73 protein-coding genes, 2 tRNA genes and 3 pseudogenes (1 of these 78 only partly in view) are annotated in these 105281 nt (G+C 54.3%); 43 read left to right on the top strand and 35 right to left on the bottom strand.

Features of this window, described 5'->3' with window-relative positions; translation table 11 throughout:
- The 11 genes and pseudogenes from Q1K76_RS03655 to Q1K76_RS03605 all read left to right on the top strand — a co-directional run.
- Positions 1–272, top strand: a pseudogene (locus Q1K76_RS03655) (PRTRC system protein E); the annotation flags it as partial.
- A 3-nt stretch (positions 273–275) separates the two neighbouring features.
- On the top strand, positions 276–497 hold the full coding sequence (locus Q1K76_RS03650; RefSeq protein WP_055300447.1) for a PRTRC system protein C: 222 nt from the start codon (positions 276–278) through the stop codon (positions 495–497).
- Positions 498–534: 37 nt separating this feature from the next.
- Positions 535–1617 carry a hypothetical protein gene (locus Q1K76_RS03645; RefSeq protein WP_300131133.1) on the top strand — a complete coding sequence of 361 codons (1083 nt, stop codon included), beginning with the start codon at positions 535–537 and terminating at the stop codon, positions 1615–1617.
- Positions 1618–1633: 16 nt separating this feature from the next.
- Positions 1634–2335, top strand: a complete 702-nt coding sequence (locus tag Q1K76_RS03640) for a PRTRC system protein B (RefSeq protein ID WP_289551269.1) — start codon at positions 1634–1636, stop codon at positions 2333–2335.
- Entirely contained in the window at positions 2332–3120 is a 789-nt protein-coding gene (locus tag Q1K76_RS03635; RefSeq protein ID WP_057281983.1) for a PRTRC system ThiF family protein, read from the top strand. The genes Q1K76_RS03640 and Q1K76_RS03635 overlap by 4 nt, the downstream gene beginning before the upstream one ends.
- Before the next feature lie 492 nt (positions 3121–3612).
- A complete protein-coding gene (locus tag Q1K76_RS03630) occupies positions 3613–5985 on the top strand; it encodes an ATP-binding protein (protein WP_300131128.1) in 2373 nt (790 codons plus the stop codon).
- Positions 5960–7267: a sigma-54 dependent transcriptional regulator gene (locus Q1K76_RS03625; protein ID WP_300131126.1), complete on the top strand. Its 1308-nt coding sequence runs from the start codon at positions 5960–5962 to the stop codon at positions 7265–7267. Before Q1K76_RS03630 ends, Q1K76_RS03625 begins: the two co-directional genes overlap by 26 nt.
- Before the next feature lie 318 nt (positions 7268–7585).
- Entirely contained in the window at positions 7586–8002 is a 417-nt protein-coding gene (locus Q1K76_RS03620) for a hypothetical protein (protein WP_032949291.1), read from the top strand.
- 206 nt (positions 8003–8208) lie between these two features.
- Positions 8209–8532 carry a helix-turn-helix domain-containing protein gene (locus tag Q1K76_RS03615; protein WP_032944609.1) on the top strand — a complete coding sequence of 108 codons (324 nt, stop codon included), beginning with the start codon at positions 8209–8211 and terminating at the stop codon, positions 8530–8532.
- Positions 8533–8544: 12 nt separating this feature from the next.
- On the top strand, positions 8545–8838 hold the full coding sequence (locus Q1K76_RS03610; RefSeq protein ID WP_055301264.1) for a helix-turn-helix domain-containing protein: 294 nt from the start codon (positions 8545–8547) through the stop codon (positions 8836–8838).
- Positions 8835–9146, top strand: coding sequence for a helix-turn-helix domain-containing protein (locus Q1K76_RS03605; protein ID WP_055301262.1), 312 nt, complete (start codon positions 8835–8837; stop codon positions 9144–9146). Before Q1K76_RS03610 ends, Q1K76_RS03605 begins: the two co-directional genes overlap by 4 nt.
- A gap of 25 nt (positions 9147–9171) precedes the next feature.
- On the opposite strand, the gene Q1K76_RS03600 is transcribed toward Q1K76_RS03605, so the two are convergent.
- Complete coding sequence (locus Q1K76_RS03600; protein ID WP_151940016.1) at positions 9172–10497, bottom strand: site-specific integrase; 1326 nt, start codon at positions 10495–10497, stop codon at positions 9172–9174.
- A 20-nt stretch (positions 10498–10517) separates the two neighbouring features.
- On the bottom strand, positions 10518–11741 hold the full coding sequence (locus Q1K76_RS03595; RefSeq protein WP_151940036.1) for a site-specific integrase: 1224 nt from the start codon (positions 11739–11741) through the stop codon (positions 10518–10520).
- A gap of 421 nt (positions 11742–12162) precedes the next feature.
- On the opposite strand from Q1K76_RS03595, the gene pncB reads away from it, so the two are divergent.
- Positions 12163–13365, top strand: a complete 1203-nt coding sequence (gene pncB / locus Q1K76_RS03590; protein ID WP_300131114.1) for a nicotinate phosphoribosyltransferase — start codon at positions 12163–12165, stop codon at positions 13363–13365.
- 129 nt (positions 13366–13494) lie between these two features.
- Here pncB and Q1K76_RS03585 read toward each other — a convergent pair whose 3' ends face one another.
- Complete coding sequence (locus Q1K76_RS03585) at positions 13495–14253, bottom strand: NigD-like protein (protein ID WP_258327373.1); 759 nt, start codon at positions 14251–14253, stop codon at positions 13495–13497.
- Positions 14254–14411: 158 nt separating this feature from the next.
- Here Q1K76_RS03585 and Q1K76_RS03580 point away from each other — a divergent pair, with 158 nt between their 5' ends.
- The 7 genes from Q1K76_RS03580 to Q1K76_RS03550 all read left to right on the top strand — a co-directional run bounded on the left by Q1K76_RS03580 (position 14412) and on the right by Q1K76_RS03550 (position 20531).
- Positions 14412–14969: a sigma-70 family RNA polymerase sigma factor gene (locus tag Q1K76_RS03580; protein ID WP_258327372.1), complete on the top strand. Its 558-nt coding sequence runs from the start codon at positions 14412–14414 to the stop codon at positions 14967–14969.
- Complete coding sequence (locus tag Q1K76_RS03575; RefSeq protein ID WP_300131112.1) at positions 14956–16299, top strand: outer membrane beta-barrel protein; 1344 nt, start codon at positions 14956–14958, stop codon at positions 16297–16299. Before Q1K76_RS03580 ends, Q1K76_RS03575 begins: the two co-directional genes overlap by 14 nt.
- A 174-nt stretch (positions 16300–16473) precedes the next feature.
- A complete protein-coding gene (locus tag Q1K76_RS03570; protein WP_300131110.1) occupies positions 16474–16983 on the top strand; it encodes a sigma-70 family RNA polymerase sigma factor in 510 nt (169 codons plus the stop codon).
- Positions 16973–17437: a hypothetical protein gene (locus tag Q1K76_RS03565; RefSeq protein WP_300131108.1), complete on the top strand. Its 465-nt coding sequence runs from the start codon at positions 16973–16975 to the stop codon at positions 17435–17437. Before Q1K76_RS03570 ends, Q1K76_RS03565 begins: the two co-directional genes overlap by 11 nt.
- Positions 17438–17448: 11 nt before the next feature.
- The gene (locus Q1K76_RS03560) at positions 17449–17901 is read left to right on the top strand and encodes a DUF6108 family protein (protein WP_298663887.1); all 453 of its coding nucleotides are present in this window, start codon (positions 17449–17451) and stop codon (positions 17899–17901) included.
- Between the two features lie 16 nt (positions 17902–17917).
- Positions 17918–18826 (top strand): hypothetical protein, encoded by a 909-nt coding sequence (locus Q1K76_RS03555; RefSeq protein ID WP_087408558.1) that lies wholly within the window; start codon positions 17918–17920, stop codon positions 18824–18826.
- 166 nt (positions 18827–18992) lie between these two features.
- Positions 18993–20531 carry a Na+/H+ antiporter NhaC family protein gene (locus Q1K76_RS03550; RefSeq protein ID WP_255376497.1) on the top strand — a complete coding sequence of 513 codons (1539 nt, stop codon included), beginning with the start codon at positions 18993–18995 and terminating at the stop codon, positions 20529–20531.
- 45 nt (positions 20532–20576) lie between these two features.
- Here Q1K76_RS03550 and Q1K76_RS03545 read toward each other — a convergent pair whose 3' ends face one another.
- From Q1K76_RS03545 to Q1K76_RS03520, 6 genes are all read right to left on the bottom strand, one after another.
- Positions 20577–20813 (bottom strand): DUF2007 domain-containing protein, encoded by a 237-nt coding sequence (locus Q1K76_RS03545; protein ID WP_087408559.1) that lies wholly within the window; start codon positions 20811–20813, stop codon positions 20577–20579.
- Positions 20814–21009: 196 nt separating this feature from the next.
- Positions 21010–21948, bottom strand: a complete 939-nt coding sequence (locus Q1K76_RS03540; protein ID WP_300131141.1) for a tRNA-dihydrouridine synthase family protein — start codon at positions 21946–21948, stop codon at positions 21010–21012.
- A 221-nt stretch (positions 21949–22169) separates the two neighbouring features.
- Entirely contained in the window at positions 22170–25931 is a 3762-nt protein-coding gene (locus Q1K76_RS03535) for a LamG-like jellyroll fold domain-containing protein (RefSeq protein WP_300131104.1), read from the bottom strand.
- Positions 25932–26054: 123 nt separating this feature from the next.
- A complete protein-coding gene (locus Q1K76_RS03530) occupies positions 26055–27983 on the bottom strand; it encodes an Ig-like domain-containing protein (protein WP_300131101.1) in 1929 nt (642 codons plus the stop codon).
- Between the two features lie 20 nt (positions 27984–28003).
- Complete coding sequence (locus Q1K76_RS03525) at positions 28004–29761, bottom strand: SusD/RagB family nutrient-binding outer membrane lipoprotein (protein ID WP_298663895.1); 1758 nt, start codon at positions 29759–29761, stop codon at positions 28004–28006.
- Between the two features lie 26 nt (positions 29762–29787).
- Positions 29788–32928 carry a SusC/RagA family TonB-linked outer membrane protein gene (locus Q1K76_RS03520; protein WP_298663897.1) on the bottom strand — a complete coding sequence of 1047 codons (3141 nt, stop codon included), beginning with the start codon at positions 32926–32928 and terminating at the stop codon, positions 29788–29790.
- 615 nt (positions 32929–33543) lie between these two features.
- On the opposite strand from Q1K76_RS03520, the gene bla reads away from it, so the two are divergent.
- Complete coding sequence (gene bla / locus Q1K76_RS03515) at positions 33544–34461, top strand: class A beta-lactamase (RefSeq protein ID WP_300131098.1); 918 nt, start codon at positions 33544–33546, stop codon at positions 34459–34461.
- 71 nt (positions 34462–34532) lie between these two features.
- Here the strand turns inward: bla and Q1K76_RS03510 are convergent, their stop codons facing one another.
- Positions 34533–36563 carry a M13 family metallopeptidase gene (locus tag Q1K76_RS03510; protein WP_087408565.1) on the bottom strand — a complete coding sequence of 677 codons (2031 nt, stop codon included), beginning with the start codon at positions 36561–36563 and terminating at the stop codon, positions 34533–34535.
- A gap of 23 nt (positions 36564–36586) precedes the next feature.
- Complete coding sequence (locus Q1K76_RS03505) at positions 36587–38566, bottom strand: ABC-F family ATP-binding cassette domain-containing protein (protein WP_300131095.1); 1980 nt, start codon at positions 38564–38566, stop codon at positions 36587–36589.
- A 189-nt stretch (positions 38567–38755) separates the two neighbouring features.
- Here Q1K76_RS03505 and Q1K76_RS03500 point away from each other — a divergent pair, with 189 nt between their 5' ends.
- From Q1K76_RS03500 to lpxK, 3 genes are all read left to right on the top strand, one after another.
- The gene (locus tag Q1K76_RS03500) at positions 38756–41638 is read left to right on the top strand and encodes a PD-(D/E)XK nuclease family protein (protein ID WP_300131092.1); all 2883 of its coding nucleotides are present in this window, start codon (positions 38756–38758) and stop codon (positions 41636–41638) included.
- A gap of 281 nt (positions 41639–41919) precedes the next feature.
- Positions 41920–43665: a signal peptide peptidase SppA gene (gene sppA, locus Q1K76_RS03495; RefSeq protein WP_087408568.1), complete on the top strand. Its 1746-nt coding sequence runs from the start codon at positions 41920–41922 to the stop codon at positions 43663–43665.
- 11 nt (positions 43666–43676) lie between these two features.
- Positions 43677–44780: a tetraacyldisaccharide 4'-kinase gene (gene lpxK / locus Q1K76_RS03490; RefSeq protein WP_366944479.1), complete on the top strand. Its 1104-nt coding sequence runs from the start codon at positions 43677–43679 to the stop codon at positions 44778–44780.
- Here lpxK and Q1K76_RS03485 read toward each other — a convergent pair whose 3' ends face one another.
- Positions 44781–47159, bottom strand: coding sequence for a TonB-dependent receptor (locus Q1K76_RS03485; RefSeq protein ID WP_300131086.1), 2379 nt, complete (start codon positions 47157–47159; stop codon positions 44781–44783).
- Positions 47160–47395: 236 nt separating this feature from the next.
- Here Q1K76_RS03485 and Q1K76_RS03480 point away from each other — a divergent pair.
- A pseudogene (locus Q1K76_RS03480) lies at positions 47396–50090 on the top strand (glycoside hydrolase family 2 TIM barrel-domain containing protein).
- 100 nt (positions 50091–50190) lie between these two features.
- On the opposite strand, the gene dnaJ reads toward Q1K76_RS03480, so the two are convergent.
- From dnaJ to Q1K76_RS03435, 9 genes are all read right to left on the bottom strand, one after another.
- Positions 50191–51348 carry a molecular chaperone DnaJ gene (dnaJ, locus tag Q1K76_RS03475; protein ID WP_087408581.1) on the bottom strand — a complete coding sequence of 386 codons (1158 nt, stop codon included), beginning with the start codon at positions 51346–51348 and terminating at the stop codon, positions 50191–50193.
- A 22-nt stretch (positions 51349–51370) separates the two neighbouring features.
- Entirely contained in the window at positions 51371–51982 is a 612-nt protein-coding gene (locus Q1K76_RS03470) for a nucleotide exchange factor GrpE (RefSeq protein ID WP_087408582.1), read from the bottom strand.
- Positions 51983–52204: 222 nt separating this feature from the next.
- On the bottom strand, positions 52205–54775 hold the full coding sequence (locus Q1K76_RS03465; RefSeq protein WP_300131081.1) for a beta-N-acetylglucosaminidase domain-containing protein: 2571 nt from the start codon (positions 54773–54775) through the stop codon (positions 52205–52207).
- An 83-nt stretch (positions 54776–54858) separates the two neighbouring features.
- Complete coding sequence (locus Q1K76_RS03460) at positions 54859–56013, bottom strand: acyltransferase (protein ID WP_258327352.1); 1155 nt, start codon at positions 56011–56013, stop codon at positions 54859–54861.
- Positions 56014–56135: 122 nt separating this feature from the next.
- Entirely contained in the window at positions 56136–56702 is a 567-nt protein-coding gene (locus Q1K76_RS03455) for a Crp/Fnr family transcriptional regulator (RefSeq protein WP_206422484.1), read from the bottom strand.
- Between the two features lie 31 nt (positions 56703–56733).
- Entirely contained in the window at positions 56734–57552 is an 819-nt protein-coding gene (gene ispE, locus Q1K76_RS03450) for a 4-(cytidine 5'-diphospho)-2-C-methyl-D-erythritol kinase (RefSeq protein WP_300131078.1), read from the bottom strand.
- A 138-nt stretch (positions 57553–57690) separates the two neighbouring features.
- Entirely contained in the window at positions 57691–58590 is a 900-nt protein-coding gene (locus Q1K76_RS03445) for a DUF4279 domain-containing protein (RefSeq protein ID WP_300131075.1), read from the bottom strand.
- A gap of 109 nt (positions 58591–58699) precedes the next feature.
- On the bottom strand, positions 58700–59722 hold the full coding sequence (locus Q1K76_RS03440) for a hypothetical protein (RefSeq protein WP_300131072.1): 1023 nt from the start codon (positions 59720–59722) through the stop codon (positions 58700–58702).
- Between the two features lie 237 nt (positions 59723–59959).
- A complete protein-coding gene (locus tag Q1K76_RS03435) occupies positions 59960–60427 on the bottom strand; it encodes a hypothetical protein (RefSeq protein ID WP_258327349.1) in 468 nt (155 codons plus the stop codon).
- 293 nt (positions 60428–60720) lie between these two features.
- Between Q1K76_RS03435 and Q1K76_RS03430 the strand changes: the two genes are divergently transcribed.
- Together Q1K76_RS03430 and dnaB are read left to right on the top strand one after the other, a co-directional pair.
- Complete coding sequence (locus Q1K76_RS03430; RefSeq protein WP_300131069.1) at positions 60721–62022, top strand: histidine phosphatase family protein; 1302 nt, start codon at positions 60721–60723, stop codon at positions 62020–62022.
- 190 nt (positions 62023–62212) lie between these two features.
- Positions 62213–63778, top strand: coding sequence for a replicative DNA helicase (gene dnaB / locus Q1K76_RS03425; protein WP_300131067.1), 1566 nt, complete (start codon positions 62213–62215; stop codon positions 63776–63778).
- A 578-nt stretch (positions 63779–64356) separates the two neighbouring features.
- Here the strand turns inward: dnaB and mltG are convergent.
- Positions 64357–65403, bottom strand: coding sequence for an endolytic transglycosylase MltG (gene mltG / locus Q1K76_RS03420; protein ID WP_300131064.1), 1047 nt, complete (start codon positions 65401–65403; stop codon positions 64357–64359).
- A 158-nt stretch (positions 65404–65561) separates the two neighbouring features.
- Between mltG and Q1K76_RS03415 the strand changes: the two genes are divergently transcribed.
- The 4 genes from Q1K76_RS03415 to Q1K76_RS03400 all read left to right on the top strand — a co-directional run bounded on the left by Q1K76_RS03415 (position 65562) and on the right by Q1K76_RS03400 (position 71220).
- A tRNA-Ser gene (locus Q1K76_RS03415) sits at positions 65562–65648 on the top strand.
- 321 nt (positions 65649–65969) lie between these two features.
- The gene (locus tag Q1K76_RS03410) at positions 65970–67247 is read left to right on the top strand and encodes a porin (RefSeq protein ID WP_300131061.1); all 1278 of its coding nucleotides are present in this window, start codon (positions 65970–65972) and stop codon (positions 67245–67247) included.
- Between the two features lie 29 nt (positions 67248–67276).
- Complete coding sequence (locus Q1K76_RS03405; RefSeq protein WP_300131059.1) at positions 67277–68461, top strand: MalY/PatB family protein; 1185 nt, start codon at positions 67277–67279, stop codon at positions 68459–68461.
- A 134-nt stretch (positions 68462–68595) separates the two neighbouring features.
- Positions 68596–71220 carry a valine--tRNA ligase gene (locus Q1K76_RS03400; protein WP_300131056.1) on the top strand — a complete coding sequence of 875 codons (2625 nt, stop codon included), beginning with the start codon at positions 68596–68598 and terminating at the stop codon, positions 71218–71220.
- Positions 71221–71474: 254 nt separating this feature from the next.
- On the opposite strand, the gene Q1K76_RS03395 is transcribed toward Q1K76_RS03400, so the two are convergent.
- The 3 genes from Q1K76_RS03395 to Q1K76_RS03385 all read right to left on the bottom strand — a co-directional run bounded on the left by Q1K76_RS03395 (position 71475) and on the right by Q1K76_RS03385 (position 74448).
- Positions 71475–71972 carry an outer membrane beta-barrel protein gene (locus Q1K76_RS03395; RefSeq protein ID WP_087408595.1) on the bottom strand — a complete coding sequence of 166 codons (498 nt, stop codon included), beginning with the start codon at positions 71970–71972 and terminating at the stop codon, positions 71475–71477.
- A 155-nt stretch (positions 71973–72127) separates the two neighbouring features.
- Positions 72128–72748, bottom strand: coding sequence for a DUF4923 family protein (locus Q1K76_RS03390; protein WP_087408596.1), 621 nt, complete (start codon positions 72746–72748; stop codon positions 72128–72130).
- A 377-nt stretch (positions 72749–73125) separates the two neighbouring features.
- A complete protein-coding gene (locus Q1K76_RS03385) occupies positions 73126–74448 on the bottom strand; it encodes a UDP-glucose/GDP-mannose dehydrogenase family protein (protein WP_300131053.1) in 1323 nt (440 codons plus the stop codon).
- A gap of 408 nt (positions 74449–74856) precedes the next feature.
- On the opposite strand from Q1K76_RS03385, the gene Q1K76_RS03380 reads away from it, so the two are divergent.
- Genes Q1K76_RS03380 through Q1K76_RS03355 form a run of 6 tightly spaced genes read left to right on the top strand, consistent with a single transcriptional unit; the run spans position 74857 to position 84009 of the window.
- Positions 74857–77454, top strand: a complete 2598-nt coding sequence (locus tag Q1K76_RS03380; protein ID WP_300131050.1) for a DUF4493 domain-containing protein — start codon at positions 74857–74859, stop codon at positions 77452–77454.
- Positions 77455–77470: 16 nt separating this feature from the next.
- On the top strand, positions 77471–78739 hold the full coding sequence (locus Q1K76_RS03375) for a DUF4493 domain-containing protein (protein WP_300131048.1): 1269 nt from the start codon (positions 77471–77473) through the stop codon (positions 78737–78739).
- 1 nt (position 78740) lies between these two features.
- A complete protein-coding gene (locus tag Q1K76_RS03370; RefSeq protein ID WP_300131045.1) occupies positions 78741–80849 on the top strand; it encodes a PCMD domain-containing protein in 2109 nt (702 codons plus the stop codon).
- Positions 80842–81573, top strand: a complete 732-nt coding sequence (locus Q1K76_RS03365; RefSeq protein WP_087408601.1) for a hypothetical protein — start codon at positions 80842–80844, stop codon at positions 81571–81573. The genes Q1K76_RS03370 and Q1K76_RS03365 overlap by 8 nt, the downstream gene beginning before the upstream one ends.
- The gene (locus Q1K76_RS03360) at positions 81570–82433 is read left to right on the top strand and encodes a hypothetical protein (protein WP_087408602.1); all 864 of its coding nucleotides are present in this window, start codon (positions 81570–81572) and stop codon (positions 82431–82433) included. Before Q1K76_RS03365 ends, Q1K76_RS03360 begins: the two co-directional genes overlap by 4 nt.
- Positions 82434–82443: 10 nt before the next feature.
- Entirely contained in the window at positions 82444–84009 is a 1566-nt protein-coding gene (locus tag Q1K76_RS03355; protein WP_300131041.1) for a PCMD domain-containing protein, read from the top strand.
- Between the two features lie 317 nt (positions 84010–84326).
- Here the strand turns inward: Q1K76_RS03355 and lgt are convergent, their stop codons facing one another.
- From lgt to Q1K76_RS03340, 3 genes are all read right to left on the bottom strand, one after another.
- On the bottom strand, positions 84327–85190 hold the full coding sequence (gene lgt, locus Q1K76_RS03350; protein ID WP_087408664.1) for a prolipoprotein diacylglyceryl transferase: 864 nt from the start codon (positions 85188–85190) through the stop codon (positions 84327–84329).
- 110 nt (positions 85191–85300) lie between these two features.
- The gene (locus Q1K76_RS03345) at positions 85301–86197 is read right to left on the bottom strand and encodes a diaminopimelate dehydrogenase (RefSeq protein ID WP_087408604.1); all 897 of its coding nucleotides are present in this window, start codon (positions 86195–86197) and stop codon (positions 85301–85303) included.
- A gap of 893 nt (positions 86198–87090) precedes the next feature.
- Positions 87091–87399, bottom strand: coding sequence for a DUF6591 domain-containing protein (locus tag Q1K76_RS03340; protein WP_366944478.1), 309 nt, complete (start codon positions 87397–87399; stop codon positions 87091–87093).
- A 68-nt stretch (positions 87400–87467) separates the two neighbouring features.
- Here Q1K76_RS03340 and Q1K76_RS03335 point away from each other — a divergent pair, with 68 nt between their 5' ends.
- Positions 87468–87638 carry a transposase gene (locus tag Q1K76_RS03335; RefSeq protein WP_366944477.1) on the top strand — a complete coding sequence of 57 codons (171 nt, stop codon included), beginning with the start codon at positions 87468–87470 and terminating at the stop codon, positions 87636–87638.
- Positions 87639–87672: 34 nt separating this feature from the next.
- On the opposite strand, the pseudogene Q1K76_RS03330 reads toward Q1K76_RS03335, so the two are convergent.
- The 7 genes and pseudogenes from Q1K76_RS03330 to Q1K76_RS03300 all read right to left on the bottom strand — a co-directional run.
- Positions 87673–87771: pseudogene (locus Q1K76_RS03330) on the bottom strand (type I restriction-modification system subunit M N-terminal domain-containing protein); the annotation flags it as partial.
- Positions 87772–87920: 149 nt separating this feature from the next.
- The gene (locus Q1K76_RS03325) at positions 87921–88838 is read right to left on the bottom strand and encodes a glycerophosphodiester phosphodiesterase family protein (protein ID WP_087408606.1); all 918 of its coding nucleotides are present in this window, start codon (positions 88836–88838) and stop codon (positions 87921–87923) included.
- A gap of 85 nt (positions 88839–88923) precedes the next feature.
- A tRNA-Ala gene (locus Q1K76_RS03320) sits at positions 88924–88997 on the bottom strand.
- 217 nt (positions 88998–89214) lie between these two features.
- Positions 89215–92313, bottom strand: a complete 3099-nt coding sequence (locus tag Q1K76_RS03315; protein WP_300131034.1) for a glycoside hydrolase family 2 TIM barrel-domain containing protein — start codon at positions 92311–92313, stop codon at positions 89215–89217.
- Between the two features lie 47 nt (positions 92314–92360).
- A complete protein-coding gene (locus Q1K76_RS03310) occupies positions 92361–93902 on the bottom strand; it encodes an arylsulfatase (RefSeq protein WP_300131032.1) in 1542 nt (513 codons plus the stop codon).
- Between the two features lie 127 nt (positions 93903–94029).
- A complete protein-coding gene (locus Q1K76_RS03305) occupies positions 94030–96342 on the bottom strand; it encodes a glycoside hydrolase family 20 protein (protein WP_300131029.1) in 2313 nt (770 codons plus the stop codon).
- A gap of 14 nt (positions 96343–96356) precedes the next feature.
- Entirely contained in the window at positions 96357–97931 is a 1575-nt protein-coding gene (locus tag Q1K76_RS03300) for a sulfatase (protein WP_298663292.1), read from the bottom strand.
- Between the two features lie 66 nt (positions 97932–97997).
- Here Q1K76_RS03300 and Q1K76_RS03295 point away from each other — a divergent pair, with 66 nt between their 5' ends.
- The 6 genes from Q1K76_RS03295 to Q1K76_RS03270 form a co-directional block, all read left to right on the top strand.
- Positions 97998–98393, top strand: coding sequence for a DUF4286 family protein (locus Q1K76_RS03295; protein WP_241147825.1), 396 nt, complete (start codon positions 97998–98000; stop codon positions 98391–98393).
- The gene (gene ruvC / locus Q1K76_RS03290; protein WP_300131026.1) at positions 98394–98981 is read left to right on the top strand and encodes a crossover junction endodeoxyribonuclease RuvC; all 588 of its coding nucleotides are present in this window, start codon (positions 98394–98396) and stop codon (positions 98979–98981) included.
- A gap of 239 nt (positions 98982–99220) precedes the next feature.
- Positions 99221–102907: a methionine synthase gene (gene metH, locus Q1K76_RS03285; RefSeq protein WP_300131024.1), complete on the top strand. Its 3687-nt coding sequence runs from the start codon at positions 99221–99223 to the stop codon at positions 102905–102907.
- A gap of 174 nt (positions 102908–103081) precedes the next feature.
- On the top strand, positions 103082–104200 hold the full coding sequence (locus tag Q1K76_RS03280) for a hypothetical protein (protein ID WP_300131022.1): 1119 nt from the start codon (positions 103082–103084) through the stop codon (positions 104198–104200).
- A 23-nt stretch (positions 104201–104223) separates the two neighbouring features.
- The gene (tpx, locus tag Q1K76_RS03275) at positions 104224–104733 is read left to right on the top strand and encodes a thiol peroxidase (protein WP_300131019.1); all 510 of its coding nucleotides are present in this window, start codon (positions 104224–104226) and stop codon (positions 104731–104733) included.
- A 298-nt stretch (positions 104734–105031) separates the two neighbouring features.
- Positions 105032–105281, top strand: the 5' portion of a protein-coding gene (locus Q1K76_RS03270; RefSeq protein WP_300131017.1) for a choice-of-anchor J domain-containing protein. It continues 4127 nt past the right edge of the window; 250 of the gene's 4377 nt are visible here — the first part of the coding sequence; its start codon is at positions 105032–105034; the stop codon falls past the right edge of the window.

Genomic DNA, 105281 nt, shown 5'->3' with positions numbered 1-105281 from the left:
AACAGCCGCCACAGCCGCAGGCAAGACCGCAGATACAGCCGCACGCGCAATACGTACAGCGGACAGGCGGACAGCAGCCTTCCCAACCTCAATATCCGCCGCAGCCTGAAATACAGGACTGGCAGGAAGAACGGTTCATGCAGGAGGACGAACAGCAGCCGTACCTCTCCGATCAGGAACACCCCGCATACAGTGAAAAGGACTACGAGGAATACATCGATTTCCCGCAGTCCATGCTGGAACCCAAGTATTCACCTTATCAGACAGTTTAAGACATGGCACTCGAAATCAAAGGAATGACACGCTCATTCAAATTCAAGAAAGGAACGGAGTATATAACCCTTCAGGACCCGGATCCGAACATCTCGCCGGACATGGTCATGAGCTACTATTCGAACATGTACCCGGAACTGACGACGGCTACCGTTCACGGACCGGTCATCAGGGAGGATATGACAGAATATGAGTTCAAGACAACTATCGGAACAAAAGGATAAAGGATATGGCAAAGGACAACAGAAAAAAAAAGAAATCATGTGTACCATTGGACGGATATCAGGCGGAACAGCTCGCGAGGCTTATCATTGCGGAAACCGAAAGGAAGGTGCATTACGGCACGGAAAGGAAGAAACGGATTGCGGCACCCAGCGGTGCCGTAATTCTTTTCTGAACGCTACGTTCTTGCCGATATCCCCATCGGAACTGTTCACGGACGGTACTGACGGGAAGCCGCACAATCTTATCACGCAGGAAAACTATGAGTACCTGCGTGATTCCTTTTTCAGATATGCACTCATCATGAAGAAGGAGGCGGTACATACACCGGGACGAACGCCCGGCGAAAGCATTGCCAGACTGCACGAAGAGATGTGTAACCTTGTAGGCAATGACATGAATGTCAACATTGAGCAGGACGAAGAAAGACTCCTGTTCCGTCTCTGGAAATGTCATGAATGGGGAGAACTCACGTTGTATTACTTCCCGACGAAGTTCATGGAAAGGCTCGGACCGGAACTGAGACGCATATCCGTCACCTTCATCCACAACCTGATGCAGGCGAACGGGATAAATACTGTACTGGACGAGGATGACATGGACTATGCCCTGACACTGATGTCTGAGGATGATTCGGGTGAAACGGCATCTGACCGGAAAAAGAGGCGGCGGCTCCTGCACTCCTATGAGGAAGGCAGGATACATGCCCTGTTACGCCGGGTGGAACGCAAATCCTATTACAAGAATCTGCCGAAGGCAATCGACCGATATAAGCCAAAGGACGGGTACGAACAGTCACTGCTCTCTGTCATGAAGGAGGGGCTGGAGTTCCTTACACCTGAACACGGCATCATGGAATACGGCTACGATCCCTTCTACGAGGAAGAACCGGACTTTTTGCCCATGTATCTCAGCAAGCAGATCCGGGTCATCTATGACTGCACCGACATGATAACGGAATATCTCACCGACTATTACAACTCCTACAGCCAGGAGACATACGACATCATTCCGGTCACTACCTGTGACCTGTCTCCGGAAACGGAGGAACTGTTCCGCATGGACGACTATCCGGAACGTTTCTTCAAATGGGCGGAAAAATTCATCAACATCACAGTATAAACCAATCTGAAAGCATATGATAGACAGCAACGAACTGACCAGAAAAATCAAGACGCCGCTCAACCCCAGGGCGGCACTGATTGCCTATGCCTCGGAGAATGACAGGAACTTTTTCCTTGAAATCCGTGAAATTGACGACCGGGGAAACATGACGGAAGGAAGACCGGTAACCCTGGAATTCATGAACACGCTCGTGAAGGGATATTCGGAAAGACACAGCACCACTCCATATGGAAAGATACCCGACAACCTGTTGTATTGCGACCAGCGCAAGGGCAGCGAGAGATACGTGTGGTACAACCCTCCGCACAAGAGGATGATGTTCTTCAGCCCCGCGCTCAAAATAGAAAACGCGGAATATTACCTGCCGGGAGTGATCTATGAGGCCGGAGAACACGGAATGAGAATCTATGCCTACAAGGAAAATGTTCCCGGACCGGATACCGTGCTGTACGCCGCGCCCTTCTTCAACGTGACAGGTTCCAGCGTATGTCTGGGAAACGCCAGGATAGAGCTGCCGAAGGACCTGACCTATGAGAAGCTGCTGCAGTACTGGGAAAGGAAATTCTGGCTTACGGAATTCACCCACCTGGGAGGGAACGGGAACCCGACAAGGTCAAACCTCGTGCTGGTGACAAAGGCGGCACGGGACAGGGACTTCAACCTCGACGAACTGAAGCAACTGAACAACATGAAACTTAAAGACATACTGAAATGAAAAGAGTACATTACATCGACAACTATCTCATAAACCCGCAGCATCCGGTAACGGTAAACCTTATCGGAGCGGGAGGAACAGGCTCGCAGGTACTTACCTGCCTGGCCAGACTTGACACGGCACTGAGGGGACTCGGACACCCCGGGCTGTTTATAACCGTGTATGATTCCGACATCGTGACGGAGGCCAACATCGGGCGACAGCTCTTCAGCCCCTCGGACATCGGCCTGAACAAGGCACAGTGTCTTGTCACACGCATGAACAACTTCTTCGGCAACGACTGGAAGGCGGTACCGGACATCTATCCGGCAGCCCTGAAGGACGCCAGACGGGATAATCTGGCCAACATAACGATCACCTGCACGGACAACATAAAGTCACGTATCGACCTGTGGAACATACTGAAAGCCGTGCCGGTATCGGAATACAGAAGCCACGAGACGCCCCTGTACTGGATGGACTTTGGGAATACACAGGACACGGGACAGGTCGTCCTCGGAACCGTACCGAAAAAAATCAGGCAGCCGGAATCCAAGCTGTACGAAACGGTGGAGTCACTGAAAGTGATTACCCGCTACGTGAAATACGCTAAAGTAAAGGAGAAAGACTCGGGACCGAGCTGCTCACTGGCAGAGGCCCTGGAAAAGCAGGACCTGTTCATCAACTCCACATTGGCACAGCTCGGCTGCAACATCCTGTGGAAAATGTTCCGCAACGGCATGATCGAGCATTACGGGCTGTACCTGAACCTTTCTACCTTGAAAATGAATCCGATACCTGTCTGAACGCGGCTTTATGACCTATAACATGTTAAAACTTGTTTGAAATCAAGACAAACATATATTAACTTCATTGCAGTTAGGAACAAATGTATATATTTGTATTTTGGAATATTATACAATAGGACAGCGTATTGTCTTGCCGGAACTTCCATAATTCAGGCAAACGAAAACAGGGCCATCCACATTTCCACACGGGACTATAACAGGGGGCCTTATTTTTTCCTGCATCGGAAAATACGGAGAAACAGAAATATGGACTGACTGTAAAAAAAAGAATATGGACAAGATATTGGATACCCGAACCAGAGAATTTTCTGCCGACAGCTGCCGGCAGAAGGGAGAATCATGCGGGCAAACCGTCGCCCGCCAAGGTTATAAAAGGCCGGAGTGCATTCTGTGTACGACTGGATAGCGCATCGGGGTGACATCCAAATTACTCACGTCCCGGAAGACTGCGCCCCACAACCTTCCGGGATTTTTTTTATCATAAGGCGTATGAGGAAGCTAAGTGGAATTTCATTGCAGACAAAAATCATAGCTGGTTATCTGATATTGCTGGCAGTCATCGGAAGCATGATTGCCATACTGCTTCATGAGCGCAAAAAAATGCATGACATAGCAAACGGAACCGCAGAAATACGTGAGATCCGGAATGAAGTCAACGCCATACGCCGCCACATTGTCGGAATCGCATTGCTGGGGGAATCCGCCATCGGATGGGACAGCGAGGACTTCTCAGCATACCAGAACAGGCGCCTGCACATAGACAGCCTGCTGGAACGGATGAAAGACAACGGCCTGGATCTGGTAAGCCACGAACAGATAGACACATTGCGACGACTGTTGGAAGAGAAGGAAAGCCGCCTGTATCATCTTACAAAGGTTTTTCAGGAGCAGAGGACATCAGACAGCCTGCTCTACAACCATCTCCCCGAGGTCATCGACAAGAGTACCCGTACACGCACGGTCACCCGCCGGAAAAACGGCATAGCAGGTTTCTTTGGCAAGAAGGAAACCGTACAGGTGCCGGCTTCCACGACAGAACTGCGGCAGCTCAACCGCCAGTTGATAACCATGCAGGAAGAGCATGACAGACATATCGGACTCTATATTGACAGCCTGCGTTTGCAAAACCTGAAACTGAACAAAAGACTGAACTCCTTCATCACCGCCCTTGACGAACAGGTCCAGGCCGCTTTCCAAAACCGGGAAACAAGGATTGCGGAGGCAAAAGCACTTTCATTCAAACTGTTTGCGGCCACCATCATCGTTGCCATTGTCCTGCTGATCATATCCCATCTTGTCATACAGAGGGACATACGGCGCAAGGAACATGACCGCAGCAGACTGGTGGATACGCTCAAACAGAACCGGGAACTGTCCGAAATGAGAAAGCGTATCATCGTAACGCTTTCCCATGACATAAGGGGACCATTGAACGCCATCTGCGGCAGTGCGGAACTGGCCATTGACACCAGGGAAAGAAAACGCCGCAACACTTACCTTGACAACATCATCAAGTCCTCACGCCATATCACAAGGCTTGCCAACAGCCTGCTTGACCTCTCCAGACTGGACGAAGCGAAGGAATCACTGAACAGGATACCTTTCAACCTGAAAGCCTTCGTCGACGACATTAACGAGGAATACACCTGTGCGGCCAATGACAAGGGGCTGGTCTTCAAAACGGAAGCAGAAGGCACCGACATAGTGGTATACGGAGATGCGGACCGTATCCGTCAGGTGGCGGACAACCTGCTGACTAACGCTATCAAGTTCACCCGCAACGGAACAGTCTGTTTCCGGGTAAGCCACAAGGACGTGGTAATGACCATGGAGGTGGAGGACTCGGGCATCGGCATGGACAAGGAAACGATAGAACGCATATTCAGACCGTTTGAACGGGCGGCGCCAGACATTTCGCCGGAAGGCTTCGGGCTCGGCCTTCCGATAACCAAGGGACTTGTGAACCTGCTCGGCGGCAGTATTTCCGTATCGAGCCATGTCGGGGAAGGCAGTCTGTTCCACACGGAAATCCCCCTCGCCATTTCCACTGAACCGGTAAAGAACCACGTCATGCCGACCGTGAAAAGGCTCAGCCTTCCAAAGCGTATCATCCTTGTGGACGACGATCCGATACAACTGCGCATCGTCATGGAGATGCTGGAGCGCAACGGTGTATCATGCCGTACCTGCATCGGGGCGAAGGACGTGGTGGGCGAACTGCGGAAAGAACCCTACGACTTACTGCTGACAGACATCCAGATGCACGGGACCAGCGGTTTTGACTTGCTATATCTCCTGCGTCATTCCAATATCGGAAATTCACGCACCATTCCGGTTGCCGCCATGACTGCCCGCAACGACGTGGACGAAAGCCGCTATACTGAAGCCGGCTTTTCCGGCTGCATACAGAAACCGTTCTCCATGAACGAGCTGCAGGCTTTCCTTTCCTCCATAATGGAAAGGTCGGGCCAGCGGCAGGAACAGAAGGCGGATTTCAATGCCTTAGCCGCAGAGACGGGGGATATGGAATGGATGCTCAATGCTTTCATTGAGGAATCGATCGACAACAGGACGGAACTGAAAAAAGCCCTTGAAAGCATGAAAACGGACACGGAGCGGATGAAAAACACCCTGCACCGCATGTATCCCACCTGGGAACAGCTGGGAGTGGCCTGTGAACTGGAAACATACAGCAGAATCCTACATGACGATACTTCCGATGATCTGACCATCAGTACATATACAGAGACGGTCATCGGAAGAATAGACCGGCTGGTAGGCGATGCGAAGAACCTGCTTTCGGAAATCAGAAAACTTGACTTAAAGAACTATACGGATGAAACACAGAATACTCATAGTTGAAGACAATATCCTGCTGGCCGGACAACAAAAGAAATGGTTTGAGAAATCCGGCTATGAAGCAGTGACGACGATAGACGAACCCGGTGCAAGGCGGCTTCTGAAAAAGGAGCCTTTCGATCTTGTCCTTTCCGATGTCCGTCTTCCGCAGGGGGACGGCATATCGCTGCTCGAATGGATGCAGAGAGAACGGATAGACGTTCCCTTCATCATCATGACCGGATATGCCTCCGTGTCGGATGCCGTCCGTGCCATCAAGATGGGGGCAAAAGACTATCTGGCCAAGCCTGTTCAGATGGATGAACTGCAAAGTCTGATAAAGAACATCCTGCATCCTCGCTCAGTCATATACGGAAAGGACAAGGACATCCTTCCCAGGAACAGCCGACAGATGAAAGAAGTGGAAAATCTAGCTCGTACGGTCGCTCCATTTGACATTTCCGTACTGATTCTTGGTCCGAACGGTGCAGGCAAGGAATCCGTAGCGCAACGTATCCATTATTCCAGCGAGCGCAGGGAAAAGCCGTTCCTGGCAGTAAACTGCGGGGTCATTCCCAAAGAGCTTGCGCCCTCGCTCTTTTTCGGGCATGTGAAGGGGACGTTTACGGGGGCGGACACAAACCGTGAAGGCTTCTTTGAAACGGCCCGTGGCGGGACCCTGTTCCTTGACGAAGTAGGAACATTGTCCATGGAGGTACAAAGCATGCTCCTGCGTACCTTGCAGGAAGGCAGCTATATCCCTATAGGCAGCAACCGGGAGAAACACTCCGACGTAAGGATAGTGGCGGCAACCAACGAGGACCTTCAGCTGGCCATCAGGGAGAGACGCTTCCGGGAAGACCTCTACCACCGTCTGGGGGAATTTGAAATCGTCCTGCCGGCCCTGCATGAATGCCCGGAGGACATACTTCCGCTTGCCGAACATTTCAGGGAAAAGTTCTCCAGGGAACTCAAACGGCAGACCGACGGATTCAGCCGTGAGGCAGAGCAACAGCTGCTCTCATACGGCTGGCCGGGAAATGTACGGGAATTGCAGAACAAGATCAAACGAGCCGTCCTGCTGTCCAAACAGCCGATAATCGAAACGGCTTGTTTGAACATAAGAATCGAGGATGAGAAAGAGAAAATCTTCCTTTTTCCGGAAAATGAGACACAGGAAAAACAGTCCATCATCAGGGCCTTGAAAATATGCACGGGCAACCGGAAACGGACGGCGGAGATGCTGCACATTGATCCTTCTACGTTGTACAGAAAAATGAAGAAATACGGACTGAACGACAAATAAAGGCAATATAGACCGGAGATGTTTTCCAGTCTGGAATAAAATGCCTACATTTGCATAAGTCTGGCAAAATATGGAATACATACTGCCAGCAGGAACATAAGAAAATACCGACAGGGCTGACAGCCTCGCCGGATATTATACATAAGTCGCAAGACGTCTCGGATGGGAATCTGACAAATTCAAAAATACAGAGGCTTTTGCGTGCAGCTTATGCTATGCCTAATAGCGTGAGCTCATGCAAATTTCTGTATTGGGCTTTGTCAGAGCCTCCATCCGAAATAGCGTGAGCCTCACGCTTTTCATTTGGAGTATCAAGGTATGGCAAAGTTACAGGTTCTGATAGCAATGACATTGAACGGTTTCGTCCCCGCACGGAACGATTCCCTGCTGCAATGGATACAAAACAGCGATGACGGTTTCCCCTACTGGCGGGGCCGGTCCACCCGCATGTTGTATCCGGGCTATCCGCTAGTCGACCTCATCTGTGACAAGGAACAGTCTGCACCCTCTGACATATATCTGGCTGAAATCTATGACGACAGCGGCGCAGAACTGCTGCGGGGACTGTCCCTGTACCGCCTGATAGATGAGATGGTCATTTTTCTTCTTCCGGTAATCAGTTCCGAAACGGTTCCCGTATCAAAACATATCTCCACGGACAAATGGGAACTGGTCAGGACAAAAACATTCAGAAACGGGATCTGCCGCCTTACTTATCGCAAAACATTGCAATAAAAGATTGCACGCTCTTGCATTTGCAATACTTCTATCAGTCTCGTTTTTATGGGGCTGATTTTTTATTTCTCTATTATTCAGCGACTTGCCATGTTTTTATGTGGTAATAAGCTCCATTGGTCCATGTTTTGGCCTATATCATAATGAAACCTGTTGCGCAACACGGTGTAAAAAATGGAATTATTACACTAAAAACAGAATTCATTATGATACAGATAGACAGGGAGACATTCCAGATGATGCTCCACCAGATAATGGAACGGTTTGACAGGATAGATGACAGACTGAACCGCATGAACAGGCAGACGGCCGCCCTTGAGGGTGACAAGCTGCTCGACAACCAGGATATGTGCGAACTCCTTGGCGTTACGAAACGCACCCTTGCACGCTACCGCCAGAAGAAGCTCGTCACATACTACATGATTGACGGGCGTACCTACTACAAGGCTTCGGAAGTCCAGGACTTCCTGAACAGGAAGGGGAAGGTGCTGCCGGCGAGAATAAAAAAAGAACTCGGTCTTCAACCCTAATAAAATGACGGTATGGAAATTATATGTATGGAAAAACAGACCTTTGACGAATTGGTTGTCCGTCTCAGCATGATCGAGAAAAAAGTCACCGGTATATGTAGTCAGACCAAAGACGCGGCACTGAAAAAATGGATGGACAATCAGGAGGTATGCGGGATTCTCCGAATATCCAAGAGAACACTTCAGGTATATCGCGAGAAAGGACTGTTGCCTTTCACCCGGATTAAGAACAAGTTCTTCTATAAGCCGGAAGATGTACAAAGCCTGTTGGAATCAAGTTATCACCCACAAAAAAGAAAGCCATGAGTTACGATCTTATAAACAGAAAAGACCCGAGAATTGATACTATTTTCAAAGGGCTGGAAAACATGGAGCGCATGATAGACGCAATACGGACGGCTCCAAGGCCCGCATTCCACGGTGATTATTTCCTCACGGACGAGGAACTTTCAAAACTGTTGAAAGTAAGCCGGCGTACCTTGCAGGAATACCGGACCCTCGGTATGATACCTTACTATCTTGTACAGGGAAAAGCCCTTTACAAAGAGTCAGACATACAAAAAGTTCTTGACGACGCATATAAAAGATGCAGGGAAGAACAGCGATGGGTATGAAGCAAAAGTAAAAGAAACGGCCTCTTTACAAGGTCGTTTCTTTGTTGTCGGACAATTGGTATCCGAATTTCCTTCTCCGTTTCTTGACAATAACCTCTTCTTCGTACAAACCAAAAGTTCGGTCCATTCCGGCTGCTTTCAGCCGTTTCATGTCCTCGTCCACTTTCCTGTCAGTCACTTTGGCATAAAGCTGCGTGGTCTCAATACGCATGTGCCCCATCATTTTGCCGACTGTCTCGATTGGAACACCCAATGAAAGGGTTATATGGGTTCCGAAATTGTGTCGTGCCTTATGAAATGTAAGTTCAAATCCGTAAACTTCACCCAACTGGTGGGCGAGCATAATGAAATACGTACGACTATACAGATTGAAGACCTTGTCATCCTTTCTCTGTTCCCGATATTTCTCTATTATCTTCAACGGAATATCCAGCAATCGGACAGAAGACAGTGTTCCTGTTTTCTGGCGGTGGATATGAATCCACCATGAACCGTCTTCAGATTGGGTAATATCATTTACCCTCAATTTTTTCAAATCCGTATAGGCAAGTCCGGTAAAAGTGGAGAAGATGAACATATCCCTTACAAACTGAAGCTGTGGCTTCTCGACAGGTGTTGTAAGCAGTGTCTTCAGGTCTTCCAGCTTCAGATGACGACTTTTCCGTTTGGGCAGTTCAGGATGAAGGCGACAATACGGATCACGGCGGATTGTTCCCTGGCTGACAGCCCGCATGGTCATCTTCTTCAGCCTGTAAAGATGTTCATGCACACTCTTCGGGCTTAAATTCCTGTCCGTCCTGAGAAAAAGTTCAAAGTCATCGTAGAACACACGGTCAAGACTACGTAGCAGTACATCCTCTACGCCGCGTTTTTCCTGCACGAAAGCCGAAAGGTGCTTATATGAACGTAAGTAGGAATCATAACTCTCCTTTATACGATCCACACCGATACGTTTCTTAAACTCCTCGTTATGCTCTCTGAAAAGAGCCAGCAGAGTTAACGGTTTCTGACCGACTCCCATCACGGCATTCTTCACCTGCTCTGCCGTAATAAATCCCAGACTGTTCTTAATCCGCCTGTAATGCTCCTTGATTTCTTTGGTCAGATCATCAATAGCCCGGTTGACGGTAATGGCATTCTCACTGCGGCCGTCAGCCCGTCCTTTTTCAGGATTCCAGATGGCCGGATTGACGGATACTTTCGTTCCTATCTGTTCCCATTTGGCATCTATGCTTATCTTGCACAGCAACTGGCACGTTCCATCCTTACGGACTTTGGTGCGGTTTATATAAAACAGTATCGCAAATGTACTGCGACGTTTGATTTCCATATTGTCAGTATTTCTTTTCATAATCCTATTTTTTGCCATTATCAAATAACTACAGAAAACCGCTCAGCAATTATTTTATCCAATGCTTTCGTATCTGTATCTATCTTATTGTCTGTCACCTTTGCGTAATGCTGTGTGGTCTCAATACGACTGTGCCCCAACATCTTGCTGACCGTTTCAAGCGGTACGCCATGGGAAAGTGTAATTTCTGTCGCATAGGTATGACGGGCTGCATGGAAGACCAGCTTACGTCCTATACCGCAAATTTCGGCGATGCGTTTCAAATAACGATTCAATGAACTGTTGGAATACATGGGGAGAAGCTTTCCTTCAGGAGCCATATCGCGGTATTTTTCAATAATATGGAACGGCAGTTCCATAAGCGGTATTTCAAAATCCACACCGGTTTTCTTGCGAGAACTCCTGATCCACCAGGTACCATCTTCCGCGAGAGAAAGATTTTCATTTGTCAGCAGACACATGTCGCTATAGGGAATACCCGTATAACAGGAAAACAGGAACATATCTCTCACATGATAAAGAATCTGATCATGGAGAGGTGTTGTCATAATCCTATTCAATTCTTCGGAGGTGAGATATTTCTGTTCCGGTTTCGGATGTACCGGTTCATATCCGACAAACGGGAATACTGTTATTATACCGTCAGCAATAGCTTCTCCGACAATTGTTTTCAGTTGGACGGTAAGATTGACTATTGTGCCTGAAGCCAGACAACATTCCGTACGTAGGTACAAGTCATATTTTTCAATGAAGGAACGGTCCAATGCGGCAAAAGGGATATCTGACAGCTTATATTGCATCTGTAAAAAACGTACCAGATGATTGTAGGAATTACGGTAAGCCCTCAATGTCTTTTCCGTACGATTGATCCCAACACGTTTTTCGAAATTTCTAATGAAAAGTCTGAAATAGCTTAATAGGGTTTCCTGTTCCGAAGCCATACCCAAAAGTTGATGCTTTACATCCTCTGCTGTTACATCCTCACGGATTGCAGATTGTTCCGCAAAGATGCCGAGCGCGGCAGCTCGTATTTCATCCAGTCTGTTGTTTATGTCTCTTGCCGCAACACTTTTTCCACACGCCCGTCCGGATGACCACAATGACTGTGGCACACGAAACTTGACACTGAATGCTGTTTCAGAGTGCTTGCCGACAATAAGCCGTGCCATCACGGGACAGTTTCCCCTGGCATCCGCCTCGCTCTTTTTAAGGTAGAACGAAACCTTTACATCTGTCTGATTCATAATCTGTTCCATTGTTTGCAAAATTAACAGAGACAGAGTTAATCATCGGCATGTAAAATATCGTCAGACATCGACAAAGCTATCACCATTGACTTCCGGAACCTATATTTTTCATATCTCAAAAAAAATAAGTACCTTCGCTAAGCCAAAATGATGAAACTGCGTTCTTTACGGTCGGAGCAGAAAGGATTTTCAAATAACTCCATACAACTGGAATGGGCAACGGATAGGTAGCAATTTTTTCGCTTAACTATTCAAAAAACGGCTTCAAAGCACACATTTACAAATGCGGAATAATGCTGCGTATCTCCCTGAAAGCCCAATAGTTTACATTATTCTTCCTAAATCCATCCGAAATCGGGCGAGTTTCGCTATATTTGTAACAGACATTGGTTGAATACAACGCTAAAATCTTTTCGTCATGCGACAAATCATCACCCACTTTACCGACGATGACCTGTATAAGTTTACCATGTGCTGTGCCGTAATCGACAACTTCCCGCGAGCACAGGTGAAATATACCTTTACCGACCGCGACAACACCGTCTATCCGGCCGGATTTGCCCAGGCTCTGAGCGAACAGATAGAGATGCTCGACTCGGTCATCATCACCGACGAAGAAATCGAGTTTATGAAACGGCAGTGCCGCTATATCCCCACCTGGTTCTACACCTACCTGAAGGGCTTCCGCTACAACCACGAGTGGGTGAAGGTGCGTCAGGACGAGGAGGGGCACCTGCATGTCGACATCGAAGGCAGTTGGGCCAACACCATTCTGCTGGAGGTAAAACTGCTGGCCATCATCTCGGAACTCTACTACGCCATGACCGGCCAGAACCAACACTTCGACTACGACGCGTACTACACGAAAACCAGCGAAAAAGGCAAACGGCTCCTGGAGGCCGGGTGTGTATTCAGCGACTTCGGTACCCGCCGCCGGGCCTCGTTCGAGAGCGAAGATACCGTGGTGCGTGCCTTGAAAGCGTGCGACCACAGCCAGCAATGGCCGGGCCGGTTTGTCGGTACCAGCAACGTATACCTGGCCATGAAGCACGACCTGCTGCCGGTGGGCACCATGGCTCACGAATTTATCTGTGCCATAGGGGGCATGTTCGGTCCGCAGATGGCCAACCACATGGCCATGGACTACTGGCGCAACACCTTCCGCGGGGCGTTGGGTACCTTCCTCTACGACAGCTTCGGGTGGAACATCTTCAGCCTGAACTTCTCGGAAGACTTTGCCAACCTCTTCAAAGGGCTGCGCATCGACAGCGGCAACAACTACGAGCAGCTGATGAAGATTGTGGAGAAATACCGCTCGCTGGGCATCGACCCCAAGAGCAAGCAAATCATCTTCAGCAACGCCCTGAATACCCAGCAGGCCATCGAGATACAACAGTATGCCCGGGACTACTGCCAACCCTCGTTCGGGATAGGCACCCACTTTACCAACGACTTCGACGGCATAAAACCGATGAACATCGTCATCAAGCTCATTGCGGCCAAAATCACCGAATCGTGGTCGTTCTACAACGACACCTGCAAGATAAGCGAAGACGACGGCAAGCACACGGGTAATGCCGAGGTGATTGCCCGGTTCATGGAGGCGCTGCATATGAAATAATTTGGGGAGAATCGGATTCCCCCCTGTTATCCCAGATAGCGCAGAATAGATACAACGAGGGGTTGTGTACGTGAACTTGCGTTCCGTCACAACCCCTCGTGCCACACTATCTTCTTACTTACTCTCTGTCTATCGTACCGAGGTGGCGGTCAGACTTCGCTCGCTGGTCCCGGTGGTTGTAGAGCCGGAACCTACGGTATAGTCGAAGTCGCAGGTGTAGTCGCGGGTACCGTCATGCAGCGTGCGAACCTCGATTTTCAACCCCTTTATGTCGGGGAACTCACGCTTTATATCGTCCATGCGGAACGAAGCTACCCCCCACAGGAAATGGTCCAGGTCGGGATCGTCCATGCGGTTGTGCCGCAAGTTGAGGTGCAGGTAGCCCTCCTCGTCGAGCGCGGCGGCTTCGGAATAGTCGCGCACCAGATTGATCATGTGCTTCTCCCTACCGAGACCGCGCGTTTCGAACTGTACCGTCAGGTACTTTTCGCTCGTCCACATGCTCAATATGTTCATCGGGTCGTTGCCTATGCTGTCGGTCGTTTCGGGAGTAATAGGTATCACATTCTTCACCAATACCGAGTCGATGTCGTTAACCACAATGTAGTAGTCGTACCCCTCGCGCTGCCCGTCGAGAAAGGTGAAGTTGACAATCACCCGCTTGCCGTTCTTGGTCAGGTAACTCGGCAACCGGTCGCCGTTCGAGGGGAACATGGTCTTTTTATCATCGAGCAGGATATAGGGCGAGTGTCCCTCCTCGACCACCATATCGCCCACGGCATAGGAATAGGGCACGTAATAACCATCTTCGTCATCGCCGCAGGAGGTCAACCCGCACGACAGGATTACACCCAGCAATCCGGTCCACAGCATGTGTTTCATTTTCATATCTTCTTGTATTTAATTTTATTCGCTTTTATGGGATAAACGGGCACGACCTCCAAATACTGCACCGGCTACTGTTAAAAAGTGAAAAACAATTTTTCTATCGCCTGCCATGCAGTATTTTTACATCGTTGCATTTATTCAATAACAGGATTCACCCCATGAACGAAGCAGAGCTGGTAGCGCGTTGCAAGCAGAAGGAGCCCTCGGCGCAAGCCGAACTCTACCGACGGTATGCCGGCGAGTTGTTTGCCCTCTGTATCCGATACGCCGGCAACCGCGAGACGGCCAAAGACCTGCTTCACGACGGATTCCTCAAGGCGTTCACCTCGCTCGACAAGTTCGACTACCGGGGCGAGGGTTCTTTGAAAGCGTGGTTGAGCCGCATCATGGTAAACACGGCGCTGGAAGAGGCGCGGAAACAGGCGCAGCATTTCGATGTCGACCTCGACGAGGCTCCCGAGGTGGCCGATCCCGACTCGACCGACGACGGCCTGGTGCAACAAATCGCCCCCGAGGTCTTGCTCCGCTTCATTGCCGAGCTGCCCGACGGTTACCGCACGGTATTCAACCTCTACACGTTCGAGAACAAGTCGCACAAGGAGATTGCCCGCCTGCTGCATATCAACGAGAAAAGCTCCTCGTCGCAGCTATACCGGGCACGCACCTTATTGATGAGTCGAATAAAAAGATATTTGGCACAACATGGAGACGAATAAAAACAGTAACGACTGGCGAAAGAGCTGGCAAAAACAGCTCGACCACTATTCGGTCACGCCCCCGCCCGAGGTGTGGGAGGGGCTGAGCGAAGAGCTGGCCCCCCGGGTGCGCGTGGGCCGGCGGGCCGTGCTGTGGGCTGCCGCGGCCTGTGCAGCCATTCTGATAGGATGCTTCGTCGGGCTGCAATATCTCTCGCCGGGAATACCCGCCCACGAGACTCCGCTGCAAACGGCTCAAGCCGACCGTCCAACAACGGGCCAACCCACCCCCGCCCTCTCCAACGAGCCCTCTGCCTCCAACCCGGCAACACCGCTCTATACCCAAGCCCAATCACCGGCAAACGGCCACACGGCTCGGGCAGCCCGTCGGCCTGTCACTCCCGCCGCTTCCCTGCCGACAGCGGAGAGCGAACCGATAGCCGAATTACAACGGGTCATACCCGACACCACCTCCACAACCGGCCAACCGGGCTACGAGGCAGAAGCCCATGAACAACCGGCACAACCGGCAACACCATCGCCGCGTACGCGCAAAGGCTACTCGCTCTACCCCCGCTCGGGCGAGAGCGAACAGGCAGCCTACCGCCCGGCCCGCACACAGACCCGCACAAGCGGAAGCTGGACCGTGGGGCTCTCGCTGGGCAACAGCCTTATTACCGCCGCCGACAACCGCAGCGGATTCGGTAACCTGGCCCCCTACGCTACGGCCGAGATGGCCAGCCTTCCTTCGCCCGAAACGGGCGTGACGCCCAACGGCAAGGAGGCATCGGCATCACCCTACCAGCAAATCATGCTGCAAAATATCAACGCCCAACCTACCACCGACGTGAAGCACCACTTCCCCATCTCGGTGGGTGTCACGGTGCAAAAGTCGCTCAACCCGGCTCTCGCCCTTGAAACGGGACTGGTATATACCTATCTCGCCTCCGACCTCATGGCCGGCGATGCCGCCTACTACACGCAGAAACAGCAGTTGCACTACCTGGGTATCCCCCTGAAACTGCAATGGAATTTTCTGCGCAAGCGCTATTTCAACCTCTATGTCATCGGGGGCGGCATGGCCGAGAAGTGCATCTATGGCAGCCTGTCGTCGCACTACGAAGCCAACGACCGCCCGTCGCTCAATCAGGACGAGCGGCTGAGCATTGACCCGCTGCAATGGTCGGTATCGGCAGCCGTCGGCATCACCCTCAAGCTGGCGCCTCACGTCAACCTCTACGCCGAACCGGGCGTGGCCTACTACTTCGACGACGGGTCGCAGGTCTCGACCATCCGCAAAGAGAAACCCTTCAACCTCAATCTGCAGGCCGGTCTGCGATTCGACTTCTAACCAGCTGTTCATCAACGACAGGATCGCCAGCTGCGTCATAGCGGCCGCCCCCGTTGTGCCCCGTCATCGCCCGACCGATAAAAATTTTTCCGCTTTTTCTGTTACAAAGCCGATTGCCTTTCGTTACATTTACAGAAAACAAAAAGAGAAACCCAAGTCGTTCAAACCCCGACAATGAAACAGGAACCGCTGCTATCGGCTTTCACGCGTTTGCGAGACAATCTGCTGTCGATGTCGCGCCGCATTCTTCAAGACGAAGACGACGCCTCCGATGCCATACAGGATGCCTTTTGCCGCCTGTGGCCCCTGCGGGACAAGATTCGGGACGAACGGGAAGCCTCGGCCCTGACGGTCACCACCACCCGCAACCTCTGCATCGACCGGGCCCGGCAAAAGTCCCGTTTCACCGAGTACGACCCCGACCAGTGCGATAGCTGCGACGACGAAACGACTGCCGAGAGCGACGCCGTAGCCGAGCGGTTCAAGGCAGTACGGCAACTCATCGACAGTGCCCTGACCGAGAACCAGCGGACCATACTCGAGATGCGCGACTTCCGCGGACTCGAAATCGAAGAGATTGCCCAAGAGCTGCAGATGCAGCCGACAGCCGTACGCATGAATCTGTCGAGAGCCCGCAAGACCATACGCGAACAATATAAAAAACAATACGACCATGACCGGTAAATCATCGACACACAGCACCCACACCCCTCACGACTGGGAGCAGCTCATCGAGCGATACTACGCCGGCGAAACCTCGCTGCACGAAGAGGAGGAGTTGCGAAAGTTCCTCTTCTCGGGAGAGGCCGACGACCGCTACGACGACACCCGGGCCGTACTCGCCTACACCCAGATGGGCCGGCGTCAGACGGCTCCCCGCGTGCATGCCACCCGGCACCACGCGCTGCGGGTCTGGGCGGCTGCCGCCTGCATAGCCCTGATGCTGGGAGGCGGAATCGTCTACTACACCACGGCACCACGCGATACCTGTGTAGCCTATGTCTATGGCGAAAAACAGACCGACCCCGAAGCGGTAATCTCGCAGATGCAACAGTCGGTATCGCAGTTTGCCTCGACCGATGTCGCCGTAGAGAGTCAGCTCGACGCCATCTTCTCACCCCTCGAATCCATACCTTAAACAAGCTCGTTATGAAACGGTTATACAAAATACTCATCACTTGTCTGCTGCTCGTCGGCACATCGGTTGCACAGGCTCAGGAAGGTCTGGCCATCGCCCCCCTCTTCGCGGGGCAGTACAACCACGACAAGCAGGCGGTTGTCGTCCTCATCAAGGGGGATAAACTGAAGGAGTACCACCTCTCGCTCTTCCGCAGCATCGCCATTACCGACCGCCCCGACGACGTGGCCCTCTTCGAAGCGGCCGTGCGGGCCGACAGCTCCAAGGCCAACAACAGCGAAACGGTGAAATCGGGCAACAACACCATAGCCGGCTACTACCAACTGCCCCCGGCCTCACCGGGCGGAGAGAACCGGTTTATCCTCTTCCGCAAGCTGTCGCCCGACGATGCCACCCTCATCTACCTCGAGGGCCACACGCAGCTCGACCGACTCATCAAACTCTTTATCAACAAGAAACAATAAAAAAAACAATATCGATATGAAACCTATTCTTACGCTCTTGCCTGCGCTCCTGCTCGCCCTGCCTGTCGTGGCGGCCGACATCGAACGCGACACCACCGTCTACTTCAACCAAAAAGAGATTCAAATCAAAGACTCGGCCGACATCGTATCGGTCAAGGTTTTCGAAGGGGATACACCCTACCAGAAATTCTACGAGTCGCGCTACGCCGACGGCAAACGGCAAACCTCGTGGGAACTCTCCGAGTCGGTAGCGTTCCCCTTCTCCGACCTCATCACAGGCAACAAGGCGAAGAAACGCAAGCGCTTCGACCCGCACTGGTCGGGCGTAGGCTTCGGCTTCTGCAACGGCATGGGTAACGGCATGCGTTTCCTCAACAACCCCAACGGCATCTCGCTCGACTTCTCGGGTTCGTTCGAAATTTTCTGGAACTTCATCACCGTCTATACTCCCATCAGCGGCAACAACTGGGGATTCGTCACCGGCTTGGGTATCGACTGGCGCAACTACGTCATGAACGAAAACCGCTACTTCGTCAAACAGGAGGGGAAAATAAGCGTCGTGCCCTGCCCCGAGGGTGCCGACCTCGACTTCTCGCGATTGAAGACCGTCGACCTCACCGTGCCTCTGCTCTTCGAGTGGCAAACCCACAAATTCCTGCACGGCCCCATCTTCTTCTCGCTGGGTCCCGTCATTGGCATCAAGACTTACAGCAGCACCAAAACCAAATATACCACCGCCGACGGCCAGAAGATACAACTCTTCGAAAAGGGCATCAAGCCCAACCCCATCAACCTCGACATCATGGCCCAGGGCGGATACGGTACCTTCGGCTTCTACGTGAAGCTCTCGCCCTTCAACGTCTTGCAGCAGAGCCGTGGTCCCCAGATGCGCAGCTTCTCGGCCGGCGTGATGCTCCACTTCTGATACACGACATTCATACTCATACGACCCCGACCGGATAGAAACCGTCAGTTTCTGTTCGGTCTTTTTTCTACATATAAATGTATATTTATTATATAATACGATAAAAATACGTGTATATATTCAAATATTCCCGAAAAACAGCCGCTAATATTTGCATTATTATTACATTTGCAAACGAAATCAGAATAAAACCGACATGAACGAGAAAACCAAAATACCTGCGCCCCTCATCGCTATCATCCCGCTGGTCGTACTGGTGGCCCTGCTGGCCATGGTCATCCCCATCTTCGGGAGCGATGCCCTGATGGGCGGCAGCCAAGTGTCGCTGCTCGTCGCCTCGGCCGTATGCGTGGCCCTGGCCATGGGACTGTATAACTACAAATGGAGCGTACTCGAGGAGGGCATGGCCAAAAACATCAAGAAGGTGACCCCGGCCATCATCATCCTGCTGCTCATCGGGGCCATCTCGGGCACCTGGATGCTCAGCGGCGTGGTGCCTACGCTCATCTCCTACGGCCTGCACATCCTCTCGCCGCGCTTCTTCCTGGCTTCGTGCTGCATCATCTGCGCCATAGTCTCGGTCATCACGGGCAGCTCCTGGACCACCATCGCCACCATAGGTGTGGCTCTGCTGGGCATAGGCAAGGCCATGGGATTCGACACCGGATGGATTGCCGGCGCCATCATCTCGGGGGCCTACTTCGGCGACAAGATTTCGCCGCTCTCCGACACCACCGTGCTCGCCTCGTCGACCACGGGTACCAAACTCTTCACCCACATACGCTACATGCTGGTTACCACCGTGCCGTCGATAGTCATTACCCTCGTTATCTTCACGGTGGCCGGACTGACGATGAGCCACACCGACAGCGCCCAGAGTGCCCTCTTTGCCGACACACTGGCCCAGAAGTTCAACCTCTCGCCCTGGCTGTTGCTGGTGCCTCTCATCACCGGAATCCTGATCGTAGTCAAGCTACCGACCATCATCACCCTCTTCATCTCGTCGGTTGTGGCCGGTATCTGCATACTCATTTTCCAGCCCCACGTTCTGCTGCAAATCGCCCAGAGCGATACCCTCGACTTCGCCACCGGCTTCAAGGCCCTGATGACGTCGGTCTTCGGCAGCACCGCCCTCTCGACGGGCCACCCCGAAATCGACGCGCTAGTGGCTACCCGGGGCATGCGGGGCATGATGGACACCATCTGGCTCATCATCTGCGCCATGTGCTTCGGGGGAGTGATGTCGGCCAGCCACATGATAAGCAGCATCACCAACCTCTTCGTGCGGTTCGTACACAAGCCCAAGAGCGCCGTATGCTCGACCGTTGGGGCCGGCCTCTTCTTCAACGCCTGCACGGCCGACCAGTATCTGTCGATTATCCTCACGGGCAATCTGTTCAAGGATCTGTATCACAACCGCGGGCTGGAGAGCCGGCTGCTCAGCCGCACGGTGGAAGACTCGGTGACGGTCACCTCGGTGCTCATCCCCTGGAACTCGTGCGGCATGACCCAGGCTACCGTGCTGGGTGTAGGCACGCTCACCTACCTGCCCTACTGTTTCTTCAACCTGCTGAGCCCCCTCATGTCGATACTCGTAGCAATCACCGGCTTCAAGATAAAACAGGGTATTGCGGCCCAATTCGCCCCCAAAGCGAGCGAAACGGTCAAGGGTGCACCCGATGCCGGCCATGTGCTCGTGGGGTAAGCACGCGGCGTCCAAAACAAGCAGAAAGAATTCGGGAAAAAACAGTTACTCTTTACTCTCGGGGAGTGTCGTGCTGCTCAAAATCATGTCGGCCTTGTCCACATCTTCGGCAAAGACATTGAGCCGGATGGCCCCCACCGACGAATTGGTCAGCGGCAGCACACTCGAGAAAATCTCGTTCGACAGGAAACAGGGCACACCGTTTGTCTCCAACACATCTTTCACGATATTCGCTTCGACCGACGAGTCGAACGTACGATACAACACAATCTCTTTTTCCATAATGGAGCGTTTTAGGTAGTGTTACAAATAGGCGGCATACAAAGCGACAAGCCCAAACGGCTTCCTTTTTGGCTAAGATAGTGAAAGAAAAACGCAAAAACAAATAAAAGCCGGGAATTTCGCCGGAACAACGCCTCGACACCTGCCTGATGATTTTGAAGATATAACGCCCCTCCGCACAAAAATCCCTACCCGCCTACCGGTTTTCTTCCAACGAGTGCCACAGATTCTGCACCGCCCCGGTATACTCCTCGACCGACCGCGCCTTCAACACCCGCTTCTTCAACCGCCGGTCCACGTCGGGCAACAGATACTCCCAAAACGTAGCCATGCGGGCGAGCAACTGATACACCCCCTGCAACACCCCGGCATAGCGGGTGAACACCTGGTCGTGCAGCCGGGCCACCCGGGCGTAACCATCGGGCGGCATCGCTCCGTCGCCGGCATAGGCCTCGGCCAACCAGGGACGAGCCAGCAATCCCCGCCCCACCATCAGGCCAGAGAGCCGGGGGAAGCGCTGCTCGATGCTCCTCATCGCCTCGACCGTAGTCAAGTCGCCATTATAGACCAGCGGAAGGTGACACGCCTCGTAGAACCAGGCAAAGCCGTCGAGGTCGGGCTCACCCTTATACTGCTGCCGCCCCACCCGGGCGTGGAGCGTAATCTGTCGCACCGGCGAGCTCTCGAGCAGCGGCAACAGGCGCAACGACTCGTCGGGGCTCTCCCACCCCAGCCGCATCTTCACCGAGAAATCTATCCCGCCATACCCCTCGAGCGGGCGCAACAGCCGCTCCACCTCGTCGGGGAAAGGCAAGATGCCCGACCCTTTGTGCCGCTTCGCCAGGATGGGAAACGGGCACCCCAGATTGAGGTCAATACGCCGATACCCGCAGGCCGCTATACCGTCGACCAACCGGCACAACTCGTCGGGCTGCGAGGCTATCAACTGCGGCACCACCGTCATACCCCGGTTATTTTCGGGAGCAATATCGCGCAAATCCTTCCGGCGAAAATCATCTTTCTCGATGCGGACAAACGGCGTGTAAAAGGCAGCCACCCCACCGAAAAGCGAGGCGTGGGCACAACGGTACACCGCATCGGTATACCCTTGCAACGGGGCAAAACAGACGGGCAATGACATGATGGACAAAAGTAGTACAAGCCGAATAGAAATCAAAATTATACGGCACACTTATCGAACGGCCCGCTCACATCTCCCGCCCCATGCACCCGGATACAAAAAGAGAGGGCTGCATCGTCTACGACGACACAGCCCCCGCTTGGACTTTATGGCCTTATCCCGCGGCTACCCGGCTCCGAAGCCAGGACACCCGTCGGGGAAAAGGCATTATCGGCTTAGCGATTCAGCACCTTAACCGTGCGAACCACTTTACCCTCTTTCATCACCTTAACCACGTAAACGCCCTTGGCCCCGAGCGTAATGCTCATGTGCTGGCCGGCAGCTACCGTAGCCTCTTCCTGAGCCACAAGCATACCCGAAACATTGTATACGCCTACTTGATAAGCACCGGCTTCGGCAAACTCTACAAAGAGGAGATCTTCAACCGTATAGGTGCGCATCTCATCGGCTACGCCATCTTCTACGGCATCTTTCTGATCAACCAGGAATACCGGATAGGACTTCGTGTCTGAGCCGAGCGTATTCTCAAGCGTCAAGGTAACGGTATAATCACCGCTCTTGCTGTAAGTCAGCTTCGTAGAACCTTCGGTATCGGTACCGGTCGATTCGGAGAGCTCGCCACGTTTGGCAGTCCACGTCGGGAGAGTTTCTACCTGGAAAGCAGTACCGGCAATAAACGGACAACCCGAGATGTAGAGCGGTCTTTGCGGAGTTTGCACACCCGAACCTTGAGCCGTCGAAGCTACCAGTTTGAACGAGCAGGCTTTTGCACCCTCTTTCGAACCTTTCGACAAGAAATAATTCTGGTCGTTGGCATCGGTTTCAAAATCCCAGTAAGCGATTACCTTGTCGGGCAGGTCAGAAGCATCGAGACCGGCTTTCACTTGATTCACCTCTTCTTGAGTCATGCCACCGTCCCAAATCAACAGGTCGTCAACGATACCGTTGTTGGTAACCGGTTGTTCACCACGACCACCGGCGAAGCAGAACCAGTCGGAAGCCGAAACATCGTAACTTGCCTTGGGAACCCAATCCTCGGTTTTTCCACTTGCAGAAGAACCGTAGGTCCAGGTAGACTCTTGCAGAACACCATTCAGGTAGAAGAGCGAGCGGAATTGACCTTGATCGTTATACTCGAAGGTAAGAACTACATGGTTCCAAGCATTGGGCGATACAATCGTATTGGGGAAGGTATAGTTCACGGCAACCGGAGAAGCATTACCGTCGCCACGAACCGTATAGGCGGTAACCCGGCCTTCGCTGGTAATGTTAGACCACATCCAACCCCAGTTGTTTACAGGCCATCCACCCGCACGGTTCTCGATGCTGAAGAAGGCAGAAGACTCGGGCAACGTAGTAAAGCGAACCCAAGCCGATACCGAGAAGGATTTACCACCTACGATACCTGCTTCATTCAGGTTACCGCCAATCCAGCTGTCGTTGATTTCGATACCGCGCGACGAGGCACCATCGGCTTTTCTACCGGTATAACCCAGTGTGAGCGTTTGGTCGAGGTCTACCTTCACTTCGGCGGCCGAAGTCTCTTCGCCGTCAACCGTCAGCGTATAGATTTCGGGCAGAGCACCTACGGACTCGCTCGTAATCTGTACATAGTAGCCGAAAGTAGATGTTTGACCGTTGCAAGTTACCTGCAGGTCATAACCACCAATCTCAGAGATACCGTCTTCTACCGAGAATACCGTCGTATTGGTAGCTTGTTTTACAGTCTCGCCGTCGCTGTTGAGCAGTTTCCAGTCGGCAGGATCGTGACGAGGATCGACGTAAGAGATTTCGAAGCTCTCGTTCGGTTTGATTGTCGTCTTGTCGATTTGAATGTCGTCGGTCGTCGTGTACTCACCCATATCCATATACTCGCTCCAGGAGATTTCGGAATCGCTCTTCATGTCGACCGAAACGGCAGCAACACCCAGACGGATGCGGTCAGAACCCTGCAAGTTGGTAGGAATCGAATAGTACATACCGGCCCACGACGTAGTGATACCCATAAAGATAGGCTCTTCATTCTCTTGTTGAGCATAGAGCTTGAACATCGAAGCGTTTACATCGAGGTTGTAAACCGGCTCGCCCAGAGGCTTGGTATTGTTCATTTCGAAGATGACCTTGGCATCTACGCCCTTGTAGTGAGAAGCCAGCACTTTGGCTATCTTGATGACAGGAGCGGCAGGAGTAGTCATCTCGTTACGCGTAATCGAGAATTCGCCCAAGTAGAGTTCCAGATTCTCGGCGTTCTCAAAGTGGAGAGCAACCATGGCAATATTCCGGTTGGCCAGCGAAGCCAAAGTACCACTGATTGTAAAGGTCTTCTCTACCCACATTTCGTCGTCGGCCTCGCTATCGGCAACCGTCAATACCTTGAAACCAGACTCACGCAGAATTGTGGTCTCGTCACCAACGGCAGAGAGAGCCAGATTGATGTCGGCCTGACCACGGATCAATTTGTAACGAACCGTAATCTTATCGCCCGAAGCCAGCGTGAAAGCCGTCTTGAAGAGGTGCAGATATTCATCGGCTGCCGAACCGAAGATGCGCAGACACGAACCGCCTACATAAGCATCGTCGAAGGTAAACTTGGCATCCAGACCATTGGCAACCACCTTGTCGGCCGTTTTGCCCAAGAACTCGGAAGCAAACCAGAAACGCCAGGTAGGCAGATAGTCTTGTACACCGATGTTGTACCACTCGTTGTCGTTCTGACGTTCGCCCATCCAGTTGAAGAACTGACCGTTACCCAGATTGAAATAGGTGATGAACGGCTCGGTGGCCAAATCCCAGCTGAGCGAGCTGCGAGCGGTCATAAAGGCCGACATACCGAACCAGCCTTCGTTGGGGTGGTGGCTGCCACGATCGAATACCGCAATCTTGTCAATCGGGTTACGACGGCCGTTCGAGAAGAACTGCTCGATTACATTTTGATAACCCAACTGTTTCGACATATCGGTACTGCCATAGTTGGCACGGTCGGCCCACAACATGTTGAAATCGTGAGCGCCCCACAAACCGATAGAAACATTGTAGTCCTCGAGCAACGTCCAAGTCGAGGGGTCGCCACCCTGCATGTTGAAACCGGCATACAAGTCGAGCAAGCTACGGCCGGGAGCCTGGCTATTGATCGTACCCGTATTGAACGTGCTCAACGGAGTTCCCCACCAGTTGTAGTTCAAGAACAGTGACGTACGGATGTGCTCTCCATCGCCAAAGGTTTCGTTGTTGTGAGAACCGAGACCCTGGTCAAAATTGATCTGACCATTATCGTTCGTACCATCATACCAGAAGTTCTCGGCTACGGGGTTTCCTTGTTCGGTCAAATATTTGTGTACCTCTTCGTTCAGAGCGCGCACATTAGACAGCATCGTCGTATTCGAAGTGTTGAACTCCGAGTTGTAACCGAGACCATCTACACCGTGATAGTGAAGGAATTTGGCTACCTTCTCACGAATGGTCGCATTCTTGGACATGTTATCCAAAGCGGTAGCCCAATCGGACGACAAACTACCCCAGGGAATAGAGGCCACACCCGAAACACCTACACCGTTTTTATGGGCGGCATCGGCAAAACCACCGGGCACCCAGCCTTGCGGAGCGGTCCAGTTGCCATAGTGGGTAACATACGACCACATACTAAATACTTCGGAATCGAACTTGCCGTTAGGCCGTGCATTCGGGTTACCTCCCGAAGCGGTACCTATGGGAACCCAGAACACCAGGTTCTTGTCGGTCTCTTCGGTCAATGTTTCGTTAATCTGCGTGTTGGCATTGCGGAAACGAGCTTTGGGTTTCACACGCGAGATGTAAAAGTTTTCATCTTCAAACAGGTATTCTCCCGGAGTCCATTGGGAAGCATACTCTCCAAGACCTTGGCTATTGGGCCATGTCATGTACTCTTCTTTCAACTCTTGTGCATTGGCCGTGAGCGAAAGAGCCAAGATTCCGGAAAACAAAAATAGATTTCTTTTCATGGAAATTGTTTTTAGGTTAATAATGAATTATGTAATCTCAGTTTTCTTTTTCCTTACTATCAAGCGATTTGAGAAGGAGGAGAGTATAAGTTCATACTCCCTTCCCTCCCAAACCTTTTTTACTTAGAGCAATACCGGTATATCAACGACCTCGATCGAGAACACCTTACCGCCTACATTACCCGAAAGGTTGTAGGATACGGTCGTCTGTCCGGCCGACGTGGCAACAGTCAAACTACCCGACGTCACTTCAACTTCAGCGCCATCGATGTTAAGGGTAGCACCGGCAAGCGAGTATTGACCATCGTAGCTGCTGCCTCCATTATAAGGAAGGGTCAGCGTAATCAGGCTGTATCCCGATGTAGGAGCTACAAGCACTACCAGATTACCCGATTCGTCATAGATAGCCGAGTTCTGTTGATCGATATCGGCAGCCGTCAGATTCAGATCTACCGGCAATGCAATCACCTGTACCGTAGCGACATCAGACGTTACTCCGGCAACCTCGGCCGTCACATCGGACGAACCAACGGCAAGACCCGTAATCGTACCATGCTTGTTATCGCTGCCGGTCTGTTCGGCCTTAACTACTTCGGGATTCGTCGATTTCCACGTGACATCATAGGGGTTGTCGCCACCCGAGAGGGTCTTCGCGTCGATAGCCCATTGTACCGATTGGCCGGCAAAGAGCGTACGGGCATTACCCGAAACCCACAGTACCGAGTGGATGCCCTCGGTAACGGTTACCGGAACTCGTTTTTCTTTACCGTTGGAGGTAAGAATCAGTTCGGTTTCACCCAGGGCAAGGCCTCGCAAGGTAATCATATTGCCATCGTATGCCCCTACGGAAACTTTGGTAGGATCGGCAGCCTTGACCACCGGTTTATGATAGGCATAAGAAGTAGCCGGTATTACACCCGTTGTCAACAGCACGGTACCCCCCACAGGCATGGAGATGGGATCTTTGTCGACGGTAATTTCGTCGACCGGATAACGGGTCTTGAAATCTTTCACCCGGAAGGTGGCAACGAATACCGTATCGGGAGTTATGCAATGAATCTCGGTATCACCCTCTTCTACACCGGCACGCACCGAAAGCACGGCATCGAAACCTTCGTTTTCCACATATTCGTTGGTCTTGCTGGTAATCACAACCGAGCTGCCCGAAGCGATTTCCCAACGGTAGGCACTGTAGGCATTCTCGATGTCTTCCTTCAAACCCGACTGCACGTTCATGGCAATGCGAATCGTGTCAGACGTATTTATATCCATCTCCTTCTCGTAGGTATAGGCAAAATACATCGGCAGGATTTCCTTACCGGGACGAGTCTCCAGGTAAGGCATATTGGCATAGGCTTCGCCGTAGAATGTGGCGAATATTTGAGGAGCTATCGTAATTGTACAAGAGCCCGACTTCGCCGTCGAGGCGTCACCCAGCGTGACGGTTACTTTTCCCTCACCCGACTCACGAGGCGAAACGAAGTGAACCGTTACAATACCTTTCTCGTAATTGATGGTAGTCATGGGGTCATAAGCCGTAACACCCTCGAGTGTAACCTGGGGCTCATAATCATACAGCAAGGTCTTGGGCGAAACGGCAAACATAACCGAGTCGTGCAGCATGTTGTAACTTTGTTTAGTGGTCATCTCGGGCATAGTGCTGTCGTTGGCGACACAAGTCACCCCTTCGGGCAGGTTGCGCAAGACGGTAACCGAGGTAATGGCATACTTGCCATTTTCCAACGTAGCTTTCAGAGTCGTCTCTCTCTCCTGTCCACCATTAACGGCTACAATAGCGCTATCGCCCAACAGCTTGGCTACAGTCTCGTCGGCAAGCGACCAAGCGATGGGGGTATTGATGATTTTTCCGCTCACATTGGTAACCTTGGCCGAAATCTTCACCGTATCGCCTACCCGCAAAGAGATGTCCGTGGGATTGAGGGTGATATACACCTCGGTCGCACCATCGAGCGTGGCCTCCTCTTCACAGGCAGAGAAAATGGTAACGCCAAAGAAGAGAGCCAAAAATAATATAATGCTATATCGTTTCATTGTTCCTAAAGATTTATAGATTAAAAGTTGTGCGGTACTACCAATAAATATTCGTTATCGGGACTCTGATCGCCACGAGTTTCGTTAGCAATATCCCAGAAGACACGTGAACCACCCCAGTTAGGCTGACCAAGAGCCTGTACGAGCGAAGCGATTTCCAACGTATTGTTCGTAGTTTCTACAATAGGGATACGACGCAACTGCAACTCGGTATCGACATTCTGGTCTTTCAAGTTGTTCACCTTGACCGGGAACAGACGGGGATAACCCGTACGGCGGAAGGTCGTCCACGCCTCGGCACTCATGGGGAAGTTGGCGATATATTTTTGCGTAATGATTTTTTCGAGTTTCACCTCATTGTCATCGCTTTCGTTCCACTTTACGCACACGTTCACACGACCGGCGATATTGTTCTCTCCATTATAGGGATCGACGTAATCCACATCGTTCACTTCGGTTTGCTCCAGATACTGGGTGATTACCGACTCGTCGGTGATGCCGTTTTCCTGGAAGCAAAGGCGTATACCGGCTTCGTAAAGTTCCTGAGCCGTACGGCCTCTCGTATTCCAATCTCTCAGAGCGCCCTCGGCCATCAGGAACAGGCTCTCGGTACGTTTGAAGAAGGGCTGGTGCATATATTGGAACTCACCCGTAAGAGTGGCAAAAGGACCGTAACCGCCCTTGTCCTTACCGGTGGTATTGTTGTTACGCATGTTGATGCCGGCACGAACTCCATACACATCGATGGGAGCGGCAATACCCGACGACTTGTCTTTAATCGTATAGGCGTTGGTATCGAACCAGCGGGTAAGCAAGGGGTGATTGCAGCGTTTGAGAATGTTCTCCAACGAGGCTCCCAGGCGAATATCGTTCCACGAGTTGCCAAGTACATACCACGAACAGGCATTTTGCTCTTGATAGTAGGCGATGTCACGGGCATCGGTCTCGCTGAGGACTCCGATATCGTCGGTTACAGCCTGTTCAAATTTCTGCTGTGCCGTACCGGCATCGTATTTCACGATGTTCATGGCCATACGCATCTTGATGCTGTTGGCAAACTTCACCCACATGCGCCAGTCGCCATTAGACAGGGTTCTGATGGTCAAGTCTTCGATCTTGGCAATCTCATCACGCGAGGGCTGACGCTCCTTCAAAATACGGATAGCCTCGTCGAGGTCGTTGAAGATTTGTGCGTAAATATCCTCACCTTTTTCATAGGTCAACGGCGGATTACGTTGCAGGTTACGCCAATCGTTAAACGGTGCGGCACCATAGAAATCGACGATTTCATGACCTTGATAGGCTTGAATAATCAGGGCAACGGCACGCCATTCGGGTTTGCCCAACTCGGTGGCATGGTGAATGGCATTGTACGACTGTGTAAAAATCGAGTTATCCATCGGGCCACCCAGATAGTCGTTGGGATAGGTGTAAAGCGTAGGCAGAGCGCCACCGAAGGCGAAGGTACCTTTGGTCGTCGTCCAATATCCGGCGTAGTTGTCGATATTGTTGGACCGTTGGTATTGATAGGCATGAGGTTGCCAGCTACCGCCCTTGGTGTAGCTGATCATATAGGGGATGGCTCCACGAAGCTCTTGTTCGAGCACGGTAATATCGGTGGCACCCGCACCCTCTTCATTAGCGTTGTCCATGTCTTCCTGACGTCCGATCATCCAGGGATACTCCTCCTGAAAGCGGTCGCCGCAAGAAGTGAAAAGACCGACTGAAAATACGGATTCAACCACGAAGAATCCGATTGCATATATTGTTTTTCTCATCTTGATATTATTTAAACCCAAATTCATTATAAATCAAACTTCAAAGTCAAAGCGAAACTGCGCGTCGTAGGCAACGTGTAGCAGTCGATACCCGAGTAACCGTTGGCAGCCGATACCGATATGTCGGGATCGACGGGCGAATTCTTATAGATAAAGAAGGCGTTCTTTACCGAGAATTGCACCGTCATGCCTTGTCGCTTGCCGAAGAGGTTAGGCATGTCGTAGCTCAACGAGATATCGCGCATGCGCACGCTGGTTGCATCGTAAACGTGGTCTTCCATGGGGAATGCACCGATAGTCATGTAGTAGTTCTCTACCGACACTTTGCGACCCGAACCGTCGGGCAACTCCTTGAGGACATACTCCTTGCCGTTTTGCATCACACGCTCGCCATTCAGACGATCTTGCGCCGAACGCTCGGAGAGGCCGTACAGGTCGTAATCGGCCTCGGTCAGCGACATCACCTTACCTCCGATACGTCCCTCGAGCAAGAAATAGAGGCTCAGGTTCTTCCAGGTGAAGGTGTTGTTCCAACCGAAGTTGATGGGCGAAGTCATGTTACCTACATAGGTTTCATATTTGCCCGAGGTCATCACGGGAACGGCATTGGCATAGTCGCCTTCGTCGTTGACCTTGATATAACCGTTTTCGTCACGAGCGAAAGAGTTTACATAAATATCGCCATAACGGCCGCCTTCTACATATTTAATCTTGAAGGCATTGGGGCCCATCTGTACTTCATAGGGAGCACCCGTTTCCGTTTTGTAAGTTTCCAGGATGCGGTTATCGTTCCAAGCGATGTTGAATCCGGTTTCCCAACGCCAGTCGCGGTTGATGTTCCACCGGTAAGCGGCCTGGAATTCCAAACCGTAGTTGCGAATCACACCCGTATTGACAGGCTTGGACTCGCCATTGGCCGTAGTCACATACAGGAACTGATTGCGAAGTGTAGAGTTGTAATAGGTCAGGTCGAAATTGAATTTGTTTTCAAACATCCATACATCGAAACCCGTCTCGAACGAAGTGGTCGTTTCGGGCAGAGGATTGTCGAACAACGGCGGACGAGTACCTACGGTTCCCGTACCGAAGTCAATAGACTGACGGGCAAACAGGGTATTGGGAATGGGGTTACCCACAACCGACCAGCTGCCACGCCATTTCAACTGGTTGAGCCAGTCTCGGCGAGGCAAGAACTTGTCGAGAAGCACGTTGACACCGGCCGAATAGTAGTCGAACGATTTGTAACCGCTGCCTTGCGTAAATTGCTGGAACGACTGGGCCCACTCCAAACGATAGCTACCATCGAGGTAAACCTTGTCGAACAAACCGAGAGATGCCGTAGCGAAAACGGCCGTACTCCAATCGTTGTTGTTCCAGCTGTCGTAGGCCGAAGTGGCACTACCGTTGGGGTTGTTGGGACGGCTGTGCTTGCTGTTCTGAGGAACGAAGGCATTGGGGACACCGCACGTATCGATAGCGGTAGTAATGTTCGTATTCCGATTATAATGACGGGTAAAGCTGGTACCCACGGCAGCATTGATGTCGATCTTATCGGCGAAACGGTCGTTCCAGGTAAGCATGTGATCGTTATAGATATCGCTCGAGCGAGAATTGCTGGAGTAATATTTACCGCCCACATAGTCAAATGCGGTTCGGAACATACCGGCATACTCTTCGTTCAAGTTGTTGTTTATCACATAGTCGACACTGAAACGGGTCTGATATTTAATGTTTTGCCAAATCTTGGCATCCAAAGTGACATTGGCCAGCAAACGATCCCGTTTAGCCACATCGTTATTCATGTTGGTCACCCAATAGGGGTTATTCAGATACTGGTCGTACCAGTACCAGGTTTGCACCGGCTGTCCGGCCAGTTTGGGGTTACCGGTCTGGGGATTGCTCACGATATCATCGGCGGCCGTACCCGTGTGTTGGTAATTGTGTTTGAAATAGCGCATATCGATGTCGGCCGGCGTACGATACAGAGCATAGAGGGCACTCAACGCCTTACCTACAACCGGGCCGTTATCGGTTTTCTGGTGAATCCAGTTCAAGCTGGTATTGATGTTGATTCGCTTGTCGAACAGGGAGAAAGTCTCCTTGAACATCACATTGTGACGGCTGAACTTGTTTCCGGGAAGCAGACCAGTTTGATAGGTATTGTTGTACGAGAAGTAAGTACGGAAGTTTTCGGTACCACCACTCAACGTCAAACCGTTATTGGTCGTCAGACCCATGTTGAAGAAGTCCTTCACGGCACTGCGAGCCGTATTCATCAGATAGGGAGCCGAGGCGATTTCATCGGCCGAACGGGTTCCGATTTTCGGGCCCCAAGCCGACCATTGATTGTTGTCGCTGATACCATAGATCTGTTGTACCTTGGGATACATGGCGATGGTCTCGACCGAAGTGGAACTCGAGATATTTATCTTCACGGCACCCGCAGCACCCGACTTGGTGGTAATCACGATTACACCGTTGTTGGCGGCACTACCGTAAAGGGCGGCAGCATTCGGGCCTTTCAGAATGGTCATGCTCTCCACATCCTCGGGGTTGATGGTCGACAGCAGGTCGTCGCCGCTGCGGTTACCACCCAGAATCATGTTGTCGGTAGCCTGCGTACCCATACCGTCTTGCATAGGCACACCGTCGATCACAATCAACGGCTGGTTGGTACCCAGAATCGAAGTGGAACCACGCAGTACAATCTTCGAAGCACCACCACCGGCACCGGTGTTATTAGGAACGATAGTCAGACCGGCACTCTTACCTTTGAGTGAATTGATGAAGTTCGTCTCCTTGATACGGGTCACCTCTTCGCTTTTGATCGTTTGAGTGGCATACGTCAGGGTCTTGGATTCTCTCGATATACCCATGGCGGTTACAACCACCTCGTCCAATACGCGATTCTCCTCCTTCATAACTACATTGTACGAAGAAGCTCCCGCCAACGAGAGTGATGTTTTCTGATAACCCACATAACTAAAATCGAGAACAGCGTTGTCGTTCGGGACCTCGATTGTATAGACACCGTCGATATTCGTAGAGGCACCTGTTGACGTTCCTCTCACCAATACGCTCACGCCTATTAAAGGTTCGCCCGACTCATCGGAGACTACACCCTTGATCTGATGCTTGCCCGACTGAGTTGTCTTCGCTGTTGCCACTCCTGCCCCCTGGGTCATCACACTGGCAACAACCGGGAAAAAAAGAGACAAGAAGAGCACCAAAAGCCCAAATTTACACTTGTGATTTTTTTTTCATGTTTTTTAGATTTAAATACTTAATTGATTCTATATTCCACTATTTTCTTCTTTTCTGGGTTTCTTTGTTCATGGTATTTGCTTTTCCATAGTATCATTATGCAAAAGGTTATTTCCAGTATAGTTTTTCACATACTACACTATGTTATTAACCCTAAACAGACTCTTTTCCCTAGTGTTATTTGTTTAATTTCCTTCCGTACTTTTAATATTCATCAATTTTACAGGTAGTAAAAGCAAGAATAATTTACTGATATTCATATAATTTATACTATTGAAAATATCTAAAAAAAAAATTTGCTTTTCATCTTCAAAAAAGACAGAACTCCCATAATACAGACACCCCCGCTCTTCCTCCCGCGACACCCGTTTGCCCGACGACAGGCAAAAAGTTCGGCCTCAACCGCCGCTGTGGTATTAAAAATTCCATCGCCTGCTTTTGTTAAATATGGCTAACCCACCCCCAGTGACAGGCGAGTTTGACCTATCTTTATGCCTCTCAATAATCGATACCGCTTCATGTTCAAAAAAACTGTAATTCTCATCACAACAGCAGCCCTCTGGAGTGCCGGAGTATCGGCCCGAACCTTCTCGCCCGAGGCGGCTACGGCTGCCCGGCAACAAATAGAAACGCTCTTGCAAGACAAAAAGGCGACGGTGGGTGTAGCCTGCTCAATCGACGGAGACGACTTTGCCCTCAACGACACGGTGCGCTACCCGCTCATGAGTGTATTCAAACTGCATGTGGCCGTGGCTGCCCTGCAACGCATGGAGGCCGAGGGGACCCGGCTCGACGAAGCCTTGACCATCGACTCTACCCAAATGCACCGCGACACCTACAGCCCGCTGCTCGGACTCTATCCCTCGGGCAACTTTCGCATCTCGTATGCCGACCTGTTGCACTATGCCCTAGCCTTGAGCGACAACAATGCCTGCGACATCCTCATCGACTATGCCGGCGGCATCGGGGCGATAAAGCATTGTATCGACCGGGCGGGCATCACAGGGTACGACCTCGCCGAGACCGAGGCCTCGATGCACGCCGATATACCCGCCTGCTATCGCAACTGGGCCCACCCCTCGTCGGTGGTACAACTGCTGCAAAAGATTCTCGACGGCTCGTTGCTGAACGAGGAGCATACCCGCTTCATGCGCACGACCCTCGTCGAGACCTCGACAGGGCTCAATAAAATCAGGGCAGGCCTTCCCCCGGAGATTGTTCTGGGGCACAAGACCGGCAGCTCGGGACAGTTGCCCGATGGCCTGACGATTGCCGACAACGACGCCAGCTTCTTCTGCCTGCCCGACGGCCGCCTCTGTTTCCTGGTCGTCTTGGTGAAGGACTCCCGCGAAAGCGAAACCACCAACGCCGCCCTCATTGCCCGAATTGCCCGCATCGTCTACGACACCGCCACCGCGAATCAACTCTCCCGATAAAGCCCCATCACAAAACACAAAGGGCCTGCCGATTGTCGGCAGGCCCTTTGCCATATCTCAATCTCGGATGATTACCAGATGATTACCCGATCGGCAGGAGCCAGATACATGGGATCGCCCTCTTTGATATTGAATGCCTTGAAGAAGGTATCGATATTACGCAGGGCAGCGTTTACACGCCAGCGGCCCAGCGAGTGGGGGTCGATTTTGGTCAGACGCAGAATCTCGGCATCGCGAATGTTGCCGGCCCACAGGTTGGCATACGACAGGTAGAAGCGTTGGTCGGCAGTGAAGCCATCGATCAAGGCAGGCTCTACCCCGTTGAGCGAATTGCGGAATGCCGTGTAGGCTACACGCAGACCACCGTGGTCGGCGATATTCTCGCCCAGCGTGAAGTGACCGTTGGCATGAACCGTATCGAGCACGATGATATTGTCGTACTGTTTGGCCAGAATCTCGGCCCGTTGGTTGAACTGCTCGGCATCTTCGGGCGTCCACCAGTCGTTCAGGTTACCATCCTTGTCGTATTGACGGCCCTGGTCGTCGAATCCGTGAGTCATCTCGTGACCGATAACCACACCGATAGCACCGTAGTTCACGGCATCGTCGGCATCGAAGTTAAAGAAGGGCGGTTGCAGAATACCGGCGGGGAAGCAAATCTCGTTCGAGGTGGGGTTGTAGTAGGCATTCACCGTTTGCGGGCTCATGTACCACTTGGTCTTGTCGACAGGTTTGCCCTCGTCTTTGAGCGAGTAGAGCGTTTCAAACTCGGCAGCACGACGCACGTTGGCGTAGTAGCTCTCTTTCGGGTCGATGGTCAGGCCGCTGTAATCGCGCCATTTGTCGGGGTAACCGATTTTTACGTAGAAGGTATTCAGTTTCTCGTGAGCCTTGGCTTTGGTGGCATCGCTCATCCATTCGAGGCTGTCGATGTGCTGGCCCAGAGCCGTCTGCAAGTTGGCTACGAGCTGTACCATGCGCTCTTTAGCTTCGGGGGGGAAGTATTTGGCTACATACATTTCGCCGACGGCTTCGGAGAGCAGGCTGTTGGGCACGTTGAGAGCCCGTTTCCAGCGGGGTTCGATCTGCTCTTTACCCGACAGCGTCTTGGAATAGAAGTCGAAGCGGGCGTTTACGAAATCGTCGCTCAGGTAGGGAGCGGCACCGTCGATGCAGTTGAAGGCCAGATAGTCGCGCATCTCCTGCTCGCTCAGCGTCTTGAGCAGTTCGTTCACGGCCTTGAGCGTACGGGGCTGGCCGATGTTGATTTTCTGGATGCTGTCGAGACCTACGGTCTTGAAGTAAACATCCCAGTCGAGACCGTCGTACTGTTTCTTCAGGTCGGCAACCGTCATCACGTTGTAACCGGCTTGCGGGTCACGCAGCTCTTCACGCGTGAAAGCGGCCTTGGCAATAGCCGTCTCTACCTTCAGCACCGTAGCGGCAGCCTGCTCGGCAGCCTCTTGCGTATAACCCGAAAGGGTGAAGAGGGTCTTGATATAGTTGGTGTAACTGTCGCGAATCTTGCGGCTGTTCTCGTCGTCGGATACGTAGTAGTCGCGGTCGCCCATGTTCATACCGGCCTGGTACCAACCGGCGATATTCATCGAACTGTTCTTGGCATCGGCATCGACATAGATGGCGAAGAACGGAGCCGACATGGTACGGTGCATCTCACCGATCATGGCACTCACGGCCTCTTTGCCCGAAAGCGACTGGATGCGTTTGAGCTCGTCGGCAATAGGAGCGGCCCCCTCTTGGTTCAGGCGCACGCTGTCGAGCCCCATGTTGTAGAGGTCGCCAATCTTCTGGGCCACGCTGCCCGGCTCGGCTTTCTGTTTGCCCAACTCATCGAAGAGCAGACGGATTTGCTCCTGGTTGTTCTCCCGCAGTTGGTCGAAAGAGCCATAGCGGGCATACTCGGGTTTCAACGGATTTTTCTGCATCCATCCGCCGCACGCATACTCATAGAAATCGTCGCCGCAAGCCACCGTCGTATCGAGGTTGGTCAGGTCGATACCCGGAGTCTTGGTGACCGATTTGTTTGTACAGCCTGTGGCTATCAAAGCTGCTGCAAACGATAAAATCATTACTCTTTTCATTTTACAATATATATTTATGTGTTTCATTTACCCTGTTTTTGCAGATGCTCCAGCATCTCCGAAGCCTCGGACCACTGCCACATGGCATCGTCGAGCTGCTTTTTCAACAGCCCGTGCTGCTCGTAGAGCGAGGTATCGGCAGCCCCTTCGGGAGTAGAGAGTTTCTCCTCGAGCGAAGCAATCTGCGCCTCGAGGTCGGCCACCCGCTTTTCGGTGTCGGCCACCTCCTTCTCTGCTTTCCGCAAACGCCGTGCCAATTCCTTTTGCTCCTCATACGAGAGTTTCGACCCTTCGGGGGCGGCCGAAATGGCAGGTGCGGACTCGGCCTTCGGCGAAGCTACCTTCTTGTCGGTCACCGCCGTAGCCGGGTTGCGCTGCTCGAGCTCCCGCAGCGATTCGAGCTTGCGGCTCTCGAGGAAGTCGTAGATGCCGCCCAGATGCTCGCGCACCCGTCCGCCACCGAACTCGTAAACCTTCGACACCAGCCCGTCGAGAAACTCGCGGTCGTGCGACACGACGATGACCGTGCCGTTGAAATCGCGGATGGCCTGTTTCAGTACATCCTTGGTGCGCATGTCGAGGTGGTTGGTAGGCTCGTCGAGGATGAGCAGATTGACAGGCTCGAGCAACAGCCGTATCATGGCCAACCGCGTGCGCTCGCCACCCGAGAGCACCTTCACCTTCTTGTCCGACGCTTCGCCGCCAAACATGAAGGCACCCAGGATGTCGCGTATCTTGGTGCGGATATCGCCCACCGCCACGCGGTCTATCGTCTCGAACACGGTGAGCGACTCGTCGAGCAGGCTCGCCTGGTTCTGGGCAAAGTAGCCGATCTTCACATTGTGCCCTATCTTGAGGGCACCGGTGTGGGAAATCTCGCCCATGATACACTTGACCATGGTCGACTTACCCTCGCCGTTCTTTCCCACAAAGGCCACCTTCTCGCCCCGCTTGATGGTAAAGGTGGCATCGGCAAATACCAGGTGGTCGCCGTAGCTCTTGCCCACCCCCTCGGCAATGACGGGATAGTCGCCCGACCGGGGAGCCGGCGGGAACTTCAGGTTCAGGTGCGAGGTATCCACCTCGTCGACCTCGACCCGCTCGAGCTTGGCCAGTTGCTTGATGCGCGACTGCACCTGCACCGACTTGGTGGCCTTGTAGCGGAACCGCTCGATGAAGGCCTCGGTATCCTGTATCTGTTTCTGCTGGTTTTCATAGGCCCGCCGCTGTTGCTCCAGACGCTCTTGCCGCAGCACCACATAGTGCGAGTAGTTGACCTGATAGTCGTAGATGCGGCCCATCGAAATCTCGATGGTACGGGTCGTCACGTTGTCGATAAAGGCGCGGTCGTGCGAGACCAGCACCACGGCATTGGCCCGCGTGGCCAGAAAGTTCTCGAGCCACTGTATCGACTCGATGTCGAGGTGGTTGGTGGGCTCGTCGAGCAGCAGCACGTCGGGACGCTGCAACAGCAGTTTGGCCAGCTCGATACGCATGCGCCAGCCGCCGCTGAACTCCGACGTGTCGCGATTGAAATCGTCGCGGGTAAAGCCCAGACCGATCAAAGTCTTCTCAATCTCGGCCTGATAGTTGGAAGCCCCGATGAGCGAGAGTTGCTCGTTGGCATTGGAGACCCGCTCGATGAGCTCCTGATAGTCGGCCGACTCGTAGTCGGTACGCTCGGCCAGCTCGTTGTTCATGCGCTCGATGCGCGCCTGCAGCTCAAAGATGTGCGAGAAAGCCTGCTCGGCCTCCTGCATCACCGTGCGGGTATCGGTCAGGTTCATCTGCTGGGGCAGATAACCTATGGTGAGGTCCTTCGGCATATTCACGCTGCCCGAGGTAGGTGCCTGCAACCCGGCTATGATTTTCAGCATAGTCGATTTGCCCGCCCCGTTCTTCCCGACCAGAGCAATGCGGTCCCTCTTGTTGATGACATAAGTAATATTGTCGAACAGCGTATTTCCACCAAATGCAACCGAAAGTCCTTCTATCGATATCATATTTCTCGTTTTATTGGTCGGCAAATATAAGCAAAAAAGCCCAGCTTACTTGAGTTTTTTTGTTAATCCTTTAACATCACCATCCACCGGATACGATGAAAATGCCGAAATCAATCTCATTTTACCGCCCAGATTTCGGAATCTGGATAAAAAGCCGTAAACTTGTAAGCGTAAATCGCACTTTCCTTTATGACTCCTTTTCTATACCGCATAGCCCAAGCCTTCTACGAGCGTTACGGGCACGACATTTCGCAACTGGCCTTCGTCTTTCCCAACCGGCGGAGCGGCATCTTCTTCCAGAAGTATCTGGCCGAGGTGGCAGGCAAACCGCTCTTCTCGCCCCGGGTAACGACCATCAACGACCTCATGGCCGAGCTCTCGCCCTACACGACCATCGACCGCATCAGCCTGCTGGTGATGCTCTACAAACGGTACATCGAGCTGCGGCAGAGCGACGAGACCTTCGACAACTTTGTCTTTTGGGGCGACATGCTGCTGGGCGACTTCGACGACGTGGACAAGTACATGGTCGATGCCCGACAGCTCTATACCAACATCCACGACCTGAAAGAAATCGACGAGTTTTACCTCACCGACGAGCAGATTGCCATCATCAAACGCTTCTGGGGGCACCTCTTCTTCCCCTCGACCGAGAGCGAGAACAAGCAGCAGTTCATCCAACTGTGGCAGATCCTTTTCGAGCTCTACACCCGACTGCGAGACGACCTGGCCAGCCAGAACAAGGCCTACGAGGGGATGATTTTCCGCGACGTGGCCGAGCGTTGCCGCCGCAAGGAGGAGCTCGACCTGCCCTACACGCAGGTGGTTTTCGTGGGATTCAATGCCATCACCGAGGCCGAACGGGTATTCATGGAGTACCTGCGCGACACGGGTCTGGGCGACTTCTATTGGGACTACTATGCCCCTACCCTGCACGACCCGTACAACAAGGCAGCCTTCTTCCTCAACGACAACAAACGGCGATTCCCCTCGAAAATCGACCTCGACGAACGCATCGAACAGGTGCCCCGCATCGAGCTCATCTCGGTGCCGTCGGCCGTGGGGCAAGCCAAGCAGGCGACCGACATTCTGCAACGGCTCATCGACGAAAAGCAGCTGTCGCCCGAGCGGGCCATCGACACGGCCATCGTCCTCCCCGACGAGGAGTTGCTGCTCCCCATGCTCTACTCCATACCGCCCGAAATCTCGACGGTCAACATCACCATGGGCTACACGTTGCAACACACGACCGTGGCGGCTCTCATGGATTCGATATTCCAGATGCAGCGGCACGTGCGCTTCTCGAAGGGCGAACCGCGTTTCTACCACATCGACGTGAAGCAACTGCTGGGGCACCGCTTCATCGCCGCCCGTCTGGGCGACGAAGGGCAACGCATCACCGCCTTCATCAACGGCAACAACCGGGCTTTCGTTTCGCCCGGCGAGCTGGGCCGTCACCCGCTGGTCGAGCTGCTGTTCCGCATCCCGGCTACGGCCGACGAGGCAGCCGACTACCTGACCCGCCTGCTCGAATATCTGCAACAGGATACCGCTGCCGACGAACCGGCCGAGGCGACCGACGAGGAGAACTCGCCCGTAGGATTCTCGGCCGTGGAGCGGGAGTTCATGTATCACTACTACATCACCATCAAGCGGTTGCGCGACGTGATGACCGAGCAACGTATCGCCATGGGGGTCGACACCTTCTTCCGCCTGCTGGGCAAGATGGCGGCCTCGATTTCGATTCCCTTCCGGGGCGAACCGCTCTCGGGATTGCAGGTGATGGGTGTGCTCGAGACGCGGGCTCTCGACTTCGAGAACCTCATCATCCTGTCGATGAACGAGGGCATCTTCCCCGTAAAGAAGGTGGCCCCCTCTTTCATCCCCTATAACCTGCGGCGGGGATTCGGCATGGCCACTACCGAACATCAGGACAGCATCTATGCCTACTACTTCTACCGCATGATAAGCCGGGCCAAACGGGTATTCCTGCTCTACGACAGCCGTACCGACGGCCTCAAGAGCGGCGAGGTGAGCCGCTATGTCTATCAGCTGAAATACCACTATCGCCTGCCCATCCAGGAGATTCAAATCAACTGCGACATCGCCACTTTCTCACCCACGACCATCACGGTCGACAAGCACCGCTACGGCATCGACCGCAAGCTGGCGGCCTTCCTATCGGGCGGCGACAGTGCCCTCTCGGCCAGTGCCATCAACCGCTACCTGAACTGCCCCTTGCAGTTCTACCTGCAATATATCGAGGGGCTCGAACGCCCCGACGAGGTGGCCGAGAGTGTCGACAGCGGTACCTTCGGCAGCATCTACCACGGCATGATGCAGCACATCTACGAACGCATCGAGGGCGACCGCGAGCAGGTGACCGTCACGGCCGACCACATCGACGCCATCCGCAAAGACAAGCCGCTGCTCACCCACTACCTCGAGGAGTGCTTTGCCCGCGACTACTACAAAACACCGCAACACCCCCGGCCGCTCACCGGATACGACTACCTCACGGGCGAAATCATTCTCAAGCTCATCGACAAGACCCTCGAGAAGGACCGCTCGCTCACCCCGTTTGTCTACCGGGCTTCCGAGTTGCGCATCACGGGCGAAGCTCCCATCAGCGGCCAACGCGCCGTACAACTGAAGGGGTTCATCGACCGGGTGGACGAGTGCAACGGGCGCATCCGCATCGTCGACTACAAGACCGGCAAGGAGCGGCTCGACTTCAAATCGGTCGAAGAGCTCTTCGACAGCTCGGCCACCGAACGCCGCAAAGCCATCCTGCAGGTGCTGCTCTACTGCAAACTGTACAAGATGAACTATCGGCCGGCCTCGCCCATCTACCCGGCCATCTACATCATACGCAACCTGTTCGACAAATTCGAATGGAACATCCGCTACGAGAAGGATCTGTTCACCGACTTCGCTCGCGTAGAAGAGGAGTTCGACCGGTGCCTCACGGCCTGCCTCGACGAAATCTTCGACCTCGACCGCCCCTTCACCCAGACGACCGAAGAGTCGCACTGCCAATATTGCGACTTCAAGTTGCTGTGCAAGCGATAAGCCGGAAGGAAGCAGGCTCATAACATTGATTATCAAACTAATATATAAGCATTACAGAACCGAAAAATAATTCTTTACCCAACCGGAAGAGTAAAAAGAGAATTTATTTTTATCGAAAAACGATAATTTTTTATTGATTTTCTTTGCAAATTCAATTTTTATATCTATGTTTGCATAGAATAAACGACGAAGATAAACGACTCATGAGCTTTTTCTTCCGAAAAAGAGTTTATCTTTGTCAAATCGAATGAAACAAAAACATTAAACAAAGCGATAAGACAATGAAAAAATTTTTCACTACAACCTTCGCCTGTGTGCTGGGCGTATTGATTGCAGGCATCTTGCTGATGTTCCTTTCGATTGCAGCACTCACCGGTATGGTGGCTACGACCGAAACGACATATACTCCCCAACCGCATACCATCCTGAAGCTCGACCTGGGGAGCGTGACCGAACGCAGCCAGGAAGACATCATGGGTCTTTTGCTGGGCAACCAACAGAAGAGCGACGGTCTCGACAACATACTCAAAGCCATCGAAACGGCCAAGGAGAACAAGAATATCGACGGTATCTACATCGATGCCGGCGGCTTGAACGTAGGCATCGCTACCCTCGACCGCATACACCGTGCACTGGTCGACTTCAAAGAGAGCGGCAAGTTTGTCTATGCCTATGCCGACACCTACTCGCAACGCGAATACCTGTTGAGCGCCGCTGCCGACAGCGTGATGCTGAACCCCGTGGGAGCCATCGACTTCAGAGGTCTGGCCAGCCAGGTGATGTTCCTGAAAGGTCTCTACGACAAACTGGGCATTGAGATGCAGGTATTGAAAGTAGGTACCTACAAATCGGCCGTAGAACCCTACATCAACACCCAGATGAGCGACGCCAACCGCGAGCAGACCATGGCCTACATGACCCCCATCTGGAACCACCTGCTCGAGAACCTGTCGAAAGACCGCAACCTCACCGTCGAGCAACTGAACAACCTGGCCGACACGCTGCTGATTACGGTCGACGCCAAAACGCTGGTGGCCAAAGGACTGGTCGACACCCTCATGTATCGCCCCCAGATGGACAGCTTCCTCAAGAACAAAGTGGGGATAGATGCCGACGACGACCTCATCTTTGCTTCGGCCAACGAGGTAGCCACAATCAAACAGAAAAAGAACAAGGCCAAAGACGAAATCGCCATCGTTTATGCCGAGGGCGGTATCGACCTCGACCCGACTACCGGCATCCACTCGGATGAACTGGTAGAGGAGCTCACCAAGATACAAAAGGACGAAAACATAAAAGCCGTGGTACTGCGGGTGAACTCGCCGGGCGGTAGCGCCTACGGATCGGAACAGATATGGGCCGCCATCGAAGAGATCAAGGCTGCCGGCAAACCGGTTGTCGTATCGATGGGCGACCTGGCTGCCTCGGGCGGATACTACATCTCGTGCAACGCCGACCGCATCTTTGCCAACCCCACGACCCTCACCGGCTCGATTGGCATCTACGGCATGATTCCCAACTTCGGCGGACTGGTTACCGGCAAACTGGGTGTCACCTTCGACGGTGTGCAGACCAACCGCTACGGCAACTTCGGTGCCTTCAACCGTGCCATGACCCCCGACGAGCGCAACCAGATGCAACGCTACATCGAACGGGGCTACGAACTCTTCACCTCGCGTTGTGCCGAGGGCCGCGGCATGAGCCTCGAGGCCATCAAGAAGATTGCCGAAGGTCGGGTTTGGGACGGACAGACGGCCCTCAAGATAGGATTGGTCGACGAGTTGGGCGACCTCGATGCAGCCATTGCCTGGGCTGCCCAAAAGGCCAACCTCGACAAATACAAGACCAACGCCTACCCGGCTCAAAAGACGGCCATGGAGCAGTTGCTCTCGGAACTCAACACCAACGTGCGGACTCGCATAGCCGCCTCGTACCTGGGTGAAAACTACAAGTATATACAAGCTCTGGAACAATGCAAGAATATCGACCCCATACAGTATCGTATGGAAGATATTGAACTCTATTGATACCGATTCTCATGTATGGCAAATCGATTAAAATAAATCGTTGGCTCATCCCGCTCAGCTGGTTGTACGGCTTCGGGGTCGGTCTCAGGAACAAACTCTTCGACTGGGGTATTCTCCCGGTCGAAGAGTTCGACATTCCTGTCATATCCGTGGGGAATCTGGCGGTGGGTGGCACCGGCAAGACTCCCCATATCGAATATTTAATCGAGTTGCTGCAACCCAAATACCGGGTGGCCGTGCTCAGCCGGGGCTACAAACGCAAGAGCCGGGGCTTCGTACTGGCCGACGCCTCGTCGACCGCCCGCGAAATAGGCGACGAGCCTTACCAGATAAAACGGAAATTCCCCGGCATCGCAGTAGCCGTCGATGCCAATCGCCGACGCGGTATCAAGCGACTGAAAGAGCTGCAACCCGACCTCGACGTGATTCTGCTCGACGATGCTTTCCAGCACCGCTATGTATCGCCGCTGGCCTCGATTGTGCTCACCGACTACAACCGGGCCCTACACCTCGACAAACTGTTGCCGGCCGGTCGGCTGCGCGAGTCGCGCCACGAACTTTCGCGGGCCGACATCGTGATTGTGACCAAATGCCCCGCCGACATGAAGCCCATCGAATACAACATCATCTCGCGGTGGCTGCACCTCTTCCCCTATCAGCACCTCTACTTCACCACACTCGACTACGGCAAGTTGCAGGCGGTATTCCCCGAGAAGGCCCCGGCTCGCGAACTGACTCTGAAAGATCTGCCCGCTACGGCCGGACTGATGGTCCTCACCGGCATAGCCAACCCGCGGCCCATGCTGCAATATCTGGCTCGATGCCATGCCCCGCAAGAGGAGCTGCAATACCCCGACCACCACGACTTCTCGAGCAGCGACCTGGCTCATATAGCCCAACGGTTCGAGTCGATGAAAGGAACGAAAAAATACATCGTTACAACCGAAAAGGATGCCGCCCGATTACGCTCGGCCGCTCTCGACGACTCCGTGAAACAGGCACTCTACTACCTGCCCATCCGGGTACGGTTCATGCAGCATGCCGGCATCTCGTTCGACGAGAAGATAACCGATACCATCTACAAAAACCGCCGCATCAAGCGTCCCCGCAAATAGTCAGAACTCCACCGTAATGCCCAAGGTAGGCAATATGGTTCCGCTCTGCTGGGCGATATACTTCGTGCGGTAACGCTCCGTGCCGTTGTCGTCGACATAGGTTTCGCCCGTACTGATCAGGAGCGGCTGATTGTCGTACTTGAAGTTGAGTACATTCTGCAAATCGATATAGAATCCCAGCATCACCCCTTTGAAATAGAACGACTTGTCTACCCGCAGGTCTACCTCGTAGAAGGTCTTGAGCCGCCCCGTATTGTAGCGGCTGTAATCGTAATAGGGCCGGGCCGTGGCATCCCAGGCCGGGATGAGCGACGAGACATATTCGTCGTAAGGTGTATAGGGAGCTCCACCCATCAGCCTCACCTTCATGCCAATATCCCAGTTCTTGGGCAGTTTATAGGTACCCGATAGCGTGAAGAGGTGCCGGTAGTCCCAGGCCGAGGGCAGGTAACGCCCCGTAGCGGGATTCTGAAACTGGCTGCGGTACCAGGTGTACGAAGCCAGGGCCGTGAAGCGTCCCAGCCCCAACCAGCGAAGCATCACCTCCACGCCATAGGCCCGCCCCCGAGCGGTCGAGGCGGCCGCCTCGTTGCCCGAAACACCGTAGTCGGTACCCTTGCAGGCCAGCGGGATGCTGTCGGTGAGCGAAAGCGGCGAGTGGGTATACTTCTTGTAAAAGCCCTCGACCGTAAGGCGGGCCCACCGGTTGATATAATACTCCAGTCCCACGACCGCCTGGTCGGAACGGATGTAGGTGAGCCGCGAGCGGTTCACCAGCACATCGTCCTCCTGATAGCCCATGGTCGTATAGGCCGGCAACTGATAGTAGCGCCCTATGCTGCCGTTCAGGTAAATGTTACCCGCCACATTGTAGGAGAGAGCCAGCCGGGGCGAAAACTGGTTAAGCGGATTGGACATCGACGACGAGTAGTCGCAGGCATCGAGACGAAAGCCGAGCGAAGCCGTGAACCGCTCGTTGGCCGACTTGTAGCCCGCCGTGGCAAAAAGCCCCCAGCGGAACAACCCCAGGTCGGTCGAGTAGCGAATCTCGCGAGGCACCTCGGCAAAAGCCCGCTGAAAAGTGCGGTTGGTATAGACGGCATAGTCGGCGTTGAGACCGGCCGTCACGTCGAACGGGCCCAGCAACGAGCGATTCTCGAGCCGCAGGTGGTTCTCGGTCTCGACCGACTTCAGGCGCAAGGTCAGGTTCTCGTCGGTCGACTCGTCGTTGTCGCGATACTTCACGTTGCTGTTACTCATGTAGCTGCGGCTCAACACCACCGTCTGAATGTGGTTTCCCGCATAGTGCTTGTAGACTGCCCCCAGCGTATAAGTGTTCTGCTTGATGGTCGGCAGGTAGTTGAGCAGGTACTGTTTCGACTCGTCGGCCGGGTCGGTCTCGGTATTCAGCTTCATGTCGTCAATGGCCCCCAGTCCCAGCACGGTGAGCTCGTGCGCCTGCGAGAAACGGGTCTTTATCTTGAACTGCGCATCGGTATACCGGGGCAAAAACGGCATGTCGAGCAACGAGAAGAGCAGTTGCAGATAAGATTGCCGCACCGACACCACATAGGTAGTGCGGCTGCCGATGTGCCCCTTCGAGCCCACCGCCAGCTCCGACGCCCCCACCGTACCCTTGAAGGTATAACGGTCGGGCGTACCGTCGAGCAACTTGAAGTCGAAGACCGAGCTCAGCGCATTACCCCGGTTCACCGGGAAAGCCCCCGTATAGAAATTGACCTCGCGAATGAGGTCGGCATCGATAATCCCCACCGGTCCGCCCGAAGCCCCCTGCGTACTGAAGTGGTTGATGTTGGGAATCTCCACCCCGTCGAGATAAAACTTGTTTTCGGCCGGGCCGCCGCCCCGTATCATCAGGTCGTTGCGATAGCCACCCCCCGCCACCGTAGCCACCCCGGGGAAGGAGTTGACCACCTTCGAAATGTCGCGATTGGCCCCCGGGCTCTTCTCAATCTCCTGCACCCCGATGACCCGCCGGGCAATGGGACTCTCGACCGAACTGCGAAACGGAGCCGCCACCACACTCACCTCGCCCAGTGCCACCTGCGACTCCTCCAGCCCAATGTCGAGCGTATAGTCATACGAAGTAATACGGAACTCGGGCGACACATAGGTCTTGTACCCCACCGACGACACCTGCACCCGATAAGCCCCCGGCGGCAGATTGCCGATGCGATAGCCGCCCACCGAGTCGGTCGTCGTCCCCCGCGAGGAGTTCCAGATACCCACACTCACGAAGGGTACCCCCTCACCCGTTTCGCGCGAAACCACTCGACCCTTTACCGAATAGGTCTGTGCACACCAGGCACACACCACGACACACAGACTACAACCCAACAATAGATACCGTTGCCACATACTTTTCAATTCCTTTCCAAAGCCCTCGATCCAAACACAGAGAGCCACAGGCTATATACAACCGGCTCTCCGATTTTGTTCAGAACAGTCATGAATCCTCAATTCAAGATGAGAATAACAGCCCAACCGTTTCATGTCACAATCTTTCTGTGTATTTTTGGATTTTCAACCGGGAAGGCCGGCATGTTCCGACCCTCCGCCGAGTATTCTGGCTCTCCCGTTCATTTGTCACGACCATGAAACACCATGTAAAACGCCCTGCACTTCTGCTGCTTTGTGCCGCCGCACTCTTCTCGATTCTACCCTCCTGGAGTAACGAAAGCTACCAACCGCTGTTCTCTACGGCCGGGTTCTTTGCGCTGCCCGAAACGGGACGCGAGGTCTACAACATGAACCCGGCCTGGCGATTTTACAAAGGGCCGGTCGAAGGTGCCGAACGCAACGACTTCGACGACCGCTCCTGACGACTGGTCTCGCTCCCCGATGGAATGGAATATCTGCCTACCGAGGCCAGCGGCTGCATCAACTATCAGGGCGAGGTGTGGTATCGCAAGCACTTTACTCCCGACGAGGCCTGGAGAGGGAGACGGCAGTTTCTCCACTTCGAGGCTATCATGGGCAAATCGAAAGTGTGGCTCAACGGCGTGCTGCTGCAAAGTCACTACGGCGGATACCTGCCGGTCATCGTCGATATTACACCTTATCTGAAATATGGTCAAGACAACGTGATTGCCGTGTGGGCCGACAATAGCGACGCCCCCGCCTATCCTCCCGGCAAAGAACAGGCGATGCTCGACTTTGCCTACTTCGGCGGCATCTACCGCGATTGCTGGCTCGTCGTGCACAACCCCGTATTCATCACCGACCCCAACTACGAAGACGAGAAGGCTTCGGGCGGACTGTTTGTCTCGTACAATCGGGTATCGGAGCAATCGGCCGTGGTCCATATCGATACGCACATACGCAACACGTCGAACCGGATATTCCGCGGGAGGGTCGTATGGCAGTTGTATGACCGCGACGGCAAACTCATCTTCGACCTCGAGAAAACGCTGTCGTTGGCCGCAGGGAAAGCCCACCGGGTATTGGGCCAAAGTCAAGTTCTGCAGCCCCGCCTGTGGTCGCCCGACTCGCCCCACCTCTACAAACTGCACGTGTATGTACAGGATACCAACGGCAAGACTGTCGACGGCTACTATTGCCGCATAGGTATCCGCAGTATCGAGTTCAAGGGAGAGGATGGCTTCTGGCTGAACGGCAAGCCCTACCCCGAACCCTTAATCGGCGCCAACCGCCGCCAGGATTTTGCCGTCATCGGCAACGCCCTCTCCAACAGCCTGCACTGGCGCGACGCCAAAAAGCTGCGCGATGCCGGCCTGCGGGTCATCCGCAACGCCCACTATCCGCAAGACCCCCGCCTTTATGGATGCCTGCGACGAGCTGGGTCTCTTCGTGATTGTCAACACACCGGGATGGCAATTCTGGAATCAGGAGCCGGTCTTCGCACAACGCGTGTACAGCGACATCCGCAACATGGTGCGGCGTGACCGCAACCACCCGTCGGTATGGCTGTGGGAACCTATCCTCAACGAAACCTGGTACCCCGACGACTTTGCCCTGAATGTCGTGAACATCCTGCACGAAGAGTATCCCTATCCCTACTGTTATGCCGGATGCGACGTGACGGCTCTCGGCCATCAATATTTCCCCGTACACTTCACTCACCCGCTGAACGGCAAGGGCGGGGCCTTCAACACCGATACGCTGGACCCCAAAATCAGCTATTTCACACGCGAATGGGGCGACAACGTCGACGACTGGAATTCGCACAACTCGCCCAGCCGAGTCAACCGGGCCTGGGGCGAGGCTCCCATGCTCAAACAGGCTCAAGGCTATGCCAAAACCGACTATCAGTATACCTGCTACGACGTGCTCTACCGCAATCCCCGACAACATGTGGGGGGCTGCCTGTGGCACTCGTTCGACCACCAGCGGGGCTACCATCCCGACCCCTTCTACGGGGGCATCATGGATGCCTTCAGACAACCCAAACTGTCGTATTACATGTTCTGTGCACAGCGTCCGGCTAAAGTCAACCCCGACCTGCCGGCCGAGACGGGTCCCATGGTCTATATTGCCAATGCCATGACACCCTTCTCGCCCGAAGATGTAACGGTCTACAGCAACTGCGACGAGGTGCGGCTCACCTATGGCGGCAACGGCAATACCCGGATTTACCACAAACCCCAGAATCACGAGGGGATGCCCTCGCCCGTGATTACATTCAAAGGGGCATTCGACGTGATGCAGGACAAGGAGCTGGCGCGAAACGGAAAACATGCCGACTCGTATCTGCTGGCCGAAGGAGTGATGGACGGCAAAGTGGTGGCCACCCACAAGGTAATGCCAAGCCGCCGCCCCTCACGTCTGCTGCTCTGGGCCGATGACGAACGGGTAGAGCTGACGGCCGACGGCTCGGACCTGCTGACCGTGGTAGCCGCCGTAGCCGATGACAACGGCAACATCAAGCGGTTGAACAACTACGAGATAAAATTCGAAATCGAGGGCCCCGGCGAACTGGTAGCCAACGAAGAGACCTTCACCAATCCCCGACCGGTCTTGTGGGGTACGGCTCCCGTACTGGTAAGAGCTACGACGACGCCGGGCGAAATCAAAGTGCGGGCTTCGGTCGTGTGGTCGGGCAAACATACCCCCGTATCGGCCGAACTGACCCTTGTCTCCCACCGCCCCGCTCTCCCGATAATTGCCGACAGCGAGGAGCTGAAACAGCTACAAAACCAGTCGGACGATACCCGCCAGGCCCGGCAATCAACCCCGGCCGACTGCGAAAAACGCATCGAGAAGTTGCAGCAAGAGCTCAACCGGCTGAAACTGAAAGAGGTGGAACAACAGCAAAGCGACTTTGAATAGCCATCGCCCTGCATAGACAAGTCTCTCCATGGCACAAAAAAAACCGCGCGGCACATCTCGACGACGTATCGCGCGGTTCGTTTATCATATCCTATGTGTATTATTCAAACATGTGGCGCAACTTGCTGAATATACGCTGCTTGGTCGTGAGCGTAGGTTGCATGTTGGACGAGTTTTTCATCTCTTCGAATTGTTTCTTCTCGGCCGCATTCAGGTTCTCAGGGATGTAGACCGATACGTTCACTATCAAATCGCCCACGCCGTAACGGTTGACCGAGGGCAGACCTTTGCCCCGCAAGCGGAATATCTTGCCCGGTTGCGTACCCGGCTCTACCTTGATACGGGCTTTGCCGTCGAGCGTAGGTACATCGACCGAACCACCCAACACAGCCGTAGGCAGGTCGAGCAGCAGGTTGTATATCAGGTCGTTCTCGTCACGAACCAAATCGGGGTGCGGCTCCTCTTCAATGAGGATAAGCAGGTCGCCGTTCACACCGCCATGACGGGCAGCGTTACCCTTGCCGGCCATCGAGAGCTGCATGCCTTCGGAAACACCGGCGGGGATGTTGAGGGTGATGACCTCCTCCTCGCGCACGATGCCTTCGCCGGCACAGTGGGGGCACTTCTTGGTGATGATGCGTCCCTCGCCACCGCAATCGGGACAGGTCGTCGTCGACTGCATGGCCCCGAGGAATGTCTGCTGAACCCGAGTCACTACACCCGAACCGTTACATTTCGTACACGTGGTATAGGCGGTTCCGTTCTCGGCACCCGTTCCCTTACAGTAGGTACAGCTTACATATTTGGGCACCTTGATTTTCTTCTCGACACCGGTGGCAATCTCCTTGAGGGTGAGTTTTACCTTCACACGCAGGTCCGACCCTTTGTTCACATGCCGACGGCCGCCACGTGAACTGCTGCCGCCGCCAAAGCCTTCGAATCCGCCGAAACCTCCGCCGAATATATCGCCGAAGTGCGAGAATATATCCTCCATGGACATACCGCCGCCACTGAATCCACCACCGGCAGCACCGCCCACACCCTGATGCCCGAACTGGTCGTAACGAGCCCGCTTGTCGGGATCGCTCAACACCTCGTAGGCTTCGGCGGCCTCCTTGAATTTCTCTTCGGCCTCCTTGTTACCGGGGTTCTTGTCGGGGTGATATTGAATAGCTTTCTTACGATATGCCTTCTTTATCTCTTCGGGCGTCGCACTTTTGGCGACTCCCAGCACTTCATAATAATCTCTTTTTTCCATTGCTCTCTATCCCTCCAAATCGTTATTCACCCACTACTACCTTGGCAAAACGAATTACCTTGTCGTTAAGCGTATAGCCTTTCTGCACGGTATCGATTACCTTGCCTTTCTGGGCAGGGTCGGGAGCCGGGAATGTAGTCACGGCCTCGTGATACTCGGTATCGAAATCGGCACCTTGAGTGGGAATCTCTTTCACGCCGTTTTGTTCGAGATAGGTTTTGAATTTGTTGTATATCAAATTCATACCCTCTTTCACGGCTTCCAGATCGTTACTGTTTTCCACAGCGGCCAATCCACGTTCGAAGTCGTCGATTACGGGCAGGATAGCCTTCATGCAGTTCTCGCCGCCATTCTTAATCAAATCGGCTTTCTCGCGCAAGGTCCGTTTACGGAAATTATCAAACTCGGCCATCAACAGCAGATAATCTTTCTGCATCTTTTCGATGGTCGCTTTCAACGTGTCCAGCTCGGCTGACAATTTGGCAGCCTCATCTACCTCGCCCTCTTCGGCAGCGGCTTCGGTTTCGCCCTTCTCCGCATCCTGGGGCTGTTGCTCACAAGCCTCCTCTTTGTTCTTTTCAGGAACCTCGTCCTCAATTACTTGCGATTTTTCGCGGTCTTTCTCTTCAGCCATATTTTTAGTTTTTCTTTTTTTACGATTCATATTCTGCCTCCTCGAAGAATTATCTTCAACAAGCATTTATATAGTATCAAAAACACTGCCAAACCGATAGCGACTGTATTTTTGTCACGCCCGGCCTACCCGACTGTCAGCCTCACGCCCGTGCCCGATAAAACACCAAGGGGCAGCCCCACCGGGCCGCCCCTCGTATATCTGCGACAGCGTGTCGTCGGCCTATTTCCGGGTCGGTACGATTTCGAATATCTCGGCATCGCCCGTGAGCTGTATGGACGAAACACCGGGCTGCAAAGCAACCTTGCAGAAGGGTTCGGTTGCCGTCACCTCGGCCAGTGTAGAACCGTCGGCGGCCAACTGCTTCACCGTTACGGCCAGCGGCTTGCCATCCTTCCGGCTGTTCATCAACAGAGCATAAGCCTCCACACCGGGTTTCACCCCGAAGGTGATGGTACCCTTGTTGCGATAGCTCGTGCCCAGCTGGCCGTCGAACAGGTAGAGAGCCTGCTGCATGTCGTCGGCCTTCAGGTCAAAGCCCAACCGCTCGAGACGAGGCGGATTCACCTCGAACGAACGTATCGAGGCATAGTTGGTGCGGGCCGACTCGAGCCGTTTCAAACGAATGTATCGGGCCTGTACCGGCTCGCCCTGCCAGTCGATGACATACTGCTGCTTCAACTCGCCGGTGAGGGGCGTCCACGTCTTTCCGTCGGCCGAATATTCTACCACGGCGTGGTCGAAGTAGTCGACATCGTCGACCGAGTTGCGTCCCTGACGAATCGAGAGTTCGGTCACCGGCTCAATCTTGCCCAGGTCGAGGCCCATCCAGTCGCCGGCCTTCTGAGCGATACCCGACGTGTAGTAGGTTGCCGTGTCGTGGTCCAGCATCAGTTTCGCCTGCGGAGTCTTGATTGTGCTGAAGGTACCGATGCCCTTGTAATAGATGGGCGTCTCGCCCCACACGCGAGCCAGGAAACCGTGGGCCATATCGTCCATGGCATTTTCGTAGAAGGGTTGCAGTTTCATGGTTCCGCTCTTGTGAGCCTCGTAGGCGGCGCGGTCGTCGCTACTCATCAGGTTTTGCACATAGAGGTTCCAGAAGGCGGCATGGTCGCCATCCGTGAGATAGAGGCGGGCCAGCTCGATGGTCCGTTTGCCGCGCGCACCCAGCTTTTCAAACTCGACGAGCCAGGGGGTCAACTCTTTGACCAGGCCCCGGTTGGCACAGTTGCGCTCTATGGTAGCGGGGGCTTTCTCTACCCGGTCGAACTCCTGCCAGAGGGCATCGGCCGCAGCGTCGTCCCAATCGGCCAGACGGAAGGTACGGGTCTCCCACGACTCGTCGCGGCGATAGCCGTTCTCGGTATCGCACGAGTGGATGGCAAAAGTGCGGTATGCCTCGCGAGCCTCGGGCATCAGTTCGCCCAAACCCCGCTCCCAGTTGTCGATGGGGTTGTAGTCGGCCACGTTCCAGGTATAATCGGCCACGCCGTAAAGGGCCAGCTTCGAAGCCTCGCCATGCTCCATGGGATTGCTGGCGATACCGCAGAGGTCGTCGGACGTCAAGGTGGTATCGAGCCCGTAAACCGGGCCTTGCAGAATGACGTGACGCACATAGTCGTTCACGGGATAGTTCCACCAGAAGTAAGCCGGCCGTTTAATGCGGCTGTTGACCCACTCCATCGTCTCGGGCGTGAGGTCGCTGCACACCACGTCGCCGGTCCAGAATACCTCGACCGAGGGGTCGAGCGTGTTGCCATAAATGGCCAGAGGTCCCTGCGGTGTGGGGTTGGCCCACAGCTTGGAGTAGTCGGTAGGACAAACCGTGAGGTAAGCCACGTCGCCCTTGGCCTTGACAAAGTCGGCCGTCAGGCGGTTGAGCAGTTCGGTCTGTTTCACGGGGTTGGTACCCTCGCCCGATATGTCGTCGAAGAAGAGGGCAAAGGCACGCACGCCCAGGTCGTACATCCAGTTAAACTTATTCACCAGATTCTGATAATCCTCTTCGTTCCATTTAATATCCTGCCCCGGGTGAATGGCCCACACGAAATCGACCCGGTTGCGGCGGCAGGCCTCGATGAGATCCTTAATCTGCTCGGCCTCCTTCTCGGGATAGGGCAACCGCCAGTTGGGGCAGCTGTGATAGGGGTCGTCTTTGGGACCGTAGAGGTAGCTGTTCATCTTGAACTTGCCGTAGAAGTCGATGAGCGACATGCGTACCTCATGCGACCAGGGAGTGCCGTAAAAGCCCTCGACCACACCACGATATTTCAAATCGGGGTAATCGTTAACCTCGACATAGGGCAAACGGCCGTCGGCTGCCGCCGGACTCTCGAGCAACTGCCGCAACGTCTGCAAGCCGTAGAAGGCACCCCGTTCGTCGTAACCTACAATATCGATACCCTTCTGATTCACACACAGCCAGTAGGCTCCCGATATGGCTTTCACGCCTTTACGTTCGGCCTGTTTCTCGCCATAGTCGACGGTGAGTTTCACCCCCTTCTTGTTCTGGGTCAGGAACGGCACATCGGCCGAGAAACGGCCCTGACGGTCCTTGAGGTTCACCCCCTTCGACAAATCCAGCACATGCGCCCGGTCGAGGGTCATCTGCTGCGGCGTAGGGTTCACCACAATACCGCCGTGATCGAGCTTCTTGCCCGGAACGGCCAACACATCCTGCGACTCGGAACGCTGACTCGACAAATCGAATTCAGCCTCCTGAGCCCACACACTACCGCAGGCCAACATCGCGACAGCCCATGCGGTCAATACTTTGCTACACTTCATCATATTTTTTGGTTTCTGTTGTTTTCCATTGGTCAAGACGGCACCAGCACGAGACCGCTCCCCTCTTCCGGGTTCAAAAATAGCAATTATTTGCCTTTCTTCAAAAATTTCCGACTCAACCAACGACGCACCGGTTCGTCATAGAGTTTCAGGCAAAGGTAGGCCACCGCCACATTCCACACATACACGCACAGGGCCACCTGCCAAGTTTCGCCAAAGGTGAAGTAACCCTTCTCGATGAGCCAGGCATAAAACAGATACATGAAGGCATAGTGGGTGATATAGAGCGGATAGGAGATGTCGCCCAGAAACTTGCACACCCGGGTCGAAAAGGCATCGGTAGTAGCCCCCGAAGCCCCCAGAACAATCAATACCGGGAATACGGCGACGATGCAAACGGTCTCGAACAGTCCGTTCAGGCTGAAGCTTTCGGTCCCGGGCAGATAGGGCACATGAAACAGCACCAGCAAGACGAGTGAGCAAATCCAAAAGGCACCCCGCACCCGCACCGGTTTGAAGCGACGCGAGAGCAGCAGCCCCATCGAGAAGGGGAAGAGCATGCGCAACAGACCGCCCACGAAGTTGACCGTGTCGAGCGTCCACCCTACCCCGATGTTGCCGTAACCCGACACGTCGAAGGTGGCAAAGCCGGCCAACGCCAGCCCCAGCACCACCACGACGCCGGTCAGGACCCGGGTCGAGAGCCGGTGAAGCACCAGCGCATAGAGCAGGTTACCGATATATTCGAAGAAGAGCGACCAGCTGGGGCCGTTCAACGGGAACATCTCGCCATTGCCCCGCACCTCGTAACCGGCACCGGGGACGGCCGGGATGAAAAACATGGCACATAGCAGGGCCAGCATCACCATCGAGGTGGCCACATGGGTACCGTCCCACTGCACCCGCCCCTGCAGGCAAAAGGTGATGGCTCCCAGCACCGCCCCCATCACCACCATGGGGTGCAGGCGGATAAGCCGGCGTTTGAAAAAGTTTTTCAGCGTCAGGCTCCGGCCCCAACGGTCGTCGTAGGCATACCCGATGACGAATCCCGACAGGATAAAAAAGAAGTCGACAGCCAGGTATCCGTGATTGATACCTTCGATAAGGGTTCCCCCGGCAAAGGCATAGCCTTCGAACACGTGGTACCACACGACCAGGAGGGCCGCCACGCCCCGCAACCCGTCGAGCAGTTCGTAATGGGGTTTGGTATCGGAGAAGGCGGCAGAAGAGATGTTTTGCATGATGATGAATTTTTCTACTGGATGAATTTCTGTTTTTCGTAGCAGCGTGCTACGACTGCAAAATTACAGCAGTTGCCGCACTTGAAATTTGACCTACATCAAAAACGGCCGGGACTCCCCCACTATTTTTTGGCCCGGCGCAACCGGCTGAGTGTCGAGAGCGTGATGCCCAGATACGAGGCGATGTAACCCAGTTGGGCCCGTTGGCACACCTGCGGAAACTGTTGCTGAAACGCCTCGTACCGCTCGCGGGCCGAGAGGGTGAGCCGCTCCTTGTGCGAACGGTGCAACCGCCGGTATTCGTTCTGGTGAATGATGCGCCCCCAGTTGGCCAGCTCGAGATTGGTCTCGAACAGCTCGCGCAGCCGCGACAGCGCAATGCGATAGGCCACCACCTCCTCGAGGGTCTCGACATACTCCTCGCTCACCTTGTCGTAGTAGAGTTCGTCCATGCTGAAAACGATGCCCCCCTCGCACGAAAACGAGGTGGTTATCTCCTCGCCGTTGACCAGCCAGAACGAGCGCGTCATGCCCTGCTCGATAAAGTAGGCATACTTGCAGTAGATGCCGGCCCGCACCAACTGATACCGCCGGGGAAAGCGGCACTCGGTCACGCTCTCCTTCAAGGCCTGCACCGTCTCGGGCGAGAGCGGATACAACGCATTTATCGTTTCAATCACTACATCCATCATAGACTTGTTCTCCTCTCGGGTCAAGGCTCTACACCTCGCACGCGCCGCTCCATACGAAGCAGTTGCGATAGCGATCGCCCAGGTCGACCTCCCGGTCGAACAGTCCGAAGACCGACGACCCCGACCCCGACATCGAGGCGTAGACCGCACCGGCCTCGTAGAGGCTCTCCTTGATAGCCCCCACCTCGGGGAAGCGGGCAAAGACACTCTTCTCGAAATCGTTGACCAGCCGGTCGCGCCACTCGGCCACCGGCCGCGCAATGGTCACGCTCACCGGTTCATCGGGCTCGGCAGGAGTCACCAGCGAATAGGCCACCGCCGTAGGCACCGCCACGGCCGGCTTCACCAGTACCAGACGGTACCCTTTCAGCGAGAGAGCTACCGGTTCGAACTCGTCGCCTATCCCCTTGGCCAGCAACAGCTTGTTGTGCAGGAAGAAAGGACAGTCGGCACCCAAAGCGGCCGCCTCGCGGTCGAGCTCCTCGTCGCTCAGCGGCAGGTGGAAATAGTCGCGCACCATCGCCAGCAGAAAGGCAGCATCGGCCGACCCACCGCCCAGTCCGGCCCCGAAGGGTATCGCCTTGTGCAGGTGTATCGACACCGGCGGCAGGTCGAATCGCTCGCTCAACCGCCGCCACGCCTTCATCACCAGGTTGTCGCGGCTGTCGCCGTCGATGACTATCCCCGACAGCGTGAGGCTCGTAGCCGGGTCGGACGTCGGCACCAGCTCCAGCGCATCTTGCAGCTGTATGGGATAAAAGACCGTTTCGAGATTGTGATACCCGTCGGGGCGACGCGAAACGATGCGCAGCCCCAGGTTGATTTTTGCATTGGGAAACCGTATCATGGTTTTGTCTGTTTTTCGAGTTTCTCGGCGAAATTAACCATTCTCCCCCACATGGACAACCTTCTTCTAAAAAAGAAATGAAGGAGGCATTTGTATATCCCCGATTTCAATCTTCTGTGTTCCCATGAGTCCAATGGTTCAATCGTCAAAATAAGGTGTACTTATGTAGTATAGATAAAAATCTACCGGGATATTCAGCTTGGCGATTCTTTGCCACATGTCGGGCCGTATTCTGAACTGGAAGTTATAATGTCCCATACTGCAATGGAGTATCAATCCGCTGTTTTTGAAACGGCGGAAAACTTTTCGAAACGACTCTAAACGGCTTTCTACCAAGTCCAATATTTCGGTGGATTGATATACCAGATCGAAATATTTCGATGCTTTTCGGTTGTCGAACGTATCGTAAAACCAGACGTTTTTCTCATCGAAGACCGGGTGAGTGCCGAGCTCGGTGTAGGGTATGTCGGGGTATCCTTTCCGTTTGATACGGGTGGGAGATACTCCGGTCATCTCGGTAACGATACCCGGGTCATTCTTCCCGGTCTCGATATAGAGCGTGCAGCCCATCTCGGTTCCGGTCTTGATTCGGTTAATGTTATTTTTTTTGCTTTTACTGAGCAGGTACAGGTCGAAGTCGACCAACAATCCGTACGGAGCGATACGCTTCCACAGTTCAGGCGGAATGCGGAATTGAAGTTTATGCCGGTTGGTATAGCAGAAATGAAGGAGGCATTTGTATTTGTAGTTTCTAAAAATCTTTTGGAAAGAGCTTTTCTGTTTCTCTATCATTTCGAGCATATCGATCGATTTGAAAGGTATCAGATGGTCGTCTTTTTCAAAATAGGTAGTACCGGATAATTCCCACAGATTTTGTTTAAAGAACTTCCCGGGTATTTCCTTACTGGGTATTGTATTGTGGGGTCTTGTTCTGAATATTTCGCCTTTTGTAGTGGCCCACGAGGGTTGGATACCGGTCATACGGGTTACGACCGAGGGAGCATCTTCTTCGGTATCGATCCAAAAATCGCATCCCATTTCTATTATTTTATCGTTAAATGTAATCATTACTTTTAATCTTCCTTTATTCTATGAGTTATGGGAATAATAGCATGTAATTTTATGCTTTTCCCGTAGTAATTTATCATCAATCTATGGAGACAAAAAGATTCTCATATTTACTTAGTGAGGTGAGATAATTGTTCTTATATTCGATAAGACGTATTTGGGAAAAGGGGATTCTTTGTGATTGTATAAAGTTCGTCTGTTCATCAATTTTATTGAGAACAATGGATTTTCGGTTGAGCTTGGAAATTTTTCCGACAAGGATATAATCGTCCGATTCCAATCCTATCGCTATGTTTTCTTTTTTCTCCATGAAGGTGCTGAAAATGTGCATGGTATTTGTACAATCTATACCCTTTCCTTCATATTTCCACATCGGTGAATAGTTAAGAGAAAGGATTTTTGCCGAAATTCTATCTGTTGAAACTATATTTTTTTGTTTAATGAAATTTTTATTGATAAATAAATATCCGTCGAAATTAAAATCTCTCTGACTTTGGTGAAGAATAATCCATTCTTCATTTTCTTGAACGACCACACCTTTATATATTTCATTGTGGTTCTTAACCTTGATTTCCCAGATTTCCAATCGGGGGATTTTTGTGGAGTCTGTCGTTATATATTTTTGATAAGCGCACGAGTAACGAGTGTTCACTCGAAAAAAGCGAATCTTCTGTAAAGGAAAATTTTTATATTCAATCCATTGTGCTTGTTTATCTAAAATCCTCATTGTTATGTATTGTTCGTTGATATTTTTTACTTCTCCGAGCCAAAATTTATGAGCTTTGTGTTGCCATATCTCAACGAGTTTATCTTTATCAAATAGAGCGGGAGGAAATAGAAGCGTAGAATTTATGAGCTCCCATTTTGAGTTGGAAAATATATAGTCTGCTATTCTGTCTGTTTCGATATGAAAATGGTCTATCCACTCTCGATTGATGAATGTATATCCATCGAGGACATAGTCATATGTATTTTCCCAAACAGCGACCCAATTGTTATCATGATTCACATAAAGGCCAGTGATGGGCTCTTTTCGTTGTTTTATTTTTATGGTAACAAGATTCTTATTTGTAACGTTTTCTCCTTTTATCTCCTTTTTCATACCTTGATCTTTTTGCTTTCTACTTTTTGGGTATGTCCGGCTTGCAGTAATACTGAAATTTGACACCTTTGTTCTCGGGTTAAATGCGCTTTCTTTTTCATTTGCAACACAAAAGTAGGTGGTTTGGCCTGACAATCGGTTGAGATATCTCAACCGATTGTGTTTTTGAGTTGCATTTTCTATTTTAATTTACAGGCGATTACTTCATTAAAGTTAATCGCCTGTAAACGTATATATTTATACTCTTTCGTCTTCCCAAGTTTCCGGGTTCCAGTTTTTTTCAATACGGTCTATCAAAAATTCTATACCCCAGATTCCGCTGGGCGGATATTTTTTTTGCTTTTTTGTCAGTTTTTTTACTAATCTCCATTCATTATTTTGAATATTGGTAATTTCCCACCCTTTGAACTCTCCGCAAACTTTTTCTACTTCTTTGAAATATTTAGGGACTTTGAACTTTTTGACTTCGGAAAAGCCGACTTTGCGAATGTATTTTCTTCGTAAAGCTATTCCCAACGGAACGAAACAGATATATCGTTCTTTCTGTTGGACTAATTTTTCCAAATCGACGGGTTCATGATATACCCCCGGAAGCAAGCGTATCAATGTCACTTGATTCACTTCGGCCATGTATTGGATATATGCATTTCCTATTGCCGTAGGGACTTCAAAAATATCCCCGATTTCAATCTTTTTCCTTGTCATAAACTATAAATTTTTAATATAACTATTTCCCACTTTTATAGCTTCTTCGTATATCGGATTTTTACGGGACATGGATTAAAGTCACCAATGCAGCTATAAATGCAAAGAAGCAAAAAATACTCTTACAAGACAATCAAACTGAAGTTTTTCTCAGGAAAAGAGACAAAAAAATACATTTTGGCCTGAAACCGAAAAGGAAATGGAACCGTTTCCACATTCTAAAAATGAATAAAAAATTTTAGTATCGGCAGAATTTATTCTAAATTTACCCGCATAACTCAAAAAGTGCTTAGATGAACAAAAGAATTCTCACGGCAGGCGCTCTCCTGCTCGCCCTATCGTCATTCGCATACGGGCAAACCTCGACCCGCGATTTCCTGCATCGCAACCCGCAGTTCTTCGGCAGTACGGGTACCCCCTACTACTGCAACGACACCACCGACACGCCGGCTCCCGAAGGGTTCGTCCCCTTCCATGTCGACCACATAGCCCGGCACGGTTCCCGCACACACGACTCGAAAACACTGGTGCCCAACCTTTACAAACTCATGAACCGGGCCGACTCGCTCGGCATGCTCACCTCGCAGGGCAAACTGCTGAAAAGTCAAATCGACTCGATATACCAGCGCATGAATCACCGCTGGGGCGACCTCACTCCCCTCGGGGCCCAACAACACCGTGATATGGCCCGCCGCATGTACAACCGCTTCCGCCCGGCATTTACCCCGCAAGACGGCCGTGTGAACCTCATCGCCCAATCGACTACCGTACCCCGCTCCATGGCCAGCATGGCGGCCTTCGTGGCCGAGATGCGGGGCTACACCCCGGAGGCCGATTTCTCCATGGACCCCAGCAACGGCTACGACAACACCTTGCGCCCTTTCAACAGCAAGGACTACAAGCAATACCTGGCCAAAGGGCCGTGGAAATCGGTACTCAAGGAGTATCAAACGCGGCACACCCCCACCCGGCTCATCGACCAGACCTTCAAAAAAGGGTGGGAAGAGCTGATTCCCAACCCCGTCACCTTTATGACGCACCTCTATGCCCTGGCCATGATTCTGCCCAATACCGACTACGGCATCGACCTCTTCCCCTGGTTTACCGAGGATGAGAAGTACGACTTGTGGAGCGTGAACAACCTCTCGCAATACCTGCGCAAAGCCAACTACCCCGACGGCCAAGGACTGCCCGTGGCCATAGCCAAGCCGCTGCTGGCCGACATGCTGGCTACCTCGCAGGCGGCTGTCGACGGCAACGGCATCGAGGCCAACCTGCGATTTGCCCACGGCGAAAACACTATTCCCCTGCTGGCTCTGCTCGGCATCGAGAATGCCGCCGTGGCCGAGTCTGACCCCGAGAAGGTGGCCGACTGCTGGCAGGATTTCAAATACAACCCCATGGCCACCAACATCCAGTGGATTCTCTACCGCAACCCGGCCGGCCGGGTGCTGGTCAAGGTGCTCTTCAACGAGCAGGAGGTGAAGTTGCCCATCGCTTCGGACCACGCTCCCTACTACGACTGGGAGGCGTTCAAAGCCTACTGTGCCGACCGGATGGAGAGCTTCCCCAACGTAGCCCCCGCCCTGCCCTAAAAGCCGAGACCTGCAACCTCACTATTTCACTGCCGATATACCTACTTGGGCCTGAATGCGAGACGAATCGTCCCCTTCAGGCCCAAGCCTGTCACTCCCTCTTGTTGAAAACTTCTTCATAAGATTTGGCTCGCCCTGTACCTCGGCACACAAAGATTATATACCTTTGCATCTCGAAAGAAAGCGATATATGGAAACTCGAAGAAACTATACCCCCCGTCAGAAGAAAACCTATGCCCCGAAAGTCTCGGAACAGGGCAAGATACAACCCCAGGACACCGAGCTCGAAGAGGCCGTGTTGGGAGCCCTCATGCTCGAGAAGGATGCCTACACCACCGTGTGCGACATCCTGAAACCCGAGTGCTTCTACGACCCCAACAACCAGACCATTTACAGCGCCATTGCCAAGCTGGGTGCCCAGCAGCGCCCTATCGACATGCTCACCGTCACCGAGCAATTGCGCCTCGACGGCAAACTCGACGAGGTAGGCGGTGCCCTGCGCATCTCGGAGCTGACGGGTCGGGTGGCCTCGGCGGCACACATCGAGTATCATGCACGCATCGTGGCCCAGAAATACCTGGCCCGCGAGCTGATCGAGTTTTCGAGCGAAATCCTGAACAAGGCATTCGACGAGACCAACGACGTCGACGACCTCATGCAAGAGGCCGAGGGGAAACTCTTCGAGATTTCGCAACGCAACCTGAAAAAGGATGTGGTGCAAATTGCCCCCGTCGTGAGCGAAGCCATCAAACAGATACAGGTGGCAGCCAACCGTACCGACGGTTTGAGCGGTCTGCAAACAGGATTTCACGGTATTGACAAAATCACCTCGGGCTGGCAAAACTCCGACCTCATCATCATCGCCGCCCGCCCGGCCATGGGTAAAACCGCTTTCGTTCTCTCCATGGCCAAGAATATGGCTGTCAACTACAACACCCCGGTGGCCATCTTCTCGCTCGAGATGTCGAATGTGCAACTTGTAAACCGTCTCATCATCAACACCTGCGAGATTCCAGGCGACAAAATCAAAAGCGGGCAGCTGACTCCCATCGAGTGGGAACGCCTCATGTCGCGCATTGAAATTGTGCAAAACGCCCCCATCTACATCGACGATACCCCCAGCCTCTCGGTATTCGAATTGCGTACAAAAGCCCGCCGACTGGTGCGCGAACACGGCATCAAAATCATCATCATCGACTACTTGCAGCTGATGAACGCCAGCGGCATGTCGTTCGGTAGCCGCGAACAGGAGGTAAGTACCATATCGCGATCGCTCAAACAACTGGCCAAAGAGTTGCAGATACCCATCATCGCCCTGTCGCAGTTGAATCGTAGCGTAGAATCGCGCGGCAACGACAAGGACAGCAAAGAGGCCAAGCGCCCCCAGCTCTCCGACCTGCGCGAGTCGGGAGCCATCGAACAGGATGCCGATATGGTATGCTTTATCCACCGTCCCGAGTATTACACCCGCTCCAAGGAAGATGCCAACGGGAACAGCATCGAGGGGCTGGCCGAGTTTATCATCGCCAAGCACCGTAGCGGTGCCACCGATACCGTCAACCTCAAATTCGTTTCCTACCTGGCCCGGTTCCAGAACTACGACGAGGATACCCGGCTCTCGGATTTCAGCGCCCCGGTCTCCTCGAAATTCAACACGGCTTCTGCCGGAGGCGCCCCTGCCACGGGTGCGACTCCCATGCCCGGGAATACCGATTTCCTGAATCCTGCCAACGGCGAAGAAAAATTACCTTTCTAAGCGCCGAACTTTATTCGGCCCGTCGATGTTACTCTACTTGAACAAACCGAGTAACACCGACGTATGGAAAACAGACGGCAAAAACGACAAAAAATCCGGACAGTCACAGGCATAGTCCTGGCGATTGTCCTGCTATTGTATTGGCTCACACTGGCTATTGGGATCGACGACGACCCCAACGCGGCTGTCGACTATCCCGCAGAAGAAACCGCAAGAAAGTTAATACATGTTAAAACCAACACATTACGAAACCTTTCTGCCACCGGCTTTGTTTTATTATCGAAAACGGCCCCCACAGCGCCCCTCACCCGAAGAGAGCGAAGCGTCGCTCCCGGGAGAGAAAAGCGAGGAACCGATTTCAAAAGAGTTTGATTTATACGATAATATTCTTGTTTTTTGTGTGTTTCATTGGTATTATATTATCCTTTGTTTATCTCTGTAATAAACATTATCCTCTTTCTTGTTTTTGATATATTTCAAGTAGTAAAGCCCCGTCGTGAGACGAGGCTTTGCTATTTTAAACCAATTTCTTTTCCCATCTGTGGAAGACAGGCCGGCGACTCCTCGCCCGGAGAAAATCAACGTATGCCCCGGCGATTCAGCTCACGTTGGTAACGCACGGCATTGCGCTGGTGCTCGGCCAAACTCGTGGCAAAATTGTGATAGCCCGAGAAATCCTCCCGTGCACACATATAAAGATAGGGATTGGGCTTGTGATTCAACACAGCATCGACAGCTTGCTTCGAGGCGATACGTATCGGGCCGGGGGGGAGCCCCGTCACTCGATAGGTGTTGTAGGGCGAGTCGATGGTCAAGTGTTTGTTAAGAATACGTTTCAACGAAAAATCTCCCCAGGCAAATTTCACCGTAGGGTCGGCCTGCAAGGGCATACCTCTACGCAACCGGTTCATATAGAGACCGGCCACAATGCCCATCTCGTCGGGCTTGTTGGTCTCCTCCTCTACAATCGAGGCCAACGTAGCCACCTCGATCGGAGTCAGGCCCAAAGCCTTGGCCTGTTGCTCACGCCTGCCCTCCCAATACCGGGCATACTCCTTGCTCAATTTTTGCAGAAAAGCCTCGGGAGTCACCGTCCAATAAAACTCATAGGTATCGGGCAGAAAAAGGGCCGGCAGCGTGACCGGTGAGAATCCCAGCGCGGCACACACGCTGTCGCTCCGCAACAAGGCGAGCAAATCCTCCTTCGAGAAACAGAGTTGTTCGTCCAGACGAGCGGCCAACTGGTCGAGAGTGCGCACATTATTAAAAGTCACACGCACGGGACTCTGGCTGCCACGCGACAGTTTCAAAGCCACCTTCCAGGCACTCATACCGGGCTCCAGCCGATAAGCCCCCTCACGATTGGCCGCATCGAACTCATAAACCGAGAGCATACGCTCCACCCGAGCCACCGAATGCTCATCGCCCAAAGCCTCACACAAGGCGCTGTCGAGCTGTGCCGCACTCCACTGCCGGTGCACATACACCATCGAACGGTTACTCACGACAGGGTCGTAAAGATAACCTTTGGCCACCCACAAGGCAACACATGCCACCACAAACACCACAGCCGCCAATGACCCAAGCAATATTCCTATCCTTCTCTTTTTCTTTACATTTGTCATAAACAATCGGTAATACTACATGAACATTTTATATCGGGACGACAAAAATAGCGAATATTCACGAAATAAAATAGTGCGAAAAAATTTGCGGATTCAAATATTCGGCTTATCTTTGCGCTGCGTTTGGAAAAACGTTGTTCAACAACGACTCCATCTTTGGAAGGATGGGTGAGTGGCTGAAACCACCAGTTTGCTAAACTGACGTACTCGAATGGGTACCGGGGGTTCGAATCCCCCTCCTTCCGCAAGCGCATCACAAAAGCCTGTATCGCCCCTGCGACACAGGCTTTTTCTTTATCGGCAGGCTCCTAAAATTAACGATGTCGTCTTGGAATATTGCCGCGCAGGTTGTATTTTTGGGCCCAATAACGGCAGACATCGAAAAACCGAGAGAAAAAATTCGGGAGACACAGCCAATCGGGTAGCCAAGGCAACAGCCTTCCATTATCCCCAACAGGCCAGTTTATACCACTCTCGCCAAAAAAAGTCTGTATTTCAAATTGATTTCAAAATTGAAGCCCATTTTTGCTGCATGAAAATTTACTCATGAAAAAATTCAAAACATTATGACTCATCGAAAATTCTTTTTATCGGTATTGGTTTTCATGCTTCTTTCGTGGTCGGCGGCCGCCAAAACTCCGGCTTTCAAAAACGACTCGCTCAATATCACTCTCCCCGATACCGACTACTCCGACGAGCTGAGACTGATACGCATGCACATGCCCGACATCGAGGTCGGCAACGGTATCTCGTTCCAGCCCAAAAACAAAAGCTACAAGCTCACCATGCGGATACGAATGCAAAACATGGTCGACGTCGATTTCAACGAAAAATTCGAAGCTCAGGAACTCGACGCGCGCGTGAAACGGTTGCGTCTGCGATTCGACGGATACATCTATACTCCCAAGCTCACTTATCTCGTACAACTGGGATTCTCGCCATCCGACACGAAAACCCTGCCCAACGGCAACAGCAACATCGTGCGCGACGCCATGATTTACTATGTGCCCAATGCGACATGGAACATCGGTTTCGGACAAACCAAGATACGTGCCAACCGTGCCCGAATCAACTCATCGAGCGCCTTGCAGTTTGTAGACCGATCGATTGTCAACTCCGAGTTCAACCTCGACCGTGATTTCGGTGTCTTCGGCGAGTACAACCAGCACCTGTTCGGATCATTCGATTTGGCAGCCAAAGCCTCGATTACTACGGGCGAAGGACGCAACTGGGGCAACAACAAGGGCAGCGGACTCGCCTATACGGGCCGCATAGAGTTCTTCCCCCTGGGCCGCTTTACCGGCAAAGGCGATGCCATGGAGGGCGACTATGAACGCGAGCAGACGCCCAAGATACTCCTGGCCGGAGCATACAGCTACAACGACCGGGCCTTGCGAGCCCAAGGTTCCAACGGCGACCTGCTCCGCTTCGACCAGGCACGCAACCTCTCGTCCTATTTCGTCGATTTCATCTTCAAATACCGAGGCTTTGCCTTCTATACCGATTTCATGGGACGCACATGCACCTCATCGCCCCTCATCAAATCGGGCGAAACCGTCGAGCAATATATCCTCACCGGCATGGGTCTCAACGTGCAGGCCAGCTACCTGTTCCCCTCCAACTGGGAAATAGCTCTGCGCAACTCGACCATCAAGCCCGACAAAGAGGTACAGCCCTACACCAATTACCGCTGTTACAACCAGTCGACCCTGGGCGTAACCAAATACCTCATCGACCACCGGCTCAAAGTACAGGCCGACCTCTCCTACAACTACAAGGACGAGTTCACCGCCTCGGATTACAGCCGCTGGCAGTTGCGGTTCCAGATAGAACTCGGATTTTGACAGAACCTAATCCTAAACAATATATCAACATGTCCATTCAATATGACTTTGACACAATTATCGACCGCCATCACACCGGTGCCATGAAAACCGACGTGCTGGGCGAGCGATACGGTCGCGAAGACCTCATTCCCTTGTGGATTGCCGATATGGATTTTGCCGTAGCTCCCCCGATTACCGAAGCCCTTGTGCGACGCCTGCAACACCCGGTTTACGGCTATGCCGAAGCTCCCGCCAGCTACTGGCAATCGATTGTCGACTGGATCAAATACCTGCACGGCTGGGAGGTAAAGCGCGAATGGATTACCTATATCCCGGGTATCGTCAAAGGCATAGGACTTGCCGTGAACGTGTTCAGCAATCCCGGCGATAAAATCATCATACAGACTCCCGTCTACACCCCATTCATGGCTGTGCCCGAAAGCAACGGACGGCAGGTGGTGCACAACCCCCTCAAATGGAACGGCAACCACTATGAAATGGATTTCGAGCACCTCGAATCGATTATCGACCCGCAATGCAAACTGTTGATTCTCTGCAATCCCCACAACCCGGGCGGTGTGGTATGGCCGCTCGAAACCCTGCAACGGGTGGCCGAAATCTGTGCCCGCCACCAGATACTCATCATCGCCGACGAAATACACGCCGACATGCCGCTCTTCGGGGCCTGCCATCACCCTTTTGCCTCGGTATCCGAAACAGCCGCCCAAAACAGCATCTCGTTCGGAGCACCCTCCAAGACCTTCAACATCGCCGGGCTGGTGAGCTCGTATGCCATCGTGCCCAACGAGACGATTCGCAAGAGGTTCTTCGATTGGCTCACCGCCAACGAGTTGAACGAACCCACTTTCATGGCGACCATCGCCACAGAATCCGCCTATAACCATTGCCGCGACTGGCGCGAGCAGATGCTGGCCTATGTAGAACAAAACATTCTCTTCGTCGAAAAATTCTTGCAGGAGCATATCCCGGCCATCAAAGCGATACGCCCGCAAGCCTCGTTTATCGTATGGCTCGACTGCACCCGCCTGGGTCTCGACCACGACGCCCTCATCGACCTCTTTGTCGACAAGGCTCGCCTCGCCCTCAACGACGGCGAGATGTTCGGACCCGAAGGCAAAGGGCACATGCGCCTCAACGTAGGTTCGCCACGAGCCGTATTGCAAAAAGCACTCGAACAACTCGAAGAGGCCGTGAACCATCTGAACCGATAGCCGAGGGTGCTACTTTGGAGACAAAGAAATCTCTTTTTCGGAAAATATTTTATACTTTTGCACCCGACTTGGTGCAAGAGGCCGATACCTCTGTACCTCACCACAATAATAAGAAAATCTGAAAGAATCGCTTTATGAACGAACTTGCCACAAAGTACAATCCCGCCGACGTAGAGGAGAAATGGTATGCTTACTGGTTGAAAAACGGGCTCTTCAAGTCGAAACCCGATGGTCGTGAACCCTACACCGTAGTCATCCCGCCCCCCAACGTCACCGGTATTCTGCACATGGGGCACATGTTGAACAACACGATACAAGATATCCTCGTGCGCCGCGCCCGCATGGAAGGCAAGAACGCCTGCTGGGTACCCGGCACCGACCACGCCTCGATTGCCACCGAGGCCAAAGTGGTGAACAAACTCGCCGCTCAGGGCATCAAGAAGAGCGACCTCACCCGTGAGGAATTTCTCAAATATGCCTGGGAATGGAAAGAGGAACACGGCGGCATCATCTTGAAACAGCTCCAGAAACTGGGTGCATCGTGCGACTGGGATCGCACCGCTTTCACTATGGACGATCTCCGCTCCAAAAGCGTGCTGAAAGTATTTGTCGACCTCTATAACAAAGGGCTCATCTACCGCGGTGTACGCATGGTAAACTGGGACCCCAAAGCCCTCACCGCCCTCTCCGACGAAGAGGTAATCTACAAGGAAGAGCACAGCAAACTCTACCACCTGCGCTACTACATCGAAGGTGAAGACAAATACATCATCGTGGCCACGACCCGCCCCGAAACCATCTTGGGCGATACGGCCGTGTGCGTAAACCCCAACGACCCGCGCTACACCTACCTCAAAGGGAAAAAGGTAATCGTGCCGCTGGTCAACCGCGCCGTACCCATCATCATGGACGAATATGTCGACATCGAGTTCGGTACCGGCTGTTTGAAAGTAACCCCTGCACACGACGTGAACGACTATATGCTGGGCGAGAAATACAATCTGCCCTCCATCGACATCTTCAACGACAACGGTACCATCAGCGAGGCCGGCGGCCTCTACATAGGCATGGACCGCTTCGACGTGCGCAAACAGATTGCCAAAGACCTGCAAGCCGCCGGGCTGCTCGAAAAAATCGAGGACTATGACAACAAGGTGGGTTACTCGGAGCGTACCAACGTAGTCATCGAACCTAAACTCTCGATGCAGTGGTTCGTCAAGATGGACAAGCTCGCCGCTCCGGCCCTCGAAGCCGTGATGAACAACGACATCAAGTTCCACCCCGACAAGTTCAAAAACACCTACCGTCACTGGATGGAAAATATCAAAGACTGGTGTATCTCGCGCCAGTTGTGGTGGGGACACCGCATCCCGGCCTACTACCTGCCCCAAGGCGGATTCGTAGTGGCTGCAACCCCCGAAGAGGCCTTGTCGCTGGCCCGGGAGAAGAGCGGCGACGATTCGCTGCAACTGTCCGACCTGCGTCAAGATGAGGATTGCCTCGACACCTGGTTCTCGTCGTGGCTGTGGCCCATCTCGCTCTTCGACGGTATCAACAATCCCGACAACGAAGAGATGAAATACTACTACCCCACGAGCGATTTGGTAACGGGTCCCGACATCATCTTCTTCTGGGTAGCCCGCATGATTATGGCCGGTTATGAATATGCCGGGCAGATGCCTTTCAAAAACGTCTATTTCACGGGAATCGTACGCGATAAAATAGGCCGAAAGATGTCCAAGTCGCTCGGCAACTCGCCCGACGCCCTCGAACTAATCAAGACCTACGGTGCCGACGGCGTGCGCATGGGACTCATGCTGGCAGCTCCTGCCGGGAACGACATACTCTACGACGATGCCCTGTGCGAGCAAGGACGCAATTTCAACAACAAGATTTGGAATGCCTTCCGTCTGGTCAAGGGGTGGAACGTCGACGACAACCTCGAACAGCCGCAAACGGCACAAATTGCCGTCCAATGGTTCGACGCCCAGCTCAACCGCACCCTCGCCGAGGTAAAAGACCTCTTCGGCAAGTACCGCCTCTCCGAGGCGCTCATGGCCGTTTACCGCCTCTTCTGGGACGAGTTCTCGTCGTGGTACCTCGAAATGATCAAACCCGGCTATCAACAGCCCATCGACCGTGCCACCTACGACGCCACGCTCTCCTATTTCGACGCATTGCTGCGCCTGCTGCACCCTTTCATGCCCTTCATCACCGAAGAACTGTGGCAGCACCTCTATGAGCGCAAAGAGGGCGAGAGCATCATGTATGCCCATATTCCCGAAGCTCACCCGGTCGACGACGCTCTCATCGACCGCTTCGAGACCACCAAACAGATTGTAGCCGGGGTGCGCACCGTACGACTGCAAAAGGGCATTGCCAACAAAGAACCCCTCACCCTGCAAATCATCGGGGCACACGACCACACCAACGACTGTGTTCTCGCCAAGATGACCAACCTCGAAGCCATCGAGACCATCGACGAGAAAGACCCGGCAGCCGCTTCGTTCCGCGTACACGCCACCGAGTATGCCATACCGCTGGGCAACAACATCGACGTAGAGGCCGAGCTGAAGAAACTCGAAGGCGAGTTGCAACACGCCCAAGGATTCCTCAAAACCGTCATGGGCAAACTCAACAACGAACGTTTCGTACAAAACGCCCCCGAGGCTGTCGTAGCTCTGGAACGCAAGAAAAAAGCCGACGCCGAAGAGAAGATAAAATCGCTCGAAGAGAGCATCGCCGCCCTCAAGAAATAACCGGGACCGTAATCGGTCGCACACCATACAGAAGAGTGTGGTTCCTCTCCATCGGGAACCACACTCTTCTTTTTATATTCCTCGATGATAGAGATCCGTAATCTAATGAGATACTCCTTATCCAAACAAGACCGGCTCGGCCTGCCCCGGCCACTACTCCGCAGACCAGAGACCGAGGGAAGTTTCCAGACCGGCAGACACAAAAAAAGTGCCCGGCACAACCGGGCACTCCATATGATTCACGAAATAGAATATCAGAATTTATAGTAGAGACTGAAACTCAAGTCGTTGCCGCTCAGCGACAGACCCGAAACGCTGTTGCCGTTGTATTTGTCGCGATAACCCAGGAAGCCATAGTGAGCTACCAACGAGAAGTTCTCGGTCAGGTTAAAGGCCAAGCCCGGTTTAAAACCGATTTCAAAACCAGTCTCCGAATCGAAACCTTTGTGTTTCCCGGTAGAGATACCAAATCCACCATCGACCAACAGCCCTATGATACCTTGGTTGAAGAAGGTCCAACGAGCATAAGGAGCAATGTAAAACGAATTGTAGTTGTCCATGTGTGTATAGCCGATAGATCCGGCAACGGTCCACGCATCGTTAAACGCATAGCCAAACTCGGGGGCAATACGGAATGTCGTGTTTTCGGTATCACCGTCGTAAGTCAAACCAAATTGACCACCCACAAAAAATTGTGCATTGGCTGTCAACATGCCAAACACAAGCACTAAGGTTAAAACTAATTTTTTCATTTTACGTGTTTTTTTAGTTTAAATTGTAAGAACAAATATAAGAATTTGTTTCCAACAATCCTATTTTTAACCTCTCTTTTTTCACAGAGCTGTTAAAATAGATAAACCGCAGAGTCAAATCGATACGGTTCCTGCCGACCGATATGCCGGATGCGCTACTGCTTTGTCAGTTCAAATCCCATCAACACGCCATCGTATTCCGACAACAGGTTACTGATGGTCTGCAGTGTAGAGCTCTGTGTCTTCGAGGCAATCGAAACCAGCACATCGACCAGTTTGTCGACATTGAAAAGTATCTCCATCGTATTGCCGCTCTTGGTAATATCGGCATCCATTACCATCACCGGGATATGCCCGCCTACCAGCGTAAAGGTCACCACAAACTTGCCGCTCGGCTCATCCTTCACGATATAGCCGTTCAGTTTGGCACTGCCGTAGTTCATCACCATAGTCGTATCGGCAAACGAGAAGGAGACGCGCGACGAGGTAATGCCGGCCTTCTCATAATAGGTAGCCAGTTTGTCTTTCAGGCTCGAAGCTACTACCTCGCCTCCGGCCGACTTCAACAGATCGTCGCTCTCAAACTTGCAGGCCGGAGCCGAATAACGCCACGTACCGGCCAAATCGGCTACCGTGAGTGTAGCATCTTTGTCGGTCAGTGCTCCTACCACTTTGTTGACCGTCGACGAATTTAACAAATCGCCCAGCGAAAATTGCGCGTGGGCACTGCTCCCGAATAAACATAGCCCGCACAGGGCCAAAATCCATCTTTTCATAATCCAATCCTATTTTCTGTTATTTGTTTCTTTTATATGGTATTACTTCTGCAAATATACAATTTTATCGGGAAATATGAACCGTATGCCCTACACCTTCTCGAGGCGAAAGGGTGTGAGCAGATAGTCTCCTCGTCTCTTTTTTTCTATAAAAAAGCATCGGCTTTGAACCAAAATCGGCAAACGATGTTATTATAGACAGAAAGGGCGCCCGGGAGGGAGGTTCTCCACAACGTAACGGTAAAAGGAGGAGCAGCCATTGCGAGTGGACGAATATCGCTCCAGCCCCTTTCACTACCAAAAAGGCAGACATCCGTCCCGGGATAGGACGCATGTCTGCCTTACCTTTTTTTACACTTCTGCTATCGACAAAAAACTCAATGCAAGGGGCGGCCTATGCTGCGATAGACAAAACCCAACTCCTTCATCTCGGCCGGGTCGTAAATATTACGACCGTCGAATATGACGGGCGACTTCATGGCACGAAGCACGGCAGTCCAGTCGGGCATGCGGAACTCTTTCCACTCGGTAACGATAAGCAAGGCGTCGACGTCGGCTACCGCCCCGTAAATATTTTCGGCATACTCTACCCGGTCGCCTATGCGACGACGGCACTCGGGCATGGCTACCGGGTCGTACACCCGCACGCTGGCCCCGGCGGCACACAACCTATCGATCAGAATCAGGGCCGGAGCCTCGCGCATGTCATCGGTCTCGGGTTTGAACGAGAGCCCCCACACGGCAAACTTGCGGCCCGCCAGATCGCCCCCGAAGTAGTCGTGCAACCGATGGTAGAGCAGCTCCTTCTGCGACTCGTTCACCCGCTCCACGGCCTCCAGTATCTGCATGTGGCAGCCATTCTCTTCGGCGGTCCTGATGAGAGCCTTCACATCCTTGGGGAAACACGAGCCCCCGTAGCCACACCCGGCATAGAGGAAACGGCTGCCTATGCGATCGTCAGCACCGATGCCTTTGCGCACCGCAACCACATCGGCACCCACTTCATCGCACAACAAGGCAATTTCGTTCATGAAGCTGATACGGGTTGCCAGCATGGCATTGGCAGCATACTTAATCATCTCGGCCGAAGGTATATCGGTGATGATAATGCGGTATTTGTTAATCATAAACGGCTTGTAGAGCTTCTGCATCAAAGCTTCGGCCCGTTTGTTCTCCACACCCACCACCACGCGGTCGGGGCGCATGAAGTCGGCAATGGCATTACCCTCCTTGAGGAACTCGGGGTTCGAAGCCACGTCAAACTCTATCGACACGCCCCGCTTGTCGAGCTCGCTCTGGATGGCCGCCTTCACCTTGCGGGCCGTACCCACCGGCACGGTGCTCTTGGTAACCACCACCAGATAGTCGTTCATGTAGCGACCCACGGTGTGGGCCACGTCGAGCACATAGTGCAAGTCGGCCGAACCGTCTTCGTCGGGCGGCGTGCCCACAGCACTGAAGAGAATCTCTACCCCGTCGAGACAAGTCGACAAATCGGTGGTAAAGCGCAACCGCCCCGCCTTCATATTGCGGAGAACCATCTCGTCGAGTCCAGGTTCATAAATGGGAATATCGCCCCGCTCGATGCGGGCTATCTTCTCGGCGTCGATGTCTACACACACCACATCGACACCGATTTCGGCAAAACATGTTCCGGTAACGAGACCTACATAGCCTGTACCTACTACCGCTATTTTCATATATATCTTTTTTTGTACCGTAAAAAATACGAAAAGACGAGAGCAGAAAGAGGCGTAAACCCTCGGTTTTCAGCCTTTGAACAATCCCCGCCCTATCTTCGTGGGGTAAAGATAGTGACATTTTTCGAGCTATGCGCTCTTTTCTGTCGATTTCGTCGAGAAAAGAGCTCCAAAACGCACTCCACTCGAGCCAAGAGACACACAAAAAGCATTCATTTCAAGGTCATTACTTCTCCTATTTACACCACGAAAGCTAACAAAAACCTCGGTTCGGCTGTTCTATCTACAAAATTTTTACTATCTTTGAGCCGATTTTCGACTTATACTCAAAGTGTATGAGGGCGATTCCTGGGGATTCCCCACGCACTTAATCCATCTGCGAATAGACGGAAATTAAAAAAGAGAAACATGAATGTAAAGAATCTTTTCTTATGTGGCGCAACCGTGCTATTGTTAGTATCTTGCGCAAACGAGGAGAATCAGGTCGATTCGGGATACGGTTCCATAAACGTAAAAGTTTCAGCCGATTACCAAGTAGTACCTGTCACTCGCTCGACCACCGAAATTACCGAAACCACCAATCCCGATGTCAGTGAATTTGCCTTAAAGTTGGTATCTGCCGACGGCAGTTTTTCCCGCGCCTGGGACAGTCTGGCCGACTTCGACCCGGCCGAAAAAATTCCCGTAGGCACCTACACCATGAGCGCCTACTACGGCAACCTCGAGGAGGAGGGGTTCGACAAGCCCTACTACCTGGGGCAGTCCGACGTAGCCGTACGCTATCGCGAGAATACGCCGGTCGATATACTCTGCACCCTGGCCAACGTGAAGGTGACGGTCGAATACTCCGATGCCTTCAAGAAATACTTTGCCGACTATGCCACCACCATACATGCGGCCGAGGGTGACTATATAAAATTTGAGAAAGAGGAGACCCGTGCCGCCTATGTGAAACCCGGCAAGATAACCATACAGACCTATCTGAAGAAACAAAACGGCATCGAGTCGACCTTCGAACCGGCCGCCATCGAGAATGCGCAACCGCGTCAGCACTACCGCATCAAACTCGATATTGCCGACAATGCCGCGGGCGAAGCTCAACTCAGCATCAGCTTTGACGAAACAACCGAGACACAGCCTATCGCCATCGACATCTCCGACGAGGTGATGGTAGCCCCGGCCCCCTCGTTCCTCCCGGCCGGATTCGAGCCGAGCACGCCCCTCGAAGTGAAAGAGAACAGCTACCCCGACAACCGGCAGGTAAATATCTCGCTCACAGCCAAGGCCGGCCTCTCCGCCTGCACACTCACCACCTCGTCGGCCTGCCTCGAAAGCGAAGGGTGGCCCCGCGAAATAGACCTGGTGAACCTGAGCAGCGAAAACCGCGCCCTGCTCTCCCGTCTGGGACTGAAGTTGAAAGGCTTTACCGAGATGGGCAGCAAGATGGGATTCATCGACTTTGCCGAACTTTTTACCCACCTGCACACCCTCGACGGGAGCGATATGCACACCTTCACCCTCTCGGCCAAAGACATGTATGGCAAGGTGAGCGAATCGCCCATCACCTTGTCGGTCAAGAGCATACCCATCACCTTTGCCTTGCAGACCCCCGAACCGGTATTCGTGGGCAGCAAATCGGTTACGATTCCCGTCGAGTTCGATGGAGCCTACATCGACCAGGTGAAATTCAGCTACCTCAACGCCGAAGGTGCGAAGATAAACAGCAACTCGACCGTGGTCTCGAGCGAAGGCAACCTCTACCAGATAAAGATTTCGATCGAAGCTACCGACAAGCCCGTCGTAGTCGAGGGCTCGTATGCCAACGGAGCCAAGACCTCGACCATCTCGATACCGGTCAAGACCCCGGCCTTCACCATCACCGCCGAGGAGTATGACATCTGGGCCCGCCGCGCCACCGTCAAACTCACTGCCGAAGATTCGCAGTATCAAGAGGCCGTAGACCGCTATGCCGTGCTCTTTGCCAACAGTACCGGCCAGTGGGAAACCGTCGCCTCGACCTTGAGCCAGGGCCGCCGCATCATCACCGGCCTCAACCCCGACACCCGCTACCAGTTGCGAGGTTCGTGCAACAGCGGCCAGGACAACGTCAATTACAGCGGCGACCTCACCCTGCGCACCGAGTCGGCAGCCGCCGTGCCCAACGGCGACTTCGAAGAGATAGCCCAAACCATCTCGGTAACCGATATGAACCAGGGCGGCAAATACTCGGTATGGCCGGTCAACTATCAGAATACCTGCAGCTTCACCATACAGGAGCCTACGGGTTGGGCCAGTGTCAACGCCAAGACCTGCAACCTCTCGGCTGCCAACCAGAACTCGTGGTTTGTCATTCCCTCGACCTACAATACCACCCTCACCTGGGATGCCTACCGCAGTTTCGGCATGAACACCGTGACGCCCGACCTCTATCGCGACCTCACGGCCCAGAGCGGGAGCAACGCCATGGTGGTGCGCAACGTAGCCTGGGACGAAAACGGAACCACTCCCGGGACCTCGGGCGGTGCCTTCAATACCACCTACTACAACACCAACGTGCCCAACATAGCCAACCGCTCGGCCGGCAAGCTGTTCCTGGGCAGCTACTCCTACTCGGGTGGCAGCGAAACCTACACCGAAGGGGTGAGCTTCGCCTCGCGCCCCTCGGCCTTGAAAGGGTGGTACAAATATGCCAACGACGGCAACGACCCCACCGAAACGGGCGTAGTGACCGTGACCCTGCTCAACGGGCAGAAGGTGATTGCCACCGGCACGGCTCGTCTCTCGGTCGCTGCCGACTACACCGAGTTCTCGGTGCCCGTCACCTATTCGGTAACCAATCAGAAGGCTACCACGCTGCGCATCATGATTACCTCGTCGAACCACGCCTCTTACAACCAGAGCGAAGAGAGTGCGGCCATAAAGACTTCGGTCTCGAACGGCCAGTACGAATCGGCCTCGCGAGGTGCAACCCTTACCATCGACAACTTAACTTTCACCTATGAATAAGATAAAGCGTAACCCTATGAGAAATATATTAGGCATCTCTCTGGCCGTAGTTCTGGCCGTGGCCGCCTCCTCGTGCGACCGGGAGAAATTCACCTACGACCTGGGTATAGAAACCCCGTCGGGAAAAACCGGGACACTCGACCTCTCGACCTTCGGAGCCATACCCAACAACGACACACAAGTGATAGAAAAAGCACCGGTGAGCCGGGCCGTCGATACGGGCGACTTCACCGTGCAAATATACCCCTCGCAGGGAACCGACACCCTCGAATGGAAATATAGCGAGATGCCCGAGATTGTCACCCTCAACGTGGGCGACTACAACGTGGCCGTATTCTCGCACCGCGTGCAGCCGGCCGAATGGGAACACCCCTACTACTATGCCGACAAGGCCTTCACCATCGAAGAGAACCGGGTGACCCAACTCGACACGGTAGTGTGCACGCTGCAAAACATCAAGGTGACGGTGACCTACTCCGAAGACCTGAAATCGTTCATGGGCGACGACTGCAAGGTGACGGTCGACATCGGCTCCGGCTCGCTCGACTTCTCGCAGACCGAAACCCGCGCCGGATACTTCCGCTCCGACGGTGAGAGCAACCTGCTCATCGCCACCTTCACCGGCACCATCGACGGGTATGAAGAGGTGAACCGCATCCAGGTCGACAACGTCAAGGCCGGCGACTGGCGCAAGATTCACTACGACATCAAGCGACCCGAACCGGGCAGCGAGACGGGCGGCGTAACTCCCTCGGTGACCCTCGACGCCTCGTGCGAGACCATTGACCACGAGGGCAACGTGACCATCGAAGAGGAGATTATCCCCGACCCCAATCCCGTAGACCCGGGCACCGACCCCGATCCTGACCCCGAACCCACACCGGGCGAGGCTCCCCAAATTACGAGTGAAACCATACAACTGGGTACCCCTGTCACTATCACCGAAGGGTTGAAAGTGGTGGTCGACATCACCAGCAGCGACCCGGCCGGTCTCACGGGACTCACCGTCGACATCGATTCGCCCACACTTACTCCCGAGGAGCTCTCGGGCATGGGCCTCTCGGCGCACCTCGACCTGGTGAACCCGGGCAACCTGAAAGAGCCCATCGAAGGACTGGGATTCCCCACCGAAGGCAATGTGCTGAACCAAGCGAAAGTAACCTTCGACATCAGCGACTTCATGCCGCTGCTCGGTCTGCTGGGTGCCGGTACACACAACTTCATCATCAAGGCGACCGATGCACAAGGCACCACAACCGAATCGTTAATCCTTGTAACCGAATGATATGAGATACAATATAAAGAGATATTTGGCTGGTACGCTCCTCTTCCTGCTCCTCTTTACCGCCTGTAAAGAGGAGGATATGGCACTGGGCGAAGGCTCGGTGCGACTGAGCGTGCGTGTCTCGGACGACGTGGCCGTTGTCACGCGGTCGGTCGACGCAGGCATCTACAACTCCATGCAAACGCGCATTTACAGCAGCAAAGGACTCGTCCGCTACTACGATGCCACGACACCTATCCCCGAAACCCTCAACCTCGCCAGCGGTCAATACCATGTGTTCGTACTGGCCGGCGACTCGGTGCCTGCGGCATTCAACACCCCCTACTACACGGGCTCGACCGACTTCGACGTGCGAAGCGGCGAAATCACCACGGCCAGCGTCACCTGCACCGTGGCCAACACCTTGGCTACCGTAGCTTTCGACCCGGGCCTGAACGAGGTGGTGACCGACTGCAAGGTCAAGATATTTACCACCAACGGCGAACTCTACTTTACCGAAGCTACCGCCGACTCGGTAGGCTACTACCTCTTCAACGGCAAGGAGCGTGACCTGGCCTGGAGCTTCGAAGGCAAGAAGACCGACGGCAGCAGCTACACCCTGTCGGGTGTGGTCGAAGATGTGCTGCCGGCCACCAAATATGCCTTCTCCTTCAGCTACAACGCCGAGAGTGCAGCTACGGGCGGTACTTTCCTCGACGTGAAGGTAAACGAGTCGACGGTCGACTCGACCCACAACGTGGTCATCACACAGCGGCCGCAAATTGTCGGCGACAAGTTCGACCTGACCGAGACGCTCTACTACGAGACCAACGGCGGCAGCCAAACAGCCGTATGGGTCAATGCCGCTACCCGGCTGCAACGGGTATGGTTTTCGTGCGACAAACTCACCGCTTTGGGATTCCCCACCGACTCGGTCGATTTCCTGGCAGCCGACGGCTCGCCGGCTACCGAATTCGAATCGCGGGGCATCTCGTGCAAGCACACCTATCAGGAGGTGAAAGACCTCTCCAACGCCAAGATTACCCTCTCGGAGAGTTTCGTCAAGTCACTCCCGAGCGACGAATATACCTTCACCATCAAGGCCCTCGATGCTGCCGGCAAGGACAATACCGCCACTCTGTCGATTATCGTGTCGGATGCCATCGTCGTGACCGTCGACCCCGAACGGGCCGACATCTGGGCATGCCGGGCTACCCTGCGAGGCAACGTGGTGAAAGAGACTGCCGAGCCGCTCACCTTCCAGTACCGCCGGACAGGGACCAAAGACTGGACATCGGTGGCCGCCAACCGTTCGGGCTCGGCCCTGTCGGCCGAGGTAACCGGCCTTACACCGGGTACGACCTATGAATACCAGGCTGTCGCCGGGGCACAAGCATCGGTCAAGACTGCCACCTTTACCACCGAAGCGGCTACTCCCCTGCCCAACAGCAGTTTCGAGAACTGGCAAACCCTCTCGAAGGTCATGGTATTATACGGGCCCAATGAAGAAATGTTCTGGGACAGCGGAAACCACGGGTCGGCTACCCTGAATGTAAATGTAACCACCCCCGACGAGACCTACAAAAACAGCGGTAAATATTCGGTGAAACTGAAATCGCAATTTGTAAGTTTCCTGGGCATAGGCAAATTTGCAGCCGGCAATCTCTTTGCCGGGCAATATGTGGGAACCGACGGAACCAACGGCATCCTCGATTTCGGGCGCCCCTTTACCTCACGTCCGGCCAAGCTGAAAGGCCATATCAAGTACACCCCGGGAAGCGTCGACTACTCCGAGACCAACGATTTGCCCAAAGGCTCGACCGACATCGGTAACATCTATATCGCAGTCGGCGACTGGGATGCCCCGGTGCGCATCACCACCAAAGACAAGAACCTATTCAATAAAAACGACGAGAAGATTATCGCCTACGGCGAATGGGACCTCACCGGCGAGACCCAAGGAACCGACGGCGGCCTGCTCGAATTTGAAATACCGCTCGACTACCGTTCGCTCGACCGTATACCCAGCTATATCGTGCTCGTGGCCTCGGCCAGCAAATATGGCGACTACTTCACCGGAAGTACCGGCAGCACCATGTGGATCGACGACTTAGAATTGATTTATGAATAAACTTATCTATCCCATACTCGCGCTGTTCCTGTTGATTCCCGGCCTCTCGCGGGCCGAGGAATTCGACCGGGGCATCGTGCTGAACACCTTCATACCCAAGGGACAATGGGTTGTGGGCAACTCGATCTCCTACTCGGAGTACAGCAACAACAACTACCAGTTCCTCGTCATCGAGAACATCGACGGCATAGGCTACAACTTCAAGATAAGCCCCATGCTCTGCTACATTGTCAAGGACAACCTGGGCCTGGGCGGCCGCTTTGCCTACGAGCGCAGCCTCACCAAGCTCAACAGCGCCTCGATACAACTGGGCGACGACCTCAACTTCGATGTCAACAACGTCTACAGCCTCAGCCACACCTACTCGGGCATGGCCATCATGCGCAACTACATCAGCATAGGCAACAGCAACCGGTTCGGCCTCTTCAACGAACTGCAGCTCAACCTGGGCGGTGGCGAGTCGAAGATGGTAAACGGCTCGGGCGACGCGCTCACCGGCACCTACGAGCGGTCGTTCAACTTCAAGATTGGCATCGCACCGGGGCTCATGGCCTTTATCAACGACTACACCGCCATCGAGGTGAATGTGGGTGTGCTGGGTTTCAATTACAGCCACGTGACCCAAACGACCGACCAGGTCTACACCGGTAAACGGTCGCAAAACCTGGCCAACTTCAAAGTAAACATCTTCTCTCTGGGATTAGGTATCGCTTTTTATTTATGAAAAACTGGAAATACATACTCATCGCCATAGGCTTCATGCTCCCCGGTCAATCGCTGCTCCACGCTCAAGAGCTCGACTCGACGGCCGTAGCCTACCCCGTGCAACAAGAGGTACCTGCCGCCTCGCTTGTCGCCGCAACGACGCCGACCGAACCCGATACCATCGTGGAAAAACGCGGGTTCAATCGCAAAAAGTACAAACGCGGACTGAAAAACTACCTCTTCATACCCAAGAAGCAGTGGATTATGGGTCTCACCCTCTCGCACGGCGAGTTTGACAGCAAAGACAACAACCTGCTGATTTTTGTCAAGGATTTCAACTTCAAGGGCAACATCACCACGCTCAACCCCTTTATCGGATACTTCATCAAAGACAACGAGTGTATCGGTATCAAACTGGGATACAGTCACCTGAGCGCCAACCTCGACAACCTCAGCATCGACATCGACGAGGATATGCAGTTCAACCTGAGCGACATGCGCTATCTGGGCGAGACCTTCTCGGCCTCGATATTCCACCGGGCCTACATCGGTATCGACCGCAACAAGCGGTTCGGCTTCTTCAACGAAACCGAGCTGGCCTTCTCGAGCGGCTCCAACCGTTTCGTGCGGGGTACCGACGAAAACCTGCGCAACACCAAAACGACCACTTCGGAAATCAAACTGGGGTTGAACCCGGGCTTCTGCGTGTTCATCATGAACAACATCAGCACCAGCGTCTCCTTCGGGGTAGCCGGTCTGCGCTACGGCACCATCAAACAGACCACCAACAACGTAGAGACGGGTAGCCGACGCTCGAGCGGGGCCGACTTCAAGCTCAACCTCTTCAACATCAACATAGGCATGTGCCTGCACATATAGAATGAAAGTCATGCGAAAAAAGATAAGCTACATAATCCCGTTGTTCTGCGCGTTGCTATTGGCATCGTGCATCCAGAACGACATCCCCTACCCCCGCATCAAGGCTCAGATTCTTGCCATTTCCGCCCAAGGTCAGGTGGGTGCGGCTACCATCGACAACGCCACCCAGACCGTGCGGATAGAACTGGCCGACACCGTAGACATGCGGCGGGTACGCATCGAGTCGCTCTCCGTAACCGAAGGAGCCACCTCTACTCTACCGGCCGACTCGACCATCGACCTCACTCACGACTATTCGATTACCCTCTCCATTTACCAGGACTACACCTGGACCATACAGGCGGCCCAAAACATCGCGCGCGCCTTCAGCGTCGAGGGGCAAATCGGTGCCCCGGTATTCGACGCCTACAATCACCGGGCTGTCGCCTATGTAAACAAGGATGCCGACCTCTCGAAAATCCACATCACCGAACTGGTGCTGGGTCCCGAGGGGATTACCACCTACTCGCCCCAAATCGAGAATATCTCCGACTTCTCGCTGGGATACCAAAAGGTAATCATCACCTACCACGACATCATGGAAGAGTGGACTCTCTACGTCGTACCCACTGAAAGCGAAGTGTCGACCGACGGGGTCGATGCCTGGACCAATGTGGCCTGGCTGCATGGCAGCGGCAAGGAGGGGGCTCAGAACGGATTCGAAATCAAAGAGGCTACCGCCGAAACCTGGGAACGGGTACCCGACTCCTATATCACCCACGACAAAGGCTCGTTCACGGCCCGCATGATTCACCTCAAGGCCAACACCACCTATGTGTGCCGCGCCGTATCGGGCGACCTCACGGGCAACGAGGTGACCTTCACCACCGGCTCGGCAGCCGAACTGCCCAACGGCAGTTTCGACTACTGGAACCTGGACGGCAAGGTATGGAACCCCTGGCCCGAGGGTAGCGAGAACTTCTGGGATACCGGCAACAAGGGGGCAACAACACTCGGCGACAGCAACACCCAGCCCACCGACGATACTTGGTCGGGTACCGGGCAAGCGGCCAAACTGGCCACCAAATTCGTGGGTATCGGCTCGCTGGGCAAACTGGCAGCCGGCAACATGTACGTGGGCAACTACCTGCGTACCGACGGCTCCAACGGTGTGCTCAACTTCGGCAAACCCTTCACCCAGCGGCCCACTCGTCTGAAGGGATACTTCAAGTACACCACGGTGCCCATCAACAAGACCAACAGCGACCTGACCGCCCTCATGGGACAACCCGACACCTGCCAGATATACATCGCCCTGGGCGACTGGAGCGACCCGGTAGAGATTCGCACCAAACCCAGCGACCGCAAGGTGTTCGACAAGAACGACCCGCACGTGATTGCCTATGCCGAGATTTCATCGGGAGAGTCGGTTCCGGAATATACCCCCTTCACCCTCGAACTCGAGTACCGCGATACCTCACGCATCCCCTCCTACATCATTGTGGTAGCTTCGGCCAGCAAATACGGCGACTACTTCACGGGTGGCGACGGCAGCGTGCTCTTCATCGACGACTTCTCGCTCGAATACGACTATTGACACCTCGCCCGGCCACCGGGCCCACACCATACACCGAGGCCCTGCCCCACTCTGCTACGAGCAGGAGGCAGGGCCTCGGTGTTTCGTCTCCATATCCTCCGCATGGACCTCGGGTCATAAACCGCCCGCACGACAACCTCCAAACCTTTTCCTCTAAAAACAGACTTTCCCCCCCCAAAAAAACAGACAAAGAGCTGCCCCCGATTACCGGGAACAACTCTTCGTCGATCATATAAATGACGCCTCTCTCTTCAAAAAAAATTCATTCAACGTCGGTTCTGAACCGGGCCATACACTCACCCGGCATACCGCCGCCTCTATCGCTTGCCCTTGCCTTTGGCCTTGGCCGGTGCATACTTGATAGGGAGTCGCGGACGCTGCATGGCCCGCACCACCAGCCACACCCCGCCAATGACAAACGGGATGCTGAGCCACTGCCCCATGTTCAACGACATCGAAGCCTCGAAGGCCACCTGGTCGTTCTTGATAAACTCGATCAGGAATCGCGACAGGAAGGTACCGATGAGGAAGGTACCGAAGATGAGCCCCTCGCGCTCCTCGGCATTGCGACGCCAATACATGTAGAGCAACAGCCCGAAGAGCAGCAGATAGCACAGGGCCTCGTAAATCTGTGTCGGATGCGACGGAGCCGAAAATACGGGAGGCGCACCGGCCATCCACTCCGGCAGATTCTCAATGAAGCGGAAGCCCCACGGCAGCGAAGTCTCGTGCCCGTAAATCTCGTGATTCATCAGGTTGCCCGTGCGGATAAAGGCCGCCACCAGAGCCACCGGCACCACCAGACGGTCGAGCGTAAAGAGCATGCTGCGATGCGTCACCCGGCGCGAGTAAATCCAGATGGCTATGAGAATACCGATTGCACCGCCATGACTGGCCAAGCCGCCTTTCCAGATTTTCAGAATCTCGATCGGGTGCTGCGAATAGAGGTCCCATTCATAAAACAGGCAATGCCCCAACCGCGCCCCGATGACCATAGCCACCACCACATAGATAAAGAGCGAATCGAGCCACTTCACATTCAACTGCTCGTGGCGATACATGCGGTCCATCAGGCTATACCCTACGATGAAACCAATCGCGAAAAAGAGCCCGTACCAACGAAGCTGAATAACCCCGTCGAACAGTGCCGGGTTGGCAGTCCAAGTGATAAAATCAGTAATCATAACCTTCGTAAAAAACAATGCCCTGCCCGTGCAAACACACAGACAGGGACAAAGATACATATTTGTCGGCGAAAACGGGAATCTTCCGCCCCGATTCTTTCGTCACATCATACCAACCGGCGCACCAGCTCGTCGCGGTCGCCATAGAGCAAATCGATCATCGGTATCTCGATAAGCGTGTAGCAACCAGGGCGCTGCAACATGGCGGCACGGGCCGTACCCACCAGAATCTGCGCCGTCAGGGCCGGGTTGTTGATGCTCATGTCGAACTCGAAACGCTGGTTCTGCGTCTTGCCCGAAACACCCTTGCGCACCATGTTCACACCGTGGCCCATATCCTTGAGGGCATCGACACTCTCGACCTGCATCACGTGCGTCTCGTCGTGGGCAAAGTAGTCGTCGCTCTTGATGGCACGGGCCACCTCGTCAAACTGGTAACCCTCCTCGAGTTCGATGTAGACCATGCGGCGATGGATGCCCGTACCCAGGGGGATAGTCATCGACAGGGCAGCCTTCACGCCGGCGATAGCCTTCACGGCCACCGTGTGACCCATGCTCATGCCGGGGCCGAAGTTGGTATAGGTAACCCCCTTGGGTGCGCAAGCCTCCATGAGGGCACGCACCACCGAGTCGGTGCCCGGGTCCCAGCCGGCCGAAATGATGGCCACCGAGTCGTGAGCCTTGGCCTGGGCGTCGAGCGTCTTGCGCAAGTCGCCTATCTGGGTGTGAATATCGAAACTGTCGACCGTGCGGATACCCTTCTCGAGAGCCTTCAGGGCATAATGCTCCACCTCGCGGGTAGGCGTGCAGAGGATAGCCACATCCACCCCCTCCAATTCGTCGAGCGACGTCACCACCCGATAGTCCGCCAACTCCCGGGGAATATCGGTTACCCTACGACGTACCACACCCGCAATCTCAAAGTCGGGTGCCACCTGCAAGGCCTCCAATACAAAGTGGCCTATATTGCCATATCCTACTATGGCAGCTCTGATTTTCTTCATATCTCGTTCTTTTTTTATTTTCGAGGCGTAAAGATAGTAAAAGGTGAGCGGAGAGGCAAACCGAAAACACAGTTTTCAAGGTTAATTATCCCGAACCGACTCCTATCTTATTTAAAGATAGCAAAAAGTGAGAGAAGAATAAAAACCTCCTCCCCCTGTTTCAGCTATTTTTAACCAGCTACAAATACACTCCGCCAGATTCAATGCTGAACCGTTACGGTCCAACCCGCCCCCTCGACCTCCAGACAAAAGGTGCACGACCGGTCTCCGTCGTCGGCAAGCCGAAAACTCCAGCACCGACCTTCGACGGTAATCTGCCACGATGTAATCTCGAGACTACGGCTTGCCTCCCATCCGGCAGACCAAGGCAGCACCACACTCCACAACCAGCACCCCAAAGCCGAAAACAATTTACACGCTACGATACTCGTCATACCTCATCCCTATCGTTATGCCGCCGACGCTCCGGCAGCGGTTATACAAAAAGGGCGTAAGCTGCATCGTCCATCCGTTTTCAAGGCTCTGGTAAACCCACACACAAGACAAACGACAAGCTCACGCCCGTTGTATAACAAGCGTGAGCGTCCAGTTGTCATTATCTCTGTGTGTTAAGAATTTACCAGATTCTGAAAACGAGATAATTTCCGAACGCTTTTTACGTTTCCCTCAAAAATTCAGCCGTAAAGTTATCACTTTTTTTCGGTTGCACCTCATGCAAAACGAGAAACATGATGCCCGACATACTTCAAAAAAAACATACAAGAGTCCCTCCATACTGTCTGCCAATCGAAAATCCAGATGGAGACCCTGCGAAAAAGGGCTGTATCGTACATTACGACACAGCCCCAAGGAATTGAGGGTAAGACCCTCTTCTGAAATTTATGGAATTAAAGCTATTCCCTATTAGCCATCTCGGTCATCTTGTTGAGTATGCTAACATATCTTTTCTGTTGTTTCGGAGTCAGTTCGTCATTTACCCCAGACAGTTTCTCAGAGAGTTCAGTCGCCTTTTGGGCTATCTTTGCATACGACACAGCTGCTGACAAATCTCCCGAGGCCGCCTTTTTGACCGCAGCCACATATTCGTCGACACACTCTTCGTAGAGATCGAGTACGGCATCCCAGTCACCATCTGCCGGAATATCCAAAGAAGCCGATTCGGTCTTTTTGGGCCGCCATACCTCTTCTGGTTCTCCAAAGATATATGATATGTTTTCTGCCTTGTCGAGAATTCTGCGAGAGTACTTGTAACGGAATTTGAAATCGTCAACTGGTCCCCAACAGTCGTAACATCCATCCCGGCATTAACTTCTTTGAGAGGCGTTCCACAAACGCGGCTTCTGAATCCTTCAATGCCAAAATAAAGAGCTTCCGTTCGCAGTTCAGAGGAGTAAAGGATAAGGCGTTCTTCTTGTTCAGACTAGCTAAAATTTATGCTTAATCTTATGAATCCCTCAGGTTTTTACGTTGATCCCCGACTTGTACTCCGACGCGTCGATATTGCCGCGCATCTTGTCGGCTGCCTTCCAAATCTCCTTCTCAAAGCCTATATCGGCTGTATTCATTGCTGCCATAGATACTCACAAATGGGATATTTGGAGTAAAGGTAACAACTTTTACAAAAAAAATACCATTTACGGGAGAAATTAGACGCCTCGTCCCAGATGAAACGGCTTTGCTCCCCCGCGGCATATGCCGCGGGCAAAATGCGATGCCACGGCCCTCACTCGTGCAGACCCCGGCGGCGCAGGTAGTCGAGCAGGAAGGCGGGGCGGTCGGTCTGCAAGATGCGGCAGCCCAGCGAGTCGACAAGGCAGCCATACTCCCGGTCGGGTGCCGAAAGCGCACGGTCATCGTCGTGTCCGCCAGCGAGGGTGTCCCACAAGAGGTTGTACCAGATGAGCGACTTGCCTCGGAGCGAACGGGCCAGCTGACGGGGCAGCGGATTGTCGTCACGGGCATACAGCAGTTCGAATGCGGCCGGCTGCATGGCGCGGACAAACGCTTCTACCTGCTCCCGGGCTCCCGGTTTGTCGAGGTTGACCACCGGCATATAGATGACCCGGTCGAGGTATTTGCCGTAGAGGGCTCTGACTTCGGCGGCGGGACGGCTCCCCTTCATCACAATCTGGCGGGTGGTTCCTGTCTTTTCGAGCAGCTCGTACACCTGGTCGAAGTAGCGGTCGGCCTTGTCGAGGTTGATCATGACTTTTCCCCGGGCCAGCCGCAAGGCCTCCTCGAGGGTGGGTACCCGGTGACGGGTCCTGATGCCGCACCCGTTTTTCAGGTACAGGGTGCGTATCGAGTCGAGCGTCCACTCCCCTACCTTGCCTCTGCCGGTTGTGGTGCGGTCGAGCGTGTCGTCGTGCATCAAAATCAACTTGCCGTCGCGGGTGCGCTGCAAATCGAGTTCGACCATGTCGACCCCCATATCGATGGCGCTCTGTATCGCCGCCAGGGAGTTCTCGGGGAAGTTGCGCCAGTCGGCCCGATGAGCAACCACGATTACCGACGACAGTTCGCGGTCCAACAACCGCTCCCGTATCTGTTCGGCCCGCTCTTGCGCCCAAGCCGACACGGCCAGCAGCCACAATGTGGCCACGGCCCATAACCTCAAATGTTTTACACTGTTGATTTTCATTATCTTACCTTTTTATGCCAATAAAAAAAGTTCCTCGATACGAGAAACTCACCCAATGATATGTTTTGAAAGATAGATAATGAAGTGGAGTATAGCGGACTCGAACCGCTCACCTCGACACTGCCAGTGTCGCGCTCTAGCCAGATGAGCTAATACCCCTTGAGCTGATTTGCGCTGCAAAGATAAGCGCTTTTTTCGAACCGTGCAAAGATATTTTCAACTTTTTTCTGCATTTAAAATCGAGCGCCTCATCTTCAAAGAGTTATATCCCGAAAAAAATAGACCATAGAAAAAAGCGGAGCGAATGTAGTGAACATCCGCCCCGCTCGCAAGGAGATGAAATCTTTTACGTTTCTCTCTTATTCTTGCTTTTATGCTATTTTATCACCGGGACAAAGGTGAAATCGAACCGATAGGTGTCGAGCGGCAACCGGTAGGCGGGCAATATGCCGGGGCCACAGGTGGCGGTACCTACCCCGGTTTGGGCAGCATCGAGGTGAACGGTGACCGTACCGTCGGCATGCAACTCGTTTACGTGGGTGGCGGCATCGATGCAGGCATCGGTGTAGGGCGTGGCGCTGAACTGGAAGGAAGCATCGGCCGTGACTCTCCAGCCGTTACCGGCCTCGCTGCCGAAGGTTGCCCAACGGGTATCGGTGCGGTTGCCGGTGGCCTGGGGCACTACATAGCAGTGGAACATCTCGTCGGGGCTGGTCTCGTAAAGGGCTATCTTGCCGGCGAGGCGGTCGACGTAGGTCTCCATATCGCCCCGGCCCAGATAGGTTACCCGACGGCAGTTCCCGGCCGGCATCCCGAAGGTGAGGCCCACGCGGGGCAACGACTTCACCACCGTGGTGTCGGGGGTGAATGTGGTGTGTACCGTCAACACCCCCTTGCGGTCGAAGGCGTAGGTGAGTGTGCCCTCTCCTATCGATTGGCCTTGTGCATTGGTGAGGGCAATGGCCACCTCGCATCCGTTCTTGCCCGGCTCGATCGAGGTGACCCGCTGCGATACCGACGAGAGGCCGGCCTTCGCCCACAACTGGCCGCTGGTCTTGTCCTTCTTGTCGTTCTCGGTCAAGGGACGGTAGAGCGAGAGCACCAGGGGCGAGGCTATCATCTCGGTGCCGTTGTAGCGATAGGAGGTCAGGGCGCCGGTCTCGGGCGATACGGTGGCCGATACCCGGTCGTTGCTCCAGGTGTAGCCGTCGCGTTTCAGCGACCGACCCGAAGGCAGATCGATTTTGGCCTCGTAGCGCGGATTGGCCTCGAGCACGAACTGGTCGTAGGCCACCTCGTCGGTCGTCTGGACAAAGGCCGTAGCGTGATTGGGGGTCCAACTGAGGTTGAGGTAGGCCTCTCGGGCGTCGCGGGGCAGTGCCACACGACCCAAGGCGACATCGACCGTCTGGTGCGGAGCGCAGGCAACCACCTGCTCGCCCCGGGCCACGACGGTACCGTTGTCGGCCGTCACGTTCCAGTGCAGGGTATAGGCGTCGAGGTCGGTAAAGTCGTGCCAGTTTTTCACCGTGACGGTGAGGTTGTCGGCATCGGTGAGGGTCGACTTGATGTATTGGTAAACATGCTTGACGGCATGGAGATGGGGGTGCGGCTCGCGGGCGGCATTGACCAGACCGTTGCAGCAGAAGCTGCCGAACGAGGGTATCCCCTCGGGGCCGTAGTCGCCACCGTAGCTCCAGTACCAGCGGCCGTTGGCATCGACCTCGCGGAACGACTGGTCTACCCAGTCCCAGATGCAACCGCCCTGAGCCATCGGCTCCGACTCGAACACCTTCCAGTAGTCCTGCAGACCGCCCTCGCTGTTGCCCATGGCGTGGGCATACTCACACAGGATGAAGGGGCGGTAGATGTCGGGCTGGGCCAGATAGGCCTTTATCTCGTCGATGCTGCGGTACATGCGGCAATAGATGTCGGTATTGAAGTTCTGCTCGGCGCGCTCGTACTGCACGGGGCGGTTGGTCTCGACCGACTTGAGCCAGCGATAGGTGTGTTCGAAGTTGACCCCGTTGCCGGCCTCGTTGCCCAGCGACCAGATGGAGATCGAAGGGTGGTTCTTGCTCCGCTCGTACATGCGCCGCGTGCGGTCCATGTGAGCCTTGAGCCAGGTGGTATCCTTGGCCAGCGTAGCCGGGCCGTAACCCATGCCGTGCGACTCGATGTTGGCCTCGTCGATGACATAGAGTCCGTAGCGGTCGCACAGGTAGTACCAATAGGGGTTGTTGGGATAGTGGGCGCAACGCACCGTATTGATGTTGTTCTGCTTCATCAGCTGTATATCTTTCAGCATCAACTCCTTGCTCACGGTGCGGCCGCGATCGGAGAACTCGTGACGGTTCACCCCCTTGACCAGGACGGGCACCCCGTTGATGCAGAAGCGGCCCTCCTTGACCTCCGAGGTCTTGAAGCCCACCGGGCAACCGGTCGTCTCGACCACCCGTCCGGCCTCGTCCTTCAGATTCACAACCAACGTATAGAGATAGGGCTGCTCGGCGCTCCAGGGGTGAGCATCGGGTATCACCTGCTCGAAGCTCACGATACTGTCGGCCGACACCTCGCGGGTATCGCGCACCACCAGCCGGTTGTCGGCATCGTACAACTCGTAGGCCACGGTAGGCTTTTCAATCCCGCCGACTCCGCCCACATGCACGGCCAGCGACAACTCGCCATCCCGGTAGTCCTGCCGGTCGAGCGGCGACACCACCTTGTAGTCGGCAATATACTGCTGCGGCGTGCTGTACAGATAGACATCGCGCTCGATGCCGCTCAACCGCCACATATCCTGACACTCGAGATACGAACCCGCACTCCAGCGATAGACCTCGACGGCCAGCACGTTCTCGCCCGGTTTCACGCGGTCGGTCACATCCCACTCGGCCGGGGTCTTGGAGTCCTGGTTGTAGCCCAGCAGCTCACCGTTGAGCCACACGTAGTAGAACGACGCGGCCCCCTCGAAACAGAGCACGATGCGACGCCCGGCCCACGAGTCGGGCACGGTGAAGGTGCGGCGATACGAGCCCACCTCGTTTTCGGCGTAAGGCACCAGGGGCGGATTTTTCTTGAAATTGAACATGGGGTCGTCGAACTCGTACGACTCGTTCACATAGATGGCCGTACCGTATCCCTGACGCTCCCAGTTGCCGGGCACCTCTATCTCGTTCCAGTTGCCCACGTAGTAGTCGGGGCGGTAGAAGTCGACCGGCCGCGTGTCGGGGTTGCGCACCCAGTTGAACCGCCAGGCTCCGTTCAGACTCATGTAGTAGGGCGACGACTCACAGGCCTGCTCGCGAATAGCCTCGACATCGCCCGCCGCATAAGGCCACACATAGGCATGCGGGGTCAGTTTGTTCAGTCCCGTGGCATATTGGCTTTGCCACTCGGGCTGGTTCTGTTGGGCCTGCATGGTCGCTGCCGTCAGACAAGCGAGGCAGAGGCCCGTCCATATTGTTCTCTTCATCGTTTCAAAAAAGTATAGATTTCAAAAAAAGTTACCTTCACACATCCTCACTCCAGCGGGAGCCCTACCCGACCGTCCTTGATTTCGGCCAGCTTGCGGGCCAGTTCCTCGACAACGGCCGGATATTGGGCAGCCACGTTTTTCGTCTCGCCCTTATCGCTGCGCATGTCGTAAAGCTGAGGGTCGGGGCTGTTACCGGTCTCGATACCCACGTTGCTGTTGTAGGGGCTACCCTCGCCCGGTTCGAGGTATTTCCAGTCGGCGGTAATAATCGAGAGGTTGTTCTGGGCATTCTGCTCGACCAGCGAGCTGCGCCCTTGACGGTCTTTGCCCAGCCAGGCATCGAGCCAGTTCTCGCTGTCGGGAGCAGCTCCGGCAGGCATCGACACCCCCAGCAGCGAGGCCAGCGAAGCCATCCAGTCGAGCTGACAAACCAGCGCGTCGGAGACTGCCGGTTGCACATGACCGGTCCAGCGAAGAATGCACGGCACGCGGGTACCGGCCTCGTACAGGCTGTATTTGCCTCCGCGGAAGGGTCCGCCCGGCTTGTGGTTGCCCAGCAGCTCGACCGCCTGGTCACGATAACCGTCGTCTACCACCGGCCCGTTGTCGCTCGAGAGAATCACAATCGTATTCTCGTCGAGACCCAGCCGCTTCAGCGCAGCCATCACCTCGCCCACGCTCCAGTCGAACTGCAGCAGCACGTCGCCTCGCGGTCCCATACCCGACTTGCCGGCAAAACGGGGGCCAGGCACCCGGGGCACATGAGCATCCTGCGTGGCAAAGTAGAGGAAGAAGGGCTCGTTCTTGTGCTGCTCGATGAAGTCGATGGCCTTGGCCGTCAACTCATCGGCAATCCGGTCGTCTTTCCACAGGGCCGACTTGCCCCCCTTCATAAACCCGATGCGAGAAATGCCGTTCACAATACTCTGGTTGTGACCGTGCGAAGGGAGCATGGTGAGCAACTCGGGGTTGTTCTTGCCCGTAGGTTCGCCAGGAAAATTTTTCTGATAGCTGACGTAGATGGGGTCGTCGGGGTCGAGATTCGCTACCCGCCCGTTCTCCACAAACACGCAGGGCACGCGGTCGCCCGTGGCCGCCATGATGTAGGAGTAGTCGAACCCGATGTCCGACAGGTTGGGCGAAATGAGCCCGTTCCAGTCTTGCGTCCCCTTCTTGTCGCCCAACCCCAGATGCCACTTGCCTATGGCACCGGTCGTGTAACCAGCCTCGTGAAACATGTCGGCCAAGGTGTAACGGTCGGGGCGTATGATCATACCGGCATCGCCATCGGCAATGCCCGTGCCCTGCCGACGCCAGGCATACTCGCCGGTGAGCATGGCATAGCGGGCCGGCGTACTGGTGGCCGCCGCACTATGGGCATTGGTAAAGCGCACCCCCTCGGCGGCCAGTTGTTCGACGTGGGGCGTGCTGATGGTCTTGGCGCCGTTGCAACTCAAGTCGCCATAGCCGATGTCATCGGCATAAATGAATATGACGTTGGGCGTTTGCGACTCCCGCTCGGCGGCATGGCTCGCGAAAGGAAGCGGCAGAGCCATCAAAGGTAATATCAAAGGTATCGATTTCATCTCTTTCTCTGTTTTGTGTATCGTATGGATGGCACCCTTGCCCCGCATAGAGCAGGGTGCGGTAAAAGTCAAAAAAAATTGTTCTTCGGGAAGCCGTATCAGGGCTATCCCCTGGGCTGTCGGGCGACTATTGCACCATCACCTCGTCGAAGTACATCCAGACCTTCTGCCCTTCGCGCACATCGCCGGCCGGACAGAGACCCGGATTCACCACCTCGAACTTCAGATAACGGGCTTTCACCCCGAGGTTGTCGAAACGGGCATCCTCGATAGCCATGCGGTTCTCGAAAATCTCCTCCCGGGAATAGCGAATCTCGCCCACCGGGCGGTAGTTCTTCTTGTCGTTCGAAACCGACAGCCTGATTACGGCAGGCTTGTGAACCGCCATGCCCGAGTTGGTGATGCAGCCGAGAGTCACCTCGCTCACCGGGGTCTTCTTTCCCAGGTCAATCACAAACGTGGCATCCTGGTCGTACCAGCCCACCCACTCCGAATCGGTATGGCGCAAACTGCCCCGCACACCGTTAGTGAGTACACCGGCACTCCCGTTGTTGGCTATCTCCCGTTTGCCCGTAGCCAGATTCCACTGCATATCCAGGGTGAGGGTCTTCCCCATCTGCACACCTTGTGCAAAGGTAGCCGCCCGAACACAGGTGGAGGCATCGACCGTAAACGGTTTTTCGTATAGCGGCGACGTGGCCACCGGCTCCGTGCCGTCGCAGGTGTAGCGTATCTCCACATCGGGGCGGATGCACGAGAGGTCTACCTGCAGTCTCTTCTTCTCGGGGGTAACCCGGTGGTCGATGTTGTACATCGAGCGGGCGCAAGTCACGCCCAATGCCTCGAGGTGAGGCAACACCCGGTCGAGCCGGGCGAGGAATCCGGGCCAATCCTTCGTGCCCTTTTGAGTCCAGGCCACATCGGCCAAGGCCAGCAACCGGGGAAAAAGCAGATACTCCACATCGGCCGGCGAGTTGCAGAACTCGGTCCACATCGAAGCCTGTACCCCCATCAGCAGCGATTCGTAGGCCGGTTTCCAATCCTGCTGCACCGGCTCATACTGGTAGACATCCTTCAGGGTATTGTTGCCGAAATAGGTAAACGGCTCGAACCACTGGGGTCCCTGATAACGAATGAGATAAAGCACCCGGGCCGGAGTCATCACAAACCGATGCCCCTGTTCGGCCGCCTTGAGAGCCGCCTTGCCCAAACCTTGCCAACCGTAGATGATGGCCCCCTCGGGCAGGGTACTGTTGGTGAGCTCGTCCCAGCCCATCACCTCCTTGCCCTTGCTGCGCACATAGTCGCACATGCGGGTCATAAAGTAACTTTGCAGCTCCTCGATATGGTCGATGTGCTCGGCCTTCATGCGGGCCTGGCACAACGGGCATCGTGCCCAGTTTACCTTCGAAGCCTCGTCGCCACCCAGGTGTATGTATTTCGAGGGGAAGAGTTCGACAATCTCGTCGATGACATCCTCGAGAAACGAAAACACGCTGTCGTTGCCGGCACAATAGACAATCTCGGAGTTCTTCCCGCCGATGCCCGGCAACACCCCGATAAAGCGGTCCTCCACGGGGCAGGCCAACTGCGGATAGGCAGCCAGCGACGAATTGGTGTGGGCCGGCATCTCAATCTCGGGGATTACCTCGATCTGACGTTCGGCCGCATAGCGCACAATCTCCCGAATATCGTCCTGCGTATAGTATCCGCCCTCGGTAGCCTCCTCGCCCCGCTCCTGGTTGCGGCGGTTGGGAAAGAGCTCGTCGCGCTTCACGCGCCAGGCTCCCACCTGCGTGAGGCGGGGGTACTTCTTAATCTCGATGCGCCAGCCGTTGTCGTCGACCAGATGCAAGTGCAGCTTGTTGATTTTCAGTATCGAGGCCGCCTCGATAATCTGCAACAAATCTTTTTTGGGCATAAAGTAGCGCGACACGTCAATCATCAGCCCCCGATATCCGAACCGCGGAGCGTCGTCAATCGTCATCGCCGGCACCCGGCAAAGGTTACGCGCCACAGGCTCCACCCCCTCGATGGCGGGCGGGAGCAACTGACGCAACGTCTGCAAGGCATAGAAGAAACCGGCATCGCCCGACGCCTTTATCGTCATCCGCCCGGCAGACACCTCGAGCCGATAAGCCTCGGGGGCCATCGAGGGCACCGTCATCAGCCGCACATCGGGCTCGGGAGCTCCTACCTCGATGGCCGGCAGAAAACCGGCCGTGCGGCCCAAGCGGTCGACAAAAGTCGAGACCATCTGCAACTGCGACTCACACTCCACCCCGATTGTTGTCGAGGGGGTAAAGTAGAAATAGCCGCTGTCTACGCTGCATGTCATCGGCGCCGGTATCACCGGCAACGCCTCGGCCCCGACCGACTCGCCCGCCCATACCGGCAGGCTCAACCCCAGAGCGCAAGCAATCCATAGTTTTATTTTCATGGCTCTCCCCTCGTTTATTCGTTAATGGGAAACTCGTTCAAGATCGGGTCGTCGTATTGTATTTGCAGCCGCTTCAGCTCCTTCTTCAGGTCACGGGTAATCTCCTCGGTACCCTCCTGCCCGTAGATGTTGTGCATCTCGCAAGGGTCGTTCTTCAAGTCGTAGAGCTCCCACACGTCGATGTCGTTGTAGAAGTGGATGAGCTTGTAGCGATCGGTGCGTACGCCATAGTGGCGCTTCACCATGTGCTCGGCAGGGAACTCGTAGAAGTGGTAGTACATCGAGGTGCGCCAGTCGGCCGGCGACTCGCCCCGCAACAGCGGAACCAGCGACTCACCCTGCATGTCGTCGGGCACGGTAACCCCGGCCAGTTCGAGGAAGGTGGGCGCATAGTCGATATTCTGCACCATCTGAGGAATGTCGCCCCGTTTGTCGAGCCCCTTGGGCAGGTGCATGATGAGCGGCGTGTGCATCGACTCTTCATACATGAAGCGCTTGTCGAACCAGCCGTGCTCGCCCATGTAGAAACCCTGGTCAGAGGTATAGACCACGAGCGTATTGTCGAGCAGCCCCTCTTTCTCGAGGTAATCGAGCACCCGGCCCACATTGTCGTCGAGCGACTTCACCGTCTTGGCATAGTCGCGCATGTAGCGCTGGTATTTCCAGTGCACCAGCTCCTCGCCCTGCAGGTTGTCCTTGTAGAACTTGTCGATAATGGGATTATAGAAGTTGTCCCAGGCAGCCTTCTGGGCCGAATCCATACGTCCGTAAAAAGACTCATACAGCGATTTCAGTCGGCTATCCTTATCGGCGCGCAACATCTTCAGGTCGTAAATCAGGTCCATGTCCTTGGCGATGCTCATCTCTTGAGCCGCAGCGGCCAGACGGCCCTCATACGTATCGTTGAAGGTCTCGGGATAAGGGAACTCACGGTCTTCGTACAGCGTGAGGTTGCAGGTATCGGCCATCCAGTTGCGATGAATCGCCTTGTGGTGGATAAAGAGGCAGAAAGGTTTCGACTTGTCGCGCTTGTTTTGCAGCCAGTCGAGGCTCTCGTCGGTAATGATGTTGGTCACATAGCCGTGCTTGCGCACCGTATCGTTGTTCTGTGTAATGAAATCGGGGTTGTAATAGTCGCCCTGTCCCGGCAGAATCTCCCAGAAATCGAAACCCGTAGGCAACGACTCGAGGTGCCATTTGCCCACGATAGCCGTCTGGTAACCGGCCTGCCGCAACAGTTTGGGCATGGTTTGCTGCGAGCTGTCGAACCGGCAGGTAGTGTTGTCGGTAAAACCGTTTTTATGACTGAACTTGCCGGTAATCATGCAAGCCCGGCTGGGACCGCTCAGCGAGTTGGTCACGAAGCTGTTGGTAAACCGCACGCCGTCGCGAGCGATGCGGTCGAGATTGGGAGTCTCGATATAGCGGGTATCATAGCAACTCATCATTTGAGCCGTATGGTCGTCGGTCATAATATAGATGATATTGGGGCGTAGCGCCTCCCTCTTGGTGTTCTGGCACGAAGCCAAACTACCCACTACCGCAAAAGAGGCTACGGCATAAAGCCAGTTGGAGTCAATCGATTTCATAAGGATTAAAGCACTTATAGGTTGGACAAATAACAGATTCTACAAATATATAAATAGAAAAGCACAATGACAAATGAGACATCCATCTCCATACGACTTTCGCAAAATCTTCTTACCTTTGTAACTGATATAACCGTTCAAAAACCGTTCGAGATGATTATCTTCAACACCACCTATCATGCCGACAATGCTCGCAAAGACGAGTTTATCGACTGGCTGAAAGAGTCGTATATCCCTACCGTCGTGGAGCACGGCCTGCTGCGGGAGCCGCAACTGACCCGCATCTTTGCCGATAACGAAGACGAAGGCACCAGCCTCTCGCTCCAGTTCAAATCGCCCGATACCGAATCGCTGGAACGCTGGCACGAGGAGTGCGGCGAGGCGCTGCTTGCCGAGATGCAAAAACGGTTTGGCGATCAGGTTTTGGGATTCAGCACCTTGCTCGAAGTAATCGACTTGTAAATGACACCCGAGAACGACCGAGTAATCATAGGCATCGACCCCGGCACCAACGTGATGGGCTACGGCATCTTGCGCGTAGTCAAGAACAAGCCCGAGGTGGTGGCGCTGGGGGTGATTCAGCTCAACAAGTTCGAGAGCCACTACCTGCGTTTGCGGCGCATCTTCGACCGGGTGCTGGGCCTCATTGAGCAATATCTGCCCGACGAGATGGCCATCGAGGCTCCCTTCTTCGGCAAGAACGTGCAGTCGATGCTCAAACTGGGCCGCGCCCAGGGGGTAGCCATGGCGGCCGCCCTCTCGCGCGATATTCCCATCACCGAATATGCCCCCCTGAAAATAAAGATGTCGATTACCGGCAACGGCGGTGCCTCGAAAGAGCAGGTGGCCGCCATGCTGCAACGCATCCTCCACATCCCCGAGGAGAACATGCTGCCCCAGCTCGATGCTACCGACGGTCTGGCGGCCGCCCTCTGCCACTTCTACCAGACCAACCGGCCTCAGGAGCCCAAGAGCTACAACAGCTGGAAGGACTTCATCAGCAAGAACCCCGACAAGGTCTCGAACGGGAAACCTTTGCCCAAGAAATAGCGTCCGACCCGCGTCGCATCAGCTCCCGCCCCGGTCCTCAGCTACATATTATCTCCATTATTGGCAGAATATTTGTTTGTTTCCTCTGCTCTGTCGGGCGAAAAACAGAATATTTCACCACATCACCCACCCCAAAGAAGAGATTATTTCGAGAGGCCAAACGATAATTAGCGTTACCTTTGTACACGGGGATTTCCAATCCTGCCCTTTTTTGTATTCACGCCATACCTCTACATGATATGACTACTCTGAAACAACTACTCGACCAACGCATTCTCGTGCTCGACGGAGCCATGGGAACCATGATACAACGCTACGGACTCGGCGAACGGGAGTTCCGGGGCGAACGCTTTGCCCACACCGACGTGGAGCTGAAGGGCAACAACGACCTGCTCTGCCTCACCGCACCGCACATCATCGACGAGATACACCGGGCCTACCTCGAGGCCGGGGCCGATATTATCGAGACCAACAGCTTCAATGCCAACGCCATATCGATGGCCGACTATCGGCTCGAAGGGGCCGTGCGCGAAATCAATTTCGCTGCTGCCCGTCTGGCCCGCCAAGCGGCCGACGACTACTCGACTGCCGAGAAACCGCGCTTCGTAGCGGGGTCGGTAGGACCTACGAACAAGAGCTGCTCCATGTCGCCCGACGTGGAGAATCCCGCCCTGCGCAGCCTCCATTTCGACACCCTTGCCGCAGCCTATCGCGAACAGATGGAGGCGCTCGTCGAGGGAGGCGTAGACCTGCTGCTCGTCGAGACCATCTTCGACACCCTCAATGCCAAAGCCGCCCTGTGGGCTGCGCGGCAGGCCATGGAGTCGGCGGGTCGCGAGGTGCCCGTGGTGCTCTCGGTCACCGTTACCGAAAGCGGCCGCACCCTCTCGGGGCAAACCCTCGAGGCGTTCCTCACCTCGGTATCGCACGCCTCCCTGCTGGCCGTGGGACTCAACTGCTCGTTCGGGGCCCGCGACATGAAGCCCTGGCTGCAACGCCTGGCGGCCATGGCCCCCTGCTACGTGAGCGCCTATCCCAACGCGGGACTGCCCAACCAGTTGGGCGAATACGACGAAACACCCCAGTCGATGGCCGTACAAATCAAAGAGTTTATCGACGAGGGGCTGGTCAACATCGTGGGCGGTTGCTGCGGAACCACCCCCGAACACATTGCGGCCTATCGCGAACTCGTGGCCGGGGCTGCGCCCCGTCGTCCGGCTCCCCGCGACCATAGGCTGCACTTGAGCGGACTCGACGACCTGGTAGTCTCGCGCGAGACCAACTTCGTAAACATCGGCGAGCGATGCAACGTAGCCGGCTCGCGCAAATTCCTGCGGCTCATTCACGAAAAGAACTACGCCGAGGCGCTCGACATCGCCCGCCAGCAGGTCGAGGCGGGAGCACAGGTCATCGACATCAACATGGACGACGCCATGCTCGACGCCCGCGACGAGATGGTCAACTTCCTGAACCTCATCGTCTCCGACCCCGACATCTACCGGGTACCCGTCATGATCGACTCGTCGAAATGGGAGGTCATCTCGGCGGCTCTCAAATGCCTGCAAGGCAAGGCGATTGTCAACTCCATCAGCCTCAAGGAGGGTGAAGAGCTCTTTCTGCAACACGCCCGCGAAATCAAACGGATGGGGGCGGCTGTGGTGGTGATGGCCTTCGACGAACAGGGGCAGGCCGATACCTATGAACGCAAAATCGAGGTTTGTGCCCGAGCCTACCGGCTGCTCACCGAGGTAGCAGGCATGGCTCCCTGCGACATCATCTTCGACCCCAATGTGCTGGCCATAGCCACCGGCATCGAGAGCCACGACAACTACGCCGTCGACTTCATCCGCGCCACGGCCTGGATTCACCAGCACCTACCCGAGGCCAAGGTGAGCGGCGGGGTGAGCAACCTCTCCTTCTCCTTCCGGGGTAACAACTACATACGCGAGGCGATGCACGCCGTCTTCCTCTACCACGCCATTGCCCAAGGGCTCGACATGGCCATCGTCAACCCGGCCACCTCGGTGACCTACGACGACCTGCCTGCCGAGACCCTCACGCTCATCGAGGATGTGGTGCTGAACCGCCGCCCCGATGCGACCGAACGGCTCATCGACTTTGCCGCCCGGCACCGGGAGGAGGCCGACAAACCGAATAGGACCGAACCGCAGGAACGCACAAGTGTACCCGTAGCCGACCGGCTGCGACAGGCGCTTGTCAAAGGGTTGTCGACCCACCTCGAGAGCGACCTGGCCGAAGCGGTGGCCCAATACGGGTCGGCCATCGCCGTCATCGAACAGCCCCTCATGGAGGGGATGAACCGCGTGGGCCAGCTCTTCGGCGAGGGAAAGATGTTCCTGCCCCAGGTGGTCAAGAGTGCCCGCACCATGAAGCAGGCCGTGGCCATCCTGCAACCCCTCATCGAACAGGAGAATGCCCGCACGGGCGAGACGGCGAAACGGGGCAAATTCATCATCGCCACCGTCAAGGGCGACGTGCACGACATCGGCAAAAACATCGTCGGCGTCATCCTCGCCTGCAACAACTTCGAGGTGATAGACCTGGGCGTAATGGTCCCGGCCGAACGCATTGTCGAACGGGCCATTGCCGAAAAGGCCGACTTCGTGGGGCTGAGCGGGCTCATCACCCCCTCGCTCGAAGAGATGGGTCACGTCGTGGCCGAGATGGAGAAGGCCGGCTTGCGCACCCCGGTCATCATCGGCGGGGCCACCACCTCGCGGCTGCATACCGCCGTGAAGATAGCCCCGCGGTACAGCGGGCCCGTCGTCCACGCCGGCGACGCCTCGCAAAATCCGCTCATCGCCGCACAACTGCTCAACCCGCAGACCCGCCAGAGCTTCATCGTCTCGCTGCAAGCCGAGCAGGAGGCTCTGCGCCGTTCGCAGAAACCGGCCGACACCCTGCCCCTGGCCGAGGCCGAACAGCGGGCTCCCCGCATCGACTGGGCCCACTACGTTGCGCCGCGTCCCCGGGAGTTGGGCCGCCACACGATTGCCCCCACCATCACCGAGATTCGCCCCTACATCAACTGGCGGGCCTTCTTTGCCGTGTGGAAGATAGGAGCACAATATGCCGCCATAGCTGACATGCGGGGCTGCGACCACTGCCGGGCCGCCTGGCTCGCCGCATTCCCCACGGCCGAGCGGGCCAAAGCCACCGAAGCAATGCAACTCTACAAGGAGGCCAACCGACTGCTCGACATCCTCGAACGCGAAAACAACGATTCGCCCCGAGGGGTCTATCTGCTGACCGAAGCATCGAACCGCGACAACCTCATACGTCTGCACCTGCCCGAGGGCGACCTGCTCGAAATTCCCTGCCTGCGCCAACAGGTACGCAAGCCCGAAGCCGATGCCTGCTACTATGCCCTGAGCGACTTTGTACGCCCCGAGCAGACCGGAGCCCCCGACTATGCCGGACTCTTTGCCGTCACGGCCGGCGGCGACATACAGCGACGCATCGAACGGCTGCGCCTCGCCGGCGACGACTACAACGCCCTGCTGTTGCAATCGCTGGCCGACCGCCTGGCCGAAGCCGCTTCGGAGTGGCTGCACCTGAAGGTGCGGCGCAAACTGTGGGGATATGCTCCCGACGAACCCGCTCTCGGTCTGCCGGCTCTCCTGGCCGGAAACTACCGCGGCATACGCCCGGCCGCAGGCTACCCCTCACTGCCCGACCACTCGCTCTTCTTCGACTGGGACCGGGCACTCGACCTCGGAGAGATAGAGATTACCCTCACCGAAAACGGGGCCATGTATCCCAACGCCTCGACCGCCGGGCTCTACCTGGCTCACCCCGATGCCCGCTATTTCCACATCGGCCACATCGCCCCCGACCAGCGCGAGCGGTATGCCCGTCAGCGGGGTCTCTCGCTCGAGGCCACAACCAAATGGCTCTCGGTATGATTCGTAATTTTTAACCCACACAGAGAATTAACAAATCTCATCGAACCAACCACCCGTTGCGATTGTTATAGCCGGGACAGACCAATCATCATCACGACTATGACACACCATCGCCTTCGGGTCCTCCTCCTTGCACTGTCGGCGGGCATCGCGCTTGCTCAAGCTCAGGCGGATATGGACGACCTAATCGCCCGACTCGACACGACGTCGAACTACCAGAGCTCGTTTACCTACCGGGTGACGCTGCCCATCACCGACTCTGAAATCGAATACCGCGCCCGACTCGACTACCGCAGGGAGCCGGCCGATACCTTGTGCGGGTACAGTTACCTCATTGATTACAAGGCCGAGAACGACACCTGCCACTATCGCAACTTTGCGGCGTATGCCTCGGGTCACAGCTTTCGATTCGACCGCAACCGGCTGCGGGAGTATCACCACGACGAAAACCCCGAGCCCTTTGTTCCACGGGGCCGCAATCTCGGGGTGCACCGCTCGGGGTTGTTTGCCGAACTCTTCCCGGCTGAGATGGCCCGGCAACTGAACGAATTTCGGGCGAAACCCGACTGCCGGGTGCTCTTCTTCCCCGACACGACGGTGCAGGGAGAACGCTGCCACGCCATACTGGTGACCGACTCGATGCGGGGCGAGGTGGCCTGCACCATACTCTATACCTTCGACCCCACTACCGGACTGCCTCTCTACCGCGAGACCGAGAACAATCCCGGCCATCTGGGTTCGCAAACGGTTGTGGTGAGGTATGGCCCGAGCCGTACCGATACCCGTTTCTCTCCCGACCACTTCGGCGAAGAGCATCTGCTACACGCCTACAACGAGGTGTTCCACCTCTTTCGCGAAGGGAGCTATGCCGCCAGCGACCGCGTGGGACAACAGGCCCCCCGGTTCGACCTGCCCTGGAGTGAGCGCCGCTTCACCTCCGACCACCTGAAGGGGCAGGAGACCCTGCTGCTGTTCCTCGATACCCAAGGCCAGTTTTGCACCCCGGTGCGACAGACGGTCGAGGCGATTTCGCAGCAAGAAAATCTGACCCCGGTACTGCTCTACGCCGACCGGGAACCCGAGGCTACCCCCAATCCGGCCGGAGCCATCGTACTGAAACACGCGGCGAAAACCGCTACCACCTACGGCGTGACCGGCTACCCCACCCTCTTTCTACTCGACCCCGATGGGAGAATTCGCTGGGTCAAGGTAGGCTACACCCCCTCGCTGGCCGAGGAGCTGGAACTGGCCATCCGACAGATGCGCCACCCGTCGAAACAACCTCCACATTAAAAATCATTTATACATTCACTACAATGGAAACAACAGCATTCAAAGGCACCCCCGTACATACCTACGGCAAACTGCCTCAAGTCGGGAGCATCGCTCCCCAGTTCACCCTCACCCGCGGCGACCTGACCGAACTGCGCAGCGAAGAGCTAAAGGGACGACGCATCGTCCTGAACATCTTCCCCAGCCTCGACACCGCCGTCTGCGCCACCTCGGTACGCAAGTTCAACCAACTGGCGGCCTCGCTCGACAACACCACCGTCGTAGCCGTGTCGAAAGACCTCCCCTTTGCCCAGTCGCGCTTCTGCTCGACCGAGGGCATCGAGAACCTCATCGCCGCCTCGGCCTTCCGCTCACCCGAATTTGGCAGGGAGTATGGAGTCGAGATGGTCAACGGTCCCCTGGCCTGCCTGCTGGCCCGAGCCGTAGTGGTTATCGACGAAACCGGCCGGGTAATCTACGAAGAACTCGTGCCCGAAATCACCCACGAACCTAACTACGAGGCAGCCATCAACGCGCTGAAACAGGAGTGGTAACACGACACTCGTACCATCCGACAAACTCAAGAATCGCCTCTCCGCACCGGTGTGGAGAGGCGATTCCCTTTTAAACACATCACCATCAAAAAGCAAGAAAATCTATCATATTTATTACAAACTATTCCACATTTTATCAAAAAGCATTACTTTTACACATCAAATCATCACATTGAATAGACATTTTATAATTTTAACGCACAACATTATGCCTAAAAAATTCAAACTTTTAGCAGTGCTAGCTGCATTGTGGTGTCTGATACTTCCGGCACCGGCAGTCACATCGCACCATGCCGTTGTGAAACAAAATGCACAAACGACTATCCAGAAACCACGCGAAGTAAAGGCCCACTTCAAGCATCGAAGTGTCAACACCATTCGAGGCAACCGGGCAACAGCGCCAAACAACATTGCCTCCACCGCCTTTTCACTCAAAAAGATACCCGCCGCACAGACGGTAACGATGCCCAACCTCATCGGGTCGGTAGTCCAGAGCAACGCAGGTCTCGACGTGGGCATCTACTCGATACAAGCAAACGGGCTGACCG

The organism is uncultured Barnesiella sp. (assembly GCF_946496565.1).
Taxonomy (GTDB): domain Bacteria; phylum Bacteroidota; class Bacteroidia; order Bacteroidales; family Barnesiellaceae; genus Barnesiella; species Barnesiella merdigallinarum.
This window is presented reverse-complemented; position numbering and strand designations above follow the sequence as displayed.

Coding starts and splice junctions, on each gene's coding strand:
- Q1K76_RS03585 (WP_258327373.1), bottom strand. CDS start 14,253: ATGAAAATGAAACACATGCTGTGGACCGGATTGCTGGGTGTAATCCTG.
- Q1K76_RS03570 (WP_300131110.1), top strand. CDS start 16,474: ATGAAACAGGAACCGCTGCTATCGGCTTTCACGCGTTTGCGAGACAAT.
- Q1K76_RS03525 (WP_298663895.1), bottom strand. CDS start 29,761: ATGAGAAAAACAATATATGCAATCGGATTCTTCGTGGTTGAATCCGTA.
- Q1K76_RS03445 (WP_300131075.1), bottom strand. CDS start 58,590: ATGGGATGCGATTTTTGGATCGATACCGAAGAAGATGCTCCCTCGGTC.
- Q1K76_RS03610 (WP_055301264.1), top strand. CDS start 8,545: ATGGAAATTATATGTATGGAAAAACAGACCTTTGACGAATTGGTTGTC.
- Q1K76_RS03575 (WP_300131112.1), top strand. CDS start 14,956: ATGGAGACGAATAAAAACAGTAACGACTGGCGAAAGAGCTGGCAAAAA.
- Q1K76_RS03365 (WP_087408601.1), top strand. CDS start 80,842: ATGAATAAACTTATCTATCCCATACTCGCGCTGTTCCTGTTGATTCCC.
- Q1K76_RS03560 (WP_298663887.1), top strand. CDS start 17,449: ATGAAACGGTTATACAAAATACTCATCACTTGTCTGCTGCTCGTCGGC.
- Q1K76_RS03300 (WP_298663292.1), bottom strand. CDS start 97,931: ATGAAATCGATTGACTCCAACTGGCTTTATGCCGTAGCCTCTTTTGCG.
- Q1K76_RS03380 (WP_300131050.1), top strand. CDS start 74,857: ATGAATGTAAAGAATCTTTTCTTATGTGGCGCAACCGTGCTATTGTTA.
- Q1K76_RS03355 (WP_300131041.1), top strand. CDS start 82,444: ATGCGAAAAAAGATAAGCTACATAATCCCGTTGTTCTGCGCGTTGCTA.
- Q1K76_RS03545 (WP_087408559.1), bottom strand. CDS start 20,813: ATGGAAAAAGAGATTGTGTTGTATCGTACGTTCGACTCGTCGGTCGAA.
- Q1K76_RS03280 (WP_300131022.1), top strand. CDS start 103,082: ATGGACGACCTAATCGCCCGACTCGACACGACGTCGAACTACCAGAGC.
- Q1K76_RS03430 (WP_300131069.1), top strand. CDS start 60,721: ATGAACAAAAGAATTCTCACGGCAGGCGCTCTCCTGCTCGCCCTATCG.
- Q1K76_RS03325 (WP_087408606.1), bottom strand. CDS start 88,838: ATGAAAATCAACAGTGTAAAACATTTGAGGTTATGGGCCGTGGCCACA.
- Q1K76_RS03345 (WP_087408604.1), bottom strand. CDS start 86,197: ATGAAGAAAATCAGAGCTGCCATAGTAGGATATGGCAATATAGGCCAC.
- dnaJ (WP_087408581.1), bottom strand. CDS start 51,348: ATGGAAAAAAGAGATTATTATGAAGTGCTGGGAGTCGCCAAAAGTGCG.
- Q1K76_RS03460 (WP_258327352.1), bottom strand. CDS start 56,013: ATGCAAAACATCTCTTCTGCCGCCTTCTCCGATACCAAACCCCATTAC.
- Q1K76_RS03485 (WP_300131086.1), bottom strand. CDS start 47,159: ATGTGGCAACGGTATCTATTGTTGGGTTGTAGTCTGTGTGTCGTGGTG.
- Q1K76_RS03580 (WP_258327372.1), top strand. CDS start 14,412: ATGAACGAAGCAGAGCTGGTAGCGCGTTGCAAGCAGAAGGAGCCCTCG.
- Q1K76_RS03605 (WP_055301262.1), top strand. CDS start 8,835: ATGAGTTACGATCTTATAAACAGAAAAGACCCGAGAATTGATACTATT.
- Q1K76_RS03360 (WP_087408602.1), top strand. CDS start 81,570: ATGAAAAACTGGAAATACATACTCATCGCCATAGGCTTCATGCTCCCC.
- sppA (WP_087408568.1), top strand. CDS start 41,920: ATGAAAAAATTTTTCACTACAACCTTCGCCTGTGTGCTGGGCGTATTG.
- Q1K76_RS03395 (WP_087408595.1), bottom strand. CDS start 71,972: ATGAAAAAATTAGTTTTAACCTTAGTGCTTGTGTTTGGCATGTTGACA.
- Q1K76_RS03455 (WP_206422484.1), bottom strand. CDS start 56,702: ATGGATGTAGTGATTGAAACGATAAATGCGTTGTATCCGCTCTCGCCC.
- bla (WP_300131098.1), top strand. CDS start 33,544: ATGTTCAAAAAAACTGTAATTCTCATCACAACAGCAGCCCTCTGGAGT.
- Q1K76_RS03440 (WP_300131072.1), bottom strand. CDS start 59,722: ATGAAAAAGGAGATAAAAGGAGAAAACGTTACAAATAAGAATCTTGTT.
- Q1K76_RS03305 (WP_300131029.1), bottom strand. CDS start 96,342: ATGAAAATAAAACTATGGATTGCTTGCGCTCTGGGGTTGAGCCTGCCG.
- Q1K76_RS03390 (WP_087408596.1), bottom strand. CDS start 72,748: ATGAAAAGATGGATTTTGGCCCTGTGCGGGCTATGTTTATTCGGGAGC.
- ispE (WP_300131078.1), bottom strand. CDS start 57,552: ATGATACGGTTTCCCAATGCAAAAATCAACCTGGGGCTGCGCATCGTT.
- ruvC (WP_300131026.1), top strand. CDS start 98,394: ATGACACCCGAGAACGACCGAGTAATCATAGGCATCGACCCCGGCACC.
- Q1K76_RS03400 (WP_300131056.1), top strand. CDS start 68,596: ATGAACGAACTTGCCACAAAGTACAATCCCGCCGACGTAGAGGAGAAA.
- Q1K76_RS03600 (WP_151940016.1), bottom strand. CDS start 10,497: ATGAAAAGAAATACTGACAATATGGAAATCAAACGTCGCAGTACATTT.
- Q1K76_RS03465 (WP_300131081.1), bottom strand. CDS start 54,775: ATGATGAAGTGTAGCAAAGTATTGACCGCATGGGCTGTCGCGATGTTG.
- Q1K76_RS03625 (WP_300131126.1), top strand. CDS start 5,960: ATGAAACACAGAATACTCATAGTTGAAGACAATATCCTGCTGGCCGGA.
- Q1K76_RS03310 (WP_300131032.1), bottom strand. CDS start 93,902: ATGAAATCGATACCTTTGATATTACCTTTGATGGCTCTGCCGCTTCCT.
- Q1K76_RS03595 (WP_151940036.1), bottom strand. CDS start 11,741: ATGAATCAGACAGATGTAAAGGTTTCGTTCTACCTTAAAAAGAGCGAG.
- Q1K76_RS03650 (WP_055300447.1), top strand. CDS start 276: ATGGCACTCGAAATCAAAGGAATGACACGCTCATTCAAATTCAAGAAA.
- Q1K76_RS03370 (WP_300131045.1), top strand. CDS start 78,741: ATGAGATACAATATAAAGAGATATTTGGCTGGTACGCTCCTCTTCCTG.
- Q1K76_RS03620 (WP_032949291.1), top strand. CDS start 7,586: ATGGCAAAGTTACAGGTTCTGATAGCAATGACATTGAACGGTTTCGTC.
- Q1K76_RS03405 (WP_300131059.1), top strand. CDS start 67,277: ATGTCCATTCAATATGACTTTGACACAATTATCGACCGCCATCACACC.
- Q1K76_RS03565 (WP_300131108.1), top strand. CDS start 16,973: ATGACCGGTAAATCATCGACACACAGCACCCACACCCCTCACGACTGG.
- Q1K76_RS03535 (WP_300131104.1), bottom strand. CDS start 25,931: ATGAAAAGAAATCTATTTTTGTTTTCCGGAATCTTGGCTCTTTCGCTC.
- Q1K76_RS03295 (WP_241147825.1), top strand. CDS start 97,998: ATGACAAATGAGACATCCATCTCCATACGACTTTCGCAAAATCTTCTT.
- Q1K76_RS03645 (WP_300131133.1), top strand. CDS start 535: ATGTGTACCATTGGACGGATATCAGGCGGAACAGCTCGCGAGGCTTAT.
- pncB (WP_300131114.1), top strand. CDS start 12,163: ATGCGACAAATCATCACCCACTTTACCGACGATGACCTGTATAAGTTT.
- Q1K76_RS03385 (WP_300131053.1), bottom strand. CDS start 74,448: ATGAAAATAGCGGTAGTAGGTACAGGCTATGTAGGTCTCGTTACCGGA.
- Q1K76_RS03615 (WP_032944609.1), top strand. CDS start 8,209: ATGATACAGATAGACAGGGAGACATTCCAGATGATGCTCCACCAGATA.
- Q1K76_RS03510 (WP_087408565.1), bottom strand. CDS start 36,563: ATGAAAAGAGTAATGATTTTATCGTTTGCAGCAGCTTTGATAGCCACA.
- Q1K76_RS03635 (WP_057281983.1), top strand. CDS start 2,332: ATGAAAAGAGTACATTACATCGACAACTATCTCATAAACCCGCAGCAT.
- Q1K76_RS03470 (WP_087408582.1), bottom strand. CDS start 51,982: ATGGCTGAAGAGAAAGACCGCGAAAAATCGCAAGTAATTGAGGACGAG.
- mltG (WP_300131064.1), bottom strand. CDS start 65,403: ATGACAAATGTAAAGAAAAAGAGAAGGATAGGAATATTGCTTGGGTCA.
- Q1K76_RS03630 (WP_300131128.1), top strand. CDS start 3,613: ATGAGGAAGCTAAGTGGAATTTCATTGCAGACAAAAATCATAGCTGGT.
- Q1K76_RS03500 (WP_300131092.1), top strand. CDS start 38,756: ATGACTCCTTTTCTATACCGCATAGCCCAAGCCTTCTACGAGCGTTAC.
- dnaB (WP_300131067.1), top strand. CDS start 62,213: ATGGAAACTCGAAGAAACTATACCCCCCGTCAGAAGAAAACCTATGCC.
- Q1K76_RS03375 (WP_300131048.1), top strand. CDS start 77,471: ATGAGAAATATATTAGGCATCTCTCTGGCCGTAGTTCTGGCCGTGGCC.
- Q1K76_RS03410 (WP_300131061.1), top strand. CDS start 65,970: ATGACTCATCGAAAATTCTTTTTATCGGTATTGGTTTTCATGCTTCTT.
- lpxK (WP_366944479.1), top strand. CDS start 43,677: ATGTATGGCAAATCGATTAAAATAAATCGTTGGCTCATCCCGCTCAGC.
- Q1K76_RS03530 (WP_300131101.1), bottom strand. CDS start 27,983: ATGAAACGATATAGCATTATATTATTTTTGGCTCTCTTCTTTGGCGTT.
- Q1K76_RS03505 (WP_300131095.1), bottom strand. CDS start 38,566: ATGATATCGATAGAAGGACTTTCGGTTGCATTTGGTGGAAATACGCTG.
- metH (WP_300131024.1), top strand. CDS start 99,221: ATGACTACTCTGAAACAACTACTCGACCAACGCATTCTCGTGCTCGAC.
- tpx (WP_300131019.1), top strand. CDS start 104,224: ATGGAAACAACAGCATTCAAAGGCACCCCCGTACATACCTACGGCAAA.
- Q1K76_RS03435 (WP_258327349.1), bottom strand. CDS start 60,427: ATGACAAGGAAAAAGATTGAAATCGGGGATATTTTTGAAGTCCCTACG.
- Q1K76_RS03640 (WP_289551269.1), top strand. CDS start 1,634: ATGATAGACAGCAACGAACTGACCAGAAAAATCAAGACGCCGCTCAAC.
- Q1K76_RS03315 (WP_300131034.1), bottom strand. CDS start 92,313: ATGAAGAGAACAATATGGACGGGCCTCTGCCTCGCTTGTCTGACGGCA.
- Q1K76_RS03555 (WP_087408558.1), top strand. CDS start 17,918: ATGAAACCTATTCTTACGCTCTTGCCTGCGCTCCTGCTCGCCCTGCCT.